We start from the raw sequence: 115343 nt of genomic DNA on the forward strand, positions 1-115343 counted from the left end.
CTGGTGCGCGGTCAGCATCGCGCTGGTCGATGGACCGCCGGAACCGGCAACCAAACCGGTGCGGGGGTTCACGACCTGATCTTCTGTCAGACCCGCGTCGGCAATCGCCTGGTTCATGGCGATATGCGCATAAGCGGCACCGGGGCCCATAAAGCGCAGGGTCCGCTTGTCCACATGCTCCGCCACATCGATTTTCAGCGATCCGGCGATTTGGCTGCGAAAGCCGTGTTCGACCATCTGTTCATTGGCCTCGATGCCGGACTTTCCGGCCTTGAGTGAGGCCAGAACTTCTTCAGCATTGTTCCCGATGGAGGAGACAACCCCCAAACCGGTGACAACTACTCGACGCATGTGCGTGCTCCTTATTTCGGGCCTGTCAGGCTCAGGCTTCAGACAGAACGACTTTCATGTCTTTGACGTCGTAAATCATTTCGCCGTCCGCTTCGACGATACCATCCGCCACACCCATGGTCAGGCGGCGGGTCTGGATCGCCTTCTTGAAATCGATTTTATAGGTCAGCATCTTGCGGTCCGGACGCACCATGCCGGTCAGTTTGACCTCACCCACACCAACGGCCATGCCGCGCCCCTGCCAGCCGCGCCAGCCAAGGTTGAAACCGGTCAGCTGCCACAGACCATCCAGCCCCAGACAGCCGGGCATGATCGGGTTGCCGGGGAAATGGCAGTCAAAGAACCAAAGGTCCGGCGTGATGTCGAATTCGGCCAGAACATGGCCTTTTCCATGCGCGCCACCATCGGCCGAGATGTCGGTGATCCGGTCCATCATCAGCATCGGCGGAGCAGGCAATTGCGCATTACCGGGGCCGAATAATTCGCCACGGGCGCATTTCAGCAGATCGTCCTTGTCAAAGCTGCTCGGGAATTGGGCCATTCTGCCGCCTCTCCTGCCAGGGGTCCGTTCGTTATATCTGGCCTCGTCTAGCACCCGTATGCAAGGTCCTGCAAGAGCACCGCGCCACATCCTGTTGTGCAGACGACATTCTTTGCGAATGAATTTCATTTGAAATTACCCGAACACAGCACTTATATATAGTTCAGCAACAATTGGGTTTCGGACCGATGACACCTCAGAGCCAGAACATAGCCACGGATTGGTTGGTTGACGCCGGGCTGCGCCCCACGCGCCAACGTGTTGCATTGGCCGAACTTCTGGTCGGCGATGGGCGCCACCGCCATGTCACGGCCGAAAGTCTGTTCGAAGCGGCTAAAAAGAACGGTGACGCAGTTTCATTGGCGACGGTGTACAATACGCTGCGCGCGTTTTGCGATGCCGGTGTTCTGCAGGAAATCACCGTTGATGGCTCGAAGAGTTACTTCGACACCAACACCCACGATCACCCCCATTTCTACTGGGAAGACGAAAGCCGGCTGAGCGACGCGCCGTCGGATCAATTGGTGATTCAACGGCTGCCAGAAGCGCCCGAAGGCGTCGAGATTGCGTCTGTCGACGTTGTGATCCGTCTGCGAAAAAAGTAACTCAACCCAAAAGCTCGGTCAGAATGCGTTCTGCGACCGCCGTGTTCGGGTCTGCAGGGCCGGTTCCATGACGCGCTAATACCACGGGTTCCGCCGCAATCCGATCCGATACCGGAAGACTGACCAGAGGCATTCCATCATAGCTGTAGGTAGACGGTGGGTTGGCGTAGCTGATGGCAATACCCTCCTGATGAGCGGCCAGGCTGCGTTGGATTTCCAGCGAGGCCGCGCGATGTGCCACCGAAGGCCTCAACCCGATCTGTCGGAAAAGGCCCAATACATGCTGCGCCGAAAGCCCCTCGTTCGACAGAATCAGGGGGTGGGTGGCCAGTTCATCCAACGATACAGACGACGCGCCCGCCAAAGGGTGGTGGGGGGCCATGATAGCGTTGGGCAGACTGGTGAACAGGGTGGTTTGCTGAAACGCTGCATCCATACTCAGCCCATAAGTCAGCGCCAGGTCGATCTGCCCGTCAATTAGACCAGAGATCAGACCTTCGAACCCATCCACCTTGTAGGTTAAGGCCAAATCAGGAAGCGCAGTGCGCAACTTACGCACGGCGCTTGCAAGAAAAAACGGGGCCAGATCGACGAAGCAACCAAGCCGCAGCTGCGCCTTGGTTGCATGGATTTGATCCGCTTTTTCCAGCCGGGCCGCGCCAGCCAGCAAAGTCTCGGCGTCCTCAATGAAACTGCGGCCCTGAGGCGTCAGCGCCATGGACGCCCCGCGTTTTCGCGTGAAAAGCGGATAGCCAATATGCGATTCGACGCGTGTCAGGGCAGTGGACAATGCCGGTTGCGATACGTTCAGCTGTTGCGCGGCGGCGGACAAGCTGCCGAAGCGGCCGATTGCGCAGACATATTCGTACTGACGAAGTGAAATATATAACATGAAGTTAAATCTAACTTAGAAAGATATTATTTGAACAGAGGGGTCATCCATGCGCAGATCGGCGCACCACCGGCACGGAGACAAACATGACGCACCCTCTGGTTACACACGAGATGATCGACACCTATCAAAAGGATGGCGTGGTCCTGATCAAAGGACTGTTTACCGGTCACGTAGAAACCCTGCGCGAGGGGGTTGCGGCGAACATGGCCGAGCCGGGACCTTACGCGTCGGAGAACAAGAAAGAGGGCGAAACAGGCCGGTTCTTCGACGACTATTGCAACTGGTCCCGGATCGAACAATTTCAGACGGTGATTCAAAATTCACCTGCCGCTGAAGTTGCGGCGGACTTGATGCAGTCCGACACGGTGCAGATGTTCCACGACCACGTTTTGGTCAAAGAGCCCGGCACCTCGATGGCGACGCCGTGGCATCAGGATGGCCCATATTATTTCGTGGAAGGGCAGCAGACGATCAGCTTCTGGTCGCCGCTCGACCCTGTAAAGCAGGCCACGTTGCGCTGTGTGGCGGGGTCGCACCGGTGGGAGAAAGAAGTCCTGCCGACGCGCTGGGTCTCGGAAGAGGGGTTCTTTGCGGACGAGGGTCAGTACATTCCAGTTCCGGACCCCGACGCCGAGGGGATGAAGGTCGTGGAGTTCGAGATGGAACCGGGTGACGCGGTCGCCTTCAACTATCGAACTTTGCACGGCGCGCGAGGCAATCAATCAGCCAGCCGTCGCCGCGCATTCTCGTTGCGTTTGGTCGGCGACGATGCGCGTTATGTTGAACGCCCCGGGCGTACGTCACCGCCGTTTCCCGGGCATGACATGGAACCCGGTCAACGCCTGCGCGAGGATTGGTTTCCGGTGTTGCTGCGGCGTTGAAGAAAGGCGCGGAACCGCAAAAATGGGCGGGTCAGAACCACTGACCCGTTTCGATTAATCCCAGATCAAGCAACTGGTTCGACGACCATTCGAACGGGATTGAATTGCGCCAGCGAAAGGTCGGGATATCGAATGTTGACCCGGCATTGGTTTTCAGCGCTTTGGCCGCCCGGAACGAACAGATCGCGGCCGAAAGGTTATGATGCCAAGGGCAGGAATACGTGTTGTATTCCGCCTCATTGAACGTGTGATCCGGCCGGAGCGTCAAACCCTTTTGGGATTTGAAGAGCGAGATACGATCAATCCGGCGGCTTTGCAGGGGAACGTGTTCCTCGAATCGCCAGCGTAGCCCTCCGGACATATCCAGTTGTCGTTCCCTCGGGTTTTTCTGCGAATCAAGCCGCGCCTGTGCAAAATAACCGGTGCGATCCAACATCGCACGATCTGGCGAGACACCGTTGGGGAATTCGCTCAGATCATCAGCATACAGATCGATGACGTGGCTCAGCATCGAGTCCCGACGTTCTTCGGTATGGAAGGCCAGCATTTCGCCAACGGAGCGTGACTCGCAGAAGGGAAAAAACAGGTACTCGGCGTTGTAGCAATAATACACCCAAAGACCGGGGGCTGCCTGGATGATCCGGTTGATGGTGTCGAACACGACAGTCCTGGGCGCGCAGGTCAGGGTGACGCGATGAACCCGATCCACAAGCTCGGGGTCCATCCCAAATTCTTGCGGCATGAAAACGATCAGGGATTTGAACCCCAGCTTCAGGTGGTGGCGGATGGTGCTGTCGATCTCGACGTCATCCTCGACAAAGATCAGCGCAACGGGGCCTTTGGCCAAAGCCGCGTTGCCTGTTTTCAGGAAACTGTCGAAGGATTCATATCGCATTGCCTGTCCGGTACTGCCTTGCTGGAGTTTCGGACCAAAATCGGGTAATCGCGTCGCCATTGCAAGCGGCGTTCGTAGGGTATAGAGGACGCCGGTCCCGCAAATGCAAAGGCCGTTGTCATGTCAGAACCCAAAAAGCTGTACATCAAGACCTATGGTTGCCAGATGAACGTCTACGACAGCGAGCGTATGGCGGAAACGCTGGGCGGACAGGGGTATGTGGAGACAAAAAGCCCCGATGACGCGGATATGATTCTGCTGAACACCTGCCATATTCGGGAAAAAGCGGCCGAAAAAATCTATTCCGAGTTGGGCCGTTTCAAGGGCCTGAAAAGCGAAAAGCCGGACCTCAAGATCGGCGTTGCCGGCTGCGTCGCGCAGGCCGAGGGCGAAGAGATCATGCGCCGTCAGCCGATGGTGGACTTGGTTGTTGGCCCACAAAGTTATCACCGCCTGCCCGAGATGGAGGCGAAGACCCGCACCGGTGCCAAAGCGCTGGACACCGATTTCCCGGAAGAGGACAAGTTCGAGAAACTCAAAGGCCGTCCCAAGGCCAAGCGTGGACCGACTGCGTTTCTGACCGTGCAGGAAGGCTGCGACAAGTTCTGTGCGTTCTGCGTGGTGCCCTACACGCGCGGGGCCGAGGTCAGCCGACCCGCTGATCGTATCCTGCGCGAGGCGAATGATCTGGTCGAACGCGGTGTGCGTGAAATCACGCTGCTGGGGCAGAACGTCAACGCTTATCACGGCGCAGGCCCGAACGGTGACATGACACTGGCCGGTCTGATCTGGGAGTTGAACAAGGTCGACGGGCTGGAGCGCATCAGGTTCACCACCTCGCACCCCAATGACATGGCCGATGATCTGATCGAGGCGCACGGGACGTGTGAAAAGCTGATGCCCTATCTGCACCTGCCAGTTCAGTCGGGTTCGGATCGTATTCTCAAGCGGATGAACCGCAGCCACACCGCCGAAAGCTATCTGCGCCTGATCGAGCGCATTCGTGCCGCGCGCCCGGATATCGTGATGTCCGGAGACTTTATCGTCGGGTTCCCCGAGGAGACGGAAGAGGATTTCCAGGCCACCATGGATTTGGTGGAAGAGGTCAAATACGGCTACGCCTATTCGTTCAAGTACTCGACGCGGCCCGGCACCCCGGCGGCCGAAAGGTCTCAGGTTGATCCTGAGGCGGCGGATGACCGCCTGCAGCGGCTTCAGGCCCTGATCACGCGTCACCAGCGCGAAATTCAGGATGCGATGGTTGGTCGGAACGTCAAAGTTCTGTTCGAAAAGACAGGCCGTCAGCCAGGGCAGATGGTCGGAAAATCCGAGTATCTTCATTCAGTTCACGTGTCTGCCGCCGATCTCGCGGTGGGCGAACTCCTGGATGTTCGGATCACAGGGTCAGGTGCAAACTCGCTTGCGGGAGAGTTGGTTTAACGCGGCCTTTATGCGCCGTTTGGAAACCATATTGATTTGTTAATTCCAAATTTACCCTTGATTTATCACTTGGAACTATGTTCCGAGAAAAATCAGGATTTTTAGGGGCCTAGGGTTTTAGGTCTTTGAAAGCCCATTTCTGTGCCGACCGGATCAACAGGTCGGGCGATGGAGGGTACGAGTGAAGATTGTGAAGCGTTCCAGTGAACTGTTTGTCGATATTGCCCTGTCGACCGCGATCACCTTTATGGTTTTTTCCGGTTCGACTGTAGCAGGCAATCTGGATCAGGGGGTCTCTGACCCGCCCATAGTCAGTCCCAAGCGGATCGGTGCGGACGTCAACGCCTTTTATCTTGGTGTGACAGGCGGATACGCTATTGGCGGTGACGAAAGGTTCGGCCTGAATTCATCCGGCAGCACGTCGGAAGTTGGCGAACTGGACCTTAGCGGTTCATATGGTGGCTTTCGCGGCGGTTGGCGCGGCGTTCTGCCCGCAAAGGGCGGGCGCGACTATGTTTACGGGTTTGAACTTGGGTATGAGTTCGGTTCGATCGGCGATGAAGTCACCAATCAAATCAACGGAGAGACCGTTACCGGCAGCTCCGAGATTTCAGACGTTTTCTCAGTACGGCTTCGCAATGGATTGACCAACAAAAGCGGCAAAGTTTTGTACTATGTTTCAGCCGGTTACGTGAACGGAGACATTTCGACCAAAAGCAGCCAGACAACCGGTGGAAATACTCAGTTTTTAGAAGATAGCGGCCGGCGCAGCGGGTTTTCCGCAAGCATTGGGGCCGAGCATAATCTCAACGAAAACTGGTCGATTACCGGTGAGTACGAATATGTACAATTCAGCTCGGAAGACGTCGAATTCTCCAATGGTACGTCCACCAAGTCGACACCGCGATACCGTGGTCTGAAGCTGGGACTTAACTACAGATTCTGACATCTGCCTTGGAATGGCGGCGCTTCCTCAAGGGATTGTGGCCTGTCTTGTGGGCGGTTTTGCCATCCGCCGAGGAAAAAATGAAACTGTGGCTTGCGCCCACTAAGATTTCGCGTCTACGCTCAGGGTGACACGCCAAGACAGGAGAGCGGATTGGCCATCGGTGCCCTTACCCCACCGCAAGATGAAATGCCTCAGCGCGAAGCGTTTGTTGAGTTTCCAGACAACCGATTGTTAATAGACCTTTGCGGCGAATATGACCGCAACCTGACGGAAATCGAGCAGAAGCTCTCTGTTCAGATTGTGCGCCGCGGGAATCAGCTGGCTGTCATGGGCGACGAAGACGCCCAGAAACAGGCCATTGAGGTCTTGCAGGCGCTTTACACCCGTCTGGAAGGCGGGCGTGACGTCGAAGCGGCTGATGTGGACCGTGAGTTGCGGATGGGTGGCTCGGAAACGGGCACCGGCAGTCGCGACGGTGACCAGCTTGAGATGTTCAAAGGTGGCACGGTCGAAATCAAGACCCGCAAAAAACTGGTCGAGCCGCGCACAGATGCGCAAAAGGCGTATGTCCAGTCCCTGTTCCAGAATGAACTGGCCTTTGGGATCGGTCCCGCCGGTACCGGCAAAACTTACCTTGCCGTCGCTGTCGGCGTGTCCATGTTTATCGGTGGCCATGTAGACCGGATCATCCTCAGCCGACCCGCCGTCGAGGCGGGGGAAAAGTTGGGCTATCTGCCCGGCGACATGAAGGACAAGGTCGATCCCTATATGCAGCCGCTTTATGACGCGCTGAACGACTTTCTGCCCGGCAAACAACTGGCGAAGCTGATTGAAGAAAAGCGAATCGAAATCGCACCGCTGGCCTTCATGCGTGGGCGTACTCTGGCGAATGCCTTTGTGGTTCTGGACGAGGCGCAAAACGCCACAACCATGCAGATGAAGATGTTTCTGACGCGTCTGGGCGAAGGCAGCCGTATGGTGATTACCGGCGACCGGTCGCAGGTCGACCTGCCGCGCGGCGTTCAATCCGGGCTTACTGACGCGGAACGGTTGTTGAAAACGATCCCGAATATCAGCTTCAACTACTTCACGTCCAAAGATGTTGTTCGTCACCCGCTTGTGGCTGCCATTATCGAGGCGTATGAGGCCGACGCGGGCCGCGAGACAGCATAGTCATCCAGGTCCCCGCAGCGCGGTTTTGGGCATGTTGAGATGAACCTTGAAGTTACGATAGAAGATGCGCGGTGGCAGCGGCTGGAGCCGTTGGCCACGCGCGCGATTCAGGCCGTATTGGACTATTCTGGTCTGGATGATGATCTATGTGAGATCAGTTTGCTTGGCTGCGATGACGCTCGGATCGCGGAACTGAACTCCGAGTTCCGTGACAAGCCTACCCCAACGAACGTGCTCAGCTGGCCAGCCGAGGAACTGGCGGCCGAAGTTGCTGGTCAGTCACCGGTAAAGCCAAACCCTGATTTTACCGGCGAGATTGCGCTGGGCGACATTGCGATTTCCTTCGATACCTGCGCGCGCGAAGCGTCCGAGGCCGGTAAATCCATGGACGATCACGTCACGCACCTGATCATTCACGGAACGTTGCACTTGCTGGGTTATGATCACATTCGTAACCCCGACGCCACTTTGATGGAGGGGGTCGAGGTCGAGATACTTGGCAAAATGGGTATCGATGACCCATATTGTATGTCATAGGGCCCTCAGTGGCCGATTATTTGGAACAGGATTATGGGCGATACAGACGGCAGTTCTATGGCGGCGCAGGGCGCGCAACCGAAGAACAGCGGTGAAGAATTTGGCGAGAAAGCTGGTTTCTTTTCTCGAATAGTGGACGCGCTCTCATCGCAGAGCGATGAAGAGGTTGGCGCGGCCAATGGACATGAGGTCGACAAGGTTCAGCCCCGGGGTATGATCAACCTGCGGCGGATGCGGGTCGAGGACGTCGCCATTCCAACGGCAGAAATCGTGTCCGTTCCTTCCACCATCAGCAAGGACGAACTGGCTCAGCTTTTCCGCGAGAGCGGGCTGTCCCGAATCCCGGTCTACGAGGGGACGCTGGATACGCCTTTGGGCTTTGTCCACCTCAAGGACTTTGCGCTGACCCATGGCTTCAACGGCACATCTTCGGAGTTCGATCTTGTGTCGATGCTGCGCACCCTGCTGTTCGTACCGCCGTCGATGCCAATCGGCGTTCTGCTGACCAAGATGCAGACCGAGCGTCGCCACATGGCGCTCGTGATCGATGAATATGGCGGCGTCGATGGATTGGTGACGATCGAGGATCTCATTGAACAGGTGGTCGGTGAAATTGCCGATGAACACGATGCGGACGAGGATCAGCTTTGGATTCAGGAAAAACCCGGCTGCTATACTGTGCAGGCGCGCGTTCCGCTTGAAGAGTTCGAGGCCGAGATCGGGCGCTCTCTGACCAGCCACGAAGATGTGGACGAGGAAGAAATCGATACGCTGGGCGGCCTGGTCTTCATGCTGTCCGGTCGCGTTCCTGCCCGAGGCGAGGTCGTGCTGCACCCCGAAGGCCCGGAGTTCGAAGTAATCGATGCCGATCCTCGTCGGATCAAGCGTCTGCGCGTCATGTTGCCGGATCGCGTTGAATGAACCCTGCAAAGGGCTGGCCATTTTGGCTGAGGTTCATACTTGCTGCTGCGCTGGGCGCGGTGGCGGCGTTCGGGTTGGCTCCATTTGGTATGTGGCCAGCGACCGTGGTCGCTCTGATCCTGCTGTCTCCGCTATTTCTGACAACCGAGACGCGGAAGCAGGCGGCTTGGCTGGGTTGGGCCTTTGCGACGGGGTACTTCGCGCACGCACTTAGCTGGATTGTCGAGCCATTCTTTGTCGACGCACAGCGGCACGCGTGGATGGCCCCATTTGCCCTGACGTTTATGGCAGGCGGCCTTGCGTTGTTCTGGGCGCTTGCTTTTTGGGCAGCCCGACGCCCGGGCGGAAATGCGGTGGCGCAGACCGTTTTTCTGGCCGTCTCAATTTCTTTATTAGAGCTTGCCCGGGGTTATGTTCTGACCGGGTTCCCCTGGGCTGGGCTGGCTCAGGTTTGGGTGGACACGCCGGTGGCCCAACTCTTGTCCCTGATCGGACCGTACGGGTTTGGCGCTGTAACGCTACTGGCGACACTGCCATTGGGCGCCGCGCTATCGCGGCGTGGTGGCTTTGTGTTGCCGTTGTGCTTCACGGTCGGGGCTGTCGGTGTGGCGCTCGGTTACGCAGCCACGCGCCCGGATGTCCATGAAACCGAACATATCATCCGCCTAATTCAGCCAAACGCGCCTCAGCACCAAAAATGGGACCCCGAATTCGCCCCGCTGTTCTTCGCCCGTCAGGTCGAGTTCACGGCGTCCGATCCCCGTCCCGATCTTATCGTCTGGCCGGAAACTTCGGTACCTGCGTGGCTGGGCAGCGCGCAGCCGTATTTGGCGGCGGTCGCTGATGCAGCGCAGGGCACGCCCGTTTTTCTGGGTATCCAGAGGGGAGATGGTCCGCGCATATTCAATTCGATGATCTATCTGAACGAGGATGGTCAGCAGCAGGGTCTTTACGACAAGCATCACCTCGCGCCGTTTGGGGAGTATGTCCCGTTCGGTGAAGTTATGGCCCGGTTCGGCATATACGGAATGGCCGCAACCACCGGCAACGGATTTTCCGCCGGTCCCGGCGCGGCCCTGATGGATGCCGGAAAGCTGGGAAAAGCTCTGCCGTTAATCTGCTATGAGGCCGTATTCTCGCAGGACGTTCTGTCGGCTCCTGACCGGGCCGATTTCCTGTTGCAGATCACCAATGACGCCTGGTTTGGAACGCGGTCCGGTCCCTATCAGCATTTGGCGCAGGCCCAGATGCGGGCAATTGAGCAAGGCCTGCCGATGATGCGGTCGGCCAATACAGGGGTTTCGGCGATGATCGACCCATTGGGCCGGATAACCGAAGCTCTGCCTTTGGGTCAGGCTGGGTTCATCGACGCAAAACTGCCGCGGCCGTTGGTCCCGACGGTGTATTCGCGCATAGGGGATATGCCGATCTTCGTCGCGCTGATGGTGTTCTTTGCGCTGTTTTGGCGCAACGCACGAAAGCAGCAGGGATAATTTCGCATTGACCCTTTGTTTCAAGGGGCGTATTCCGTCGCATGCCCGTCACAACGGCTTCCTGGCGTGATGGGGAAATCTCAATGGAGCACTTTCATGTCCCGACAGAACTACACATTTACTTCGGAGTCTGTTTCCGAAGGGCATCCGGATAAGGTTTGCGACCGCATTTCCGATGCCGTACTTGACGCATTTCTGAACGAAGAACCCGAAGCGCGCGTGGCGTGCGAAACCTTTGCTACGACCGATCGTGTCGTCATCGGTGGAGAAGTAGGTCTGTCTGATCAGGAAAAGCTGCACGACTATATGGGCCGTATCGACGAGATCGCGCGCGCCTGTATCAAGGATATCGGCTACGAGCAGGACAAATTTCACCACGAAACGGTCGAGGTGACGAACCTGCTGCACGAACAGTCTGCGCATATCGCACAGGGCGTGGATGCAGCAGCAGACAAGGACGAAGGTGCTGGTGACCAAGGCATCATGTTCGGTTACGCCACCACGGAAACACCGGCTCTGATGCCCGCACCGATCCAGTATTCGCACGCAATTCTGCGCCGTCTGGCCGAGGTGCGTAAAAGCGGCGCTGAACCCGCACTGGGACCGGACGCGAAATCGCAGCTTTCGGTTGTCTATCGTGATGGCCAACCGGTAGGCGTCAGCTCGATTGTTTTGTCGACGCAGCATCTGGACGAAACGCTGACTTCGAAAGACATTCGCGGCATCGTCGAGCCATACATTGCAGAAACGCTGCCCGAAGGGTGGCTGACCAGCGAGACTGAATGGCACGTCAATCCGACGGGCAAGTTCGTTATCGGTGGTCCCGACGGCGATGCTGGTCTGACAGGTCGCAAGATCATTGTTGACACATACGGTGGCGCAGCCCCGCATGGCGGTGGCGCTTTCTCGGGCAAAGATCCGACCAAGGTTGACCGCTCGGCCGCTTACGCCGCGCGCTACCTCGCCAAGAACGTCGTTGCTGCAGGAATGGCGGAACGCTGCACAATCCAGCTGAGCTATGCGATCGGGGTGTCCAAGCCTTTGTCCATTTATGCGGATACGCATGGAACAGGGCAGGTTACGGATGCCGAGATCGAAAAGGCCGTCGGTCAGGTGATGGACCTGACCCCACGCGGAATCCGGCAGCACCTGCAGTTGAACAAGCCCATCTATCAGCGCACCGCTGCATATGGCCACTTCGGCCGTGAACCCGATACGGATGGCGGCTTTAGCTGGGAACGCACCGATCTGGCCGACACTCTGAAAGCTGCGGTCTGATCCACACTAATCGAAGCGCGCCGAAACCGGCGCGCTTTTTCGTTCAGGCATCGGGGTTGCAACACTTCGACCTGCGCAGTATGGGCACCGCCATGAGCACCCAGACACCACAGCGCCCCCGCAGAAACTTCTATGGCCGCTTCAAGGGGAAAACCCTGAAGCCCAGCCAAAAGACTTATCTGAGTGAAGACTTGACTGCCCTGTCACCGGGTGCGGTCGATTGGGAGACCAACTCCGAACGCAAGCCGCTTGATCTTGACGGCTTGTTCGGTGGCAAGGATGTTTGGCTTGAGGTCGGATTCGGCGGTGGCGAACATTTGGTGCATCAGGCCGCGAGCAACCCGAATATCGGAATTATAGGGGCAGAGCCCTACATCAACGGCGTAGCCATGCTCTTGGGTAAGATTCGCAAGGCTGGGGTCGAAAATCTGGCCGTACATCCCGGTGATGCGCGTGATCTGTTTGACGTGTTGCCCGAGGCGAGCATCTCACGTGCATTCCTGCTGTATCCCGACCCATGGCCCAAGACGCGGCACCACCGTCGCCGCTTTGTGACGCCCGAGCATCTGGAACCGCTGGCTCGGGTTTTGAAACCGGGTTCGATTTTCCGCGTGGCCACCGATATTCCGGATTACGTTCGCCAGACGCTGGAAGAGGTTCCTCGCGCCGGGTTCGAATGGCTGGCCGAGCGCCCCTCGGACTGGCGAGAGCCGTGGGAAGACTGGATTTCCACCCGTTACGAGCAGAAGGCTCTGCGTGAAGGCCGTAGGCCACATTATCTGACCTTCCGGCGCAAAGGCTGATTGCCGCTGGACCAACCGGCCCCAATTCGCTAATCGGCTTGAGCACTGATAGCGAAAACAGGAGCCCCCATGTCCGGACACGGCACGCCCATCCCGATGACCTCGCATCCCTGCGGCCCGCTGACCGGCACGGCAGAGGTGCCCGGTGACAAATCGATCTCGCACCGGTCGCTGATCCTGGGCGCGATGGCCGTGGGTGAAACCAAGATCTCGGGCTTATTGGAGGGCGAGGATGTTCTGGACACCGCTAAGGCCATGCGCGCCTTTGGGGCCGAAGTCACCGACCACGGCGGCGGAGAATGGACCGTACATGGTGTAGGCGTCGGCGGCTTTGCCGAGCCTGATCAGGTGATTGATTGTGGCAACTCTGGCACCGGCGTTCGGCTGATCATGGGCGCTATGGCGACCTGTCCGATCACGGCGACCTTTACCGGGGATGCCAGCCTGAACAAACGACCAATGGCGCGTGTCACCGACCCGCTGGCGCTGTTTGGAACGCTATCGGTAGGCCGTTCCGGCGGGCGTTTGCCGATGACAATCGTTGGTGCGGCCGAACCGGTTCCGGTTCACTACGAAGTGCCCGTACCTTCGGCACAGGTGAAATCCGCTGTGCTTCTGGCTGGTCTGAATGCCCCCGGCAAAACTGTGGTGATCGAGAAAGAAGCCACCCGTGACCATTCCGAACGTATGCTGGCGGGCTTTGGTGCAGAGATCACGGTTGAGGATACTGATGAGGGCAGGGTAATCACGCTGACTGGACGCCCGGAACTAAAGCCACAGGTCATCGCTGTTCCGCGCGATCCGTCCAGCGCTGCCTTTCCGGTCTGCGCGGCGCTCATCACGCCCGGTTCGGACGTTCTGGTGCCGGGCATTGGCCTGAACCCCACGCGCGCGGGTCTGTTTACTACGCTGCGTGAGATGGGTGCGGACCTGACCTATGAGAATGAGCGCGAAGAGGGCGGGGAGCCCGTCGCCGATCTGCGAGCAAAGTACTCGCCAAATATGAAAGGCATCAACGTGCCGCCGGAACGCGCGGCCTCGATGATCGACGAATACCCAGTTCTTTCCGTGATCGCAGCGAATGCCACCGGCACCACGATGATGGGCGGTGTGAAAGAACTGCGCGTCAAGGAGAGCGACCGGATTGATGCGATGGCCCGAGGTCTGCGCGCCAATGGCGTGACCGTGGACGAAGGCGACGATTGGTGGACGGTAGAAGGGCTGGGCATCGGCAATGTCCCCGGTGGCGGAACTTGCGAGAGTTTTCTGGACCACCGCATTGCCATGTCCTTCATGATTTTGGGGATGGGCGCTAAAAAGGGCGTCACTGTCGATGATGCCGGCCCGATCGCAACATCATTCCCGATCTTTGAACCACTAATGGCAAAATTGGGTGCCAAACTGCTTCGGAACAATCGGTCGGTTTGATGTCAGACACGCCATTTACAGTTGCGATTGATGGTCCGGCTGCAGCGGGCAAGGGAACGATCTCGAAAGGGATCGCATCTCAGTTTGGGTTCGCGCATTTGGACACCGGGCTTTTGTACCGCGCGGTGGGCCGTCGGACCCTCCGGGGGATGGCGCCTGTTGAGGCAGCGCAAGCACTTACGGCTGAGGAATTGGAGCAGGGCGGCCTGCGCACAGCTGAAATCGCACAGGCGGCTTCCAAGGTTGCCGTCATCGCCGAGGTTCGGGCGGCTCTGGTGGAATTCCAGCGGACCTTCGCGCGCCGAACAGGTGGGGCAGTATTGGATGGCCGCGATATCGGTACGGTGATTTGTCCCGAGGCCGAGGTGAAACTGTTCGTCACAGCCAGCCCCGAGGTTCGGGCAGAACGCCGTTACCTTGAACTGGCCGCCAAGGGCAGTGACGTCACGCGTGAACAGGTATTGTCGGATGTCCGTGAACGCGATGCACGCGATGCCGAACGCAGCACCGCGCCGATGAAACCGGCAGACGACGCCGTATTGCTGGACACTTCGGATCTGAGCATCGAGACCGCCTTGGCCAAGGCTGTTGAGATCGTTGAAAAGGTAAGGCCCGCGAACCTTTGATTTCGCGAGCCTTTGCTGGGGCATACCAGACTACAGCTCTCCAACAGCGATGTTTTTGATCTTCGACCACTTATCATCAGCTGTCTGTGATGTCGCCGCTACATCCTCGAGAAACGCCGCACGGGTTTCCGCGTTCAGGAACAAGTACAGTTTGCCATCTTCGACCAGATACTGATCCGGATCGCCGTCGAACTTCTTGCCCACGGACACGCCAAAGGAACAGAACCCGCCATGCTGCGGCAGATAGGCCGCCGGATTGGCCTCAAACGCTTCGCGATTGGTAGCGGTGGTGAAGTAATACGAAGCGCCGTCATAGGTTGCGGAATGCGTGGCAAAACCCTCAACGGGGTTACCGTCATTAACCAGTGCCACTAGGTCGACGCCATGCGCAGCCAGTGGTGCGCCAGCGGCGGAAATGCCGTTTGATACGTTGATCTCATCCGCCGCAAAAGCCGGAGCGGCAACAAGCGGCAGGGATGCGATCAGGGTGGTCAGAACCAGAGATTTCATTGTGTTTTCCTTTCCTGTGCAGGTTCGGGCCGGCGGGTCTGCCAGCCGCTGAACCAAAGCTAGGTGCAGGGTTCCGAACGGGCTATCGCAACAAGCCCCAAGTATCTTGCAGATCGTTCAAAGCTGTGGGCGGGCTGGAAATACTCTTCACCAAGCTTTGTTTGGTCAGGTTCACCGTCGGTTCCTATTGTCAAACTGTAGCCTGCAGGAGCGATGCCATGATCCGACTAGCCTTATTGCTGTTTTTCCTTGCTGGAAGCCTGGCGGCCCAGGAGGCCACGGAACCCGAGCCCCCGATGACATATGAACGACTCGGCAATATCCTCTTTGCGCTTGACCCCGAGGCGCAGCCGTTCGGGCCGGGGTTCGAGTTGACGGTATCGGACGTGACGGTGCTGGTTGTCACAGACACGAACGCTGACAGGATGCGGGCGATGGTGGCGATCAGCAGCGCCGATGATTTGTCGTCCGAGGAACTGAGGCGTGTAATGCAGGCGAATTTCGACAGTACGCTGGATGCGCGTTACGCAATCGCCAATGGCACTTTGTGGGCTGCCTTCATTCACCCGTTGTCTCGTCTGGACAAGGAACAGCTGATTTCGGGACTGGCCCAGACCGTGAATATCGCCAGAACTTACGGTACTTTGTATTCCAGTGGCGCGGCGGAATTTGGCGGCGGCGACAGCCATGATCTTCAGCGTGAACTGATAGAAGAACTTCTAAAAAAAGGCGAGGAGATCTGAGCGCCGTCTCGAATTCGTCCCTGTTTTGATGCTGAATCGGCCGTTGCGTCATAGACCCTAGCTGGATGGAAGAAAGCTGTTATAGTCTCTTACTAGCTGAAAGGGAAAGCTGCTGAATAAGCCCAAAAAACAAAAAGGGCAGGTAGCTACAAAATCCCTAAAGCCAACAGGGACAGAAAAAACATGAACAATCGTTTGAGTAAAATCACCATCGTTGGTGGTGGAACGGCGGGTTGGATGACCGCGCTGATTCTGGACATGGTGTTTTCACGCACTTCAGCATCCAAGGATCGCCCGCGCATCTGCCTGATCGAAAGCCCCAATATCTCGACTGTGGGTGTCGGCGAGGCCACAGTGCCGCGCATGCCGGTTACGCTCCGTCAGGCGGGCATTTCAGAGCGGGATTTTTTCCGCGAGACTAACGCGTCGTTCAAACTGGGCGTGAAGTTTTGCAATTGGAACAAGGATGCCAAAGGTAATCGCATCGACTATGTGAACCCGTTTGCCCACGGCCAATTGTTGGAAGGCTTGGAAGCCGCCGAGTATTTCCTGCGCTTTGGCAATGGAGATCGGGACTATACGCAATCCATCTCGCCGCATGATGATCTGGCCCGCATGTGCAAAGGCGCGCGACAGTTGGGGCAGCCCGAGTTTGAGCAACGGTTCGGCTATGCCTATCATCTGGATGCTGTAAAGTTCGCAGGCATGCTGACTAAAGTCTGCACCAAGCGTGGCGTGGAGCATATCCAGGATGAGGTGAAATCGGTTGAACTGGATGAGCAGGGCAACGTCAGCCATCTGATGCTCGAGCGCAAAGGCCGCCATGACATCGAGATGGTGATCGATTGCACCGGATTTCGCGGGTTGATCATCAATAAGGCGTTGGGCGAGCCGTTTATGGATTATTCGGATTATCTGCCGAACGATCGCGCCATGGCGTTGCAGATCGAGCATCCCGATCCGGAAAAGATCGAAAGCGTCACGCGGTCTACCGCGCTCGGCGCAGGTTGGACATGGCGGGTGCCGCTCTACAACCGTGTGGGCACGGGTTATGTATACTCATCCGCGCATCGCACGGACGATCAGGCGGCAGATGAATATCTCGAATGGCTGGGCGACAGCGGCAAGGGTCTGACGCCACGCGTGATCCCGATGCGTATCGGGCGTGTCCGCAATGCCTGGGTCAAGAACTGTGTCGCGATCGGTCTGTCCGGTGGGTTCATTGAACCGTTGGAGAGCACCGCGATCCATATGATTGATCATGCGGTGCGCTGGTTCGCCGAGCATCTACCCACGCGGGATATCGAGCCGTCGCTGCGTTCGAGATACAATAGGCAAATGAACAAGCTCTATGATGAGGTTCTGGACTTCATCTGTCTGCATTATCGGCTGGGCAATCGCACGGATGATCAATACTGGATCGACGCGCGCACCGAGATGAAGTTGCCGGATCGATTGGCCGAAAACCTGGAGTTGTGGCAACACCGCCTGCCGATGGAACACGATATCGAGTTCGCAACGCTGTTCAATTTCCGCGTTTATCAGACGGTTCTTTTGGGCAAGCAGGTCTATGATACGGGTTATGGAACCGGCATCCGCGACCGTCTGCGGCCGTTGAAGAGGCCCATTTGGTTCCAGTGGTGGAAGGGCGCGAAAGTCGACCTTGCGCAGATACTCAAAACGATGCCGGATCACAAAACCCTGCTGCGCGATATCAGAGGTGAGCTGGAGCGACCAGCCTTTAACAAAGTGGCCAAGGTGAAACCCACGGTGGCGATGCCGGGCGCGGCACCGGCACCTGTTGTGATCCAGAACATGCCGAACCTTGCCGAAATCCAAAGCGGCGCGAAGGATTTGCAACTGTTCTAGAAGTTCTTTGCGCTCCACGCGGAGAATACCTTGAACCAAAGATGAGGGGCGGGGCGTCAAGCCTTGCGCCTCTGGACGGCCATCGGGGCACCAAATCGGTCGCGGCAGCGATCAAAGCGTTATTCCAATTTGGGATGCAGCGGAGATCTTAGATTTCGCGCAAACAGTAAAGACCGCCAAGGCCATGGCTCGCTCCATTCCGGAGTTGGAGCGCAGTTTGGTGGCAGTTATAGCAACGATCTGCCGCGTGCCATGATCGAAAAACGCTTAAGAAAGGCGCGGAAAACGAAGCTAGAGCGCCGAGCCTTCACGCTGCTTGTCCTGCTCGGACGGCGTGGGCGTGTGATTGAAAACGAAAGCAGTGCGGCAAGCCTCTTCTCCGCCCAGTTCCTGGATCTTTTTGCGCTGATCGGCAAAGGCGCGGGCGTTAACCTCTTCTGGATCACAAATTTCACGCAGGCGCCGTTCGCCTTCGATCAACGCCGCCTGAACAATTGGATCATTCACCCGATCCAGAGCGCGATTGATTTGTTCATGCGGATCGGTGGTCAGGTCGAACAACTGCGGGGAGTGGCCGACATAGTGGACGTACTTCCAATTGCCCCACCGCACCATGAAACTACCGGTTTTTGATCCGCCGTCGTGGTATTCGCTAAAACCGGTCCGGTTCGGATCATCCGGCGCATTGGCCAGGTCTAACAAAGAGAGACCGGGCTGAGTTGCATTGCCCTCATCGTCCGCGACACCGCAGACATCCCGGGCAGTCGCCGCAATATCCGTCAAGTTCGTACATGTGGTAACATGCCGACCTGCTGGAATGCCCGGACCGGCCATGATCATTGGAACCCCTGCACTGGCCTCGTACATGACCTGTTTGGTCCAGAACCCCTGATCGCCCATCATGTCACCGTGGTCCGAGACATAGATCACCACTGTATTCTCAGCCTGACCACTGTCGGAAAGCGCCTTCAGAATACGCCCGACACAATCATCCATCAGCGATGTCAGACCATAGTAGGCGGCTTTCGCTTCGCGCATTTTCTGTTCGTCAAAATAGTCATCGTAATTGAAGAACGAGGCGATGTTGCGCAGCTCCTCGTGATCGGGCAGCCCTTTGCCGTAGCCAACCGGCAAATCCATCTCGGCGGGATCATAAAGGTCGTACCATTCCTCGGGGCAGGTCAGCGGATAGTGCGGACTGACCAGGGAAACGAACGCGGCCCACGGTTGGTCCTGACGCGCAGGGTCAGCAAGCCAGGCCTCGGATGCCGCTGTGATGTCCAGGTCGTAGTCGGTGTATGTGCTGGCACCCACGCCGACATCGCCGGCCAACTCGGCGGCTGAGTCGTAGTGGGGCGGATTTTCACGAAGCAGCCCAACCGCCCAGCCGATGCCGCCGACCACATGCATCGGAAGAATTTCTTGGCTGAACCCGTTATCGTCCTCGACCGAGCGGAAATGCAGTTTGCCAATTGACACAACTTCACGCCCCGCGTCCCGCAACTGTCGCATCCAGCTGCGTGGAGTTCCGTTGTACGGCGTCGCGCTGTCCCAGTTTCCCGTCGTGTGAACCCAGTCGCCGGTCGCCAACGCCGCCCGCGTGGGCACGCACATGGGCGACGGTGTGTAGGCGGCATCGAACATGGTGCCGCGTGCGGCCAGCGCGTCCAGGTTCGGTGTTTTGACAATCGGATGGCCCGCACAGCCCATCGCGTCTTTGCGGTGTTCATCCGAAATGATGACGAGAAAGCTTGGATGCTGGCTCATTGGGTCCTCCGCTCTTACCGAATGTTCGCCAGATGGTCCCGATTTTCTGTTCGATACACGACACCGGTCGTCGGAAACAGCCATTGTCATCAGGGTGCATGGGGTGTCCGGTCGCCGGTTGCGCCTCTGCTTCTTAGATGTAATAACATAGCAAAATGAAGGCGAACGGCGGCAATAGATTTCATGGCGGAAATCTGGTCGTTCGGGCAATCCTCTGAGGCGGGCAGTGACTGATCGTAGAAAGACACGTAATTTGCGAAGCCAGATCAAGCGGCGCAGGCGGGTTGGTTCGCCGATGAAAGCCTATGACGCATTGCCGGCCGAATTGCGCCATTGGCTTTCTTCGGCTTGCCTGCCCTGGAGTCCAAAATCGGCCCTGCGCATTTGGAACAAGGCAGGCGGAACACATAACCCATCTGCGGCGTGCGCCCATTTGAATGCGATTGAACAATCCATGCTGAGGCGGGACGCAGGGGTTTGGGACACAGGCGGCTGAACCGGCGGACCGGATCGCACCTAAGGTGGTTCGGGCCCTGTATTTCAAGGCTTTCCTCTTGCACCTGTCAGGAATTCCGCATATATGCGCGCTGTCAACAAAAGGGCGGTCAACGTCCGGATGGCGTATCTGAGCAGGGCCGGGAAACCTCGGCCCTTTGTGTTTGTTTGCTCAGGGGCGCACCGGGTCACGCCTGATGGCATCATGAAACAAGACCGGCGGAGACAACCGCTCGGCCAGCAAAAACGTTATGTAAAGGAAATGAACGCCACATGGCTGATACATCTATGGAGGAATTCGAAGCCCTCCTGAACGAAAGCTTCGAAATGGACACACCCGAAGAGGGTTCTGTTGTCAAAGGCAAGGTTCTGGCGATCGAAGCCGGCCAAGCCATCATCGACGTAGGCTACAAAATGGAAGGCCGCGTTGATCTGAAAGAATTCGCAAATCCTGGCGAAGCCCCTGAAATCGCTGTTGGCGACGAGGTAGAAGTTTACCTGCGTGCCGCAGAAAACGCCCGTGGCGAAGCTGTCATCTCGCGCGAGATGGCCCGCCGTGAAGAGGCATGGGACCGTCTGGAAAAAGCATACGCCGACGACCAGCGCGTCGAAGGTGCAATCTTTGGTCGCGTCAAAGGTGGCTTCACCGTCGATCTGGGTGGCGCAGTTGCGTTCCTGCCCGGCTCGCAGGTTGACGTTCGCCCCGTGCGCGACGCTGGCCCGCTGATGGGTCTGAAGCAGCCGTTCCAGATTCTGAAAATGGACCGCCGCCGTGGCAACATCGTTGTTTCGCGTCGCGCAATCCTGGAAGAATCGCGTGCCGAACAGCGTGCCGAAGTCATCGGCAACCTGTCCGAAGGTCAGACCGTCGAGGGTGTCGTCAAGAACATCACCGAATACGGTGCGTTTGTTGACCTGGGCGGCGTTGACGGCCTGCTGCACGTCACTGACATGGCATGGCGCCGTGTGAACCACCCGTCCGAGATCCTGACGATCGGCGAAACCATCAAGGTTCAGGTCATCAAGATCAACAAAGAGACCCACCGCATCAGCCTGGGCATGAAGCAGCTGCAGGAAGATCCGTGGGATCTGGTTGCTGCCAAGTACCCGCTGGGCTCGGTCCATCAGGGTCGCGTCACCAACATCACCGATTACGGCGCGTTCGTCGAGCTGGAAGCCGGTGTCGAAGGTCTGGTGCACGTGTCCGAGATGTCCTGGACCAAGAAAAACGTTCACCCCGGCAAGATCGTTTCGACCAGCCAGGAAGTTGACGTCATGGTTCTGGAAATCGACGGCGCCAAGCGCCGCGTGTCTCTGGGCCTGAAGCAGACTCAGCGCAACCCGTGGGAAGTGTTTGCAGAAACCCACCCCGAGGGCACCGAGGTCGAAGGCGAAGTCAAGAACATCACCGAATTCGGTCTGTTCATTGGCCTCGAAGGCGACATCGACGGCATGGTTCACCTGTCCGACCTGTCCTGGGACGAGCGTGGCGAGGATGCGATCCAGAACTACCGCAAAGGCGATATGGTTTCGGCCGTTGTCTCGGAAGTTGACGTTGAGAAAGAGCGTATCTCGCTGTCGATCAAAGCCCTGGGCGGTGACAAGTTCGCCGAAGCTGTGGGCGGCGTGAAGCGTGGCTCGGTCATCACCGTCGAAGTCACCGCGATCGAAGATGGCGGCATCGAGGTCGAGTACGAAGGCATGAAGTCGTTCATCCGCCGTTCCGACCTGTCGCGTGACCGTGCCGAACAGCGCCCCGAGCGTTTCTCGGTCAGCGACAAGATCGACGTTCGCGTCACCAACGTCGACAGCAAGACCCGTCGTCTGGGTCTGTCGATCAAGGCACGCGAGATCGCCGAAGAGAAAGAGGCCGTGGAACAGTACGGTTCCTCCGACTCGGGCGCATCGCTGGGCGATATCCTGGGCGCAGCGCTGAAATCCGGCGACTAAGCCGGGCAACAGCTCTAGCCGAATTTACGGCCCCGCGCAGACGCGCGGGGCCGTTTTTGTTGCGAATCAATATGTTCCGATTTTTGGGCTTATTCCGGCTGTCGTTCGCGCTTTAAGCGCTGAAATTGCGCGAACAAGCGAAAAATCGCGCGACTTTGCTGTAAAATGAAGGCTTTGCACACAGAGTTTACGTTCCCCCGAACTCGGTTTTTTCCTATACTGTCCAGAACACTAGACATGGTTAACCGGTCGCCTGGGAGGGTAACGCACATGATCCGTTCAGAACTGATTCAGAAAATCGCCGACGAGAACCCGCATCTCTATCAGCGTGATGTCGAGCGGATCGTGAATACCGTGTTCGAAGAAGTAACCGACGCTATGGCGCGCGGTGACCGCGTCGAATTGCGCGGCTTCGGTGCATTTTCCGTGAAACAGAGGGATGCGCGCGTGGGCCGAAACCCCAGAACCGGCGAAACGGTTCAGGTTGAAGAAAAATGTGTTCCATTTTTCAAAACTGGCAAGTTGCTAAGGGACCGTTTGAACGGTAAAGCCTAAGCTATGATGCGCTACCTTCGATATGCTTTTCTGGCGGTCCTTGGGATCGTCCTTGTGTCGATCTCGCTGGCCAATCGCCAGTTGGTCGAACTGAAACTTATGCCGGATGCCCTTGCTGAAATGCTGGGGGTTAACTTCGCGACCTCCTTGCCCTTGTTCGTAGTGGTGCTGGGCGGCGTGGTCGCCGGGCTGGTCATCGGGTTCCTGTGGGAATGGCTGCGCGAGCACAAGCACCGCCGTGACGCCTCGGCCAAAACTGGCGAGGTGCGCAAGCTTGAGCGCGAGGTCAAGAAGCTCAAGAAGAAGCAAAGCGAAGGCAAGGATGAAGTTCTGGCTTTGCTGGATGAAGCCAGCTGAGGCACCTCAATGCCAGATATTGCTGTCAAAATCTGCGGGTTGACCGCTCCTGATAACGTGCGTGCCGCGGCCGAGGCTGGTGCGCGCTATGTTGGCTTCGTGTTCTTCCCCAAATCTCCCCGGCATCTGGAAATTGATGCGGCAGCAGAGCTGGCGCAATTGGTGCCAGCGGGAATCGCCAAGGTTGCCTTGACCGTGAATGCCTCGGATGAAGAGCTGGATCGCATTGTGGCCAGTGTCCCCTTGGATATGCTGCAACTGCACGGCAAAGAAACACCAGCGCGGGTATCGGACGTGCGCGAAAGGTTTGGCCTGCCGGTTATGAAAGCAATCGGTATCGCCGAGGCCGAAGACCTGAGCGCGATTGATCTGTACTCCGAAGTGGCCGATCAGTTGCTGATCGACGCGAAACCGCCGCGCACCTCGGAATTGCCAGGGGGCAACGGCTTGGCGTTTGACTGGCGTCTGTTGGCGGGCCGGAAATACTGGCAGCGGCCCTGGATGCTGGCCGGGGGGCTCACGCCCGAAAACGTCGCGGAAGCGATCCGTATGACCGGTGCGAAACAGGTTGATGTCTCTTCCGGGGTGGAAAGCTCTCCGGGAGTTAAAGACCTCATTAAGATTCGGGAATTTATTTCCGCCACCCGTTGATCTGGCCGACGGGTTTCCCCGTATATAGCTGTGGGAGGGATGGATATGCTCGCAGCGATCGGCGGGGTTACCCTGAAACACTGGTACAATGCGCCCGAGTTCTTTTGGCGCGCCGGGCAGGCGTTGAAGCAGGCACAAGGCGATCCCTTGTGTGAGCATGCGCAGTTGTTCCCGCACAATGGGCTCTATTTCTCGCTCAGCGTCTGGCAGGATGTCGAAGCGATGCTGACCTTTGCGCATTCGGGTCCTCATCGGCGCGTTCTGGAAGTGTCGGACCGGCTTTCGGTTACGCATGAGTTCCACCACTTTTCATGCATCGCAGTTCCAACACAGGAACAGGCGCTGCGGATTTGGAGGCATCGCTATCAGCCTGCGGAATGATACGTTTTGCCATGGCAAATCGCGCCGCCACCACCTATGAACAACGGGTACGACGAGGGAGACACCCATGGCCAACGATCTTTTCAATTCCTTCATGTCCGGTCCTGATGAGCAGGGGCGCTTTGGCATATTCGGCGGACGGTTTGTCAGCGAAACGCTGATGCCGCTGATCCTGTCGCTGGAAGAGGAATATGAGAAGGCCAAGGATGACCCGACCTTCTGGGCCGAGATGGATGATCTTTGGGCCAACTATGTGGGCCGCCCGTCGCCGCTGTATTTCGCGGAACGCCTGACGGAGCATCTGGGCGGCGCGAAGATTTACCTCAAACGTGATGAGCTGAACCACACTGGCGCGCACAAGATCAACAACGTGCTGGGCCAGATCATCCTGGCGCGTCGCATGGGCAAGACCCGGATCATCGCAGAAACCGGGGCAGGGCAGCACGGCGTGGCCACTGCCACGGTCTGCGCCAAGTTCGGCCTGAAATGCGTGGTCTACATGGGCGCGCATGACGTGCAGCGTCAGGCACCCAACGTCTTCCGTATGCGTTTGCTGGGCGCCGAAGTGATTCCGGTGACCTCCGGCCGTGGCACGCTGAAAGACGCGATGAACGACGCGCTGCGTGACTGGGTGACCAATGTCCGTGACACGTTCTACTGCATCGGCACCGTGGCAGGTCCGCACCCGTACCCGGCTATGGTGCGCGACTTCCAGTCGATCATCGGCAAGGAAGCCAAAGAGCAGATGATGAAGGCCGAGGGTCGCTTGCCCGACACGATCATTGCCGCTATTGGCGGTGGCTCGAACGCAATGGGCCTGTTCTACCCGTTCCTCGACGACAAAGAGGTCAACATCATTGGCGTCGAAGCGGGCGGCAAGGGTGTAAACGAGAAAATGGAGCATTGCGCCTCGTTGACCGGTGGTCGTCCGGGCGTGCTGCATGGCAACCGGACCTATCTGCTGCAGGACGACGACGGCCAGATCCTCGAAGGCTATTCGATCTCGGCCGGTCTGGATTATCCGGGCATCGGGCCTGAGCACTCCTGGCTGAACGATATCGGCCGCGCGAACTATGTCGCCATCACCGACAAAGAGGCGCTGGAGGCATTCCAGCTGTGCTGCGCCACCGAAGGCATCATCCCGGCGCTGGAGCCCAGCCATGCGTTGGCTCACGTAATGAAAATTGCTCCGGATCTGCCCAAAGATCACCTGATTTGCATGAACATGTGCGGGCGGGGCGACAAGGATGTTCAGACTGTCGCGAAGTACCTGAACTTCGACATGTCCGACACTGAAGGTCGCTCGGCCGACTAACAATTCCCGGGGCTTTGCGCCCCGGGTGTTTCATGTCACCTTGCGGGGCATGCAGAACGCATCCAGTTCGGAAAAACTCGATCAAAAGTACGACGCTGCAGCCCCTGGCTGGGCGGATAAAATGCGTCTGCTTGGCTATTTTGACGCCTATCTGGGTTTTCTCTCGACCGGATCGGCAGCGAGTCTTGGCGACAATGGGTTGGATGTAGGGTGCGGGACAGGCGCTTTTGCCGAGGCGCGCGCGGTCATTCGACCCGAAGGACGCGTTACCTTAGTGGAGCCGTCGGGGAAAATGCTTGACCAGGCCGAGCGTGCTTTGGCCAAGAGGGGTGTAGCTGCAGACACTGCGCGCTCGCGTTTGGAGGACTATCAGTCAGCCGAGCCTTTCGACTGTGTTCTTGCCGCCCATGTTCTTGAGCATTGCGAAGACCCAACCGACGCCTTACGCCGAATGCGCCGTTTGGCAGCCCCTGCGGCGAAGCTTTGGCTGGTTGTCAGCAAACCACACTGGTGCAACGCCATCATCTGGTTTCAATGGCGCCACCGATCGTTCAGACCGCGAAGGGTGGCCCAAATGCTTGAAGTCGCGGGTTGGCAACTGGAGGCGGAACACAGTTTTCCAACCGGCCCGCCATCGCGCACATCCCGCGGTTACTTGGCCCGCGCTGTGTGATTGCTAAACCGCTGCAAGGCGAGTGCCGGCAACTTCGCGTCGCTTCTGATGCAGGACGGTTTCGAAGCCCTCGAACTGAGGTGGTCCCATCAGCGCAGATTGCGTGTTGCCGTTACCCGCATTCCTGTGCGCGTCGCGGAATTGTTCGGATTTGGTCCATGCTTCGAAATCGCTCCAGCTGTCCCAGATCACGTGGCTGGAATACAGACGGTAACCTTCGCCCTCGGGACCCTTTAGAAGACGGAATTCCTGAAAGCCCGGCACCTCCTTCAGGCGGCTTTCCCGGTCCTTCCAGACGGTTTCGAAATCGGCTTCGCTGCCCGGACGGACTTTGAAGCGGTTCATGGCGATAAAGCTCATAGCCTACCTCGTTTTTTTGACGTTTTCGCGCTTGCTAAACAAAGTGCCGGCTGGCGGGTTTCATTGATGACTTTTTAAACCGGCGTCAATCGGGTTGAGCCGCGTATTGGCGCAAAATAACAATTGGCACGATGTCCAGCGCCCGTTGATGCGTAGCTTCCAGATGGACTTTGGGCGCGCAACCTTCATCATGGGCTTGCAGGAACCTTGCAGCACACAAACACCAGTTGTCACCAGGCTTTAAGCCGGGAAAATTGAACTCGGGGCGTGGTGTGCTGAGGTCATTGCCGACATATTTGGAGTAGGCTAGAAATTCGGCCGTCATGACCGCGCAGACCGTGTGGCTGCCTTGGTCTTCGATGCAGGTGTTGCAGGCACCATCCCGGAAGAACCCGGTCAGCGGATCGCGGGAACAGGGGGCAAGCACGCCCCCCAGAACATTTATGCTATCCAGTTTTTGCATAGGCACACCTTACAGGCTTTGGGCGATGCTGCGGAACATTTCTATGTTGCCCTCGTTGACGCCCTCGTCGCGAAATCCGCGATCAGCTGCGGTAGAGACGATCAGAACGCCGCGCGGCTGATCGAAATAGATGTACTGGCCATAGATACCGCGGGCCAGAAACTCTCCTTCATGCGCGCCGATGGGAACCCACCATTGATACCCATAGCCGATCTCTCCGGCTTCGGTGGGGGCGCTGGGAAACACCGACTCTGCAATCCACTCGGCAGGAACGATCTGCTGACCGTTATGCTCGCCGTTTTGCAGGATCATTTGGCCGAACCGGGCAAAGTCGCGGGTGGTGAAGTTCAACCCTGCCAGCACAAAGGCAACGCCCGAGCCATCGGTAATATAATACCCGTCACGCTCCAGCCCCAATGGTGCAATGATCCATTCGGTCATCAATTCTGGCACGCTGCGCCCCGTTGCTCCGCGGATGACCATTCCCAGCACATGCGTGTCGATAGAGACGTATTGCCATGTCTCGCCAGGCACAGCGAAGGTTTCGTTCAGCGAGGCGGCGAAATCGTCCAGCTCTCCGCCCAAGGCGATAACGCGACCCATCCGGTTGATGTCCGAGTTATAGTCAAAATAGTCTTCGTCGAAGGTGACGCCACTGGCCATGTTCAGCACGTTGCGGATCGTCGCGCCGTCATAGGCGGTTCCTTCCAGTTTCGGTGCATATTTGACCACGGGATCATCCAGCGAGTCGATCGCACCTTCGGCCATCAGAATGCCGAACAGGGCGGACAGGTAACTCTTGGCGACGGACCATGAAATCCGGCGGTCCTCAGGGGTTGTTTCCAGATAATACTCTTCGAACCGGATCTGCCCGTCCTGCATGACAAGCAATGAGGTCACCGAGCGCTCTTCGATCCAGGCATCCGTACCATCGGGCAGATCAAACCCGGGCCCGTAGGGCAGTTCATAGGTCGGACCGTCGCCCCGCGGCAGATCAACGGTGAGGAAGGCGTCGTTCATATGAGAGAAGTTGTGAACGATCTTTTCTTCGGTAAACAAAGAGTTCACGGCCATCAGTCGCTGAATCTCTTCGCGCTTCCAAAAGCCAACAACCACAGCTGCCAGCACCAGCATCAATAGGATGCGCAGCACCCATTTAATCAGGACCCGCATATGATACCTCCCGTTTTCGTACCGTATTGGACCGCGATGTGGGTGAGTTCGCAATTGAGACGTAACGGCAACATCAATGGCTCTATCTGAACTTGTCCAGCAGTTTTTGCATGGCTGACCGTTCGTCGGCCTTGGGTTCCGGTGCTGGCTTGGTAACCGGTTTTGCAGGCGTCGCAGGGGATTTCGACGAACGCGGCGGCGCCGTCCGCAACGCGACCGCGTTCATGAATTTGCCACCATCGCCGTTGGCCAGATGGGCGGCACCATCAGATACCCCGCGCAGCACGTCATCCAGCCACTCGGCGTCGGCCTTGGCAAAATCACTCAGGACATAGGGTGAGACCATTTCCTTGCGACCCGGATGACCGATCCCCAGACGCACACGGTCATAGGCCGGGCTGATATGCTCGTGGATCGAACGCAATCCGTTGTGGCCCGCGTGGCCTCCGCCTGCTTTGACGCGCACTTTGCCCGGTGCAAGGTCCAGTTCGTCGTGAAAGACGGTAACGTCGGTCGAATCCAGTTTGTAGAACCGCATCGCCTCGCCAACAGACTGGCCCGAGCGGTTCATGAAGGTTTGCGGTTTGATCAGCAAAACCTTGTCCGAGCCCAGTCGACCTTCGGAGATTTCTGCCTGAAATTTGGATTTCCACGGGCCGAACCCATGATCATCGGCAATCCTGTCCAGTGCCATGAAGCCGATATTGTGGCGGTTCCGGGCATACTTCTGACCCGGATTTCCCAGTCCGACAAATAATTTCATGGTTCTGCTCCGCGCTTACTTGTTCGCTTTGCCCTCTCATGCCCCGAATTGGATCGGAAATCCAGCCGGGGCAGGGTTGCAAGGGACCGGCCTTAGCCTTCGGGCGTGTACCAGATGGGCGAGGTATAAGCGCGTTCGGTCGTGGTCATCGGCACGTCAGAGTCCATCTGAACGTTGAACCGTTTGGCCTCATATGCCGTCCAGCGCGGTGTTGGTATTTCGATGACGCGGACGTAATAGAACGCCCGTTGTGACGGATCGAATTCGGGGTCCTGCCAATACGTGATCAGTTCCGATGCGCCTATCGTATTGGTCCAGGTGGCGTTTTCTACGTCCACAGTATTCCCGACCGAGGGCAGCTTGCCGTCCGCACCAGGTGCGCGATCACCGCCCCAAGCGACATCATAGACCTTTTCACCGCGCGTCCCATCAGCGTTCAACCAGCCTTTGATGACCTGAACGCGGTCAAGATTTCCGCTGTAAGGGTCTTTCAAAGCCGCAATCAGGAAGTTCGGCGCGCCGTCACCCGTGTTGCTGGGCAAATCCGCACCCATTGGAACGCCCTTGGCATACCCGATATCGGCCGGCAGTCGGGACAGCGCATCCTCTTCGGCAAAGTCCCAGCCTCCGAAGAACCGCACAAGGATACGAGAGCCGGTAGTGCCATAGACCTCGCGCCGCTCCAGTGCATCAAAGATAGCCTCACGCGTGTTTTCGGTGGCCCAAACCGCCGCGTATCCGCCCGAGGCCTGTTTCCATCCATAAATAGAAAACTCCGGATCGGGAGCCTCAATCACCAGATGCTCCCACCGGTGGGGTTCTGGTTCCACGCCGGAATGCTTGCCAAAGAAGTTTTCCTCTTCCACGGCAGACATACCCGTATGTGCATCGGTCGAGCCGATCTGGCCGACCTTGTATGGATTGATGCCCAGTTGCTCTTCCAGCAACAGCCCGGTTTTGTAGGCCTCACGCGAGTATTCGTATTGCAGCATGTCCTGAGTTTTGGCCTCAGTACCGTTCAGGTTCGACGCGTCCCAGGTGTCGAAATCAGCAAACTCGTCGTCCGGGCTCAGGAATGGATGCGCTTCGCTGTCACCTTTGATCTGGGTTGTTTCGATGACCGGTTCGAACCGGGCACGCAAACGCGCGTTTTCCTCTGTCAGCGGAGTACCGTCGAAATTCGAAACCGAGAACAGCCGCCCATTGGACAGGTTGCCGTTATGCGGAATCGCCAAAACGTCACCACCGGTCCGATCTTCGTAGTCAGCCAGATGTGCCCAAAGGTCTTCGGGGTTTTTACTGTCGAATTGCGAGAACGGCAGCACCTGATTGGCCATGGCCGCGCCATCCCTGAAAATCACGTTGCGGTGGATGTTGTCACCGCCCTCGGACGTCCACTCGTACCCGATCAGCGCCGTGAAGATGCCGGGTTCGTTGTATTGGTCCGCCAGGGATGTGTAGTCTTGCCACGCGTCCTTGACCGCTTTTGGATTGTCGATCGGAGGTTCGTCTCCGGACAGCGACGCCACAATTTCCATCGCCGTGGCAAAAATCACGTCATTATCGTTGCTGGTCAGTGCGTCATACCAGGATTTGCCCTGTGGCGTGGACAGGACGTTCTGATCCCCACCAAGTAGCTGAGGCATCAGCCCGTACATTTCCGCATGGTCCGAGATCACAAGCCAATCCAATGGGCGAGAGAGCTTTGCCTGCAATCCGTGCGTTGTCGTGACCTCATGGCCTTTTGCAAACCTGAACGCGTCCTCTTGGCTGAGGCGGGTCATGGTTCCTGCATCCACGGACACCTCGGTATGAAGATGCGTATCGCCCCACAGTGGCCGTGTCGGGAAGGTTCGACCAGCGTATGGCGAGAAATGATCCGAGGTGAACCGTTCGGCCACGTCTTCCTGACTGGGCAGCGTGTCCTGCACCTGGGCAAAGGCCGCAGGCCCAGAGGCTGCACAGATGGTCATTGAAATGAGGGCGGGTAGGAAATTGGATTGGGGTTTCATAATCGCGGGCTCCACTGAACTAATCGATGGGCTTGTGGCCTTCCAATATGGCCACTGGCCGCGAACTTAGCACAGCCTGCGATCAAATGCGAAAATCCGCACCCGACAAAAAACGGGGCTCCGATGGAACCCCGTTTCAAAATCAGAACAGTTGAAACTGAACTTATTCTTCAGCTTCCTGGCCGACGACTTCAACTTCGTCTGCGGCCACTTCTGCTTCATCACCTTCTTCGTCGTCGCTGGTCGACAGGCCGGTCGGTGCCGAGACGTTCGCGATCACGAAGTCACGGTCGATGGTCGGCTTGGTGCCTGCAGGCAGGTCAACCGCCGAGATGGTGACAACGTCGTTGATGTTCATTCCGGTGACGTCGACGACGATCTTCTCAGGAATGTCACCAGCGGTGCACATCAGTTCGACTTCCGGACGAACAACGGTCAAAACGCCGCCCTTCTTGATGCCGGGGGCTGCTTCTTCGTTGATGAACTCAACGGGGATGAACAGCGCGATCTTGGTGGTCCGACGCAGGCGCATCAGGTCCAGGTGGGTCGGCAGGTCTTTGACAACGTCACGCTGAACGTCGCGGCAGATGACGCGAACGTCTTCGTGACCTTCAACCTTCAGGTTCCACAGGGTCGACTTGAACCGACCAGCTTTCAGGCGCTTGAACAGTTCGTTGAACGGGATCTGAATCGCCAGCGGGTCTTTGTCGCCACCGAATACAACGCCCGGAACCATGCCGTCGCGGCGTACCTGACGAGCGGCGCCCTTGCCTGTCCCCGTCCGTTCCAGAGCTACGAGATCAGGAATCTCTCCAGCCATGATAATTCTCCAATGTTAGGGCGGGCATCCTCCAAGGCTGTATGCCCGCGTGAAGCCGCGTCCTTAGCGTGATTCATCCGGATTGGAAAGGGGTTTTGACCCATCTTATTTTTGCGAGGCCCTGCCTCTTGCTCCGAGGTTTTTTCAGCCAGATGAATAAAGGATCCCCTGCTTCATCTGGCTACAAATACCTCGGGGGAGTCGCCCAAAGGGCGGCGGGGGCAGCGCCCCCTTTGGCGCGCAGGGTCACTTTTGCCAACGACCGCCGAAATCTTCGGGGATCAACAGGTTGTGGCGGCCCAGACTATCTACATTCCGCTCGCCGCACAGCGCCATTGTGGTGTCCAGTTCCTTGTGGATGACATCCAACGCTGTAGCCACGCCTTTTTGGCCCATCGCGCCAAGCCCGTAGACGAAAGCACGACCGATATACGTGCCTTTTGCACCCAATGCCAAAGCTTTCAGAACGTCCTGTCCCGAGCGGATACCGCTGTCCAGGTGGACTTCGACGTCACTGCCGACGGCGTCCAAGATCTCGGGCAGTACACGGATCGAACTGAGCGCGCCGTCCAGCTGGCGCCCGCCATGGTTTGATACGACGATGGCATCGGCACCAAGCTTGGCCGCCATCCTGGCGTCCTCGGCGTCCAGTATGCCCTTCAGAATAACTTTGCCGCCCCATTGTTCCATCAGCTTCTCGACCTTGCTCCAGTCAAGGCTGGGATCGAACTGCTCGGCCGTCCATGCGCCCAGGGATGAAGCGTCCGAAACGCCCTCGGCATGACCAACGATATTGCCGAACTCGCGCCGATGTGCACCCAGCATCTCGATCCCCCAAGCCCATTTGGTCATCAGGTTGGCGATCGTCTTGGCGGTCAGTTTCGGCGGGGCCGACAGGCCGTTTTTCAGGTCTTTGTGCCGCTGGCCCAGAATTTGCAGATCCAGGGTAATGACCAGTGCCGAACAGTTGGCATCCTTGGCACGTTGGATCAGTCGGCCCACATAGTCCTGATCTTTCATGGTATAGAGCTGAAACCAAAAGGGCTTGTCCGTATACTCAGCAACATCTTCGATCGAGTTGATCGACATAGTCGACAGCGTGAATGGTACTCCAAATTCTTCGGCAGCCTTTGCGGCCTTCATTTCGCCATCCGCGTGCTGCATGCCCGTCAGGCCAACAGGGGCGAGTGCCACCGGCATCGCGACGTCCTCACCGATCATTTGCGAAGCGGTCGAGCGCCCGTCCATGTCCACCGCAACCCGCTGGCGCAGTCTTATATCTTCAAAGTCCGAGCTGTTGTCGCGGAAGGTCTGCTCGGTCCAGCTGCCGCTTTCAGCATAGTCGAAAAACATGCGCGGTACACGGCGTTCGTAGATGCGTTTCAGGTCGTCAATATTGGTGATCACGGGCATGTGTTTCGGCCTTTGCAAGACTGGTTCTTTTTCTTTACCAATTACCTTCAGATCTCGCAACGTCACGAAAACGCGGTTCAATGACGCGTGTAATCAGACAACAAAAAACGCAGCCGACCGGGGCAGACTGCGTTGAAATGCGAAAAGCTCGGGATCAGACCGAGTGCGCACCGTCCGCCAGAGTTTTTACAAAGTCCAGCACTTCGGCGGCGGGTTTGCCAGCAGCGATCTGGCTGACGATGGCTGATCCGACCACAGCACCGTCGGCCACGGTTGCGATTGCCCGTGATTTCTCGGGCGTATTGATCCCGAAGCCAACGATGACAGGCAGATCAGTTGCGGACTTGATCCGCGCGACTTCGGGGCCGACATTTGTGGCTTCGGCCTCTGCCGCGCCCGTAATGCCAGTGATCGAGACGTAATAAACAAAGCCGGATGTGTTCTGCAGGACGCGCGGCAGGCGTTTATCATCCGTGGTCGGTGTCGCAAGGCGAATGAAGTTCAAACCTGCGGCCTGCGCGGGAAGGCACAGTTCATCGTCTTCTTCCGGCGGTAGATCGACCACGATCAACCCGTCGATGCCCGCCTCTTTGGCATCGACAAGAAACTTATCGACCCCGCGGCTATAGATCGGGTTGTAGTACCCCATCAGCACAATCGGAGTGGTGTCGTCGGTTTCGCGAAACGCCCGCGCCAGATCCAGCGTCCGTTGCAGAGTCATGCCACCGTCCAGCGCACGCTGACCGGCGGCCTGGATCGTCGGGCCATCCGCCATCGGGTCGGTGAAGGGCAACCCTAGTTCGATGACATCGACACCGGCGCCCGGCAAACCCTTTACGATTTCCAGTGATGCATCGAAATCGGGGTCGCCGGCCATGATATAGGCGACAAAGGCTTTCTTTCCTTGTTCCTTCAGAGCGGCGAACTTGGCGTCGATACGGGTCATGGGCAGTCCTTGCAATCAGGTTCAGACCTGATGTGCAGAAACTTTAAGGGGAAATCAATCCCGGCGGGCGCAGATTACGTCAGAACGCCCAATGGTATCGCAGTAAGGCCGAGTTTACGCCCGGGTTGTCGTCCTGTGTGCTGGCATTGGACTTATGTGTAATGGCCAAGGACACGCTATTGCCATTGTTCAGCGTGTAGCCGACGCCCAGCAGGCTGCGAATCTGGAATTCACCACCTAGATCGTTCAGGTCGTCACCTTCTGAAAAATACCCGGGCATGACGCTGCCTTCGACGAACCAGCGGTCGGCAAAGGTGTAGGTTCCGATCAGGCCTATCCCGATATGAAAGTCGGCAGCTGTATCAACGGTCAGGGCGCCTCCCCATGTGGCGGAAAAACGCGTGGCTTCGTGAAATGGCCGGTGATGGTATTCGACGGAAATTACAGCTTCGTCTTTAGATAGGCTGTCAGAAAAATCTGAAAAACCGGCGCCAAAGACAACGGACTGCGCTTGCGCTGTTTGGGCAGCGAACAGAAGCGCAATGATTGCAGCAAAATACTTCATATCATGTATTCACTATTTGTTTGATCGCAACGTTTTACATGGTGAGCTTAGTGTGCCGATTTCAATCCAGGCAAGATCACGTATGCCCAACGGATTTGTGATGTTGCAAATTGAACCGGCGGGCCATTCCGTGGTCCGGCTTGCGTATTTCCCCGGACCTGCATAGAAGCAGCGCTCGAATGGTATGCAGGAGGCCGTCATGGGCTTTAAAATGGGAATCGTGGGATTGCCGAATGTGGGCAAGTCGACCCTATTCAATGCGCTGACCAAAACCGCGGCTGCGCAGGCTGCGAACTTCCCGTTCTGCACGATTGAACCCAATGTGGGTGACGTGGCCGTGCCTGACGACCGGCTGGACAAGCTGGCGGCCATTGCAAGTTCAAAACAGATCATCCCGACGCGGATGACCTTTGTGGACATCGCCGGGCTGGTGAAGGGCGCCTCGAAAGGTGAGGGGCTGGGCAACCAGTTTCTGGCCAACATTCGTGAGACTGATGCCATCGCGCATGTACTGCGTTGTTTCGAAGATGGTGATGTGACTCATGTCGATGGCCGTGTCGATCCGGTGGCCGATGCCGACACGATTGAGACCGAGCTGATGCTGGCCGATCTGGAAAGCATCGAAAAGCGCCGCGCCAACCTGGTCCGCAAGCTAAAAGGCAACGACAAAGAGGCGCAGCAGCAGGAACGCTTGCTGGCCGAGGCGCAAGCGATGCTGGAAAACGGCAAGCCCGCGCGCTTGGTCGAAGTTTCAGACGAAGACGTCAAAGCCTGGAAGATGCTGCAACTGCTGACCACCAAGCCGGTGCTCTATGTCTGCAACGTGTCCGAGGAAGAAGCAGCCGAAGGCAACGAATACTCGGCCAAGGTTGCCGAGATGGCTGCGGCGCAGGGCAATTCTCACGTCATCATCAGCGCCAAGATCGAAGAAGAAATCAGCCTGCTGGACGACGACGAAGCTCAGATGTTCCTTGAGGAGATGGGGCTGGAAGAGCCTGGTCTCGACCGTTTGATCCGCGCTGGTTACGACCTTCTGAAGCTGGAAACCTATTTCACCGTCGGCCCGAAAGAGGCCCGCGCCTGGACCATCCGCACCGGTACAGCCGCGCCGCAGGCGGCTGGCGTGATCCACGGTGATTTCGAGAAGGGTTTCATCCGCGCCGAAACCATCGCTTATGACGACTACATCGCCGCCAATGGCGAACAAGGCGCCAAAGAGGCAGGCAAGATGCGGGCCGAGGGCAAGGGATACATCGTCAAGGACGGCGATGTGATGCATTTCCTGTTCAACACCTGATCAATGCAGGAGTACCCGATCCAGATGGAGATCGGGTGCACATTGTTCGCCGTTCTTAGTTTTCCAAGCCAAGCTGCTTTCGCTGCGTGAAGAAATCCCACACGACCCAGCTTTCTGCTATCTGGCCGTTGGCAATTCGGTCGATCTGAACACCGGTCCAGTCAACCGAACGGCCAGTGGCGGGCAGCCCGAGATAGGGGCCATTCTGGGTTCCATAAAAGCGCCAGTGGGTGGATACGCGGTCGCCTTCTGCGGTCTGTTCCAAAATCTCGACCTTCAGGTCGGGAAAGGCCTTGTGGTTATCTTCAACAATGCCGGCCCATGTGGTCAGGTCGACGCTGCCCGTGCCACCGGAGGCTAATGGCGCTTGATGGTTTTGATAGCCTTCGGCGAAAATGGCCTCGTCAATCGTGGATTCTGCGGCCCACATTTCAAGAGCCTGTCGGGAAAGGTTTTTTGCTGCAGAAACGTCATTCTCTTGTGCCATGGCAACTCCTCCTGCCGAAAAAGCCAGCGACGCCGCCAGCACCCATATACACGCAACCAAGCCGAAACGTTCTCTGACCATTGAAGTCCTCCGCCCATCATGTCGACTCCGGTCCACGATAGCGCGGTCATCGCAGCAGAACAAAGTGCAATCCACGGCTATGCGCCATGCCCGGACCGCAACTAGCGCTTTTACGGCGACGCAAACGCGTTACTGTGCGACGGGCCAGACTTTAGGACACCGCCGCATGATCGAAATCCGCGACCTCCAACTTCTTAACGCCCTGGCGCGGCATCAGCACTTTGCAAAAGCGGCGGAGGAATGCGGCATTTCCCAGCCAGCGTTCTCGATGCGCATTCGTAACCTCGAGGATCGACTGGGCGTGTCCATCGTTCGCAGGGCCAACCGGTTTCAGGGGCTGACCGAAGAAGGTGAGATGATCGTGCGCCGCGCAAGGCGTATTCTTGACGACGCCAAGGCGCTGGAGCAGCAGGTGCTGGCCGCACGGGGTGAGATTACCGGGACGTTGATTCTGGGCGTGATTCCGACGGCGATTGCGTTCACGGGGCGGCTGATCAAACGCCTGCAGCAAGCCCATCCACGTATTCTGTCGCGAATCGAAACGATGTCTGCCTCGGCCATCCAACACCGCCTGGATGAGGGGAGTCTGGACGCGGGCATCACCTATGGCGACAGCATCGGTACCGATCTGCGGCAAGTACAGCCTTTGTACGAAGAAACCTATGTACTGCTGGTCCCATCCCATATGACCGAAGAAACCGGTCCGATCCCCTGGGCTCAGGTGGCGGAATTCCCGATCAGCCTTCTGGAGCCGCAGATGCAGAACCGTCGTATCCTCGACCGCATCTTTGCCGAGCAGGGGCTGCATCCGCATGTGGTCGCCGAAACCAGCGGCTTTACCGCGTCGATGGTCATGGCGCGCGAGGGGCTTGCGGCCACGGTTGTGCCCCGTGTCCTGATCCGCGCTTTGGGTGATTTGAAGGGAACAAAAGTGCTGCCACTAATCGATCCTGTTGTAAGTAAACCGATTTGTCTGGCGACCCTTAGTCGTGACCCCGAATTGCCAACGGTTGAGGCCTTACGTGCTGTGGTGACGTCTTTACGGTGATAAACTGTCGTTATCGTGCGATTGCGATAAGCGATTTGACGATATGCTATTCTGATGAGACACGGAGCCTCAATCGGAGGGCATCATGGCACCATTAGACACCAAGCCATCAGGCGCGCCAAAGGGCGTCTGGAAGTCAGGTAAAGGCAAAGGGCGGCACACGCCCAAAGGCCGTCAGTTCACGGATGAAGCGCAGGTTGAGATACATCGCCTGCTGGGCGATCGCCCGCGCCGTCGTGATCTGCTGATCGAATTCCTGCATTTGATTCAGGACGAACACGGCCATATCAGCGCCGACCACATTGCCGCTTTGGCGGTTGAGATGCGGATTGGTCAGGCTGAGATCTACGAAACCGCGACATTCTATGCCCATTTCGATGTGGTGAAAGAAGGTGAGACGCCGCCTCCCGCGTTGACGATCCGTGTCTGTGATTCTCTGTCCTGCGAAATGGCCGGTGCCCAGCAGTTGCAAAAGGCGCTGGAAGATGGGCTGGACCCGGCAGAGGTTCGTGTTGTTCGCGCGCCTTGCATGGGCCGCTGCGACACGGCTCCGGTGTTGGAGATCGGCCACAACCATATCGATCACGCCACCCCTGAAAAGGTGCAGGCCGCAATTGCTGCCAACGACACCCACGCCCATCTGCCCGATTACGAAGCCTTTGCCGCTTACGAGACAAACGGCGGCTACGCCAAGCTGAAAGAGTTGCGTGATGGCGGCGATTGGGAGAAGGTGCAGGAAGACGTCCTGTCCTCGGGCCTGCGTGGTCTGGGCGGCGCTGGCTTCCCGTCCGGCAAGAAATGGGGCTTTGTTCGGATGAACGAAGGTCCGCGCTATCTGGCCGTGAACGGCGATGAGGGCGAGCCCGGCACGTTCAAAGACCGTTACTATCTGGAGCGTACGCCGCATGTCTTTCTTGAAGGCATGCTGATCGCCGCGTGGGCGGTCGAGGCCGAGACCTGCTTTATCTACATGCGCGATGAATACCCGGCGGTGCTGGAGATCCTGCGTCGTGAGATTGCAGCACTGGAAGACGCTGGGATTGTCGAGAAGGGCTATATCGATCTGCGCCGCGGTGCTGGTGCCTATATCTGCGGCGAAGAATCCGCGATGATCGAGTCCATCGAAGGTAAAAAGGGCCTGCCGCGCCACCGTCCTCCGTTCGTGGCGCAGGTTGGGGTCTTTAACCGCCCGACCTTGGTGCACAATGTCGAGACGCTGTATTGGGTCACCAAAGTGTGCCGCGAGGGGCCGGAATGCCTCAACAGCACTGAAAAGAACGGTCGCAAGGGTCTGCGCAGCTATTCCGTTTCGGGCCGGGTGGCCAAGCCAGGGGTCTACCTGCTGCCCGCAGGCTCGACCATTCTGGATGTGATTGATGCCGCTGAAGGCATGGCTGAAGGCCAGACCTTCAAAGCATATCAGCCGGGCGGCCCATCCTCAGGCCTGCTGCCTGCGTCGATGGACGATATCCCGTTGGATTTCGACACCTTGCAACCGCATGGCACATTTATCGGTTCCGCCGCCGTGGTGGTTCTGTCTGATCAGGACACCGCCCGCGATGCGGCGCTTAACATGCTGCGGTTCTTCGAGGATGAAAGCTGTGGCCAGTGCACCCCCTGCCGGGCGGGCTGCGAAAAGGCGGTCAAGCTGATGCAGGCTGACAAATGGGATCAGGACCTGCTGGAGGATCTGTGTCAGGTCATGGGCGATGCCTCGATCTGCGGTCTGGGGCAGGCGGCCCCGAACCCGATCCGCCTTGTCATGAAACATTTCGCTGACGAAATCTGAGGGAGACAGAGCCATGCTTGATGCAAGCCCAACCAAGACCGTCACCTTCAACCTGAACGGCGAAGATGTCACCGTGCCCGAAGGCTGGACCATCTGGGAAGCCGCCAAGGGGCAAGGTTTCACCATTCCGCACCTCTGCCACAAGCCGCAGCCGGGCTATCGCCCGGACGGCAACTGCCGCGCCTGTATGGTCGAGGTGGAAGGCGAGCGCACTCTGGTCGCCTCGTGCATCCGTCCCGCAGCCGACGGTATGGTGGTCAAGACTGACACGGAGCGTGCCGAGAAGTCGCGCGCCATGGTCATGGAACTGCTGGTTGCTGACCAGCCGGAAGAGGCGCACGATACCTCCAGCCATTTCTGGGACATGGCCAAGCTGAACGATGTCAGCGACAGCCGTTTCCCGGCGAAAGAGGCCGAGAAGATCCCGCTGCTGGATGACAGCCACGTTGCAATGCGCGTTAATCTGGACGCCTGCATCAATTGTAACCTCTGCGTCCGGGCCTGCCGTGAAGTGCAGGTGAATGACGTGATCGGCATGGCAGGTCGCGGCCACACTGCGCAGGTGGTGTTCGATCAGCAGGATCCGATGGGCGATTCTACCTGTGTGGCCTGCGGTGAATGTGTTCAGGCCTGCCCGACGGGTGCCCTGATGCCAGCCACTGTGTTGGACGACAAGCAGCAGGGTGACAGCAAGGATTATGACTCTGAAACCGAAAGTGTCTGCCCATTCTGCGGCGTGGGCTGCAAGGTCTCGCTGAAGGTCAAGGACGGCAAGGTCAAATACGTTGAGGGTATCAACGGCCCCGCAAACGAAGGCCGTCTGTGCGTCAAGGGCCGCTTTGGCTTTGACTACATCCACCACCCACACCGCCTGACCAAGCCGCTGATCCGGCGTGAGGACGCGCCTGCCAAAGGGCTGAACGTCGATCCGGGTAATCTGGACACCCATTTCCGCGAAGCGACCTGGGAAGAGGCAATGGATCTGGCCGCCACCAAGCTGAAAGCGCTGCGCGAGGATGATCCGCGCAATGTTGCAGGTTTTGGTTCGGCTAAATGCACCAACGAAGAAGCCTATCTGTTCCAGAAGTTCATCCGTCAGGGCTTCCGCCACAACAACGTCGACCACTGCACCCGTCTGTGCCACGCGTCGTCCGTTGCTGCTCTGATCGAGAATGTGGGTTCCGGCGCCGTGACCGCGACCTTCAACGAGATCGAAAACGCGGATGTGGCGATCATCATCGGCTCGAACCCGATCGAGAACCATCCGGTTGCTGCCACTTACTTCAAGCAGTTCGCCAAGCGCGGCGGCAAGCTGATCGTGATGGACCCGCGCGGTGTCGGTATGCGCAAGTTCGCAGACGAAATGCTGCAATTCCGTCCGGGTGCGGATGTCTCGATGCTCAATGCGATCATGAACGTGATCGTCGAAGAAGAGCTGTATGACAGCCAGTACATCCACCGCTGGACCGAGAACTGGGAAGCCGAGAAAGAGCACCTGCGTCAGTTTACGCCCGAAGCGATGTCCCCGATCTGTGGCATTGAGCCTGATCAGCTGCGCCGTGTCGCGCGCACCTTTGCGCAGGCCAAGGCCGGCCTGATCTTCTGGGGCATGGGCGTCAGCCAACACATCCACGGCACCGACAATTCGCGTTGCCTAATCAGCCTTGCGCTGATGACCGGCAACGTTGGCAAACCCGGCGCGGGTCTGCACCCGCTGCGGGGGCAGAACAACGTCCAGGGGGCCTCGGACGCGGGCCTGATCCCGATGTTCCTGCCTGATTATCAGTCGGTTACGGACGACAGCATCCGGTCGAAGTTCAACAACGTTTGGAACTCGGACGACTTCTCGAACGAGAAGGGTCTGACGGTGACCGAGATCATCGATCAGGCGTATGCGGGCAACATCAAGGGTATGTATATTCAGGGTGAAAACCCTGCCATGTCCGACCCGGATGTGGGCCATGCGCGCGAAGCGCTGGCCAAGCTGGAGCTGATGATCGTGCAGGACATCTTCCTGACTGAGACGGCGAATTATGCCGACATCATCCTGCCCGCCTCGGCGCTGTATGAAAAGAACGGCACCGTGTCGAACACCAACCGTCAGGTGCAGCGTGTGCGTCCGGCCGTGACACCTCCGGGTGAGGCGCGCGAGGATTGGAAAATCACTGTCGAGCTGGCGCAGCGGATCGGGCTGAACTGGGATTACACCGACGTGTCTCAGGTCTTTGACGAGATGAAGCTGACGATGAACTCGCTCAACAACATCACTTGGGATCGTCTGAAAACCGAAACCATCACCTACCCGTCGCTCAGCGAGACTGACCCGGGTCAGGCGATTGTGTTCGGTGACGGCTTCCCCCGTGCGGATGGCAGGGCGAAATTCACCCCGGCCAGCGTCATCCCGCCGGATGAAGCCCCGGATGATGAATATCCGATGATCGCCACCACCGGTCGTCAGTTGGAGCACTGGCATACGGGTTCGATGACCCGCCGCGCCAAGGTTCTGGATGCTGTTGAACCGGAAGCGAACTGCTCGCTGAACCCACGGACTCTGAAACTGATGGGGATCGAACCGGGCGAGATGATCCGTCTGACCACCCGCCGCGGCTCGATTGAGATCATGGCGCGTGCGGACCGGGCGATTGCCGAGGATATGGTGTTCATCCCGTTTGCCTATGTCGAAGCGGCGGCGAACATCCTGACGAACTCGGCCATCGACCCCTATGGCAAGATCCCCGAGTTCAAGTTCTCGGCCATTCGCGTCGAAAAGATCGAAGACGCGATCGCGGCGGAATAACGCTATCACTCTCACGGAAGAGGCGGCCCCAGTGGCCGCCTTTTTCTTTCCTTGACAGCGGGTTAACTGCGGCCAACCCTGTCACCGTCTTTGGTGGAGGAGTTGCATATGGCGCGCCGCTTTGTCGATTTATCCGTTCCGTTGGAAACCGGGATCGTGTCAGACCCGCCGATCATGCTGCCGGAAATCGAATATTTGACGCATGATCAGACTGCTGAACAGGTCATGTCTTTTTTCCCCGGGCTTCAGAAAGAGGACCTTCCGGGGGGCGAGGGGTGGGCCATAGAACGGTTGCGGATTGCCACGCATAACGGCACCCATCTGGATGCGCCCTACCACCACCATTCCACGATGAACAAGGGAGAGCGGGCCATCACAATCGACGAGGTTCCGCTGGAATGGTGCATGAACCCCGGTGTGAAACTGGATTTCCGCCATTTTGATGATGGCTATGTGGTGACGGCGGCGGATGTCGAGGCCGAATTAAAGCGCATTGGCCATGACCTGCGTCCATTGGATATCGTGGTCGTGAATACCTCGGCCGGAACGCAATACGGGCAGCCCGATTATCTGATGAAAGGGTGCGGCATGGGGCGCGAGGCAACCTTGTATTTGACCGAGCGCGGTGTGCGTGTGACTGGAACCGACGCCTGGAGTTGGGACGCACCGTTTCCCTTGACGGCGCAAGAGTATGCTGAAACGCAGGACCCGTCGATCATTTGGGAAGGGCATCGGGCGTCGATGGATATCGGGTATTGTCACATGGAAAAGCTGACGAACCTTGAGTCCTTGCCGCCCACGGGGTTCGAGATCTCCTGCTTCCCATTCAAGATCAAAGGGGCATCGGCAGGTTTCGTGCGCGCCGTCGCGATCTTTGAAACCCACGAAGGAGCAACTGATGCAGCTGACGCCTGAAACACTGGCCGGACATGACGGTCCGTATGACGCCCCGGTTGAGTTCCACGGGTTCAAGGCGCGCCCGGAATGGATCGACTATAACGGACACATGAACGTTGGTTATTACGGCGTCGCCTTCGACAACGCGCTGGAATTGTTGATGGTGGATCACCTTGGGCTGGGCGAGGCTCAGGTCAAGGCCATAGGGCAGGGGCCGTACATCCTGCAATCGCACATGAATTTCCTGCGCGAGGTGCTGGAGGGTGAGTCTTTCTGTATCCGGTTTCGCCTGCTGGACGCGGATCACAAACGCGGCCACTACTTTGCCCAAATGGTGTCTGAAAAGGACGGCGTGGTTTGTGCCACTCAGGAGGCATTGTTCATGAACGTCAGTCATACGACGGGCCGTTCGGTGCCTTACCCGGACTGGGCCGTGGCACGTCTGCAGCGCATGGTGAGTGATCACGCCGGTTTGGATTCTGCGCCGGAGGTCGGCCAGCAGATCGGTATTCGCAGGTAATAACCGGCTTTCTGCTTAGTAATCCCGCGAGAAGAACACCCCGACGCCGGTTTCCCCCCGACCGTCAACTGTGCCTTTGACCGTGAAGTTGTCGGTGACGTCCAGATTCAGGTTCACCTCAGTGTCGCCTTCGGTATTCACCGTGAAATCGGTGTACAGATTGTCACTCAGATAAGCGCCGGCACCCAAACGTCCCGCACCGCCTTCAGTGGCCCCGATATCGACCGTGTCCAGGCCCGTCGACTCTCGCAATCCTTTGGTCGCGTCGCCCCCTGCACCGCTGAGCTGTGCCAGGGACGCCGCCATCTGTGCGATCACGAACGGCGACAGTTCCGAGAAACGGTTGCCGAACAGCAGCATGGCCAGGGCTTCTTCTGCCGGACGCTCGGGGTCGGAAAAGACGTCGACCTCGGGCGCGTCCAGGGGGCCGGCGATTTCGATGGTTGCGGTGCCGTCTGATGTGCTGGTTGAGGATTCGAACTCGATATAGGGCGTCAGGTCACCTTGCAGCGTCACAAGGCCTTTGGTCAGCGCCAGCCTGCGCCCCAGAATGTCAAAGTTACCACGGATCAGTTCGATCTGGCCGGACGGAATGACCGAAGAGGTGGTGCCGCCAATGTGTATACGTCCACCCAGCTCTGCGTTGACGCCACGGCCGCGAACGAAAACGGCCTTCGGTGCCAACAGGCTGACGTCCAGTGCAATACGAGACGCGCTCTTTTCCGCGCCTTCTTCCTCGACAAGGCCCGCGCGTTCGCGGGTTACATAGCTGGCGCGGCTTTCGTTCACGTGAATGATGTCAGGGATCGGCGCGGCACCTACGGCCCCCGCCGCAGCCGCCAGATTGATATTGGTTTCGTCGAACGTGATCTGCCCGGCAATCGAACTGTTCCCGGCCAGGGCTCCGGTCATCGCGATTTGCCCGTTAAGGGTGGTTTCAAAAAGCAATTTATCGGTTAGCACGACGCTGTTGAGCGCGGTTGTAACATTTGCGTTGAACGGCGGCGTCAGGTCGATTGGACCACTGACGGTAAAGTTGCCGCCGGCTCTGGGACCGCCGCTAAGCGATACTGTAGCCCGGCTTTGCGCAAGTTCGACCGAACCGCTGATACCTGTGATTGTTTGTCCTGCAGCCGGAATTGCCAGTGAAGTGCCTGACGTTGTGATTGATCCTGACAGGGATTCCAGTGCGGGCTTGCCGGACAGAGACAGGTCGTAGCGGGCATTCCCGTCGATTTTGTTGGGCGTGATGAAGATGTTGGCGATGCCCAGATTTACACCACCGACCGCCTTGAGATCGGCTTCGCCGGTGTTTTCATCGAACGTGCCAGAAACGTCGCTGTTGATTTGGGCCGGACCTTCGGCCTTGGCATCGATCGTCCAGACACCCTTGTTGCGCTTTGCGCTGCCATTGGCGGCGATGGTGCCGGGAAACTCGGGAACGAACCTTTCGATACGGTTGAACTTGGCGTCAAAGTCCAGATCCGCAGAGCCGTCGCTGTCGACGGTACCCACAAGCTTGGCATATGAACTGTCGGGGCCGTTCAGGTTGGCGGTACCCTCAATCCCGGACGATGTTGGGGCCACATTCCCATCCAGTGTCAACGGGCCGGACATTGTATTCAAGATCCGCGCCAGATCATCAAGCTTGACCGAATAGTCCAACCCGCCGGACTCGCGATTCACTTTCCCGGATGCCGTCGCAGCTATGGCGGTGCCGTTCAGGCGGAAATTCTGGATGTCGAGGCCTTGCTCACCGTTTTCGGCATCAACGGTCAGGGTCGTTTCGCCCTGGATCAGCTTGTCCACGATGTCGATACCAGTCTGAATGTCGTTGGCGTCGAGATTTCCCTGTACGTCGAAAACCCGGCTGGAAAGTGTGCCGCTGCCCTGAACATTTACCGCGACAGAGCCGAACAGATCACGTCCCGCAAGGCCGGAAAACAAGGACAGGTCCGGAACATTCAGCCGGGCTTGTCCATCGGCAGACAGATCGCCGGTCGGGTCTTCGATCGTTGCCTGAACCTGTGCGCTCAGGGCTTTGCCGTTCACGGTTGCATTTCGGATATCGATACTGTCAGTGGTTCTGACGCCATCCCATTCGATCTCGGTTCTGCCTGTCAGCAGGGGATCGATATCGGTCATTCCGGTCTTGATATTCTGTCCGATCACAGTCGCTGTGCCGTCAAATTCCAGCGTTTGCACCGTACCCTTGCCGTCGACGGTCGCCTGCAGCGCGCCGCCCAGTTCGCGCTTGGCTAAGCCAGAGAATACGGACAAATCCGATGCGTTGACTCGTGCTTGGCCGTCGATGGTCAGGTTGCCGTCCGGAGTTGTCACGAAGCCACTTGCCACGGCATTGGCCGCCTCGCTGACCAAATCGAATTCTCGAATTGTGATACCGTCGGTGCCACGGCTGCCGTCCAGAGTGATTGTCGTTTCCCCGGTGATCACCGGATCAATGTCGTCACGGCCCGTCGACAGATCGCGGCCCTGAACCACCACTTTGCCGTCGAAACTGCGCTCAAGCGGCGAGCCTTTTCCTTCGACCCGAGCCGAAACCTGCCCACCAAGGTCCAGCTTGGCCAGATCCGAAAAGCGCGCCAAATCGGTTGCGTCCAGCGATGCGGAGCCATCGACCGTCAAACCGCTGGTCAGGCCGTCAATCAGCGCATCCAGCGCCAAGGTGTAGTCAGTGCCCACAAGTTCGAAATCGGACAGCCGCACGGACTGGTCGCTGCTATAGTCGAATTGACCGTCTAACGTAATCCGCTCACCCAAAGCTGAATTCAGGGCAGGATCGGCCATGTCTATTCCGCTGACCGTTGCCTGAACATCACCGTCGACCGTCAATACTTCGCCCTGGTCCAAAGTCCCCTGAGCGGTAATCCGGGCATCCCCCAGCTTGGCCTGCGGTGACGCGAACTCGTTCGCGGTCAGGCTCAGGTCCCAGAGGTTGCCGTTCTGGCGATCAAACAGGGCCGATAGCTGCGCCGACTTTATCGACGTGTCGCCCCCTGCAACTGGAAGTACAACTGTTTGCCCATCTGGTGGGGTGATACGCCCCTGTAGGGCCGCCAGCTGCAATTCGCTGCCTTCCCCCAGTTGCAACTCGCCCTTCAGATCCAGCGCTTGCGTGGTGAGTTCCAGGTCCGAGATATCCAGCGCGCCTTCGGGCTTGGTTTGCCCGTCCACGTACAGTCGCGATTTCGGGCCGAAGAACGGATCGATATCCGGCCCCAGAAACGGTGTCAGGTCGCCGTTCAGATCTGTGGTAAACGCTATGCCGTCAGCTGCGCCGCCCTCGGCTGCCTGCAGGCGAACTTGCCCGGTGACACGCATCTGGTTGTTGCTGCTCAGGCCGATATCCGCGGTGAAATCCGTCAGTGGGCCTGCACCTTTGGCGGTCAATCCAACGGGTGGACTGTCCGGGATTTTCAGCGCTGTCGAAATTAGGCCACCCGACGCCTCGGTCACCTGTAAATCCAGATTGATCTCGCTGGTGGAGTTTTGGAATCCGGCCGCCAACTTGATCTCATCCCCCGCGCGATCCAGCCGGATAACGTCCAGATTGGTGTCCAGCGTTCCGTCGGCCAGCGACAGGTTGCCGGTTACGCTCAGGTCGGCTGCAACACCGATCAGCGGTTCCCCCAGGGACAGGTCATCCACCCGGATTTCGCCGATTTCGATGGCAACCGGCAGTTCGGGCAGCTGGAATGGCTGCGTTTCAGCCGAAGCTGGCGCTTCTTCTTTCGTTGTGGTGCCGGGCGCGCGGGCAATGTCGATCTCTTGCGCGGTCAGGGCGTTGACCGAGAACCGGCCCCGGATCAGGGCGAGGCGGTTCCAGTCCAGCTGGGCGTCCTTGATGGTCAGCCAGACGCCTTCATCGTCGGCCACCGTTATTTCTTCGATCGTTGCGCGGGCGCTCAGTGCCCCTTGCAGGCCTTTGACGGTCACGTTTTGGTCGTCACCTGACAGCGTGTCCTGCAGGAACCGCTCTAACATGCTGCCGCCTTCATCCTGCGCTGCAACAGGCAGGGGGCCAGATATGATCAGCCCTGTGATCAGCAAGGGATATGCGCGCTGTCCAATCAAAATGCCTGTCCGATCCCGATGTAGAATTGCAGACCGTTCCCCGTGTCGCCCTGAACCGGCACGGCCAGATCCAGTCGCAGTGGGCCAAAGCCGCCCAAATCATACCGTACCCCAAGCCCGGCGCCCGAGTGGTATTCGGCACCGCTGCCGATAAATGATGACGTGTCCACTGTACCGTAGTCGTAAAACCCGACGAGAGATATCGCTTCGGTCACTTTGCCCCGAACTTCGGCGGATAGCCCAAGGAAGGATTTACCGCCCGCGACTCCGGTGCCAACGGGGATGCCGAGGCTTTCATAAGGTTGGCCACGCACCGTCCCGGCACCGCCCGAGAAGAACAGGAAATCCGGGGTCACCCCGTCTGGAGACGGACCGATAACCGATCCAAGCTGCACACGACCTGCCAGAACAATCCTGCCGCCGGTGCCGAGGCTGGTATAGCTGCGCCCGTCGAAAAACAAGCGGATGCCGCTCTCGGTGTCGGACAATCCGGCAAACGGCATGATCTGAGAATCCAGATAATACCCGCGCGTTGCGCTGACCTTGCTGTCGCGTTGATCCCACTCCGACCGGAAGGGGATGATAAAATACCGGAACCTGCGGTCGTCGCCGTATGCGTCGTCGGCACTGGACCATTGAAACCCAGCCGAAGCCTCAGCGTACAGGCGGTCAGAAAACGTGCGCCGGGCACCATAGCCCAGCGAAGCACGCGTCACATTGTAGTTGTCGGTGTTTCGCCGCTCCAGAATGGCGTTCCAGAATGTACTGTCATCAGGGCCCAGCCGGTCAGGCTGATCCAGGCGCAGGCCGATCCGGCCGTCCAGATCCTCGGACCCGCCGATGTTGCGAATGGCGGCTTCAAACCGAAGACGTTCCGCCCGCCGGAACACGTTGCGATGTGTCCAGGTTGCGGTCACGTCTATCCCGTCGCGTGAGGCGATTTCGAACCCGAAGGTCAACTGGCGCTTGGGCATGTCCTCGAACGTTGCGTCGAAATCCAAAGTTCCGTCCGGGTTTGGTTCCTCCCGCTCTTCAATCGCAACGACATTGAAGGTTCCGGTCCGTCGTAACCGCGTGCCGACTTTCTGGATTTTTTCCGGAGAGAACACTTCACCCGACGGAAACCCTGCGATCTTCTCAATCGACCGGTGGCGCACGTCCGTGTCGCCCTTGATGAACATCTTGCCAAATCGCAGGCGCGGGCCGGGGGCCAGGTCTATCTCTGCATCCAGCTTGGCCTCTGCATGGCGCGCAATGACATTCTGGCCCTCGACCCCGGCCTTGGCATGGCCTGCGTCTCGCCATCCCTGCACGCCGGCAGAGGATGCCTGCTGAATGGCTCCGGTTGTGGCCAGCTTACCGATGGCGAATTCTTCGGGCAGAACCGTCTCGGGCGCCAATGGTTGCACGATCGCCTCACCAAAGGTGAATTTGGGACCAGTGTTGACGGTGATGACCGCCCGGTTGATTTGCGCCGGTACGCTGAGCGAGCTGATTTCAGCCGCCTCTTGTCCGTCCAGTTTGATGCTGACGACAGGGCTGAAATATCCTTCGTCATATAGAATCTGAACGATCGTTCTGTAGTCAGACAGGGCTGCTGAGAGGATTTCCAGTGGTGTGTCCAATCCGCGGGATTCTGCGGTCGTGACCGAAGAAGTCTCTTCCAGCCGGTCGACAAGTTCTTCGGAACCACCCGGAACCGACAGGGTCGTTTCCAATGCGGCCAGAGAGGTCGGCAAGGTAACTGCAAGCGCGCCGAGAAGGCAATTCTTCACAAAGGCTCGTGGCCTGCTCCTCGGCATCTGATAGCTCCAACTGCCCCAAGTCGAAATGAATTTCGCCGTTTTGTGCACAGCAACGGCTGATTACATTCATCTTAGAACATCAGACGTCCGAGAGGAAAAGACATTATCGAACGGGATGCCGATTTTGCGATATGTGTGGTCGCTTGGTCTCGTGATCAGGAACCGGCGTTGCGGAACCAACGGATGATGGCTTCGCGATCTTCGGGTTCCATGTAGGTGACATTGGCGGGGGGCATTGCGTGACTAACGCCGGCCTGCAGATAGATTTGCTGAGCGTTGCGGGCGATGTCGCCTTCGGTTTCCAGCAAAACGCCCTTTGGAGCCCATAGAATGCCCTCCCAAACCGGTTCCCGTGCATGGCACATGGAGCACCGGCCCAGAACAACGTCATGGGCCTCTTCAAAACCATCGGCGGCGGCAAATTTCTGTTCGTAAGGGGTGAGTGGCTGCGCCTCGGCCTCTTCCAGAGGTTTGTACATCGGCGCAGTAGACAGCCACATGATGGCGATGAACAGCAGCGCGGTGACCAGCCAGGTCCAGGTTGGGTCGCCTGCACGGGCGTGGCGTGTATTGAAGTAATGCCGGATGGTTACGCCCATCAGGAAGACCAAGGCCGCGATGATCCAGTTATACTCGGTCGCGAAGGCCAGCGGGTAGTGGTTCGACAGCATCAAGAACACGACCGGCAATGTCAGGTAGTTGTTGTGGGTTGAGCGCAGCTTGGCAATCTTGCCGTACTTCGGGTCAGGCGTACGCCCGTTCTTCAGATCGTCCACCACGATCCGCTGGTTTGGCATGATGATGAAGAACACGTTCGCCGTCATGATCGTCGCGGTGAAGGCACCCAGATGTAGCATCATCGCGCGACCCGTGAAGATCTGGTTGTATCCCCAACCCATCGCCACCAGCAGGACGAACAACAGCACCATCAACAAGGTGGGACGTTCGCCGAGGCCCGATTTGCACAGGAAGTCGTAAATCAGCCAACCGACGGTCAGTGAGGCGGCCGAGATCAGAATACCCTGCCACAGTGCCAGATCGGCTTTTTGCGCGTCGATCAGGTAAAGCTCTCCGCCCACCCAATAGACGATCATCAGCAATCCGGCCCCGCTGAGCCAGGTCGCATAGCTTTCCCATTTGAACCAGGTCAGGTGATCCGGCATGCGTTCCGGCGCGACCAGATACTTCTGGATGTGATAGAAACCGCCGCCATGCACCTGCCACTCTTCACCGTCCGCCGGGCCCGGGATGTCGCGATTCAGGCCAAGGTCCAACGCAATGAAGTAAAATGAGGATCCGATCCAGGCGATTGCGGTAATGACGTGCAACCAACGCACGGCAAATGCCATCCAGTCCCAGAACACGGCGAAGTCATACATGAGAAAGCTCTCCGATTAGTTGCCGTCACACTAGGCAACAGGCACTTTCTTCGGTATTCCCTGATATTGTCAAACTGTATCAAAAAAAACGAAAAGATGTCCTATCTCGATAATATCCGCACCTTCGTCAGGGTCTATGATCTGGGCAGCATGTCTGCTGCCGGGCGCGACTTGCGGATTTCACCAGCGGTGACATCGGCGCGGATTTCCCAGCTTGAGGATCATCTGGGCGTTCGCTTGTTTCAGCGGACGACACGAAATCTCAGCCCAACCGAGCAAGGTCGCGCGTTCTATCCCGGAGCGGTCGCGGTTTTGGATGCGGTGGACGAGGCCGAGGCTCAGGTCGTGCACCTGACCGAAGCGCCGCGCGGATCGCTGTTCGTAGCGGCGCCCCTGGGTGTCGGCCGCAGGGTCTTGGCGCCACATGTACCTGAGTTTCTTGAAGAATACCCCGAAATCGACGTGCGCCTGCGGCTGACCGACAGGTCCGTCGACCTGACGACCGAGGGGTTGGATCTGGCGTTTTTTATTGGTCAGCCCGAAGACAGCACCTTGCGCATCCGCAAGATTGCCGATTGCCAGCGTGTCTTATGCGCCGCCCCGGCTTACGTTGACCGTCGGGGTATGCCGATGACCGGAGCGGACCTGATTTCGCAACGCCACGAATGTCTGAATTTGCGATTTCCAGGTGCAACCGAATTTCAATGGCTGTTGGAAACGCCGGACGGACCCAAGCGGTTTGCGGTTTCCGGTCGTTTTGAATGTGATGACGGGGATGTGCTGACAGATTGGGCGCTATCAGGGCAGGGGATCGCGATGAAGCCGGTTTTTGAGGTGGCTGAACACCTCAGTTCGGGTCGCCTTGTGCCGGTTGCTGTCGAAACGCCTCCGGTACCCGTGCAAATGGCTTGCCTTTACACACATCGCCGCCATCAGGACCCAAAGGCGCGCCTGTTCATGGAATTTATGATCGCGCGGATCGGTAAGGTTGTGCGTGGTTCTGAAGCTTCGATCTCCTAAATCTCTCGCCCCTGTTTGCGCCCTTCGGGCGCCACACAGCGTTGGGCCCGGCGCCGCGGCAAGGCCGCAGCGCGTCAGCGCAGGTTTAGGCGGATGGAAATACGATGTCACACCCACGCCGCGCCTGAAGGGCGCGGCGCTTGGCCCAACGGGAGGTGCCCCGTCAGGGGCAACCGACGGGCGGGAGTGCTTCAGCTTCCCCGGTAGGTCGAATAGCCATAGGGGGACAGCAGCAGTGGGACGTGGTAATGCGCTTGGGCATCAGACATGCCGAACCGAATTGGCACCTGATCCAGAAACAGCGGGTCTTCAGCCGCCTGGCCTGTTGCGCGCAGGTAGTCTCCGGCAAAAAAGATCAACTCGTAGGTCCCGGTTTGGAATGCGCCCTGCGGCAGGATCGGGCTGTCGGTGCGCCCGTCCGAGTTCGTCTCCATCTCGGCGATCTTGCGATGGGAATTCCCCGACACACGGTAGAGCGCAATACTCAACCCGTCGGCCGGGCAGCCGCGCGCAGTGTCCAGAACATGGGTCGTCAGATAGCCAGCCACGGGTCTCTCCTTTGATTTGTCTTTCACCTTGTCGCAGTGTGGCGCAAAGTTCAAAACAGAGGAAATGCCGAAAGAACCCGAAACAGCGTTCGGATTGATTTGATAATCATCAGCGCATTTCTGGGCTAAAGCTGTCCAAAAGATCAAGAATGGAAGATGCCATGCAACCGCCTCGCTACCCCCGTGACATGATCGGATACGGCGCCAATCCGCCAGACGCCAAGTGGCCCGGCGGGGCGAAGCTGGCCTTGCAGATCGTGCTGAATTACGAAGAGGGCGGCGAAAATTGCGTGCTGCATGGCGACGCGGCGTCCGAGGCGTTTCTGTCCGAAATCGTAGGGGCTGCGCAATGGCCCGGCCAACGCCATTGGAATATGGAATCGATCTATGAATACGGCTCGCGTGCGGGGTTCTGGCGTTTGCATCGATTGATGCAGGATCTGCCGATCACCGTCTATGGCGTCGCAACGGCTTTGGCGCGCTCGCCCGACCAGGTGGCTGCGATGAAATCAGCAGGATGGGAGATCGCCAGCCATGGGCTGAAATGGGTCGAGCACAAGGATATGCCCGAGGACGAAGAGCGCGCCCAGATCGCAGAGGCCACTCGCCTGCATACCGAGGTCGTGGGTGAGCGTCCGCAAGGCTGGTACACCGGGCGGTGTTCGGAAAACACCGTGCGACTGGTGGCCGAGGAAGGTGGTTTTGCCTATGTGGCCGACACCTATGCCGACGATTTGCCGTACTGGATGCAAACAAGCGGGCGGGATCAGCTGATCGTGCCTTACACGCTGGACTGCAACGACATGCGATTTGCCACGCCACAGGGCTTCAACGCGGGTGACCAGTTCTATTCCTACCTCAAAGACAGTTTCGACGCGCTTTATGCCGAGGGAGAAACCGGCGCACCCAAGATGCTCTCGATCGGTTTGCACTGCCGTCTGATCGGACGGCCGGGCAGGGTGATGGCACTGAAACGGTTTCTGGACTATGCGCGCGGATTTTCTGACGTGTGGTTCGCAACGCGATTACAAATTGCAGAACATTGGGCGGCGCATCATCCACCTGTGCATCACCCGAAGCCCTCGCAGATGGAGCGCGACGCGTTTGTGGCGGCTTATGGCGGTATCTTCGAGCATTCGGCATGGATCGCCGAACGCGCCTATGAGCTGGAATTGGGTCCTGCCCACGATACGGCGGGCGGGTTGCATAGTGCCCTGACTCGCATATTTCGCTCGGCCTCTGAAGAAGAGCGGCTGGGGGTTCTGACTGCGCACCCTGATCTGGCAGGCAAACTGGCGCAGGCGAAGCGTTTGACGCAGGAAAGCACGTCCGAACAGGCCTCGGCCGGTTTGGATGCCTTGACTGACGAAGAGCGTGCGGCATTCACCAAATTAAACGAGACGTATACCGAGAAGTTCGGCTTTCCGTTCATCATCGCAGTGCGTGATCACGACAAGGCGTCGATCCTGCAGGCGTTCCAACGACGGATCGAACAGGATCGCGACACCGAATTCGTCGAGGCTTGTCGTCAGGTTGAGCGGATCGCCCGGTTCCGTCTGCAGGATATTTTGCCGTTATGAATGGCCGCATCGTAATCTCTCCGCTTACGGCCGAGGCTTTTGCCGCCTTCGGGGATGTGATCGAGGTGGCGGGCGATCCGGACAATATCATCAATCAAGGCCAATGCGGTCGATACCACGATCGTGCGCGGTTGGACTTTTCGGACGGGCAAGCCGGAATCAGCCTGTTCAATGCCAATCCGCGGTCTTTGCCATATCCCTTGGATATGGTCGAGCGGCACCCAGAGGGTAGTCAGGCCTTTGTTCCGATGACCCATCAGCCTTTTTTGGTCGTCGTAGCACCAGACGAAGGCGGGCGACCGGGGCGACCGCAGGCGTTTGTGACCAAGCCTGGACAGGTCGTGAACTATCATCGGGGAACATGGCACGGTGTGCTGACACCGTTGCACGGGCCAGGCTTGTTTGCCGTGATCGACCGGATCGGTCAGGGCGACAATCTGGAGGAGTTCTGGTTCGACACCCCGTACGAGGTTGTCGAAGGGTAGGGCTCTCCCGCCCGGTCCCTGCGCATCAAAGATGCTTGGGACCCGTTGGGCCGGGCAGCGCGCGGGCGAGCCCGCCCGCTGCGTCACCGCAAAGTCAGTGCTGCGTCATAAGGCGGGCGACGTCCAGCATACGTGCTGAAAACCCCCACTCATTGTCATACCAGCCGAAGACACGCACCTGATGTTCGCCGACCATCCGTGTTTCCGGGCCTGCGATTACCAGCGACTCCGGCCTTGAGCGCAGGTCCGCAGAAACCAGCGGATGATCGGTCCAACCCAGAACGGGTGACTGTTCTATGGCGCCGCGAAGTTCAGCTTCAAACGCCTCTGCAGACATCCCGCGTTCCAGCGTCACGACTAAATCTACGGCGGATACGCTGGCTGTGGGAACACGTACAGCGGCGCCTGAGATGCGGCCTGCGAGATGAGGTAAGACTTCGTCAATTAGGTGGGTTGCGCTGGACGTTGTGGGAACCATCGACAAAGCACCTGCCCGAGAACGGGCCAGATCGCCGCGAGGCGCGTCCACCATGGGTTGGCTGTTGGTATAGCAGTGGATCGTGGTCATGTGCGCCGAGGCGATCCCACCGATCCCGTCCAGTACCTTGACCAGAGGCGCAAGCCCGTTGGTTGTGCACGATGCGTTGGAGACGATCCGCGCGTTCCCCAACTGGTCTTCGTTAGCGCCCAGAACGATTGTGATCTCGGTCGCCGGCGATGGACCAGAGATCAGCACCTTGCTGGCCCCGGCAGTCAGGCCCTGGCTGGCAACGTCTGAACTACGGGCGACGCCGGTGCAATCCATCAGAACGTCCACGCCCGAAAGATCGACATGGGTCAGATTAGGGCTGTGCGTCACCGGAAATGTGTGCCCGTCGATGACAAGCGCTGCATCGCCCTGTTCCACGGTGCCGGGGTAGGGGCCAAAGGTACTGTCGTATTTGAACAAGTAAGCGCAGGTCTCAAGCGGGGCGATGTCGTTGATCAGCATCAGCTCAATATCCGTGTCCTGCGGCAAAGCCAGCAGCTGCCGCAGGATCGTGCGGCCAATGCGGCCGAATCCGTTGATTGCAAGTTTCATGCGCAAGCTATGGCAGCGCTCTGCCAATAGCTCAATGCCCGTTCTGACCCTTGGTCAGTTGCAGCTGACCTGCGAAAAGAACTGGCCCGAAATGTTCTGGTACATGCTGCCCACGATCGGGCGGCATCCGGTTGCCTGCTGAATGGCAGCAATGGCCTGAATAGTGCGCAGGCGTGGCGGCGGGCCGAAGGGGTTCAGGTTGTTGTTGTCGCGCGTCGCGCGATACACGACCGGAGCATCCGAGACCTGCGTTACCGCCCAGGTGCGGCTCATGACGAACACCTGCTTGGTTTCTTCTCTCGCGGCGACAGGCGTTGCATCAAATGCTGTCAAACCAATTCCTGCTGCCAGTGCCAGCATTGTTACACGCAGTACCATTGAACAATCTCCAGTGCTAAAAACCGCTGTTATTTCACCAGATTCACGCGCTCCTGTGAACCCCTGACCGAAAAAAGCGTTTAAAAGCCTAGCGTTTGGACAACGTCAGCGGCATGTGCCGGTTCACATCCTTGTACAGCAAATAGCGGAAACGCCCCGGTCCGCCTGCGTAACAGGCCTGCGGGCAGAAGGCGCGCAACCACATGTAGTCGCCAGCCTCTACCTCGACCCAATCCTGATTCAGCCGATAAACCGCTTTGCCTTCCAGCACGTAAAGCCCGTGTTCCATGACGTGAGTTTCGGCGAATGGAATCACGCCTCCGGGTTCGAAATTGACGATGTTGACGTGCATGTCATGTCGCAGATCCTGCGGATCGGCGAAGCGCGTCGTGGACCAGCGCCCTTCGGTTCCCGGCATCTCAACCGGTGGGACGTCACGTTCATTCGTAATGATCGGGTCAGGGGTTGGTAGTCCGGGGACAGCCTCGTAAGCCTTGCGAACCCAATGAAAACGGGCGGTTTCTTGGGCCCGGTTGCGCAGTGTCCAGTCGGAACCGGGCGGGATATAGGCGTAACCGCCAGTGTTCAGCACATGAACGTCGCCATTCAGCGTCAGTGTCACCTCGCCCTCGACCACAAACAGGACGCCCTGAGCCTGAGGATCCGTTTCGGGCCGGTCGCTGCCGCCGCCTGGTTGTACCTCCATAATGTATTGCGAGAACGTCTCGGCAAACCCGCTGAGGGGCCGCGAGAGTACCCAAAGGCGCGTATCTTGCCAGAAGGGCAGATAGCTGGTGACGATGTCGCGCATCGTGCCTTTTGGGATCACCGCATAGGCGTCCGTGAACATGGCGCGGTCGGTCAAAAGCTGGTCTTGTCCGGGGTGTCCGCCGGTGGGCGCATAATATGTGGGCTGTGCCATTTCGTGCCTCTGGTTCGTGTTTGCGGTACTATGCGTGGATTGATCAGGCCGTCCTAGCGTCCTAGTCGCAATAGGTTTGTTCGGTATTATTTGAAGGTCGGTCGGCGGGCTTGGCCCCCGTACGCAGGCGGTATAGTCTTGTGGCCAAACTTATTTCAGCAAGGCGAGAAGATCATGAAAGCCTGGATTTCACCCTTAATTGCAGTAGCGGTTCTTATAGGCGCGGGCTCCATCGCGCAGGCCAAGCCTCTTTCGAGAATCATCGCCGAAATGGGGCTGAGCCCGGCGGACTTTAACGTCGTCAACGCAACAACCAATGCGATGCTGGCGGATGGAATGCCTCAGGTCGGCACCGAGCGGAGCTGGTCGAACGAAGAGACCGGATCCAAAGGTACAATCCGCGTGCGCGACGTTCGGGACAACTGCGTCCACTTTCAATATTTCATCGAACCTGCAGGCGCGGATCAATCGCGCGAGGTCAGAACCCGCAATTGCCGGGATGCCAGCGGGAACTGGGTTCTGACGCCTTGAATCAGGATCAATAACCGCGGGTTCGGTCGACTTCGTGCAGCAATGGATTTCCAGCGGACAACCGTTTGAAGTTCTCGGCCACGTCGGCCAGCGCCTCACCCAGATGCCAGCCCGAAACGTGCGGCGTGATCGTGACACCTGGATGGGACCACAGCGGGCTGTCTGACGGCAGCGGTTCCTTGCTGGTGACGTCCAGAACAGCGTGACCGGGCACGCCGCGGTCCAGCGCTTTGATCAGTGCGTTTTCGTCGATCAGGTCGCCACGTCCGGCATTCAACAACTGACTGCCGGGTTTCATGGCCGCCAGCATTTGTGCGTCGAACAACCCGATGGTTTGCGGTGTGGACGGCAGAATGGCGCATACATGATCACATTGGCCCAAAAGTTCGGGCAGCGCGTCTTCGCCATGCAGGCAGGTCACGCCCTCGATGTCCTTCGGGGATCGGCTCCACCCCATGACCTGAAATCCGATGGCGCGCAGCATCTTGGCGCTGCGGGCGCCGATATGGCCCAGACCTAGCACGCCCACGACTGTTTCCGGAGTGAAAACGGGTTCTTTTGGCGACCATTCCGCCCTGCGCTGGGCAGCTTCGTGAAATGCCATGTTGCGCTGATGGTGAAGGATGTAGGCGACGAACCACTCGGCAATACCTTGTGCGGGTGCATCCGGTTTCAGGCGCGCGATCCGAACGTGATCGGGCAGGTGTGGGTTGCTGACAATCGTTTCGACGCCAGCACCCAGTTTCTGCACCAATTGCAGGTTCGGCAGTCGTTTGGGGTGATCGTTGCTCAACCCGACTACGGCGACCATAGTGATTTCACTTGCATCACCTATCGCATCCGGCGTCCGCACGTCCGCGCCGGGGAGCGTTTTCCGGATTTCATTTGCGATGTCATCATCGCTTATCCAATCGGTCAGCCCGGTTTCGATCAGCAGCGCCATAATTCACCCCCGCAGTTTCATTTTGATTGAGTTGACGTACCGTCACACAGCTAGACATCCTGTCGGCAGCTAAGTCATTCTCTGGTCAAAGGTAAAGCCCGGTATTTGGGTCTGAGGAGGGAATCTCATGAACATGTCATTCGGTCTGCGCGAAGAAAACCGCGCGTTGCTGCAGCGTGTGGCAGATATGATCCGGGACGAGATCATGCCGCTGGAAGAAGAATATCAGGCCGAAATCGACAAGGGCGATCGCTGGCAATACACCGAGCGGCAGGCGGAAATCCTGGAAGGGCTGAAGGCTAAGGCAAAGGCAGCCGGTCTTTGGAACTTTTGGCTGACTGACAGCGACAAAGGTTTTGGCCTGACCACGGTCGAATACGCTTATTTTGCCGAAGAGATGGGCAAGACGCCGCTTGGAGCTGAAGTGTTCAACTGCTCCGCCCCTGATACCGGCAACATGGAGGTGTTCGAACGTTATGGTTCGAACGAGATGAAAGAGCGGTGGCTAAAACCTCTGCTCAACGGCGAAATCCGGTCGGCGTACCTGATGACGGAACCGGATGTGGCCTCATCAGATGCCACGAATGTATCGATGTCCTGTGTGCGGGACGGGAATGACTATGTTCTGAACGGTGAAAAATGGTGGTCATCGGGGGCGGGTGACCCCCGTTGCCAAGTCTATATCGTCATGGTCAAAACGGCAGGTGACGAGCAGCCTAAACACAAACGGCAATCGATGATCGTTGTGCCTGCGGATGCGCCAGGGATCGAGATTCTGCGCCCGATGCATGTTTATGGCCATGATGACGCGCCGCACGGCCACATGCATATCCGCTTTAGCAACGTGCGGATTCCGGCCGAGAATATCCTGCTCGGCGAAGGGCGTGGGTTCGAAATTGCTCAGGGTCGTCTCGGGCCGGGTCGAATTCATCACTGCATGCGCGCGATCGGTCAGGCCGAGTCGGCGCTGGAACAGATGTGCAAACGGTCGCTACAGCGCGAGGCGTTTGGAAAGAAACTGGCGCAGCTGGGCGCCAATTACGATATCATTGCCGAGTGTCGGATGGAGATCGAAATGGCGCGCCTGCTGTGCCTGAAGGCGGCCTGGTACATGGATCAGGGCGATGCACGTGCGGCGGCCCCGTGGATCAGCCAGATCAAGGTTGTTGCGCCGCGCGTCGCATTGAAAGTCATTGACGAGGCCGTGCAGATGTTTGGCGGGCAGGGGGTCAGTCAGGACACGCCATTGGCCACGGCATGGACCCATGTGCGGACTCTGCGCCTGGCTGACGGACCGGATGCTGTTCACCGTCGCCAGGTGGCGCGGGCCGAGTTAAAGAAGCATACACAGGAAAAAGTCTGAGGTGTGAGATGGTCCTGAAACCCGACCTGAATGAACAGGCTTACTTTCGCCTCAGCCCGGACGGGGCCTTTGTTGGCAACGATCCGGCCCGTGGGCCGTGGTCCCCGGATCACTGCCACGCCGGTCCGATCGCAGGTTTAATCGTTCGCGCCGCAGAGACAGAGGTCGGGCCGGAAAAGATGCTGACCCGGCTGACAGTGGATCTGTTACGGCCTCTTCCGTTGACAGGATTGCGCGTTGCCGCAGAAACCACGCGCCACACTAAAACCTTGGCGACCACGCGGGTCACTGTGCACGATTTGGACGACACGCTCTGTGCAACGGCCACGACAATGCACTTGGTGCTGCGTGAACTGGGACCAGTTCCAAATGTCACAATGTCTGCGCCCAATCTTGAAGGGGCCGTAACCGGCCCATTCCCGATTGGCGAAACGCGGCACGATCTACCGGGGTTCGCAAATCATTCGGACATTCTTTACCCCAAAGGCGGCAATCAGAGTGCAGGCCCAAAGACGATTTGGATGCGCACGCCTTCGCTGTTGGAAGGAGAAACGCAGTCGCCCATTCAGGCGTTATGTCCGTTGGCCGATTGCGGAAATGGCATTTCCTGGAACGCGCCGACCACTGAAATGGGGTTCATGAACACGGACCTGACCGTTCAAATTCACCGCGAGCCCGTCTCGGAATGGCTTGCCTCGCAATCGGTATCCCACTGGCAACCATCGGGAATAGGAATGTCGCAGTCGGTTCTGTTCGATACCGAAGGGCCGGTTGGAACCGCCTTGCAGACCTTGGTTTTGTTCCCGCCCAGTTAGGCAGTTTGGCCGCTTTTCGCATGGCTGCTGTGAAACACATTGCCGGGCGCCGGTCAAAACCCTATCTTTCGTCCATGCGCTGGCTTGTGTTCCTATTGACCTGCTGTCTGCCGATACCGGCACTGGCTCATCCTCATGTCTTTATCGACACGGGGCTTGAATTCATCGTGGATGATGCGGGTAATCTGACCCATGTCCGCGTAACCTGGGCCTATGACGAGTTCTATTCACTGCTTGTCCTTGAGGACATGAACCTGGACCAGGATGCCGACGGTGTTCTGACTGAAGCAGAACAGCAGTTTCTGTCAGGCTTCGATGCGGAGTGGGTCGAGGGATACAATGGCGATCTGGTCGTGCTTTCCAACGGCGAGCCGGTGTCGCTGTCAGGTCCGCTGGAACCGCATGCGACGACCGAGGATGGGCGCATCGTGACCACGCATTTGCGCGAGGTTGAAGGCGGTTCCGTTCCAACGGCGGCACTTTCCGCCAAAGCCTTCGACGAAACTTACTATACGGCTTATGAAGTGACACGCCCGGTCACCGTCTCGGGACCGCTTTCATGCCAGATCGACCGGTTTGAACCTGATATTGACGGCCAACTGGCTCAGATGCAGGCCTTCCTGAAAACGCTGGACGCCGACTACGACCTTGAAGAAAACGATATTCCGCTTGTTGGCGAAAACTTTGCGACCGAGATCCGCGTTTCATGTCCAAATACCTGATCGTACCTGTCGCAATCGCCATCGGTTTGTTGCTGTGGTTTTGGGGCAGCGGCGGCTTTGACCATCTGGCCGCCTGGGCTGCCGGTGAGCAGCGGGAGTTTCAGAACCAGATTGCCCGTTCGCTGCGCGCTGCGCGCGCCGAGCAACCCGAAGCCGTAGCAACTCTGCTGACGGTCTGTTTTGCCTACGGGTTCTTTCACGCCATCGGGCCCGGCCATGGCAAGGTGTTGATTGGCGGCTATGGCTTGGGCCGAAATGTGGCGTTTCTGCGCCTGTCGGCCATTAGCCTCTTGTCCAGTCTGGGGCAGGCAGTAACCGCGGTTGTACTGGTCTATGCCGGGGTGCTGGTGTTCCAGATGTCTCGCCAAAGTCTAGTGGGGACTACCGAACAAATCATGGCGCCGATCAGCTATGGCGCAATTGTGGCGATTGGGTTGTGGCTGATTTTCCGGTCCGTTCGTAGTTTTGTGCGACGCCATCGAAATGAAACCGCGCACCATCGCCACGACCACGGCTATGATCATCATCACCATGACCATGAAGTCTGCGTTGATTGTGGCCATCGCCACGGTCCCTCTGCCGAAGAGGTGGCAAATGTCAGCAGCCTGCGAGAAGCCGCGCTGCTGATTGCGGGCATCGCAGCGCGCCCCTGCACCGGAGCTCTGTTCGTGCTGATACTGACCTGGCAGATGGGCATCGCTATGGTCGGTATCGCCGGTGCCTTTGCCATGGCGCTGGGCACGGCGACGGTTACGACTCTGGTCGGATGGACGTCGTTCGGTTTGCGCGGCGGTCTATTGGCCTCAGCGTCAGCAACGCGGTTTGCATCGGTGCTTGCGCCTACGATTGAGCTGGTTGCAGGGCTGCTGATCGCAGTAATCGCAGGTGGATTGCTGTTGCGCGCGATCTAGTCAAAAACCGGCTCTGGGTACCCGACCCGCGCCAGATACAGCCCCTGCGGCGGACAAACCGGCCCACAGGCCGAACGGTCGGCCGCTTCCAGCGCGTCCCGCACATCTTCCGGCGTCCAGGCCCCAGCTCCGACGCGTTCCAGTGTCCCTACAAAGCTGCGTACCTGATTGTGCAAGAAGGATCGGGCGCGGACATGGAAATGAACCTCGGGACCGGAAAACCCCTGAACCTGTTCAACGCGCAGTTCATCCAGCGTTTTGAGCGGGCTTGCTGCCTGACAGATCGAGGATCGGAACGTGGTAAAGTCATGCCGCCCGATCAGCATGTCGGCCCCGGCCTGCATCGCGTCGACGTCCAGTTGGTGATTGATCCGCCAAACCTGCCCGGCGTCATGAGTTGCGGGTGCACGACGCATCAGAATTCGGAACAGGTATTGCCGTTCCAGCGCTGAAAACCGGGCATGCCAGTCATCGTCGACCCGCGCGGCCTTTACGATGGCCACAGGCTGCGGTTTCAAATGATAGTTCAGTGCCTCAGACAGGCGGAATGGGTCCCATTCCTTGACCAGATCGCAATGGGCAACCTGACCCAGCGCATGCACGCCAGCATCGGTACGTCCGGCTGCGGCAATGGTGTGATCACCGGGTTGAATACGTGACAAGGCTTGTTCGATTGCGCCTTGAACAGACGGCAATTCCTTTTGCCGCTGCCACCCGGCAAACGGTTCCCCTTGGTATTCTACTTTCAACGCGTATCTGGGCATGGGCTGCTGGTAACGCGCCGCGTCAATGTGGGCAAGAGTGGGAAAGCGCTGGTATGTGCACTGACCTCTACCTATCTTGAGCGAAACGAAAAAAGCGGGGCGACGGATTGGTCATCTCATCTTTGGCAGACAGTCTGGTGCGCGGTGTCGAATCTGTGGGCGACCGCGTGTCCGAGACACTGTTCGAACCGGTGATCCGACTGGGCGTCACCGGGTTGGCGCGGTCGGGAAAAACGGTGTTCATCACCTCGCTGGTCGCGAACCTGCTGGACCGTGGGCGGATGCCGGGCCTTGCGGCGCAGCAAGAGGGGCGGATCAATGCCGCCTATCTTCAGCCGCAGCCGGACGACACGGTGCCCCGGTTCGATTACGAAAACCATCTGGCGGCGCTGACGGGGCCGCAACCGCACTGGCCGGACAGCACGCGCGCCGTGTCGGAACTACGCCTGTCCTTCAAGGCCCGGCCTGCTGGCTTGTTGTCCGGTCTTCAGGGGCCACGGACCATCCATCTCGATATCGTCGATTACCCCGGTGAATGGCTGCTGGATCTGGCTCTGCTGGATAAATCTTACGAAACTTGGTCGCACGAAACGCTGGGCCGTATCGCCAACCGCGCCGAGGCAAAAGCGTTTCTTACTCAGGCCAGGGCGGTTGACCCTGCCGAGGGCCATGACGAGCCCACAGCGCTGGCGCTGGCCAAAGAATTTGCGTCATACCTGAACGCCGCCCGCGATGCGGGGTTCTATGACTGCACTCCGGGGCGGTTTTTGCTGCCGGGCGATCTGGCCGGGTCGCCGGTGCTGACCTTTGCGCCTTTGCCGGTCGACGGCCACGGCCCGCGGCGCAGTCTGCATCGCGAGATGGCGCGGCGGTACGAGGCCTATAAATCTCAGGTCGTGAAACCGTTTTTTCGTGATCATTTTGCTCGCATCGACCGGCAGGTGGTTCTGGTCGACGCGCTGGGCGCGATCCACAACGGTCCGCAGGCGGTCGAGGATATGCGCCGCGCGATGGCCGATATCCTGTCGGCGTTCAGGCCGGGGCGCAACGCGTGGCTCAGCCAGTTGCTGCTGGGAAAGCGGGTCGAACGTATCCTGTTCGCCGCCACCAAGGCCGATCATTTGCACCACCTGCAACATCACCGCCTGACCAACATCATGGAGGCTCTGACCCGCGAGGCCCGCGACCGTGCCAGCTTTGCCGGGGCGGAAACAGCGGCATTGTCTCTGGCATCGCTGCGGGCCACGACCGAGGAAATTCGCAACCATAACGGGGTCGAATTGCCCTGCGTGCGGGGCACTTTGCTGGACAGCGGCAAACAGGCGGCGTTCTACCCCGGCGATCTGCCCGAGGCCCCGTCGCACCTGCTTGGCCCGGCGCGAAACGGTGCGGACAACTGGCTGGGCGAGGATTATGGGTTCATGGCGTTCGCGCCGGCCCACCTGACCTTACGTCCCGGCGACGGCCCCCCTCACATCCGTTTGGATCGCGCCGCGCAGTTCCTGATCGGTGACCGGCTGTGACCATCATTCTCCGCCCCGCCCGCAGCACGGATGCCGGTGCTACCGGAGAGATTTTGCACGGCTTTGCTCTTGAAAACGAGTGGATGCCGGAACTGCATACGCAGGCGGAAACCATCGCGTTTTGCGGCCGGATGATTGACTTGAATTGGGTGACCGTTGCGGAAACGGATCAAGGCGTCGTCGGCTTTCTTGCGCTCAACGGTGCGGAAATCCATTCGCTGTATCTGAGTCCCAACGCGCGAGGGCAGGGGATCGGGCAAAAACTGTTGGAGCACGCCAAGTCGTGCCGATCACACCTGTCGCTGTTTGCCTTTCAAGCCAACCTTCCAGCGCGGCGGTTTTATGAGCGCAACGGCTTTGCCGAAGTTGCGCGCAGCGACGGCGCTGGAAACGACGAGAACCTGCCGGACATCAAGTATGTCTGGACCAGTAAAGGAGCAGCAGATGGCTAAGGGCCCGATTCTGATTGATCTCGACTCGGATGAACCCGCTGCCGACGTGTCGCAAGCGCCTCCGGTGCCGGACGTTGCACAGCCACAGGGGCAGGCGATGCAGAGTGCGGCGCGTTTGGCGGCCCACAAGCCCTCGGCTTTGTCGCGTTGGTTCTGGGGGCTGGCCTTGGCGGTAATCGGCACAGTGGTATCGGTTGCTGCGTGGGACTTCGTCAACTCACTGCTGCTGCGGGCACCGATTCTGGGGTGGGTCGTAACCGGACTGTTCGCCGCATTGGTGCTCGTCGCCTTGATTATTGCGGTTCGGGAGTTGGCGGCAATCGGGCGGTTGTCCCGCGTGGACGGTATGCGTCAGGCAGCGGATAACGCATTGGCTGAAGACGATCTGACGCAGGCTCGTGCGGTGACGAACCGGTTGATAACGTTCTACAGAGGGCGTGATGAGACCCGCTGGGGCCGCGACCGGCTGTCCGAGCGGATAGATGAACAATTCGACGCCTCTGGACTGCTGACCCTGGCCGAGGACGAACTTTTGGCCCCTCTGGACGCCGCTGCCAGTCGAGAGGTCGAGGCCGCCGCACGGCAGGTCGCCACTGTGACCGCGCTGGTGCCTTTGGCGCTTGCGGATGTGGCAACGGCGCTTGCGGCCTCATTGCGGATGATCCGGCGCATCGCCGAGATCTATGGCGGTCGCGCAGGATTTCTGGGCAGCTGGCGCCTGACGCGTGCGGTGTTCGTGCATCTTGTGGCGACAGGGGCCGTGGCGGTTGGTGACGATCTGCTTGAGCCGGTTCTGGGCGGATCCGTTCTCAGCAAGCTGTCGCGCCGGTTCGGCGAAGGACTTGTAAACGGTGCGCTCAGCGCACGGGTCGGAGTCGCCGCGATGGAGGTCTGCCGGCCGCTGCCCTTTTCTGACCGGCACGAACCTTCCACCCGAAGCATTATCAAGCGCGCTTTGGCCGGGTTGTTTTCCAAAACTTGACCTGACGCAAGGTCCTGCAGTCTGCTGGCGAGTATAACACCGCCAGAGCCAGCCATGACCGACCACGGACACAGCCAGCAGGAGATCGCCGCGCGGATCAACGCCCCTCCGGGCCGGGGTGTGCTGCGGGATGTGGTCTACGGCGCCATCGACGGCTCGGTGACCACTTTTGCCATCGTTTGCGGAGTGGCGGGTGCGGGCTTGTCTCCGTTCATCATCGTGGCGCTGGGGCTGGCCAATGTGTTGGCCGACGGATTTTCCATGGCTGCAGGCAATTACTCGGGCACCAAGGCCGAACTGGACAATATCCGACGCATTCGGGCCATCGAGGAACGACACATCAAGCTTTACCCCAAAGGAGAATGGGCTGAGGTCCGCGAAATCCTTGCGCAGAAGGGACTGTCAGGCAAGGTTCTGGATGAGGCGACGGACGCGATCACCGCAGATCGTGAAAACTGGATCAACCTGATGATCGAAGGCGAATACGGTCTGGGCAGCGTCGATCCAAACCCGTTCAAGGCTGCGATGGCGACGTTTCTGGCGTTTCTTATCGCCGGAATGATCCCGCTGTTGCCGTTTCTTCTGTCTGCGGAACAGGCGTTCCGAATCTCTGCCTTTATAACCTTGGCCGTGTTCTTTGCGATCGGGGCGCTGAAAAGCCGTTGGTCACTGGCACCATGGTGGCGATCCGGTCTTGAAACCCTTCTGATCGGCGGTGCGGCTGCGCTGATCGCTTACCTCGTGGGGTCGCTGTTTCACCCATAGTGGCCAGAAGTGTCGCAGGAGCGTCGGCGAGTCTGGTCAACGCGGCGTGAACCGTTACTGTGCCGGTGATGCAACCTGTTTTGATCTCTGAAAAAAACGTACTTGTTCTGGGTGCATACGGGTTTATCGGTGCCGCCGTAACCCGGTCGCTTCGGCGCAGCGGTGCGCGTGTTTCAGCGTTCGTGCGCAGCGAGAGAACGGGTGCGCAGGTCCTGCCCGGAGTGCCCACGGTGCAAGGCGATCTGCGCGATTACGCAGACCCACAGGATTGGCAGGACGCGCTGGCGGGTATCGACTGCGTCGTGAACTGTGCCGGCGCATTGCAGGATGGGCCGCCGGACGATCTGGAAGCCGTTCACCACACGGCGGTCGCCGCTTTGGGTCTGGCCTGTGCCCAACGGGGTATCGCGGTCGTTCAGGTTTCGGCAATTGGGGCGACTGCGGACGCTGATACGGATTTCATGCGAACCAAGGCCGCCGGGGATAAGGCGCTGAGGTCTTGCGGTGTTCCGCTTTGGATACTTCGGCCGGGATTGGTTATTGGGCAATCCGATTACGGCGGCACGGCCCTTTTGCGCATGCTGGCTGCTGTGCCCTTAGTTCAACCGGTGGCTTATCCCGAAACGCTTGTTCAGTGTATCGGAATGCCCGATCTGTGCCGCGCGGTCGTAGGCGCCGTTGCGGGAGAGCTGCCGCAAGGTACTTATGACCTTATCGAAGACGAACCACAGCCCCTCGTGAATGTTCTGGCCGAGACGCGCCAATGGTTGGGTTTTCCAGCCGCGCGCGTGACGGTGGCACTCCCCCCGGTTTTGACGCGCTTGGTTGCCAGCGGCGCAGATGGGCTCAGCCATTTGGGATGGCGCTCGCCCCTGCGCAGCAATGCGATGAAAGTAATGGAAACGGGCGTTGTCGGAGACCCTGAACCTTACCGGATGGCTGCTGGCTACGCGATCGCGCCATTAGAACAGATCCATGCAAACCTGACCTGTTCGCGAGAGCACAGGCTGACAGCACGCATGACGCTGTTGATGCCCTTCGTTGTTGGCGTTCTCAGCTTGTTTTGGATTCTGTCCGGCCTTTTTGGTCTTGTGGGGGTCTCTGCGGCAGCGAGCATTCTGATGAATGCGGGGTGGGGCTTTGCAGCCGCGCTTGCCAGCGTCATTTTCTGGTCCTTCGTCGATATCGCGTTGGGGCTGGCCATCCTGTGGCGGCCATGGGCGACGCGCGCTTGCTTGGCGCAGTTTGGCGTAGCCGCGCTCTATCTCGCGGCGGCGACACTCGTTGTTCCCGTGCTTTGGGTCGACCCATTGGGCCCGCTGACCAAGATCTTGCCCGCGATGACATTGTCTCTGGTCGCTTGGCCCATGTTGCAAAGCCGATGACAGACCCTGATCTGATCCTGCGCTGGTTGCACATTATCGGGGCCTGCATCCTGTTGGGCACCGGTACCGGGATCGCGTTTTTCATGCTGATGGCGCACCGGTCGGGCGATCCGCGTTTCATAGCGCAAACTGCGGGTGTGGTGGTGTTAGCCGATTTGGTGTTCACGACGACGGCTGTCATCGCGCAGCCGGTCACAGGGGGGCTGCTGGCTTGGCGGTTGGGATGGTCGCTGAGCGATGGGTGGATCGTTCTGTCATTGGCCCTTTACGGTGTAGCGGGCCTGTTCTGGTTGCCGGTCGTCTGGATACAGATCAGACTGCGTGACCTGGCTCGGACAGCTGCCGAATCCGGCGATCCTTTGCCCGCGTCCTACCAACGGCTGTTTCAGATCTGGTTTGCCTGCGGTTTTCCCGCATTCGCGGCTGTGCTGGCGATTGTCTGGCTGATGATTGCCAGACCAACACTCGGCTAAAGCCAGTTCGCGGCGATCTGCGCGCCACACAAATTTCATGTCATTTCGGGCTGTTGCACTGAACGACACCCGGTTAGCTTGTTGGCAAACCCGCTTGGAGGCTTCGATTGGAATCCCTACTCGTCCTTGTTGGATTGATCGTTTTGGCCATCCCCGTGGCTATTATTGTTCTGCTGGTCGCACAGGTCAGATTGCGTCGCAGGGTTGAACTGCTTGAATTGCAACTCCGCGCGCTTGGCGGAGAAACCCCCAAGCAGGAGGCGAAAGCTGAACCTTCTGAAGTGAAGGAAGCGAAACCTTCGCCTTGGCCGGCGATCAAGACCGCGACGCCTGAAACGGTCCCGAGTGAGGTGACATCCGAACCAGAGACGAAGGGCGCGTCTGTCGAGATTCCGGTCCGGGAAGATCGCCTCGCGGTGTTTGGGGCATGGTTGCGCGAGAACTGGTTTTACGCGGTTTCTGCACTGTCGCTGGCTCTGGCTGGCATATTTCTGGTTCAGTACGGCGTGGAAAGCGGGTTGCTGTCACCTGCAATGCGCGTCATCGCGGCTTTGGTCTTCGGGGCGTTACTGATTGGTACCGGCGAGGTGATCCGCCGCAAATATGGCGATGATGAATCCTCGGCGACTGCCTATCTGCCATCGGTTTTTTCAGGTGCTGGTCTGGTTGCGCTGTTCGGTGGTCTGCTGGCTGCGAGACAGCTGTATGATCTGATCGGACCCGAAGCCGCGCTGGCTGCAATGATCTTTGTGGCCGTCGTGGGTCTTGTGCTTGGCTGGTTCCACGGCCCGCTGTTGGCGGCAGTCGGCTTGATCGGAGCGTTCGCAGCTCCGTTTCTGGTGGGCGGAGCGTCAAAGGACCCCAGTTGGCTGTACGGCTATTTCTTTGTGGTTTCTGTGCTTGGTCTGGGTATCGACACTGTGCGCCGTTGGGCGTGGATATCTGTTCTGACACTGTTCGGCGGGTATACCGCATGTCTGTTGTTGGTTCTGTCCGCACCATTAACCGAACCGGAATACCTGCTCTGCGTGACCGCCCTGGCGGTGATCGCGATCGCGATACCTGTCCGACGGATTTGGCCCGATCATGGCGGGCGCATGATCAGCGAGGTCATCCTCACTGGAAAAGGTGCCCCATGGCCCGAGTTTCCAACCCGTCTGGCTTTTGTTGCGGTGGCTGTCAGCACAGCCATTCTGTCGCTCCATTGGCCAGATTCGGCGGCAGAATTCTGGCTGGGCGTTGTCCTGTTGTCCGGCCTGACACTGGGTTTGATGATCTGGGCCAGTCAGGCGCGGGCATTGCAGGACATGACCGTATTACCTGCTGCGGGACTGATCTGGTTCGTCCTGATCCACGGCTGGGACAACGGTGCGGTAGCGCGCCAGTTTGCGGAAACATATGCCGAGACCGCAGAGGCAGACTATCCGCTCGCCCTGACGATGTTGGTCGTGTTGGGGGCGGTGATCTCCGTCCTCTCGGCTTGGCGATCCCTGCGTATCACTGAGTATGCGGCGGTTTGGGCGGCTGGGGCCGCGATCTTTGCACCGGGTCTGGCCATCGCTCTTGAGATCGGGTGGCACCCGGCCAATGTAATTGGGGCCTACCCGTGGGCGCTTCACGCCATGGCGTTGGCGGTACTAATGGTGGTTCTGGCCGGTCGTTTTGCGCGCGTAGATGGTGAAAATCACCTGCGCTTCGCCTTGGTCACACTGTCTGCCTTGTCGTGTCTGACCTTTGCGTGTGTGATCGTCCTGAGCTCGGCCGCTCTGACAGTCGCGTTTGTCGCCCTGATCGCCACTGCCGCCGTGTTGGACCGCCGTTTTGATCTGCCGCCAATGGGCTGGTTCATTTGGGCTGGCGTTTTTACGGTGACGATTCGCCTTGTGCTAAACCCCGGTTTGGATTGGGCGACCGCCGCGCCTGTTGGGGAAATGGCGCTGGTCTATGCGGTGTCGGTCATCGGGTTTCTGGCAGCATGGGCGATCCTGCGACCGATGAACCGTCCGGTGATCCTGCTGTTGCTTGAAAGCGCTGCCTGGGCGACTGCGGGCATCTTGCTTTCTCTGCTGTTGCTGCGTTGGCTTGAAGGGTTTGGCGAGGGCGGCGCGGAAGACAGCCATTGGGGCCTGGGGTTGCTCTCGGTGATCTGGCTGTTGCTGGCCTGCGCGCAGGTGCGGCGGTTCGAACTGGGTGGCAAACTGACTTACGTGCGCTATGCGTTGGCTATGTTCTTCGCGGCACACGGAGTGTTCCGCCTGGGCGAGGCGCTAACTGTGGCGAACCCCCTGTTGCACGTACATGCTGATCCGGTACTTGGGGCTCCGCTGCTGAATACGCTGGCTGTGGCCTACCTTTTGCCAGCGATTATTCTGGCCGTTTCGGCGGCATGGCTGCCTGCGTTGCATCCGCGCTGGCGGCAGGTCTGTTTTGGATCGGCTGCGGTACTAGGTGCAGTCTGGCTGGGCCTCACGATCCGTCATTTCTGGCAGGGTGCCGGTGGCATGTACGCAGGCGACGGAGTCTCGCAGCCCGAGCTTTATACCTATACCATGACGCTTTTGATCATCGGCGCAGCGCTGTTCTATCAATCGCTCGCCCGTCGGTCCGATCTGATGCGCAAGGCTGGGCTGGCCGTGATCGGCCTTGCCGTTGCCAAAGTATTCCTAGTGGATATATCAGGATTGGGCGGGTTGATCCGGGTCTTTTCGCTGTTGGCGCTGGGTCTGGCATTGGCAGGTCTGGCGTGGCTCAATCGCTGGGCCAAGCTGCGCCATTCGCCGCACGGGGCGGAACCTCTGGACCATTAGGCTCGGGCGTCCTATAAGCGCGGCCATGTATGACCGCTTGGCCATCATTATTCGAATTATATCCCCGGCTCTCTGATCCTCTGAGACGCCGGGCAAAGGTGTTTGAGAACTCGCACCGACCGCTTCGATCCTAGTACGACCAGATCACCCAAAGGACGCCCCCAATGTGCGCCGACACGATCCAGACACCTGATTACAAAGACACGCTGAACCTGCCCAAAACCGAATTCCCCATGCGCGCTGGCCTGCCCAAGCGCGAACCCGCATGGTTGGAGCGTTGGGAGACGATCGGCGTCTATGACCGCCTGCGTGAAAAAGAGGGCCGCACGCCCTTTACCCTGCACGACGGGCCCCCCTACGCCAACGGCCATCTGCACATCGGCCACGCGCTGAACAAGACCATCAAGGACATGATCGTGCGGTCCCATCAGATGATGGGCTTTGACTCGCGTTATGTACCCGGCTGGGATTGCCACGGCCTGCCGATCGAGTGGAAGATCGAAGAGCAGTACCGCAAGAAGGGCAAGAACAAGGACGAGGTGAACATCGTCGACTTCCGCCAGGAATGCCGCAAGTTCGCCGAGGGCTGGATCGACGTCCAGCGCGAAGAGTTCAAGCGTCTGGGCATCACCGGCAACTGGCCCGACCCCTACATCACTATGGACTATCACGCCGAGGCCGTGATCGCTGACGAGTTCATGAAGTTCCTGATGAACGGCACGCTGTATCAGGGCTCAAAACCCGTGATGTGGTCACCCATCGAGAAAACCGCTTTGGCCGAGGCCGAGGTTGAGTATCACGACAAGGAAAGCTTCACCATCTGGGTGAAGTTCAAGGTCGTAAACGCTGGCGACCTTGATGACGCATTTGTCGTGATCTGGACGACGACTCCTTGGACCATGCCGTCGAATAAAGCGGTCGTGTACGGCAAGGATATCTCCTACGGCCTGTACGAAGTCACCGGCGCACCTGAGGAATGCTGGGCCAGAGTCGGAGACAAGTTCCTGCTGGCGGACAATCTGGCCGCCGACGTGCTAGGCCGCGCCCGTCTGAACGACGACCAGTGGACCCGCGTCCGCGATGTGACCGCCGATGAACTGGAAGGTGTCCAACTGACCCACCCGTTGGCCGGTGCCGAGGGCGGCAACGGTGAATGGGACGACATTCGCGACTTCCGCGCGGCTGAGTTCGTGACCGATACCGAAGGCACCGGCTTCGTCCACTGCGCGCCGTCGCACGGGATGGAGGAATTCGAGCTTTACCGCGATCTGGGTATGCTCGAGCAGGTCATCACTTACAACGTGATGGATGACGGCTCGTTCCGTGCTGATTTGCCGTTCTTTGGTGGCAAGTACATCCTGTCCCGTAAGGGCGGCGAAGGTGACGCGAACAAAGCTGTCATCGACAAGCTGGCCGAGGTCGGCGGGCTGCTGGCGCGCGGCAAGATCAAGCACAGCTATCCGCATTCATGGCGCTCGAAGGCCCCGATCATCTATCGCAACACGCCGCAGTGGTTTGCCTCGGTCGACCGTAAGCTGGACGATGGCATGGGCGAGATGGGCGATACCATCCGCGAACGCGCCCTGCGGTCCATCGACGAACTGGTGAAGTGGACACCGCAGACCGGCCGCAACCGCCTGTATTCGATGATCGAAGCGCGCCCGGATTGGGTTCTGTCCCGCCAGCGCGCCTGGGGCGTGCCTCTGACCTGCTTCACCAAAAAGGGGGCTCTGCCGACTGACGCCGACTACCTGCTGCGCAACGAAGATCTCAACGCCCGCATCAAGGCAGCGTTCGAGAAGGACGGTGCGGATATCTGGTACACCGACGGGTTCAAAGAAAAGATCCTCGACGGCATCGCCAACCCCGACGACTACGATCAGGTTTTTGACGTTCTGGACGTGTGGTTCGACTCGGGTTCCACACACGCGTTCGTTCTGCGCGACCGCGAGGACGGGACCGAAGACGGCATCGCCGATGTCTACATGGAAGGCACCGACCAGCACCGCGGGTGGTTCCATTCGTCCATGCTGCAGGCCTGCGGCACCAAGGGCCGCGCGCCTTATCGCAACGTGGTGACCCACGGGTTCACGCTGGACGCCAAGGGCAACAAGATGTCCAAATCGCTGGGCAACACCATCGTGCCGGAAGAGGTTATCAAACAATACGGCGCCGACATCCTGCGTCTTTGGGTGGCTCAGACCGATTACACCGCCGACCAGCGGATCGGGCCGGAGATCCTGAAAGGCACTGCCGACAGCTATCGCCGCCTGCGCAACACCATGCGGTTCATGCTGGGCTCGCTGGCCGACTTTACCGAAGCGGATCGGGTTGCACCCGAGGATATGCCGCGTCTGGAACGCTGGGTGCTGAGCCGTCTGGCCGATCTGGATGAACAGGTTCGCAAGGGCTATGCCGCGTTCGACTTCCAGGGCGTGTTCAGTGCCGTGTTCACTTTTGCCACAGTCGATCTGTCGTCGTTCTATTTCGACGTCCGCAAGGATGCGCTGTATTGCGACGGAGACAACCTGCGCCGCCGCTCGGCCCGTACCGTGCTGGACATCCTGTTCCATCGCCTGACCACCTGGCTGGCTCCGGTTCTGGTCTTCACCATGGAAGAGGTCTGGCTGGAACGGTTCCCGGGTGACGACAGCTCGGTCCATCTGGTGGACTTCCCCGACACGCCCGCCGACTGGCGCGACGCCGAGCTTGAGGCGAACATGGCCAAAGTTCGCCGCGTCCGCCGCGCCGTCACTGCTGCGCTGGAAGTGCAGCGTCAGGATAAGGTCATCGGCTCCAGCCTCGAAGCCGCGCCGATTGTGCATGTCGAAGATGGTGGCACCCGTGATCTTCTGGCGACCTTCGATGTGGATGACATGTGCATCACGTCCGGCTTGACCGTCACTGGCGACCCGGCCCCGGCCGAAGCGTTCCGCGTGCCCGAGATTGAGGGTGTCGCGGTAGTGTTCGAAAAGGCCGAGGGTGAAAAGTGCCAGCGCTGCTGGAAAATCCTGCCTGATGTAGGGCTGCACTCACATGCGGGTGTCTGCGGGCGCTGCAACGACGCACTGGGCTAGCCAACAACCCCCCGGCCGAAATGCCGGGGGTTTTTCGTTCCCTGCTTGCGCCAGGCGCATTGATCTGAAACGCTGTGCGTATGCCTATGATCGCCGTAGATACGCAGTTTGGCTGCCTTGGTATCGAAGAGACCGATGGTGCCATAACCCGCCTTGTTTGGAATGGCCGGAACGAAGGCCCCACAACACCGCTGCTGCAAGAGGCGGCGGCGCAGATGACCGCTTATGATGAAGGTCGTTTGGATCGGTTCGACCTACCGTACAAGGTGGCCGGTTCCGAGTTTCAGAGGCAGGTCTGCGACCTGATGTTCGTAATCCCTTTGGGGGAAACGCGAACCTATGGCGACATCGCCAAAGAACTTGGGCAACCACCGCAACCAGTCGGGCAAGCCTGTGGAGCAAACCCAATTCCCGTGATCATACCCTGCCATCGGGTTCTGTCCGCCAATGGTCTGGGTGGGTTCTCAGGCGAGGGGGGTGTCGAGACGAAAGTGGCCCTGCTGCGCCATGAACGCGCGGCTGGGCTGCTGATCTGAGTCTCGAAAACCGGTTGCAATCCCGTTGTTTGAGGCTCAACCTATATCAGTTGCTGAATTTGAAGGACCGCATTGAATGACTGCTCAAACAGACCCGGCCGCCCGCAAGAAGGCCATCATCGACCGCCTGATGTCGCTGGAAGAACAGGAATTGGCGACTGCGCAGGCGCATTACGATGCATTTCTGAAGGACTCGCAGCTGGACGACCGCGAAGGGCATGACAAAGACGACATCGCCGCATCGCGCGAGAACGCGGATCTGGCAGCGGCCTTCGACGCGCCGGTCCATGCCCATCACGCAAAGATCGACGTGATCGAGAATACGGATTTCAGCCTGACCGACAAGGTTCAACCGGGTGCGGTGGTCAAATTCAACAACCGTCGCTTCGTGGTTTGTGTTTCGACCACGCGGTTCGAGGTTGACGGAAAGACCTATATGGGGATCTCAACCCAAAGCCCGATTTATCTGGCCATGACCGGCCTGCAAGAGGGTGATGTTTTCACCCATAACGGCACCGAGTTTGAGGTTGAGGAAGTCCTGTAACCTTCAGTCCCTGCGCTGCGGGATCACCTGCTGCGCGATCCCTGCCGAAACCAGATAAAGGCTGGTGATCACAAGCCCCCAATGGGCCCAGCTTTCGGGGTGAAAATCGACCCAGGCGGCCCAACCGGCGAAGAACGTCCAGGCGAACGCCACCGGCAGCGACAGGTTGCGCCAGCGCTCTGTGCGAACGGGGTGGATGAATTTCAGCGGCAGGAACATCGCCAGTGACAACAGTGAGACCAGCAGCAGGATCACCCAGAAATTGGGCTCCAACGCGAAAATCACTATAACGAACATGTTCCAACAGCCCGGAAAGCCCGAGAATGAGTTGTCCTTGGTCTTCATCCGCGTGTCGGCGAAGTACATGGCACTGGCAAAGGTAATGACAATAATCGCAAACCAACCAGTCCAGCCGTCCATTAGGCCCGACTTGAACAGCGCAAAAGCCGGAATGAACACATAGGTCAGATAGTCGATGATCAGGTCCAGCAGAACGCCGTCAAATTCCGGTGCATTCTGTTTGACGTGGTAGTGACGAGCGAGCGGGCCGTCGATACCGTCCACGATGAACGAGATCACAAGCCACAGATACATCAGGCTCCATTTTTCCTCAACGGCGGCCAGCATGGCCAGCATCGCGAAGACAGCGCCGGTTGCAGTGAACAGATGTACGGAAAGGGCTTTGAGTTTTATTGTCATTTGTGTCTCTTGGACGATGCGCGCTGCAGATGCAAACCAAAAGCCCGCTAATCGCACAATGCGCGACGTCACGATCTGGCTGAAGGTCAGGCTTTGGGGTGGGCGCGGTTATAGACCTCCATAAGCCGCGCCGTGTCTACGGCGGTATAGGCCTGAGTGGTGGAGAGCGAAGAATGCCCCAGCAGTTCCTGAATGGCCCGCAGATCGCCCCCGGCGGACAGAAGGTGGGTTGCGAAACTGTGCCTTAGGGCATGTGGTGTGGCGGTTGCGGGCAGGCCGAGCTGCATGCGTGCCTTGGCCATCACACCTTGGATCGCCCGTGGGTTCAGCGGACCGCCGCGTACACCACGGAACAGAGCCTTATCGTGGGCCTGCGGATGCGGGCAAAGCTGCAGGTAATGCGTGACCGCAGCTTGGGCAGCAGGAAGAACCGGAACCACCCTTTCTTTCCCACCTTTACCGACAATGCGCAGGCTATCCGGTAAGGGCGCGTCCGCGCCGGTCAGGGACAGGGCTTCGGAGATACGCAGGCCACATCCGTATAGTAACGTGACAACGGCGACGTCCCGCGCCGAAACCCAATCGTTCGTTGATTGCAGCTCAACCGTTTCGATCATGGCGCGGGCGGCGTCTTCGGCCAGCGGGCGGGGGAGTTTCTTGGTGAATTTCGGAGCGCGGGTGGACAGAACAGCCGTGGGTTCGAACCCCTCGCGTTCGGCCAGCCAGCGGTAGAAGCTTTTGACAGCCGACAATTTGCGGGCAAGAGAACGCGCGCCCACGCCCGAACTGCGCTGATCTGCCATCCATGCGCGCATGTCGGATACGGTGATCCGGGCCAGTGCGGCCAAACCCTGCCGCTCACTGTGGTGCAGGGTTATGAATGACAGGAATTCGGTGACGTCACCGCGATACGCGGTCTGTGTGTTTTCCGACCGCCCCGCCAGCGCGCTCAGCCCGTCCAGCCAAAGCTGTAAAGCATCGCGACAGGCGGGTGAGATCAGGCTCACGACAGCCAGTGGCGCATCGAGCGTTCGAAGACGCCAGCAAAGAACGACAGAAGATCAGTGCCCAACTGTGGCGAAAAGTGATTGCGGTCCTTGGCGCTCATGACGATCATTCCGGGCAGACGTCCGGCACCCAGGTCAAGCCGCAGGCAGGCTTCAGAGCGTAGATGTTCAGCGTTGAGCCCCAAAATTCTGTGCGTCGGGTGAAGAATCTCACGCAATACCACGTCGCGGGCAGGGCCGCTGCGGTCGAAGGTCAGGTAATTGTCAACGAAACCGGGTTCGACGACCGAAAGCACCCCGCCCAATGTGTCGATGGCCGGATCTTCCTGCGTTGCCGTTGACTCAAGAACCAGCGTGATCCGATCCACGCGCAGGATTTCGGCCACATCGGTGCCGAGGGTGCGCAGGAAATCCTCGAACCCGGCGGGCTCGAGCAGGCGGATGATGGCGCGATGCACCTGATTTGTGCCTGCCAGATTCTCGTAGGCCGCCGCAATGACGGACCGATGCGTGTCTTCAAGCCTGTCCAGCCGCGCTTCAAGGCGTTGCATCGCGATGCCGCGCAAATCGATGATATTGTCGCCGCGCGCCTGTTCATTGGCTGTCACAAGCGCCTGCATAAGATCCTTGTCGTCCAGCACTGCGTCCGGCTCGGCCAGAATTGCGGCGCGCAAGTTGTCCTTGAGTTTGGTGTTGCTGCTCATGTCCCGCTCGGTCTTTTTTTGTTGAGGGGCTTATAACACGAGTTAGCGGAAATGCCTTGGAAAAAATACAAAACCTGCGGATTTCAAATGAGCTGTGCTCAGGGGCTCCCGCCTGCGAAACCCTGATCATTGATCAGGGCTTGGCAGTTGGGCCGGGCGCGGCTCCTGACGGAGCCGCGCGGTCGTGCAAAATGATCAGAGGATTTTCTGACCGGTCTTGGCCCAATCGGCCAGGAAGGTTTCCAGACCTTTGTCGGTCAGGGGGTGGTCGGCAAGCTTCTTGATGACGGCGGGCGGCGCAGTGATCACGTCGGCGCCGATACGAGCGCTGTCGGTGACATGGTTCACGGTGCGGATCGACGCGGCCAGGATTTCGGTCTCGAACCCGTAGTTGTCATAGACCTGACGGATGTCCGCGATCAGCTCCATGCCATCCATGTTGATGTCGTCCAGGCGCCCGATGAAGGGCGAAATGAAGGTTGCGCCTGCCTTGGCGGCCAAAATGGCCTGATTGGTCGAAAAGCACAGGGTTACGTTGACCATCTGACCTTCGTCCGAAAGCGTCTTGCATGTTTTCAGACCGGCCCATGTGAGCGGAACTTTAACGGCAATGTTCGGAGCGATCTTGGCCAGCTTGCGGCCTTCGGCGATCATGTCGTCGGCCTCGGTGGCGACAACCTCGGCCGAGACGGGGCCGTCAACCAGATCGCAGATCTCTTTGGTCACTTCCAGAATGTCGCGACCGGATTTCAGGATCAGAGACGGGTTGGTGGTCACACCGTCCACCATGCCCAGATCGTTCAGTTCGGCGATGGCGTCGATCTCGGCTGTGTCTACGAAGAATTTCATGAGGGCAGTCCTTTGATGGGTTGGCCTTGGTCGCGGATGGCTTTACCTCAAAGAGACCCATGCTGGAACCCCCTGCGAAGGATGTGCCGTGAGCGCTAACGGATTTTTCGACGAAGGAGAACTGATTGCGGTGCTGACAACGCAACCGCTGGACCGGACGCTGGATTACAAGGCGCCCGACGGTGGGTGTTTTCTTGGGGCTTATGTCGAGGTGCCGCTGGGGCCTCGGAAAGTTCTGGGAGTTGTCTGGGGGCCGGGACAGGGAGGGTTCGACCTTTCCAAGGCGCGATCGGTGATCCGGGTGCTTGAGGTCGCGCCGATGCGTGAAGAGATGCGGCTGTTTCTCGGGCGGGTGGCTGATTACACGCTGACGCCGATGCCCGCGATGCTGCGTTTAGCGACGCGCGCGCCGGGGTTGGGTGATCCGCCTTCGATGCGCAAGATTTACCGGCTGGGCAATGGTGAACCTGATCGGATGACCGACGCGCGGACACGTGTGTTAGAGGTTCTGCGCGATTATGGCGGGCTGGCATTTACGCTGAAAGAGCTTGCCGAACAGGCTGGGGTGACATCCTCGGTCGTAAAGGGCTTGGTCAAGCAGGGCGCTGTAAGAGAAGAAGACAGTCCTCGGGATTTGCCCTATCCGCCCCTTGACCCGGATTTGCCGGGCAAGGCGTTGACCGAAGATCAGGCCGCTGCGGTTGCCAGGCTGCAGGAAGGCCAGCGATCAGGAGATTACGGAACCACGCTGTTGAAAGGTGTGACAGGCTCGGGCAAGACCGAAGTGTATCTGGAAGCAGTGGCCGAAGCGCTGCGTATGGGGCGACAGGCGCTGGTTCTGCTGCCCGAGATTGCCTTGACCGCCGAGTTTCTGACGCGAGTCGAAGCAAGATTTGGTGCGCGTCCAGCCGAATGGCATTCCGGTGCGACCATGACTGAACGGCGCCGGGTCTGGCGTATGGTCGGGCAGGGGGATGCACAACTGGTCGTTGGGGCCCGGTCGGCTTTGTTCCTGCCATTTCGCAATCTGGGCTTGGTCGTGGTCGATGAGGAACACGATACCTCCTACAAGCAAGAGGACGGTGTCCATTATAGCGCGCGCGACATGGCCGTGCTGCGTTCGGCTATCTGTGGCGCGCGTGTGATTTTGGCAAGTGCGACGCCGTCGCTGGAAAGCTGGGCCAATGCAGAGGCGGGCAAATATGAACGGGTCGATCTGACGTCGCGATTTGGTGCCGCCGTTCTGCCCGAGATGAAGCCCATCGACATGCGGGCCGAGCAGATGCAACCAGGGACCTGGATTTCTCCGTCGCTGCGGCAGGCGGTGCGGCAGCGGATCGAGAAGGGCGAACAGTCGTTGCTGTTCATCAACCGCCGTGGCTATGCGCCGGTGACCCTGTGTCGGGCTTGCGGTGAGCAGATTGCCTGTGACCATTGCGATGCGCGGATGGTCGAGCACCGGTTCCTGAAACGTCTCATGTGCCACCAATGCGGTGAGACCAAACCGATGCCCGATGCCTGTCCTTCATGCGGCGTCGAAGGAAAACTGGCTCCGGTCGGGCCGGGGATCGAACGTCTGGCAGAAGAGGCCGAAGCCACTTTCCCCGAGGCCAATATCGCGATGTTGAGTTCGGATTTATTTGGCTCGGCCAGGGCATTGAAGGCCAAGATCGAAGAAATAGCCGAAGGGGACGCGGATATTGTCATCGGCACGCAATTGGTCGCCAAGGGGCACAATTTCCCGAAACTCACATTGGTTGGTGTTATCGATGCGGATCTCAGCTTGCACGGTGCCGATTTACGCGCCGCAGAACGGACCTTTCAGCTGATGCGTCAGGTTGCGGGTCGGGCGGGTCGTGCGGACAAACCGGGGCAGGCGTTGTTGCAGACATTCCAGCCCGAACATCCTGTGATCCGGGCTATTCTGTCCGGCGACGAAGAGGGGTTCTGGAAGGCCGAAGCTGCTGGGCGGCAGGCTGCCGGGATGCCTCCCTACGGCCGAATGGCCGGGATCGTTCTTTCCGGCCCTGAGGTCGGCCCCGTTTTTGACCTGGGCAATGCGATGGCCCGCAACGATGCGCCGCTGCGCGAAATTGGGGCGCAGGTGTTTGGCCCTGCACCAGCACCGATTGCGAGGATTCGGGGCAGGCACCGGGTGAGATTGCTGGTCAAAGCCCCGAAAGGCGCACCGATACAGGACGCGATCGCCCGTTGGATCGCTCCGTTGCGCCTGAAAGGTGATCTGCGTTTGACCGTGGATATCGACCCGCAGAGTTTCTACTGACCTCTGCATCAGCGCAGAGCAGCTGTGCGCGCACGCCTTACCTCTCGCCAAAATCGGAAAATGGGCGTAGAGGAGTCCCATGCTGAAACCAATGCCCCTCGCTGAGGCGCAGAGCCTTCCGTTCTGGCGCCGCCCTGTGACGCTCTTGTTCGTGATGGCGCTGATGATGCCAATTGCGTTCAATGCGTGGAGCGCGCTGTTGAACAATTTCGTCATCGAGGTGGCCAATTTCGATGGGGCGGATATCGGCCTGCTGCACACCGTGCGTGAAATCCCCGGTTTCCTGGCCGTTGGCGTGATCGCAGTGATCATTTTCGTGCGCGAGCAGGTGCTGGCGATGATCTCGCTGATGATGCTCGGCGTGGCAACGGCAGTGACGGCATGGTTCCCCAGCCTTGGCGGGTTGCTATTTGTAACTCTCTTCAGTTCGATCGGATTCCACTACTACGAAACGGTGAACCAGTCGCTGCAACTGCAATGGCTGCCCAAGGATCGCGCGCCCCAGGTGCTGGGATGGTTGGTGGCCATGGGCTCTGCCGCCACAGCGGTGGTCTATGGTTTGATCGTGCTGACATGGGACCGGTTTGACCTGTCGTACAATACTGTGTTCATTGCCGCCGGTGGCGTGACTGCGCTGTTGGCGCTTTTCTGTCTGTTTGCCTATCCGCAATTTGACGCTCCGACGCCACAAACCAAAAAGCTGGTGCTGCGCAAACGCTACTGGCTGTATTATGCGCTGCAGTTCATGGCGGGCGCGCGCAGGCAGATCTTTGTCGTCTTTGCGGGCTTCATGATGGTCGAGAAATTCGGCTTTGAAGTTCACGAACTGACAAGCCTTTACCTGATCAACCTCATGATCAACATGGCGGCAGCTCCGATGTTGGGCAAAGCCGTGTCCGTGTTTGGCGAGCGTCGAACGCTGATCTTCGAATATGCAGGCTTGGCGATCGTCTTTGCAGCTTATGGCGGTATCTACTGGTTTGGTTGGGGTGTGGTTCTGGCTGCGATCCTCTACGTCATCGACCATGTGCTGTTCGCGCTGGCGCTGGCGCTGAAAACCTATTTCCAGAAAATCGCGGACCCGGCGGATATTGCGCCAACCGCGGCCGTGGCCTTTACCATTAACCACATTGCCGCCGTATTCCTGCCAGCACTCCTGGGCCTGTTGTGGGTTGTCTCGCCCGGTGCGGTCTTTGCCTTGGCCGCCTTGATGGCAATCGTATCGTTGCTTTTGTCGCTGCTGATCCCGCGCCATCCCGAACCCGGCAACGAGACCATCCTGACGAAATACGCACCCGCACCAGCTGAATAAGGGCAAGCGCTTGACCTTGGCGGGTCATCGCCATAGGCGCTGTATCAACTGATACAGGAGGCCCCCATGCCCACATTCACCGCGCTGACGACTTTGACCGGTAAGAAAGCCGCCGAAGGGCTGGGCGAAGCCATGGAGCGTCTGGACCCGGAGCCTACCGGTGTGGGTGTCTTTGAGGTCGAAGACGGCTCGGGCCTGTGGGAGGTTGGCGGCTACTTTACCGAAACTCCGGACGAAACCGCACTGGCCGTTCTGGCGGCGGCGTTTGAAGCCAAGCCTTTTGTGGTGTCCGAACTGCCCGAAACAGACTGGGTCGCCCATGTGCGCCGCGAGTTAGCTCCGGTCGAGGCCGGGCGTTTCTTTGTCTACGGCAGCCACGACACTGACAAGCTGCCTGAGGGACGTATCCCTTTGTTGATCGAGGCCGCCATGGCCTTCGGGACCGGCCACCATGGTACGACATTGGGGTGTCTGAAAGCGTTGGACAAGCTTCTGAACGAAGGGTTCACCGCAACGAAAGTGGCCGATATCGGCTGCGGTACGGCTGTACTGGCTATGGCGGCTGCGCGGGTCTGGGAGGGTGAGATCATCGCCAGTGATATCGACGAGGTCGCCGTCGATGTTGCCGAAGCCAACCTGAAGGCCAACGGAATGTCTGGTCAGGTGCGTTGCGTCGAAGCGGCGGGCTTCGACCACCCCGAACTGAGCGCGATCGCGCCATATGATTTGATTTTCGCGAACATCCTCAAAGGCCCGTTGGTGGCTTTGTCCCCCGAAATCGGAGCGAATCTGCGGGTCGGTGGGCACGCAATCCTATCGGGAATCCTCAATGAGCAGGCCGATGATGTGATTTCGGTTTATTTACAAAACGGGTTCAATTTGGAGCAAAACAGCCAAATTGGTGAATGGACGACGCTAGTCTTAAGCAAACAGGGCTAAAATTGGGCCTTTTGCGGGAGTTTTGTGGAGTTTTGCCTCGTTTTTGTCGCAATCTGTTTTTACCGTCGTAACGTGGAATCGGGGGGCGGTTTTGGGAGGCTGCCATGACGGGAAAACAATTGGAGTTTGATCAGCGCGTTACACGCCTGAACAAAAAACACGCAAAACTGAGCCGTGGCTATCGCGCGACGATGCGCAAAGACGGCCTTGTGGTCATGAAACCACAGAGGGTGAAATCTGCGCTACCGGCGAAGGTTCTGCTGATGTGTCTGGTCGGATTGTTCGCTTTCAAGACATTCTTGCTGACCAGTCTCGGTCCATCCGGCTATCAGCACCGGCTTGACGCCTTGAATGAGGGTACGTCGGTCGAAAAAGCCGGCGCTTGGGTGATGCAGATCGATCCGGTCTCGCAAGCGCTCTCTGAACAGATTGCTAAGATTCTTCCCTGAGCTTTGTTCAGGTGAACGAGAAACGCCGCGCATTCGGTGATGCGCGGCGTTCTACTTTGCCCCGAGGGAGGAGAGGGGCATTAGAGTGGTGGTTTGTTCGTTCTTAACGACGACCTTCGGCCACGACGTCAATATCGCCACGGCACAGACCGATATCTTCCAGCTCGCGGTCACTCAGACCGCTCAGCGTGTTGCGAGTAACGCGGGCGTCATTCCATTCGACAACGGCATTCACGACCGATGCGAAATTCGCGCCGATACGGCCAACGAGGCCGAACGAGCCAGTGGTGGTGCGGGTGGTGTCCAGTGCAGCCATATCCTGTTTCCTTCTGGTTTAGGTTAACGTTCTGATCATCCGATCTGAGCGGCATCTAGTGACGCCGGATCGCCTGTGCAAGGGCGGAAATTGCAAATGTCCTATGCGTTTTTTGCAGGGCTCTAAGAACATTAAAATCCCTTAATTTATTGGCCATTGTCCGGTAATGAATCGTGTCGAATTCAGACTTTCTGCGGTCGCAAATCGACCGTTTTGTCGCGGGTGAAACAGGTCTGTCGTTTTCAGGCTTTCGGTCAATTCGCTTGGAAAATGTTCACGCTTCGTGCTAATCCGAAAGAAAGATCACAAAAACCCGAGCAGGCCGAGGCAAATTATGCGGATTTTGGGCATTGATCCGGGGCTCCGAACCCTGGGATGGGGCGTCATCGAATCGCATGGCAGCCGCCTGAGCCACGTTGCCAACGGGTTATGCAAATCTGACGGGGACGATCTGGGCGAACGTTTGTTGTCGCTCCACAATCAAATCGTCGAAGTCATCGCCGAACATCAACCCGATCAGGCCGCCATTGAACAGACCTTCGTCAACAAGGACGGGGCCGGGACGCTGAAGCTGGGTCAGGCGCGTGGCGTGGCGTTGCTGACCCTGGCGCAAGCGGGGCTGCCGGTGGGGGAATATGCGCCCAACCGGGTCAAGAAAACGGTCGTGGGTGTCGGGCACGCCGAGAAAGAACAGGTTCTTCATATGGTCAAATTGCAACTGCCGGGTTGTCAGCCCAAAGGAGCGGATGCCGCGGATGCGCTGGCGATAGCCATCTGTCATTCTTATTACGGGGCAGCGCCACAGACGCGCATGAAAGAGGTGCGGGCATGATCGGAAAACTGAGCGGGCGTCTGGATTACCGCGCTGCGGACCACGTGCTGATCGACGTGCGCGGGGTTGGCTATATCGTTTATTGTTCGGATCGGACAATGGCGGCGTTGCCGGGGGTGGGCGAGGCGGTCTCGATCTACACCGACATGGTCGTGCGCGAGGACCTGATGCAGCTTTATGGCTTTCTGTCGCTCGTCGAAAAGGAATGGCACCGGCTGTTGTGCTCGGTTCAGGGCGTCGGGGCTAAAGTCTCGCTCGCCATCCTCAGCGCCTTGGGGCCGGATGGGGTCAGCCGAGCGATTGCGCTGGGTGACTGGGGCGCGGTCAAGGCGGCAAAAGGGGTAGGACCGAAGACCGCACAGCGGATCGTGTTGGACCTCAAGGACAAAGCGCCAGGCGTCATGGCGATGGGCGGAACCGTGACCGAGGCGACGGACGGTCCGGAGTTGGAGGTTGTGGAATCGGCCGAACCTGCGCCTGTGCCCAAACGGGTCGTGAAACCGGTCTCGGGGTCAGCGGCGGCCTCTGCCGGGGCATTGTCGGCGCTGTCCAATCTGGGTTATGGACCGTCAGAGGCGGCCTCGGCTGTTGCAGAAGCGGCGGCCAGCTTGCCTGATGCGGGTGAGTCGGAGCTGATCCGCGCCGCTCTGAAACTGCTGGCTCCGAAAGGGTGACTGAATGGTAGACGCCGATCCAACCCTGCGCCCTGAGCCCATGCCCGAGGACAACGACCGCGCACTTCGACCGCAGGGGCTGGACGAGTTCATTGGTCAAGCCGAGGCGCGTGCCAATCTGCGCATCTTTATCCAGTCCGCCCGTCAGCGCGGCGAGGCCATGGATCACACGTTGTTTCATGGTCCTCCGGGTCTGGGTAAGACGACACTGGCGCAGATCATGGCGCGCGAGTTAGGGGTGAATTTCCGCATGACCTCGGGCCCGGTCTTGGCCAAGGCGGGTGATCTGGCCGCGATCCTGACCAATCTGGAATCGCGGGATGTACTGTTCATCGACGAGATTCACCGCCTGAACCCGGCGGTCGAAGAAGTCCTGTACCCGGCGATGGAAGATTTCGAGCTCGATCTGGTGATCGGCGAGGGCCCTGCGGCGCGGACGGTTCGGATTGAGTTGCAGCCGTTCACACTGGTCGGAGCAACGACCCGGATGGGGCTGCTGACGACGCCGTTGCGCGACCGGTTCGGCATTCCGACGCGGCTGCAGTTCTACACGGTTGACGAATTGCACGAGATTGTCACCCGCAACGCGCGCAAACTGGGCGCGCCTGCTGATGACGCAGGTGCTCGCGAGATCGCACGCCGCTCGCGCGGGACGCCGCGGATCGCGGGTCGGCTGCTGCGCCGGGTGGTGGACTTTGCCATCGTCGAAGGTGACGGGCGGATCACACGCGAATTGGCGGATGGCGCGCTGACGCGGCTGGGAGTCGACAATTTGGGCTTGGATGGCGCCGACCGGCGATACCTCAAGCTGATTGCCGAAAACTATGCCGGTGGTCCTGTCGGGATTGAAACTCTGTCTGCTGCACTCTCGGAGAGCCGAGACTCGCTGGAAGAAGTGATTGAGCCCTATCTGCTGCAGCAGGGCCTGATCCAGCGAACGCCGCGCGGGCGGATGCTGGCGCAGAAGGCGTGGACTCATCTGGGTATGGCCGCGCCACGTGGGCAAAGTGATCTGTTTGGTTGAAGCCGGGCAGTTAAGATTTTATGCCTTCGGCGAGAGTATTTGGAAAAAGATGAAGGACTGCGCGTGACACCGGACGAGATTGAGGCCTTGTTCACCCGTGAAAGCGGTGAGTTCCTGTTCGCGCGTTGGGGTCGCCCCATCGTGCCCATCGTCTTTGGGGTCGAAGACGAGACACTGGCGACCGTGAAAGGTGCGTTTGAGGCGGTGGTGTCTCTGGCCGATCACAAGATGGCCGAGACGGACCCAGAACTGGGCGCGAATTGCATGGTGTTCTTCTTCCGTGACTGGAAAGAGCTTTTGGAGGTGCCCGATCTGGACCGGCTGGTTCCTGATCTGGCCCCGTTGATTGATCGACTGGTCGCAGCCGACGCCAACCAGTACCGCGTTTTCCGGTTTGAGGAAGATGGCGCGATCCGCGCGGCCTTTGTATTTCTGCGAATGGATAAGGAATTGTCCAAAGTCCCGGCCGAGACATTGGCACTCAGTCAGGTGGTTCAGACCATCCTGCTGTGGTCCGATACGGCCTTTCGAACCCAATCGCCGCTGGCAGTAGCGGGTGGTTCGACGATTCTGCGCCCGGATATCGCCGAGTTGATCCGCGCGGCCTATGATCCTGTGCTGCCGGGGGCAGCACAGGATGCCTCTCATGCGCTACGCTTGTTTGCGAGACTGCAACAGCCTCAATGACGCTACTCAGCCAGTGTCATCATGCGGTGACGCTGCTCCGGTGAAAGGCGCTCAACAGATCGCTGCCTGCGTCAAAGTAGGCATCATCCCCCACCAGAGCGGTGACTCCGTACCGGTTCAGCTCTGACCGGACATGCGGTTCGACGAGTAGAAAGACCAATTTGATGTTCTTCGCGCGTAACAGCTTCTGCACGTTGCGCAGCGTATAGCCGGCCGTGAAATCCACGTCGTCGATGGCCGACGCCTCGATGCAGAACCACTGCACTTCGGCTTCGGAGGCCCGAGTGATCGCCGTGACCTCATCCGAAAGCCGTTGCGTATTTGCATAATACAGGCTGTGAGAGAAACGATAGATGACCAGGCCGGGTTCGAACTGGTTTGGCGCAGAGATGGGTTTGGAATGCCATCCCCCGTCGTTTTTGACGATTACCGAGTTTTTGGGCCGATATCCGCGGCGGGTATGGTCGATCAGAGACAGAACCATCGCAAAGATGATGCCCTGTTCCACGCCCACAAAAACGACCACGGCCGCAGTGGCAACCGCGATCCAGAATTCGGATCGGGCTTGTTTGTAAATCGCAGTCAGTCCTTTCAGGTCGATCAGTTTCACACCGATCAGGAAAACGACGGCGGACAGGGCCGCGTTTGGCAGATAAGCCAGCGGGCCAGTAAGGAATAGGATAACAACCAGAACAATCAAAACCGTTGTTAGCTGAGCGACCTGACTGCGACCCCCGGCGCTCGCCACCATCTCGGTTTTGGTGGGGCTGCCATTGACCACGAACGTCCCTGTAAATGCGGCCCCCAGGTTAGCGAGGCCCAACCCCACGAGATCAGTGTTCTCGCTGAAATTCTCTTCGTACCGGGCGGCATAGGCCCGCGATGTCGCGGCACTTTGCGCAAGGATCACAACAAAGATCGACAACGCGGTGGGCAGCAACTGTTTGAACAGGTTCCAGCTCCAGTCCACATCCGGTATCGACAATGCGGGCAAGCCACTGGGAACTGCGCCCAGAACGGCGATGCCTGATGCGGTGAACTGAAAGGCCCAGCTGCAAATGATCACTCCCAATATTGCGAACAGCGGGCCGGGCAGTTTGGGGGACACTCTTCTGCACCCGACAACAACTGCCAAAACAGCCAGTGATACCGCCAGCGTCGGCCAGCTGGTCTGATCCATATGCAGGATGGTCTCTTTCAGCTTGGCGATTGTTCCATGGCCTTCGGTATTGATCCCCATAAGGCCGGGTATCTCACCAGTTGCGACCTGAATGCCCACGCCGGTCAAAAAGCCGACCAGCACGGTTCGGGACAGGAAGTCGGCCAGAAATCCAAGGCCGATGATCCGAGCTGCAATCAGCAGGACTGCGGCCATGAGGGCCAGAAGTGATGCCAGCGCCAGGTATTCCGATGACCCCGAAACAGCCATTCCCGCAAGCGCCGAGGCTGTGATCGCGGCTGTCGCTGAATCGGCGCCAACCACAAGATGGCGGGATGATCCGAACAGGGCGAACAGTGCCATCGGGATGAGAATGGTGTACAGGCCCGTCACAACAGGCGTGCCTGCGATCTTGGTGTAGCCCATGACTTCGGGGATCGCGAGGCAGGCAAAGGTCAGACCGGCCAGAACTTCCGCCGGCAGGGTGGCGCGATTGAACGGCAAGACGCCTTGAAGGATCGGAATTGCGAATTTTTCCTCTTCTGTGTTGGGCTTAGCCATTCGGTCACCTGTCGATTTCACGTCAGTTGTCAGGGAGACTAGTCGGCAAAATGTAATATATCGATAGTGAGCGCCCGATGATCCCAAAATTGTCCCCGCGAGGGGATTGCAGGAACCGCGGCAAGCATGCATCTGTTTCTGGTAAGGATTTGCCTGACGCTTGACGTATTGATGCCAATTGAAAGACCGGACCTGATATCATGGCCACAGAAGCCGACGCCCCTCACAAGCATATCTTTCCGATCCGGGTCTATTACGAAGATACCGACATGGGCGGTGTCGTCTATCATGCGAATTACCTCAAGTTTATCGAGCGCGCGCGATCGGACTACGTCCGCGGGCTGGGCAATGATCAGAATGCCATGCGCGACGGCGGGATCGTTTGGGTCGTGCGCCGGATCGAGGCAGACTACCTGTCGCCGGCGAAGTTTGACGATGAACTGATCGTTGAAACTTGGCTATCTTCAATTTCCGGGGTTCGCCTGACTATGGGGCAGCTTGTCAAGCGCGGAGAGACCGAGGTCTTCCGCGCATCGGTGACCGCCGTATGCATGAATGCGCAAGGCAAACCGGTGCGTCTTCCGGCAGAGATTCGCGCATTGATGTAACAATTTGTCGGTCCGGGGTGGTTATGTTGGCTTTTCGTAACCAACTGCGTTAGCGTTTGGCAAAACAAGGCCAAACGAACGGCCGTCAGGCAAAAACAAAGAGCAGGTTCATGGAAGCTGAAACGCTGGCGCTGGCGCAGGAGATCGATTTCTCCATGTGGGGGCTGTTTGCCCGCGCGACCTTCATCGTCAAGATCGTGATGTTGATTTTGGTGGTCGCATCCTTCTGGTCCTGGGCGATCATCGTTCAAAAGCTGATCAACTACCGTGCGGCCCGCCGTGAGGCGCAGGTGTTTGATGAATCCTTCTGGTCGGGCAACCCGTTGGATGAGTTGTTCGAACAAATTGGCACGCAACCCGATGGCAGTTCCGAGAAGATATTCGCCGCTGGTATGATTGAGTGGCGCAGGTCGCATCGAACCGACGGTGGCCTGATCGCGGGTGCCACGGCACGGATCGACCGCTCGATGGACGTTGCTATCGCCAAAGAAGCAGAGACGTTGCAAAAGGGTTTGCCCATTCTGGCGACGGTCGGGTCGACGGCACCGTTTATCGGTCTGTTCGGTACCGTGTGGGGCATCATGAACGCCTTTATCGAGATTGCCGAACAGCAGAACACGAACCTGGCGGTTGTTGCCCCCGGTATTGCCGAAGCGTTGTTGGCCACGGGTCTCGGTCTGTTGGCCGCGATCCCGGCGGTGATTTTCTACAACAAGCTCAGCGCGGATAGTGACCGGATCGTTGGTGGGTATGAGGCTTTTGCCGACGAGTTCGCCACCATCCTGTCGCGGCAGTTGGACGGCTGACATGGGTGCGGCGGTACAGCAATCGTCAAACGGCAATGGGCGCAGACGTGGGCGTCGGCGTGGGCGTGCGCAGCCGATGGCTGAAATCAACGTGACCCCGTTTGTGGATGTCATGCTGGTGTTGCTGATCATCTTCATGGTCGCGGCGCCGCTGCTGACAGTTGGTGTGCCGGTGGACTTGCCGAAAACAGCCGCAAGCGCCTTGCCGGGCGACAACGAAGAGCCGTTGACCGTGACGCTGACAGCCGATGGCCGGGTGCAAATCCAGACCACGGATGTTGTGCGCGAAGAGTTGATTGGTAAACTGCGCGCCATTGCGGCAGAGCGCAGCAGTGACCGCGTGTTCCTGCGGGCCGATGGTGCCATACCTTACGCTCAGGTGATGCAGATCATGGGCGCGCTGAACGCAGGTGGGTTTTCCAATGTGGGGCTTGTGACAGACACCGGCGGCCCGTCATTGGACGAAGGTGGAGAGTGAGGCCGCGCGGTGGATACCGGCACCAAGATCTCGGCAATTGCCCATGTCAGTTTGATTTCGTGGGCTCTGTTCGGCGGCACCTTCCGGTCCGAACCATTGCCTATGCCTGTGCAGGATATTTCCGTGGTTTCGGCTGAGCAGTTCGCGGCGATGACCGCGCAGCGCGAAGCGCCGGAAGTTCCCACACCAGCTGCCTTGCAGCAACCCGAAGCGCCCGAGGAAGAAATCCCGACACCGGAACCGGTTGAAGAAGAACCTCCAACCCCTGAGGTGTCAGAGCCAATAGAACCCGAACCGGAACAACAGCCAGAACCGCTGGACCCTCTGCCCGAGCCGGTGGTGATCGAACAGCCGCCGGCATTAGAGACACCGGAACCCGAGGCAGTTGTCTTGCCGGTGCCGCCCGAGCCTGACGCTCAGCCGCGCCCCGCGGATAAGGTCGCGCCTGAACCTGTTGCACCACCGCCGCCCGAGGCAACGATTGACGACATCGAAACCCCGGCCGTGTCGCTGGACGAAGGGGCTGAGACCCAGCAGGAACAGCGGGAGCAGACCGCGCCAGAAGAGGCTCAGCCCGAAATCATTACCGAGGCCGAAGAAGGTAAAGACCCAGCGCCAACGGCTTCGCCACGCCCACGGGTCAGACCCAACCGGCCCACGCCCCCGGCAGAGCCCAAGGTAGCGGAGGTGGAAGAGCCAACGCCGCCGGAGCCGGCGCCAAGCGACGAGGCCGCCATCAACGATGCGCTGGCAGAAGCACTGCAGCAAAGCAGTGAACCGTCTGGCCCACCGCTGACCGCAGGCGAGAAGGATGCTATGCGGCTGGCCGTATCTAAGTGCTGGAACGTCGGTTCGTTGTCGACAGATGCGCTGCAAACTGTTGTGGTCGTTGGTTTCTCGCTGGCCCCGGACGGCAAGGTGATCGGCGGCAGCCTGCGGATGTTGGACAGTTCCGGTGGGACTGCGACGTCGGCCAAACAAGCCTATGACGCCGCCCGGCGAGCGATTTTGCGCTGCGGGGCCAAAGGATACACCCTGCCTGCTGACAAATACGATCAATGGCGGGATATTGAGATTACATTCAATCCCGAGAGGATGCGGATCAAATGATTAGATTTCTGACCAGCCTGTTGCTTGGCCTGACAATTCTGGCAGCGCCGGTGCACGCCCAAAGCGGACCGCTGCGTCTGGAACTGGATCAGGGGATCATCGAACCCTTGCCCTTTGCGGTGCCGAACTTCGTGCCCGACGGGCCAGCGGCCACGCAATATGCCAACGACATCTCACGTGTTGTCGCCGCCGACCTGACCGGAACCGGGTTGTTCCGGGAAATCTCGTCGGACGCGTTCATCAGTCGGGTCAGCAGTTTCGATGCCCCGGTGCAGTTCGCGGATTGGAAGGCGATCAACGCCGAAGCTTTGGTGACCGGAGCCGTAAATGTTTCGGGTAAACGGCTGACGGTGCGGTTCCGGGTCTGGGATGTGTTCTCGGGTCAGGAACTGGGCAACGGATTGCAGTTTTCCGGCACAACGGATGGGTGGCGTCGCATGGCGCACAAAGTGGCCGATCAGGTCTATAGCCGCGTGACCGGCGAGGGCGGTTACTTTGACAGCCGCGTCGCATTTGTTTCGGAAAGCGGGCCCAAGAATCAGCGCCTGAAGCGACTGGCCATCATGGATTATGACGGGGCAAACGTTCAGTTTCTGACCGATAGCTCTGCAATTGTTCTGGCGCCGCGCTTTTCGCCGACTGGTGATCGCTTGCTCTACACCAGTTACGAGACCGGCCAGCCGCGCATCTATGTTCTGGACGTTGACCGCGTCAAACGGACCGAGTTGAAAACACAGGACGGTACGATGAGCTTCTCTCCACGGTTCTCGCCGGATGGTCGTTCGATTGTGTATTCCTTGATTCAGGGCGGTAACACCGATCTTTGGAAGATGGATCTGGCTTCGGGTCAAAGCGTGCGCCTGACCAACACTCCGGCGATTGAAACTGCGCCCAGCTACTCGCCGGACGGCTCGCAGATCGTGTTCGAAAGCGACCGTTCGGGTACGCCGCAGCTGTACATTATGCCTGCGAATGGCGGAGAGGCGACCCGCATCAGTTTTGGACAGGGCCGCTATGGCACGCCAGTCTGGTCGCCGCGTGGTGACCTGATCGCCTTTACCAAACAGAACAAGGGCCGTTTCCATATCGGGGTCATGCGCACTGACGGCAGCGAGGAACGTCTGCTGACCTCGTCTTTCCTGGACGAAGGTCCGACCTGGTCACCAAACGGCCGTGTCATCATGTTCACACGCGAGTCGCAGGGCGCAAGCGGTCGGGCCACGCTGTATTCAGTGGATATCTCTGGCCGAAACCTGCGTCCGGTGCGTACACCTGACGGTGGTAGCGACCCATCCTGGGGGCCACTGCAGAAGTGATCATTGCAGGGGGTTGGAAAAGTTCACAAATTTCCTGCACTGTGATAACAGAGACGGCAATAAAGCGATAAAACGACGAGGCACCTGAAATGAATGTATTGGGCAAAGTCATAGCATTGGGCGTGCTTGGGGTAATGGCCGCCTGCACCAACAATGATCCGTCGGCAATTGGCGGCGGCGCAGGCGGAAACGGTTCGATCGTACCGGGCTCGCCTAGCGACCCACGCTCGCCAGCCTATTTCCAGCAATCCGTAGGCGACCGCGTGTTGTTCGAAGTGGACCAGTCGACACTGACACCGCAGGCGCAGACTGTGTTGCAGGGGCAGGCGGATTGGTTGCTGGCCAACACGGATTTCGTGGCCACGATCGAGGGTCATGCGGATGAACAAGGCACCCGCGAATACAACCTTGCGCTAGGCGCGCGTCGGGCAAACGCCGCACGAGAGTTCCTGATTTCGCGGGGCGTCGCGGGCAACCGCCTGACCACCGTCAGCTACGGCAAGGAACGCCCGATCGAAATTTGCAGTACCGAGGAATGCTATTCCAAAAACCGCCGGGCGGTGACGGTGCTGACCGGTTCAACCTTGGGGTAAAAAGATGCGAATTGCAGGATGGGTTCTGGCCGCGGTTGTAGCGACCGCTGGCGTGGCAAACGCACAGGATCAGCAAACCCTGGCGGACATTCGTCAGGAATTGACGGTGTTGCACGTGGAAATTCAGCGCCTTAAGCGCGAGTTTTCGACCACCGGTTCTCCGGCCCCCAATCTGTCCGGCAGTTCCGTTCTGGAACGCGTCGATGCCATTGAGGCAGAGTTGCAGCGTCTTACACGGCAGACGGAACAGTTGAATCAGCGTGTTCAGAACATCGTCACAGACGGGACTAACAGGATCGGTGATCTTGAATTCCGGCTGGTCGAACTGGAAGGGGGGGATCTTAGTACGATTGGCGAAACCTCGACGCTGGGTGGAGAAACTGAAGTCACTGCTGCTGCACCTGCCACACCATCCGCACCGCCGGTATCTGATCAGGGCGAGCTTGCAGTTGGCGAGCGGGCGGATTTTGACGCCGCATCCCAAGCGCTTGCGGATGGCAACTTTCAGGCCGCCGCCGAACAGTTTGCATCGTTCGAAACTGCATACCCAGGCAGCCCCCTGGCACCCGAAGCCAACCTGAAACGCGGGCAGGCGCTTGTTGGTTTGGGAGAGACCCGCGAGGCTGCGCGGGCCTTTCTGGCGAGCTTCACCGGCGATTCCGAAGGGGCGTTTGCCCCCGAGGCGCTGTTTGAGCTTGGCTCGGCACTGGGGCGTCTTGGGCAAACCGACCAGGCCTGCATTACCCTAAGCGAGGTGGGTGTCCGGTTCCCGAGCTCAACCTCGGCAACGAGTGCCACGCAGGAAATGGCCTCGCTGGGCTGTTCTTGACGGAACATGCAGACAAATTGCGCGCGGATATCCGCGCGCGGCTGCCTGAAAAGCTGCCAGCCCGATTGGGCGTAGCGGTGTCTGGTGGGGGCGACTCGGTTGCCTTGCTTTTGCTGCTGAACGAGATCGCTCAAAGCGAAAATGCAGAGCTTTTTGTGGCAACGGTTGACCATGGATTGCGTCCCGAAGCAGCAGCGGAAGCTGTCAAAGTGGGTGAACTTGCGGCGCGTTTGGGCGTTCCACATCAAACGCTGGTCTGGGATGGCTGGACTGGTGATGGAAACCTTCAGGACCACGCTCGCCAGGCGCGCTATCGGTTATTGACCGAATGGGCACGGCGCAACGCCATCAGCGCGATTGCCCTTGGCCACACGGCGGACGATCAGGCCGAGACGTTTCTGATGCGCCTGGGTCGGGCTTCTGGTGTAACCGGGCTGGCGGGGATGCCTGCCGTGCGCGATCAGGACGGCGTGACCCTTCTGCGTCCGATGCTGAAGATCACCCGAAAGCAACTGCGCGACTACCTGACGGCAAAGGGCGTGGAGTGGATCGAGGACCCTTCGAATCACGACCTTCGGTTCGACCGGATTAAAGCGCGACAGGCGTTGTCCGGCCTCGAAGGATTGGGCATTACAGCCGGTTCTCTGACGCGGGTTACTGAAAACCTTGCACAAGCGCGTGAGGCATTGGTGCGTTATACGCAGGAATCCGCCCGCAAAGTTTCAATGGTTGACGCCGGTGATATCTGCTTGGATCGACGCGGGATTCAGGACTTGCCACAGGAAATTCAGCGCCGGATTCTGGTCGGCTGCGTCGCTTGGATCGCGGGTGCTGGGTATCCACCGCGTCAAAGCTCGGTGGATCAGGCTCTGAATGCGATTGACGAGGGCAAGGGAACCTCAATCGGTGGCTGTCTGTTGGTCCCTCAGGGCAATAAGATGTGGATTTGCAGAGAGCTAAACGCGGTCCTCGGCGAATCCGCGAACCCCGGCGAGTTGTGGGACAAGCGCTGGATTTTGTCTGGGCCATCGGTTGCCGGGGCTGAAATTCGCCCATTGGGAGATAAAGGATTGCCAAAGGTTCCGGACTGGCGGGAATTAGGCAAACCTCGCGCGGCATTGCTGTCCTCACCAGCTGTTTGGATTGGAGACGATCTGCTTGCCGCACCCCTTGCGGGTTTTTCCAATGGCTGGATGGCTGAATTGGCCCAGGAAACGCCCGAGTTTCACTCTTCTCTTTTATCGCATTGAACATGCTTGAATCATCTCTATTTTATAGAGCAACCCGGCAGACCCCCATCTGCCGAAATCTTTTGGGAGATTTTCCTTGGGCAACGCTCGTAACATCGCCTTCTGGGTCGTTTTGTTTCTGCTGATCCTTGCACTGTTCAATCTGTTCAGTGGACCAGGCGGAACGCTTCAGAATAATGAAAGAACCTATTCCGATTTTGTCACTGCGGTTGAAAGCGGCGAAGTCAAGAACGTGACGCTGGACGGCGAACAGATTCGCTATACCACGCAAAGCGGTGCCAGCTATGTCACCATCAAACCCGGCGATGCCGAAGTCACCAAGCTGCTGATCGACGAGAACATCCCCGTTCGTGCGGAAAAACAGCAGCAGTCTGGATTCCAGTCGTTCCTGATTACGCTGTTGCCCTTCCTGCTCCTGATCGGTGTCTGGGTCTATTTCATGAACCGGATGCAGGGTGGTGGCAAAGGCGGTGCGATGGGCTTTGGCAAGTCTAAGGCCAAGATGCTGACCGAAAAGCACGGCCGCGTGACCTTTGACGACGTTGCAGGCATCGATGAAGCCAAGGAAGAGCTGGAGGAGATCGTGGAATTTCTGCGTAACCCGCAGAAATTCAGCCGTCTGGGCGGCAAGATCCCGAAGGGCGCGCTGCTGGTTGGCCCTCCGGGTACCGGTAAGACGCTGCTGGCGCGCGCAATTGCGGGTGAGGCGGGCGTGCCGTTTTTCACCATTTCGGGTTCCGATTTCGTTGAGATGTTCGTCGGCGTCGGTGCATCACGTGTGCGCGACATGTTCGAACAGGCCAAGAAGAACGCGCCTTGTATCGTTTTCATCGACGAGATCGACGCCGTGGGTCGCCATCGTGGCGCAGGCTATGGCGGTGGTAACGACGAACGCGAACAAACGCTCAACCAACTGTTGGTCGAGATGGACGGGTTCGAGGCCAATGAAGGTGTCATCATCTTGGCGGCTACCAACCGTAAAGACGTTCTGGACCCCGCTCTGCTGCGTCCCGGCCGTTTTGACCGCAACGTGACCGTTGGTAACCCCGACATCAAAGGCCGTGAGAAAATTCTGGGCGTGCACGCGCGCAAGACACCTCTGGGCCCCGATGTCGATCTGCGCATCATCGCACGTGGTACTCCGGGCTTCTCGGGTGCCGATCTGGCGAACCTTGTGAACGAGGCTGCGCTGATGGCTGCACGAGTAGGCCGTCGCTTTGTCACCATGGAAGACTTTGAGAACGCCAAGGACAAGGTGATGATGGGTGCCGAGCGCCGCTCGATGGTGCTGACGCAGGACCAAAAGGAAAAGACCGCCTACCACGAGGCTGGTCACGCCGTTGTGGGTCTGGAGCTGCCCCTGTGCGATCCAGTCTACAAGGCGACGATCATTCCGCGCGGTGGTGCGCTGGGTATGGTTGTGTCGCTGCCGGAAATGGATCGCCTGAACTATCACCGTGATGAGTGTGAGCAGAAGCTGGCCATGACTATGGCTGGTAAGGCTGCCGAGGTCATCAAATATGGTGAAGACCACGTTTCGAACGGCCCGGCTGGTGACATCATGCAGGCCAGCCAGTTGGCGCGCGCCATGGTGATGCGCTGGGGTATGTCGGACAAGGTCGGCAATATCGACTATGCCGAGGCCCACGAAGGCTATCAGGGCAACACCGCCGGTTTCTCGGTTTCAGCTCATACCAAAGAGCTGATCGAAGAAGAGGTGAAACGCCTGATCCAGCAGGGTTACGAGCGTGCGCACAAGATCCTGACTGAAAAGAACGAGGAATGGGAGCGTTTGGCGCAAGGTCTGCTGGAATACGAAACCCTGACTGGCGACGAGATCAAGCGTGTCATGAATGGCGACTCGCCGAACGAAGGCGACGATGAAGGCGACAGCCCTGACGAGGGTAACGCACCCAGCGTCACCGCCATTCCCAAGACCAAGGTTAAGAAAACCCCTCCTGACGGCGGGATGGAGCCGGAACCTTCGGCATAAGGCAATCAGACCCGGGCATTGTCCCGGGTCTTTTTTGGCCTTTTCATTTCGCACCGGCTGGCCTCTATTGCTTTTTAACGACCAGTTTTCAAAGGGGCTTTTAATGCCGGTATTGCGCGAGACAGAATTCACGGGTGAAGTCGTTTGGCTGGGCCATGTACCTGCGGGCGACTCGATCCGCGCCAAGGCTGTCGAATCTTTGGATCTGGACTTCGCAGGTGAGAAAGGTGCGCGGCACGAGGGCGTCAATCGAGCCTCCTGTGTCAGGGTCAAGAACCTATATCCACAGGGCACCGAAATCCGTAATGTCCGTCAATTGTCGGTCCTGTCCGCGGAAGAGATGGACGGCATGGCCAAAGAAATGGGATTGGACCGTCTCGATCCCGCGTTTCTGGGCGTTAGCATCCTGTTGCGGGGTATACCCGATTTCACGCATATCCCTCCGGCTTCGCGTCTGCAGGTCCGCGATGGCGTGACGATTACCGTGGATATGGAAAACAGACCTTGCGTCCTTCCCGGGCGTGAGATCGAGGCGGATCAGCCGGGTTACGGCGCATCCTTCAAGCCTGCGGCAAAGGGGCGTAGGGGGGTGACGGCGTGGGTGGAACGCCCGGGACAGTTGCGGCTGGGGGATCGGATGACGTTATTCGTACCGGATCAAAGGGCCTGGGCGCCATAAAGGCAAACCGTTTCCGATTTGAAACCGGCGAATTGACGCTACGCCGTTTCACGGCATGATTATGTCGGAATCTATATCCATCGGGATTGTACACAACGGTATGGATTGGCCAGCACCGGCCTATCTGCGCCGGTTTGCACGGTATTCAATCAGGGATATTGCCCAATGAGCTACAAATCCGACATCGAAATCGCTCGTGAAGCGAACAAGAAGCCGATTCAGGAAATCGGCGCAAAGATCGGCATCTCCAGCGACGATCTGCTGCCTTACGGCCACGACAAGGCGAAGGTCAGCCAAGACTTCATCAACTCGGTTCAGGACCGCGAAGACGGTAAACTGATCCTGGTCACCGCGATCAACCCGACCCCTGCGGGTGAAGGTAAAACCACCACCACCGTTGGTCTGGGCGATGGCCTGAACCGCATCGGCAAGAACGCGATGATCTGTATCCGCGAAGCTTCGCTTGGCCCGAACTTCGGCATGAAGGGCGGCGCTGCAGGTGGTGGTTACGCGCAGGTTGTTCCGATGGAAGAAATGAACCTGCACTTCACCGGTGACTTCCACGCGATCACTTCGGCCCACTCGCTGCTGTCGGCGATGATCGACAACCACATCTACTGGGGCAACGAGCAGGAAATCGACACCCGCCGCGTCGCATGGCGTCGTGTGGTCGACATGAACGACCGTGCCCTGCGTCAGATCACTGCCTCTCTGGGTGGTGTGTCGAACGGCTTCCCGCGTGAAGCAGGCTTTGACATCACCGTGGCGTCCGAAGTCATGGCGATCCTGTGCCTGGCAAACGACCTTAAGGATCTGGAAAAGCGTCTGGGCGATATCATCGTTGCTTACCGCCGCGACAAGACTCCGGTTTACTGCCGCGACATCAAGGCCGAAGGCGCAATGACTGTTTTGCTGAAGGACGCAATGCAGCCGAACCTGGTGCAGACGCTGGAAAACAACCCGGCCTTTGTCCACGGTGGCCCGTTCGCGAACATCGCACACGGCTGTAACTCGGTCATTGCGACCAAGACCGCTCTGAAAGTTGCCGACTATGTCGTGACCGAAGCAGGCTTTGGTGCCGACCTGGGTGCCGAGAAGTTCATGAACATCAAGTGCCGTAAGGCGGGGATTGCTCCGTCGGCAGTAGTTCTGGTTGCGACCGTTCGCGCGATGAAGATGAACGGTGGCGTTGCCAAGGCCGATCTGGGCGCGGAAAATGTTGATGCAGTTCAGTCGGGCTGTGCCAACCTGGGCCGCCACATCGAGAACGTTAAGTCGTTTGGCGTTCCGGTCGTCGTCGCAATCAACCACTTCGTAACCGATACCGATGACGAAGTTCAGGCGGTCAAAGACTACTGTGCCGAGCACGGCGTCGAAGCGATCCTGTCGCGTCACTGGGAATTGGGTTCGGATGGCTCTGCGCCTCTGGCCGAAAAAGTTGTCGAAATCGTCGAAAACGGTGCCGCGAACTTCTCGCCGATCTACCCCGACGACATGCCGCTGTTCGAGAAGATCGAAACCATCGCCAAGCGTATCTACCGCGCGGACGAGGTTTTGGCCGACAACAAAATCCGCAACCAGCTGCGCGAGTGGGAAGAAGCCGGTTACGGCAACCTGCCGGTTTGCATGGCGAAAACTCAGTACTCGTTCTCGACCGACCCGACCCTGCGCGGCGCGCCCACCGGCCACTCGGTTCCGGTACGCGAAGTTCGCCTGTCCGCAGGTGCCGGCTTCATCGTGGTTGTCTGCGGTGAGATCATGACTATGCCCGGCTTGCCGCGCAAACCAGCTGCGGAAACCATCTGCCTCAATGACGCAGGTGAGATCGAGGGCTTGTTCTAAGCCGCCGAATAGGACATCTCGTGGTCCGGGGAATCCCCCGGGCCATGAGGAGACGAACATGCCCACTCTGACACCGCCGCAAGACTGCCAATCGATGCAGGAATTGCGGCCTCAGATCGACAAGCTGGACCGCCAACTGATCGAATTGTTGGTGACGCGCGCAAGTTACATTGACCGCGCGTCCGAGCTGAAGCCGGGCGAGGGCTTGCCTGCCCGTATCCCGGATCGTGTCGAAGAAGTGGTGCAGCGCGTGCGCGCAAGTTCTGCCGAGCTGGGAATGGACCCGGACCTTGCTGAACAGTTGTGGCGCATATTGATTGACTGGTCGATCGCCCGCGAAGAGCGTGTACTCGGCCCTGACTGAATGACCGGGCGCCCCATGCGCCCGATCCGTTTTTGAAGAAGGGATCAAAGGATGGTAGCGCAGGTTATCGATGGGAAGGCCTTTGCCGCCAAGGTGCGCGGGCAGGTTGCCGATCAGGTTGCTAAGCTGAAAGAAGAAAACGGCATCACCCCCGGTCTGGCGGTGGTTCTGGTGGGCGAGGATCCGGCTAGCCAGGTCTATGTCCGCTCCAAGGGCAAGATGACCGTCGAGGTTGGTATGAACTCGTACGAGCACAAGCTGGACGTCGACACGTCCGAAGAGGACCTGCTGGCGCTGATCGACAAGCTGAACAACGATCCGGCGGTGCATGGCATTCTGGTGCAGTTGCCGCTTCCCAAGCACCTGAACGAAGATCTGGTGATCAACTCGATTGATCCGGCTAAAGATGTTGATGGTTTCCACATCTCGAATGTGGGTTTGTTGGGCACTGGTCAGAAATCGATGGTGCCTTGCACTCCGCTGGGTTGCCTGATGATGCTGCGTGATCACCATGGCTCGCTGTCGGGTAAGGATGCGGTTGTAATTGGCCGCTCGAACATCGTGGGCAAGCCGATGGCGCAGCTGTTGCTGGGTGACAGCTGCACCGTGACCATCGCGCACAGCCGCACCAAAGACCTGCCTGACGTCGTGCGGCGCGCGGACATCGTGGTCGCCGCCGTAGGACGCCCGGAAATGGTACCCGGCGACTGGATCAAGGAAGGTGCGACCGTCATCGATGTGGGCATCAACCGGATTGAACGCGACGGCAAAAACAAGCTGGTTGGCGACGTGGATTATGCCAGCGCGGCCGAGCGTGCGGGTGCTATTACACCTGTACCTGGTGGTGTGGGTCCGATGACCATTGCCTGCCTCTTGGCCAATACGCTGACGGCGTGCTGCCGCGCCAACGGATTGCCCGAACCCGAAGGGCTGACGGCCTAAATAACAAGGTTGGGGCACGTTTTGAGCTGCCCCAACCAACCCGCGCTTTGTGCCATGCCAAGGTCCGCGGCAAAGACGCAAGCGCAGTAATTTTCCCCATCAATTATGTTTGAATGTTTGCATTGAGCGTGATAGCGCTGATTTTTCAGCCGGTTATAGATTGTTTTGAGTAGCTCTCCGGGACATTTGGCTGGGTCCTCGGATGTGGCTTTTAATTTGGTATGACGTCAAAACTAAGTCTCGACAGCAAGGTGTTCAGCCCACAGCGCGTGGTGGCCGGATTTGTTTTCCTGCCAATGCTGGCCTATACATTTCCGCCTTTCATGGTTTCGGAACTGCCATTCGTTCTGCGCCTTCTGTTTTGGATCGGAGTGATGGCGATCGCCCTCACGTCCACCTGGATGTCCAGAAAGCTATTTCACGAGACTCAAGCCGGTCTGAAGGTTCCAGCGCGCGATCTTATGTTTGCTCTGCTTGTACTGGTTCTGTTTATCCCGTCGCTTTGGGCGCTGGCCTGGCTTCTGTTTTCTTTTGGCGGGTATACCGCACCCGGAATTCCACGCGTAGTGGGCTACAGCACCCTTTTTACTGCCGGGTTGATTCTGATGCGTCAGGTCGAGCCAAAAAGTGAACCAACGCCTCCCCTGGCGCCGCGTCTGACACGGCGATTGCCGGCTTCGTTTCAGGGGCAGGTGTACCGCCTGACGTCGCGAAACCACTATGTTGATGTCGTCACCTCGGAAGGCACGTTTACGATCCGATCAAGATTCACCGACGCTATCGCCGAAATGGAACCCTTGTCCGGGCACTGTGCACACCGGTCCCATTGGGTCGCCGACGAAGCCATCATAGGTACCAAGAAGGCAGATGAAAGAACCTATCTGAAGTTGGTGAATGGAGACCTGGTGCCGGTCAGCCGAAAATACAAACCAATGCTCGAAGAAGACGGTCTAATCTGAATTTATCGCGGCATCGGAATGAGTTGGGGTTGCTGACCGGTCAGGATGGCCATTGCCCTGTCGCTCATCAACTCGTTCAGGACCTTCTCGGAACTCAGCAAACCACCCGTATACGTACCATAAGCAGGGAGGATGAGCCGTGCATGGTCCAGTAAGAACGCGGGACGCGTGATGCTACGTCCGCGCGCCTTCAGCCGGATTTTGGGGTGGAAATGGCCTGAAACCTCGCCCCGTCCACCGGGTTGCGCAATATGTCTGAAAACCAATGGGCCAGCCAAACAATCTGACCGATGCGTACCGCCCAGATCAATTGGGCCCGGGTCGTGGTTCCCTTCGATCCAAATCCATTGGCGTCCCGCCTGCAGGGCCGTAAGCCTGAGTTTCTCAGCTGTTCCAAGGGCGGCGAGCGCGTCCAGATCATCAAAGCTGTCGCCAAGGCAGATGACCGTCTGGGCTTCGGTTTTTTCAATATCAGCAGCCAGTCTGGTCAGAGTGTCGAGACTGTCATAGGGGGGCAGGGACGGGCCGCCTCGTCGCGCCATACGTTCGGATTTGCCCAAGTGTAGGTCACTTACGCATAGCAGGTTTTGGTCGGGCCACCACAAAGCACCTGACCCCAACGCACGCAGGTTTTGCTGGACAAAGGAAAACGCCAAATCGTTCATGTTACGTTCTTTACCTTCTTACGTAACCGGTGCAAGCGGTATTACGGTGATTCCAATCCAGCCAACTGCAGCAGACGGGCGCTTTCCTCGGCCAGCAACCGTTCCTCGGCAGCACCTTTGACCGGTACTTTCCCGACCTCAAGAAACAGCGGGGCAGCCAATGGAGAGACCCGCTCCAACCGAACCAGATCGATCCGGTCGCTGATGCGGGCGATCATCTCTTCGATACGCCCGAAATCCACCAGCCCGCGCATGGCCTCTTCGCGTGTGATCTGCATCAGCAGGTGGTTGGGGTCGTATTTCAACAGAGTGTCGTACAGAATATCCGACGAGAACGTCGCCTGCCGCCCGCTTTTGCGCTGTCCACCAGTATTGCGTTCAATCAATCCGGCGACCGTTGCCGAGGCACGAAATGTTCGTTTCATCACCGCATTGCCCGCCAGCCAATTCTCAAGCCCATCGCGCAACGTGTCCTGCCGAAACAGGGGGCGCGGGTCCATCACGGCGTCCAACCCCCAGATCAGAGTGGCATAATCGGTGGCAACGAAGCCAATCGGGGCCAGTCCGGTTTCCTCCATCCGTTTGGTCAGCAGCAGGCCTAGCGTTTGCTGTGCATTGCGCCCCGCAAATCCATATACGCACAGGTGTTCGCGCCCATCGTTGGGAAAGCTCTCGATCAGCAAGCGATCCCTTTGTGGCAGGTGCGACATGTCGCGTTGAAGGGCCAACCAATCCGATGTGTGCTGTGGTAACTGAGGCCAGGCTGTTTGGGCAAACATCCGCAGGATACGGTCGCTGAGCTGCGTGGAGGTGGCGAATTTCGTTCCCGAGAAGGTGGCAATCTTGGGTTTCTTGTCTGCACGTCGGCTGACCTCGACCACCATTTCGCGTAGGCCTTCATAGCGTACGATCTGACCGCCGATCAGAAACGTGTCTCCAGGCGTCAGCGACGCGGCGAACGCCTCTTCAACCTCACCCAGAGGTTTGCCGCCGCGGTTGCGTTTCAGGCGCACCTTCAGCGTGTCTGTATCCTGAATCGTGCCCAGATTCATTCGGATACGTTGCGCGGCTCGGGGGTCTCTCAGCTGCCACTTTCCGTCTGGACGTTGCAACAGTCTCTGCCAGCGATCGTAGGCACGAAGGGCATAGCCTCCGGTGGCGCAAAAATCCAGGCAGGCATCGAATTCCGCCCGGTTGAGTTCGGCAAACGGCCCGGCGGTGGTCATCTCAACGAATAGCGATTCCGCTTCGAACGGGCCTGCGGCTGCAGCGATCAGGATATGCTGGCACAACACATCCCGAGGACCGGGGCCGCGCGGTTCTCCGTCCAGATCGTGGGCTTTGGCGGCCTCAAGTGCCGCGATACATTCCACGACCTCAAAGCGGTTTGCGGGCACCAACAGTGCCTTAGAGGGCGCATTATAGCGGTGGTTGGCGCGCCCGATCCGTTGCACCAACCGTTTGACGTTCTTGGGTGCGCCAATCTGGATGACCAGATCCACGTCTCCCCAGTCGATGCCCAGATCCAGACTGCCGGTGCAGACAATTGCGCGCAGATCACCGCGCACCATTGCGGCCTCGACACGCTCGCGCTGCTGGCGATCCAGACTGCCATGGTGGATGCCGATGGGCAGGGCGTCGTCATTGGCGAGCCAGAGATTGTGAAAGAAAATCTCGGCCTGCGCGCGGGTATTGTGAAAGATCAGCGTCGTCTTGTGCTGTTTGATCTGATCCAGAACCGCCGGGATCGAATAGGCGGCTCCGCCTCCGGACCAGGGGGGCATCTCTTGCGTCTCAAGCATCCGAATGTCCGGATCGGGGCCGGGGTCAGCCTGAATGATCCGACAGGGGTCGGGGTGGCGGGCCAAAAACCGCGCAATGCCTTCAGGGTCTTCGACGGTGGCGGACAGGCCGACGCGGCGCAGGTCCGGGCACAAGCTTTGCAGCCGGGCAAGGGCCAACATCAGTTGATCCCCGCGTTTGCTCTCAGCCAGTGCGTGGATTTCGTCGACGATCACCCGTTGCACGCCATTAAACATCCGCGGAGCGTCTTCGTATGAGGTCAGCAAAGCCAGGCTTTCTGGCGTCGTCAGCAAGATATGCGGAGGGTCCACGCGTTGGCGTTTCTTCTGTGTTGCCGAGGTATCACCGGTTCGGTCTTCAATACGAATTGGCAGGCCGATTTCGTCCGCCGGGCTACGAAGGTTTCGTCGGATATCGGCTGCCAAAGCCTTGAGAGGAGAGATATAAATCGTGTGCAGACCGGTCCGGTCACCTGCGGCCAGTTCAGCCAGTGTCGGCAGAAATCCTGCCATCGTCTTACCGCCACCGGTTGGCGCGATCAGCAATGTGGCCGGGTCCGCAGCCCGGTCGAACATGTCCTGTTGGTGCGGGTGGATGGACCAACCTTTTGAGGCAAACCAATCCGTGATCCGAGCGGGAATCTGCGTCATGCGCGCAGACTACCCGTCTAATCCCGGAAATGGCACGGCGTTATTTGACGATCGTCTCATCCTTGACGAACATGTTGGCCCAGGCGCGGTCGATCAGGTCGGGGCTCATCTGGTACGGGATACCTTCGAACTCGCAGATCGAGATCATCTGGTCGATCAGGAAGATCGGCTGATAATTTGCGTAGACGTTGTTGATGGTCGGGTATTTAACCTTCAGCAAATGCACCAGAGCGGATTCGTCCAGCGGCATGCCGCGCTTGCGGGCCACCATCGCAAAGATTTTCAGGAAGTCTTCCTGGTTCGGTCCACCAATCTTGATCTTGAAGAAGATCCGGCGCAGGGCCGCTTGGTCAAAGATTTCGTTCGGGTGGAAGTTGGTCGAGAAGATGACCAGCGTGTCGAACGGGACTTCGAATTTCTCACCGGATTGCAGGCCGAGAATATCCTTGTTCTCTTCCAGCGGAACAATCCAGCGGTTGATCAGGGCCTGTGGCGGTTCCTGCTGACGGCCAAGGTCGTCCACGATGAAGATGCCGCCGGTCGACTTCAATTGCAGCGGTGCCTGATAGGTTCGCGCTGTCGGATTGTACACCAGATCCAACATGCTGAGCGACAATTCACCGCCAGTCACAACGGTCGGGCGTTCACATTGAACATAGCGCGTGTCGAACCGCTTGCGGCGGCGCAGGCTGTTGGGGTCGTCGGCCTCTTGCTCGATCGCGGTGTGAACAATCGGGTCATAGACCGTGATCACCTGACCCGCGTATTCGATCGCCCGAGGCACATACACGTTGTCACCAAGCGCGTCGCGAATACCGTTCGAGATCGAGGACTTACCGTTGCCCGGAGGGCCGTACATCAGAATGGACCGGCCCGCGCTAACCGCAGGGCCCAAATGGTCCAGAAGGCTGTCGGGCAGAACCAGATGGCCCATCGCTCCGGTCAGTTGGTCACGTGTAACCTGAATATTTCGGATCGATTGGCGCTTGACCTGTTCCCGATAGACGTCCAGCGGAACCGGCATTGCGCCGAAGTATTCCGATTGGCTCAGCGCGTCCAGCGAGCGCGCCTTGCCTGCGTCCGTCAACTGATACCCCATCTCATTGCCGCTGTTGGCATTCAGGGTACCTGTGGCTTCGATCAGCTTCTGTTCGCGCGCAATGTCGATCAGTTCCTGGGTGACCGCGCCGGGCAGGCAGATTGCTTCTGCGACTTGTGAGACAGTGTCGACGTTCTTTCGGAACATCGTCTTGAGCAGAATGTCCCGCATCATCACGATGGGCAATTTCATTTCGCCCAACCCCTTGGGGGCAGGGGGGGCCATTACCGAAGTGGTCTGCATATTCATGAGCGTTGCCCGTCTAACCAGTATTCGCGCCAATTGCCCACCACGGGGCTGTTTGCAGAAAATCTTAACCTGATTTGTGTCACTACCAAGGCATTGAAAAGGCGGACTGATGATAGTTCATGAGCCGGAAACAGTTCCAAAAATCAAATAGATTGCCAGACTCACACCCAGCGGAAAGCCCATCGGAAACTGTTTGATCCGGTTCCAGCTTTCCCAATCGGGGGCAATTGTTCTGAGCCGCGTATATTTGGCCAGTCTGTGCGTGACATAGGCGCCTAGCGTGGCGCTAGTCACAATCATTATCATGAGGCTGTAATCTCCGGGCCAGACGAAAGCCGAGGCGGCGGCCAGAAACTTGGCATCACCGGCCCCCATGACGCCGGCGGCGTTGAACAAAAATCCCAATAAAAGAACGACAACAATGTGCAGCAGCTGCCAAATGTAAGGCGGAAGCGTCATAATAACGGGACCCACGCCACCGGTCGTCCACTCGGTCGACCAGGGCGGCAGCACGAACAGTCCCACGACGGTAAAAACGGCGGCCAAGGCGAGAACAGCGTGATTTTTGATCAGCATGCTGCGCAGATCAGTGAACGCCACATAAAAGCAGATGGGCAACACGAACGGTAAAAACCAAGCCGCCGCAGTCGCGGGGATATGCATGAATCAGGCTTCCTCGAGCGCGCGGAGCGAGCGAACGGCTTCCTCATAATGCTGTGGGTGAGTCGCAATCGCTTCGCGGAACAGGTTCTTCGCCGTTGTGACATCGCCCTGTTTGACCGCCGTAATGCCCATTGTGTTCAGCAACATGGCACGTTCGATCTGTGTCATGGGAACGACTGGCATGCTGTATTTGCCCTGCGCAGCCCGTGCCAGCACAAGGTTGTTCTTGGCCGTGAATAGAGACCTGTCCTGACGGATCGCTTCACTGAACAGGCGTTCGGCCTCGGCATACTCACCACGCGACAGTTTTGAGTATCCCCAGTTGTTCATCACGCTTCCGGGGCGGGTGGTCAGGCCGACGGCGGTTTCATAGAAATGATCCGCCCGTTTCCAGTCTTTTCTGGAATCGGCGACAACTGCCTCAAGGCGATAGCGTTGAAAGGTCTCATAAGTCGGGGGCACGGTATCAAGTGTCGCCTTGGCTTTCGCCCAGTCACCGGCACGCACCAACGCACCGGCATACTCGACCTTGTCGACACTCGAGGCACCTTTCATGGTCGTAACTTTTTTCCAGGCCGACGCAGCTTCGGTTGTGCGTTTGGCGCGCGAAAGGGAAATTGCAAGACCCCTCTGCAGGTCTATCCGATCCGGATTCTTGGCGGCCGCGCCTTGGAAATAGGTAACGGCCTCATTCGGGTCCGCAGCGGTCAGCAGAACCTCATTCAGGTTGGTTTCGTCAATGACGTTAACCTCCTGATACGTGCGTTCTACCTTTTCCTCTGAGGTTTCTTTTTCGCAGGCGGAAAGAACCATCCCGCACACTACCATAGTCGGAATCAAGAATTGTTGGCGCATTTTTTTGCGTCCCTTACTGCTCTTGCCAATGTTACGGGAGCTTGCGCAGCTTGAATTGCCCGTCGCCTTGCTGCTCCAGTGTATATTCTTGTTTTTCCGGGGTAGTATTAACAGGATTTTCCATTTTTGCGAGTGCTAAGCGCAGATTGTCACGGATTGCGTCACTTTCGCCATTGTCCAACGCATAGGCCCTTCGGAACATCTGAGAAGCCTCTGGATACGCACCTTTTTCCATCAGCAGAACGCCAAGATTGTTCCACGCTATAGGCCAGTCCGGATCATCCTTGACGGCGCGACGCAGCAGGTCTTCTGCCTGACCCAAACGCATAAGGCCCAGATTTGCAGTGCCCAAGGACGTGAGAATCTGTGGGGTCATACCCTGATCCAAGGCGGCCCGCGTAAAGGCGTCCATCGCCAGTTCATATTCGCCCGCAGACATCAAGCGGTTGCCGACTGTAACTGGATCCACCCCCTCGGCTTTAGGGTCGAGGCCGGGGGCGTCCAGGTCACTTGACTGACCTGTTTCCGTACAAGAGGCCACCATAGCGAACACCATGGTGGCCTGAACCGCGCGGCGTATCCGGAAATGGATACGCCTGATTTTTGATATTATCGGGAGTTTAGCCCGCGCTGTTTGCAAAGTCTGCGATACCTTTTGCCGATGGGCCGACCAGAATGACCAGCAGAGGTGGCACTGTTAGCATCATTGTGGCAAGTGTCATTTTGGTTGGCAACTTGTTCGCAGCCTCTTCGGCACGCATCACGCGTTTGTCACGCATTTCACCGGCATAAACCCGCAGAGCATCGGCAATCGATGTACCAAAGGTGGCCGACTGTATCATAACGGTAACGAAGGCGCTGACATCCTGAACCCCGCAGCGCGTACCAAAGTCACGCAGAACGGTATCTTTGTCTTTACCCGCCTTCAATTCGTAGGCAATGACCTCGAATTCCAGGGCAATGTCTGGGTAGGAGACCTTCATTTCTGAAGCCACGCGTACGATGGCCTGATCCAACGACTGACCCGCTTCGACGCATACCAGCATCAGGTCAAGCGTGTCAGGAAACCCGGCAACGATTGCTTCCTGCCGCTCGGCTACACGTCTGGTGATCCAGTAACGCGGTAAGAAATAGAACCCGCAGGCCGGGATCAGAACCCGGATTGCCATTTGCGAAGGAGTGAACTCCTGATCCCCGGCCAGAACCGTCACCAGCATCACGCCGATCAGAATACCAACAATGCCGAGCGCAAACTGGGCAAAGTGGAAGAAACGGACCGCGTCCTTGGACTGATAGCCGGCCTGGCGCAGCTTGAGCTGCATGGCCGAAAGCTCTTCTTCGTTCTGGGGCTCAAGGAATGTTGCGAATTTCTGAAGCTGCTCATTGCGGCTGGTGTTGCGCAGCTTGTCCTTCTTTGCTTTTTTTTCACCCTTTGGTGCTGCATTCGAACGTTGCAGTTTCTTGAGAGGATCCTCTGGCTGGTTCAGCATCAGCGGCAAGGCAACAAGGATCATAAACAATCCCAAAATGCCGACCACGATCAGCGGTCCAAACTGTCCCAGATGCTCTGTCAGGATATCATTGATTTGGCTCAGAAGTTCCATGTCGGTGCCCTCAGACCTTGATGTTCGTAAGGATGCGCATGACGATCAGGTTCAGGGTCAGCATGATGCCGACAAAGAAACATGCCGGAATGAACCAAGGATGGTCGACAACGTCGTCATAATAGCCGGGGTCCTTTACAAGAATGAACAACAGGCAGAACACCGGAAAGCCGGACAGAAATTTGCCGGACCATTTAGCCTCGGCCGTGATCGCCTTGACCCGGCGGAACAAGCGAAAGCGTGCGCGGATAACTTTGGCAAGGCCGGCCAGAACCTCGGCGAGGTTACCGCCGGACTGTTGCTGAATGCCGACGGCGACAGACAAAAAGCGAAGATCCTGCATATCCAGACGCTCGGCCAGATCTTTAAGCGCTTCACCCGCGTCACGGCCGTAGGCGCATTCATCAGCGATGATTCCGAACTCGGTCCCAAGCGGATCCTGTACCTCGTTGGCGACGATCTGGATCGTCGAGACAAAGGGGTTACCAACGCGCAGCGAGCGCACCATCAATTCCACGGCATCAGGCAACTGCTCTTCCATCATGGCCATGCGTTTGCCAGCTTTGTGGTTTACCCACGCATAGACGCCACCAACACCAATTGCGATTGACAGCGCGATCCTAAGAACGGGAGCCGTCCCTGTGCCGATGCTCAATCCGACGTAGGCGAAGCCGGAGACCAACGCCATAATCATAATCAATTGGCGGGGTGAGAAGGCGATTGCCGCCTTTTGCGCTTTATCAGCCAGAAGAGAATAGAGCGGGATGCTCTGAGACTTCATGTGCTGCTGCATTTCCTTGCGCAGCTGTTCCAGCACCTGTTCGCGGCCTACACCTTTGTCCAGCATGTCCAAACGACGGTTCACCCGACTGTTCAGGCTGATGGATTTGCCAAACGCCACAAGGTAGATGCCCTCGACCAGGAGCAGCACTCCAACGAAGATCACGACATAGATAAGGGCCTCTACGGGCAGTTGCATATCCGGATCTCCTTAGACGGTCGTCGGTTCGTAGATGGAAGGAGGCAGGTCAAAGCCCCACAGACGGAAGCGTTCCGAATAGTGGCTGCGGACGCCCGTTGCGGTGAAATGGCCAATGATCTTATTGTCTGGCGTCAGTCCAACCCTTTGAAATCTAAAGATTTCCTGCATCGAAATGACATCACCTTCCATGCCTGTGATCTCGGTAATCGACGTCATGCGGCGCGAGCCGTCCTGGAGACGGCTGGCTTGTACAATCAGGTTCACAGCCGAAGAGATCTGGCTGCGAACCGCCTTGATTGGCATCTCGATCCCGGCCATTGCGATCATGTTTTCCAGACGCGAGATCCCGTCTCGGGCCGAGTTTGCGTGGATCGTGGTCATCGAACCGTCGTGGCCCGTGTTCATGGCCTGCAACATGTCGATCACCTCGGCGCCACGCGTTTCACCCACAATGATTCGGTCGGGACGCATACGCAGAGCGTTTTTCAGACAGTCGCGCGGACTGACCTCCCCCTTGCCTTCCACGTTGGGCGGGCGGCTTTCCATTCGTCCTACATGGGTCTGCTGCAGCTGAAGTTCCGCCGTATCCTCAATCGTCAGGATGCGTTCGGCGTCGTCGATGAAGCTGGACAGAGCGTTCAGCGTCGTCGTTTTACCCGAACCTGTACCACCGGATACGATAATGTTCAGCCGGGTGGAAACTGCGGCTTGAAGGTAGGCGGCCATTTCCTCGGTAAACGCTCCGAAATTGACCAGATCGTCGATACCAAGCTTGTCTTTCTTGAACTTACGAATGGAAACCAAAGATCCATCAACTGCAATCGGCGGCACCATTGCGTTGAAACGCGAACCGTCGGCCAGACGGGCGTCAACATAAGGGTTGGATTCATCGACACGACGACCGACGGCGGACACGATCTTGTCGATGATCCGCATAAGGTGCTTTTCGTCCTTAAACGTGATGTCGCTGATTTCCAGCTTACCGAACCGCTCAACGAAAATCTGCTGAGGCCCGTTAACCAGAATATCATTGACGGAATCGTCCTGTAGCAGAGTCTCAAGAGGTCCCAGACCGGTGACTTCGTCATACAGTTCTTTGTTAAGCTGAGTTCTGTCTTCGCGGTTCAGAACGATATTGCGGCTTTCCAGAACTTCGCTGACAATGGCACTGATTTCGGCGCGGAGTTCGGCTTCGCCCGCCTTTTCAAGTGCTGCCAGGTTCAAGTTCTCCAGCAGTTCGCGGTGCAGTTCGATCTTGATTTCACCAAGCCGCTCTTTGCGCTTGCGTTCGCGATCAGAAACTACTGGCTCTGCCGATTTCTGTTGCACAGGCCGGCGTGCGATTGCGTTGGCCGCAGGTGCCTTCTCGGCCGCTGGCGCAGGAGCCGCGGTTTGCGGTGCGGCAGCGGTTTCGACCGGCTGCGCCGCGGGCTGTTTCTTGTACCTTGAAAACACGACAACTACCCCTCTGGAATTCCGTTACGCGGCCTCGGCGTTGTTGCTGCCAAGGCTGTGAAGCGACTTTGCAAGTTTGGCGATTTCGCGGCGCAGCGGATTTTTGGCCGCCGAATTGGCAAGCGGTAGACCGTGGTCGCCACTTTGCATGACGGGTTTGCCACCGTCGGGCAATTGCAGGTCGATCGAAATACCCAGGCTTTCGCCCATTCGCTTGACCCGGCTTTTGCCATTCAAATCCGTGAATTTCGGAGCCCGGTTCAACGCAAAGCGTAACTTTTCGAACGGCAGTTCCTCGGCCTGTAAGGCCCGCTTCAGACGCAGCGCGTTCTGTGCCGAACGCATGTCCAGTTCAAGCAGCGCGAAGTATACATGTGCAGCCTGAAGAACGGTTTCCGACCAATGAACCAAAGTCGTCGGCATGTCGACGACGACATAATCGAATTGTCTTCGGGCCGTATCGATCACCCGCTCAATGTCTTCGGGGGTGATCAGGTCCAGCGGAACCAAGTCCGACGGTGAGGTCAGAACCTTGAGCTTTTCCTCAAAGGTCTGAAGGGCCTGCGAGAACACATCGTCATCCATCGAAGCAGTGTCCGACAGCATTTCGAACACGGTTTCCCGGCGCGGAAGATCCAAATAAGTCGACACGCTGCCATATTGCAGGTCCAGGTCGATCAGGCAGACGGTTGGCGCGTCTTTATCGGAAACTGTTGCAAGCTCCCAGGCCAGGTTGACCGCCAGAGTGGTCGACCCTACGCCACCCGCCAGACCTTGAACAACAAAAAGGGCACCTTCTTTTGATTCGCCCTGAACCATCGGCACAGCTGCCGCCTGCGGAGCAGCGACCGGATCAGGTTTGTTCATACGCTCGATAGCTTCCTGAAGTTCACCTTCGGGAAGAGGGTAGGGGACAAACTCGTCCGCACCTTTGCGCAAAAGCTGATGTAGTGAGGCCGGTGTTACATCTTCGGCGATCAGCACGACCTTGATCTTCTTTTCCTTGGCCTGCGAGATGATTTCGCCCATCAGGGAAAGGTTGTCTTCGTCTTCGCCGTCAATGGCAAGTGCAACGAATTCAAGGCTTTCGGCCTCGGGCTGACTGAAGAAGGCCAGAGCTTCGGCAAATCCCAAGTCCCCCCAACGCTCACCCAGTATGGCCTCCATATCTTCGATCAGCAGATCAAAGTTCTGAACGTCGCGGCTGATCGTGCAGGCCAGAATAGCAGTCCCATCATCATGCGTCGTGGCGCTTGTCATTTACACAATCCTCGTCGTGAGGGCCTGCATACCGACCGAACGTATCTGGTTCGGTTCAGTTTGCTGTTGCCCGGTCGCGGCCAATACCGGCCGCACTTCACCCTATTGTTGAAAAGGTGGCTTGGAACTTAGGCAAGATTTTGGCGCAAAAGAACCAATTGTAGGGAAATGGGCGACGATGCCGCCCATTTCTTATGGATTATTCATCGCTAGAGGTGGAGGCATCTTCACGCTGGATGTAGCTTTCTCTCGTGGCACTTGCGACGTATTCGCGATACACGATCTCAGCATACTTGCCATCCAGTACCAATGGGTTGCGATCTACAAAACCGGATACTTCTGTCACCGTGCGGCGGTTTCGGCGATCGCGGTTCGCTGTGTCGATCAGAGGTCGCGTTTTACCGAAGGAAACAACAGCTTCCAGCCTGGACCGCGAGATTCCCTGTTGCGTCAAAAACGCAACTGCAGCGTTGGCGCGGCGTTGCCCAAGAGCCTGATTATATGCCTTGGACCCGACAGCATCCGTATGGCCGTAAACGCGGAACCGCGCTTCGGGGAATTGTTTGATCCAGGCCGCCTGCCGTAGCAAAATGCGCTGGGCAGTTGCGTCCAGATTTGTGCTGTCGAAGGCAAAGTTGATCTGCGTTGGCACCTCGGCGGCAAACCGTTGACCCAGAATCTGGGCATAAGTCAGTTCACCGTTCATGACCTGAATGTTATTCAGAGTCGCGTTCCCGAAGGCACCTTGGTCGACTTCATAACCTGCCTCACGCGTACATCCGGCGACAGCGACTGAAAGACCCAGTGTAATGATCCACTTCTGCATTGGTCCTATCCTCCCTATCATTCCAGGATGTAGCCGTACGAGCTGCCAAAATCCTGCTTGGCGACTTCGGACGCGCCACCGGCACCCAAACGCTCGGTACGTGCTGTTTGGCCATTGAGGAACAAATCAAACTCGGTGGGCGGTTTGACCCGGTCGGTTGGCAAGGCCAAGGCTTCACCGCGGGTCGGTGATACAAGATGTGCGGTGACAATGATCACCAGTTCAGATTGTTGGCGCTGGTATTCCGCGCTGCGGAACAAAGAGCCCAGAACGGGAACGTCGCCGATCCATGGGAGTTGGCTGTTCGCGTCTGTGAAATCGTCCCGAATCAGGCCTGCAATGGCAAAGCTTTCGCCGTCCCGCAGCTCAACCGTCGTCTTTGTATCACGCACGATGAACGTCGGCACGTTGTTACCGGCAATTGTGAAGTCGGAATTCGGGTCGATGCTTGAGACCGACGTTCCCAGTTCGAGGTTAATAATATTGCCATCCACCACGCGGGGGGTAAAGAGGACCTGAACACCAAAGGCTCGATATTCAATGGCAATTTGGCCGTCATCGGCGGGAA

Annotated in this window: 111 protein-coding genes and 1 riboswitch (2 of these 112 cut by a window edge); of the genes, 68 read left to right on the top strand and 43 right to left on the bottom strand. The window is 58.4% G+C overall.

Going from position 1 to position 115343, the window contains the following annotated elements:
* Nucleotides 1–351, bottom strand: partial view of a beta-ketoacyl-ACP synthase I gene (gene fabB, locus MHN28_RS03035; protein WP_239335808.1) — the start only. The gene continues 879 nt to the left of window position 1, outside the view; the window shows 351 of its 1230 coding nt (coding positions 1–351); the start codon lies at nt 349–351; its stop codon lies beyond the left edge, outside the window.
* A gap of 31 nt (nt 352–382) precedes the next feature.
* A complete protein-coding gene (gene fabA / locus MHN28_RS03040; protein ID WP_170326986.1) occupies nt 383–892 on the bottom strand; it encodes a bifunctional 3-hydroxydecanoyl-ACP dehydratase/trans-2-decenoyl-ACP isomerase in 510 nt (169 codons plus the stop codon).
* Between the two features lie 188 nt (nt 893–1080).
* On the opposite strand from fabA, the gene irrA reads away from it, so the two are divergent.
* A complete protein-coding gene (gene irrA / locus MHN28_RS03045) occupies nt 1081–1497 on the top strand; it encodes an iron response transcriptional regulator IrrA (protein ID WP_239335809.1) in 417 nt (138 codons plus the stop codon).
* Between the two features lies 1 nt (nt 1498).
* Here irrA and MHN28_RS03050 read toward each other — a convergent pair whose 3' ends face one another.
* Complete coding sequence (locus MHN28_RS03050) at nt 1499–2389, bottom strand: LysR family transcriptional regulator (protein ID WP_239335810.1); 891 nt, start codon at nt 2387–2389, stop codon at nt 1499–1501.
* Between the two features lie 86 nt (nt 2390–2475).
* Between MHN28_RS03050 and MHN28_RS03055 the strand changes: the two genes are divergently transcribed.
* Nucleotides 2476–3273, top strand: a complete 798-nt coding sequence (locus MHN28_RS03055) for a phytanoyl-CoA dioxygenase family protein (protein ID WP_239335811.1) — start codon at nt 2476–2478, stop codon at nt 3271–3273.
* A 31-nt stretch (nt 3274–3304) separates the two neighbouring features.
* Here the strand turns inward: MHN28_RS03055 and MHN28_RS03060 are convergent, their stop codons facing one another.
* Nucleotides 3305–4168, bottom strand: coding sequence for a glycosyltransferase family 2 protein (locus MHN28_RS03060; RefSeq protein ID WP_239335812.1), 864 nt, complete (start codon nt 4166–4168; stop codon nt 3305–3307).
* A gap of 120 nt (nt 4169–4288) precedes the next feature.
* Between MHN28_RS03060 and miaB the strand changes: the two genes are divergently transcribed.
* The 10 genes from miaB (at nt 4289) to cmk (ending at nt 14816) form a co-directional block, all read left to right on the top strand.
* Complete coding sequence (gene miaB, locus MHN28_RS03065) at nt 4289–5608, top strand: tRNA (N6-isopentenyl adenosine(37)-C2)-methylthiotransferase MiaB (protein WP_239335813.1); 1320 nt, start codon at nt 4289–4291, stop codon at nt 5606–5608.
* A 181-nt stretch (nt 5609–5789) separates the two neighbouring features.
* Complete coding sequence (locus MHN28_RS03070; RefSeq protein WP_239335814.1) at nt 5790–6554, top strand: outer membrane beta-barrel protein; 765 nt, start codon at nt 5790–5792, stop codon at nt 6552–6554.
* Nucleotides 6555–6707: 153 nt separating this feature from the next.
* A complete protein-coding gene (locus MHN28_RS03075; RefSeq protein ID WP_239335815.1) occupies nt 6708–7730 on the top strand; it encodes a PhoH family protein in 1023 nt (340 codons plus the stop codon).
* Between the two features lie 39 nt (nt 7731–7769).
* A complete protein-coding gene (gene ybeY, locus MHN28_RS03080) occupies nt 7770–8267 on the top strand; it encodes an rRNA maturation RNase YbeY (RefSeq protein ID WP_239335823.1) in 498 nt (165 codons plus the stop codon).
* A gap of 33 nt (nt 8268–8300) precedes the next feature.
* Nucleotides 8301–9188, top strand: a complete 888-nt coding sequence (locus MHN28_RS03085; RefSeq protein WP_239335824.1) for a hemolysin family protein — start codon at nt 8301–8303, stop codon at nt 9186–9188.
* Nucleotides 9185–10681 (top strand): apolipoprotein N-acyltransferase, encoded by a 1497-nt coding sequence (gene lnt / locus MHN28_RS03090; RefSeq protein ID WP_239335825.1) that lies wholly within the window; start codon nt 9185–9187, stop codon nt 10679–10681. Before MHN28_RS03085 ends, lnt begins: the two co-directional genes overlap by 4 nt.
* A 42-nt stretch (nt 10682–10723) precedes the next feature.
* A riboswitch (SAM-SAH riboswitch) is annotated at nt 10724–10772 on the top strand.
* A gap of 5 nt (nt 10773–10777) precedes the next feature.
* On the top strand, nt 10778–11959 hold the full coding sequence (metK, locus tag MHN28_RS03095; RefSeq protein ID WP_239335826.1) for a methionine adenosyltransferase: 1182 nt from the start codon (nt 10778–10780) through the stop codon (nt 11957–11959).
* Between the two features lie 92 nt (nt 11960–12051).
* Entirely contained in the window at nt 12052–12762 is a 711-nt protein-coding gene (locus MHN28_RS03100) for a tRNA (guanosine(46)-N(7))-methyltransferase TrmB (protein WP_239335827.1), read from the top strand.
* A gap of 69 nt (nt 12763–12831) precedes the next feature.
* On the top strand, nt 12832–14190 hold the full coding sequence (gene aroA / locus MHN28_RS03105) for a 3-phosphoshikimate 1-carboxyvinyltransferase (protein WP_239335828.1): 1359 nt from the start codon (nt 12832–12834) through the stop codon (nt 14188–14190).
* A complete protein-coding gene (cmk, locus tag MHN28_RS03110; protein WP_239335831.1) occupies nt 14190–14816 on the top strand; it encodes a (d)CMP kinase in 627 nt (208 codons plus the stop codon). The genes aroA and cmk overlap by 1 nt, the downstream gene beginning before the upstream one ends.
* A gap of 30 nt (nt 14817–14846) precedes the next feature.
* Here cmk and MHN28_RS03115 read toward each other — a convergent pair whose 3' ends face one another.
* Nucleotides 14847–15326 (bottom strand): YHS domain-containing (seleno)protein, encoded by a 480-nt coding sequence (locus MHN28_RS03115; protein WP_239335833.1) that lies wholly within the window; start codon nt 15324–15326, stop codon nt 14847–14849.
* Nucleotides 15327–15544: 218 nt separating this feature from the next.
* Between MHN28_RS03115 and MHN28_RS03120 the strand changes: the two genes are divergently transcribed.
* Together MHN28_RS03120 and MHN28_RS03125 are read left to right on the top strand one after the other, a co-directional pair.
* Nucleotides 15545–16069 carry a hypothetical protein gene (locus tag MHN28_RS03120; protein ID WP_239335835.1) on the top strand — a complete coding sequence of 175 codons (525 nt, stop codon included), beginning with the start codon at nt 15545–15547 and terminating at the stop codon, nt 16067–16069.
* Nucleotides 16070–16252: 183 nt separating this feature from the next.
* Entirely contained in the window at nt 16253–17938 is a 1686-nt protein-coding gene (locus tag MHN28_RS03125) for a tryptophan halogenase family protein (RefSeq protein WP_239335837.1), read from the top strand.
* A 291-nt stretch (nt 17939–18229) separates the two neighbouring features.
* Here the strand turns inward: MHN28_RS03125 and MHN28_RS03130 are convergent, their stop codons facing one another.
* Complete coding sequence (locus MHN28_RS03130; protein ID WP_239335838.1) at nt 18230–19705, bottom strand: sulfatase-like hydrolase/transferase; 1476 nt, start codon at nt 19703–19705, stop codon at nt 18230–18232.
* Between the two features lie 226 nt (nt 19706–19931).
* Here MHN28_RS03130 and MHN28_RS03135 point away from each other — a divergent pair, with 226 nt between their 5' ends.
* From MHN28_RS03135 to MHN28_RS03170, 8 genes are all read left to right on the top strand, one after another.
* Nucleotides 19932–20201 carry a DUF6525 family protein gene (locus MHN28_RS03135; RefSeq protein ID WP_370645647.1) on the top strand — a complete coding sequence of 90 codons (270 nt, stop codon included), beginning with the start codon at nt 19932–19934 and terminating at the stop codon, nt 20199–20201.
* Nucleotides 20202–20473: 272 nt separating this feature from the next.
* A complete protein-coding gene (gene rpsA, locus MHN28_RS03140) occupies nt 20474–22150 on the top strand; it encodes a 30S ribosomal protein S1 (RefSeq protein ID WP_239335840.1) in 1677 nt (558 codons plus the stop codon).
* A 270-nt stretch (nt 22151–22420) separates the two neighbouring features.
* The gene (ihfB, locus tag MHN28_RS03145; RefSeq protein ID WP_037310872.1) at nt 22421–22705 is read left to right on the top strand and encodes an integration host factor subunit beta; all 285 of its coding nucleotides are present in this window, start codon (nt 22421–22423) and stop codon (nt 22703–22705) included.
* A 6-nt stretch (nt 22706–22711) separates the two neighbouring features.
* The gene (locus MHN28_RS03150; protein ID WP_239336823.1) at nt 22712–23062 is read left to right on the top strand and encodes a lipopolysaccharide assembly protein LapA domain-containing protein; all 351 of its coding nucleotides are present in this window, start codon (nt 22712–22714) and stop codon (nt 23060–23062) included.
* Nucleotides 23063–23071: 9 nt separating this feature from the next.
* The gene (locus tag MHN28_RS03155) at nt 23072–23713 is read left to right on the top strand and encodes a phosphoribosylanthranilate isomerase (RefSeq protein WP_239335842.1); all 642 of its coding nucleotides are present in this window, start codon (nt 23072–23074) and stop codon (nt 23711–23713) included.
* Between the two features lie 45 nt (nt 23714–23758).
* Nucleotides 23759–24094, top strand: a complete 336-nt coding sequence (locus MHN28_RS03160; RefSeq protein ID WP_239335844.1) for a DUF3291 domain-containing protein — start codon at nt 23759–23761, stop codon at nt 24092–24094.
* Between the two features lie 67 nt (nt 24095–24161).
* Nucleotides 24162–25409: a tryptophan synthase subunit beta gene (trpB, locus tag MHN28_RS03165; RefSeq protein WP_239335846.1), complete on the top strand. Its 1248-nt coding sequence runs from the start codon at nt 24162–24164 to the stop codon at nt 25407–25409.
* A 49-nt stretch (nt 25410–25458) separates the two neighbouring features.
* Nucleotides 25459–26082, top strand: coding sequence for a class I SAM-dependent methyltransferase (locus MHN28_RS03170; RefSeq protein WP_239335848.1), 624 nt, complete (start codon nt 25459–25461; stop codon nt 26080–26082).
* Between the two features lie 3 nt (nt 26083–26085).
* Here MHN28_RS03170 and MHN28_RS03175 read toward each other — a convergent pair whose 3' ends face one another.
* The 9 genes from MHN28_RS03175 to MHN28_RS03215 form a co-directional block, all read right to left on the bottom strand.
* Nucleotides 26086–26442, bottom strand: a complete 357-nt coding sequence (locus MHN28_RS03175) for an antibiotic biosynthesis monooxygenase (protein ID WP_239335850.1) — start codon at nt 26440–26442, stop codon at nt 26086–26088.
* Between the two features lie 85 nt (nt 26443–26527).
* Entirely contained in the window at nt 26528–26905 is a 378-nt protein-coding gene (locus tag MHN28_RS03180; protein ID WP_239335852.1) for a DUF2237 family protein, read from the bottom strand.
* A 9-nt stretch (nt 26906–26914) separates the two neighbouring features.
* A complete protein-coding gene (locus MHN28_RS03185) occupies nt 26915–28078 on the bottom strand; it encodes a serine hydrolase (protein WP_239335854.1) in 1164 nt (387 codons plus the stop codon).
* A gap of 82 nt (nt 28079–28160) precedes the next feature.
* Nucleotides 28161–28841, bottom strand: coding sequence for an aminoacyl-tRNA hydrolase (pth, locus tag MHN28_RS03190; protein WP_239335856.1), 681 nt, complete (start codon nt 28839–28841; stop codon nt 28161–28163).
* A 92-nt stretch (nt 28842–28933) separates the two neighbouring features.
* On the bottom strand, nt 28934–30853 hold the full coding sequence (locus tag MHN28_RS03195) for a DUF3604 domain-containing protein (RefSeq protein ID WP_239335858.1): 1920 nt from the start codon (nt 30851–30853) through the stop codon (nt 28934–28936).
* A 163-nt stretch (nt 30854–31016) separates the two neighbouring features.
* On the bottom strand, nt 31017–31673 hold the full coding sequence (locus MHN28_RS03200) for a 50S ribosomal protein L25/general stress protein Ctc (protein ID WP_239335860.1): 657 nt from the start codon (nt 31671–31673) through the stop codon (nt 31017–31019).
* 246 nt (nt 31674–31919) lie between these two features.
* On the bottom strand, nt 31920–33086 hold the full coding sequence (locus tag MHN28_RS03205; RefSeq protein ID WP_239335862.1) for an alpha-hydroxy acid oxidase: 1167 nt from the start codon (nt 33084–33086) through the stop codon (nt 31920–31922).
* Nucleotides 33087–33240: 154 nt separating this feature from the next.
* Nucleotides 33241–34032 (bottom strand): tryptophan synthase subunit alpha, encoded by a 792-nt coding sequence (gene trpA, locus MHN28_RS03210; protein ID WP_239335864.1) that lies wholly within the window; start codon nt 34030–34032, stop codon nt 33241–33243.
* Nucleotides 34033–34111: 79 nt separating this feature from the next.
* Entirely contained in the window at nt 34112–34597 is a 486-nt protein-coding gene (locus tag MHN28_RS03215; protein ID WP_239335866.1) for an acyloxyacyl hydrolase, read from the bottom strand.
* A 199-nt stretch (nt 34598–34796) separates the two neighbouring features.
* Here MHN28_RS03215 and ychF point away from each other — a divergent pair, with 199 nt between their 5' ends.
* A complete protein-coding gene (gene ychF, locus MHN28_RS03220; protein ID WP_239335868.1) occupies nt 34797–35894 on the top strand; it encodes a redox-regulated ATPase YchF in 1098 nt (365 codons plus the stop codon).
* Nucleotides 35895–35949: 55 nt separating this feature from the next.
* Here the strand turns inward: ychF and MHN28_RS03225 are convergent, their stop codons facing one another.
* Nucleotides 35950–36423 (bottom strand): ester cyclase, encoded by a 474-nt coding sequence (locus MHN28_RS03225; protein ID WP_239335870.1) that lies wholly within the window; start codon nt 36421–36423, stop codon nt 35950–35952.
* A gap of 205 nt (nt 36424–36628) precedes the next feature.
* Here MHN28_RS03225 and MHN28_RS03230 point away from each other — a divergent pair, with 205 nt between their 5' ends.
* From MHN28_RS03230 to MHN28_RS03250, 5 genes are all read left to right on the top strand, one after another.
* A complete protein-coding gene (locus tag MHN28_RS03230) occupies nt 36629–37510 on the top strand; it encodes a LysR family transcriptional regulator (protein WP_239335874.1) in 882 nt (293 codons plus the stop codon).
* An 85-nt stretch (nt 37511–37595) separates the two neighbouring features.
* Nucleotides 37596–39299, top strand: a complete 1704-nt coding sequence (locus MHN28_RS03235) for an NAD(P)H-dependent oxidoreductase subunit E (RefSeq protein ID WP_239335875.1) — start codon at nt 37596–37598, stop codon at nt 39297–39299.
* Between the two features lie 13 nt (nt 39300–39312).
* The gene (fdhF, locus tag MHN28_RS03240) at nt 39313–42096 is read left to right on the top strand and encodes a formate dehydrogenase subunit alpha (protein WP_239335877.1); all 2784 of its coding nucleotides are present in this window, start codon (nt 39313–39315) and stop codon (nt 42094–42096) included.
* A 108-nt stretch (nt 42097–42204) separates the two neighbouring features.
* A complete protein-coding gene (locus MHN28_RS03245; RefSeq protein ID WP_239335879.1) occupies nt 42205–43011 on the top strand; it encodes a cyclase family protein in 807 nt (268 codons plus the stop codon).
* On the top strand, nt 42995–43513 hold the full coding sequence (locus MHN28_RS03250; protein WP_239335881.1) for a thioesterase family protein: 519 nt from the start codon (nt 42995–42997) through the stop codon (nt 43511–43513). The genes MHN28_RS03245 and MHN28_RS03250 overlap by 17 nt, the downstream gene beginning before the upstream one ends.
* A 15-nt stretch (nt 43514–43528) precedes the next feature.
* Here the strand turns inward: MHN28_RS03250 and MHN28_RS03255 are convergent, their stop codons facing one another.
* The 3 genes from MHN28_RS03255 to MHN28_RS03265 form a co-directional block, all read right to left on the bottom strand.
* The gene (locus MHN28_RS03255) at nt 43529–47608 is read right to left on the bottom strand and encodes a translocation/assembly module TamB domain-containing protein (RefSeq protein ID WP_239335883.1); all 4080 of its coding nucleotides are present in this window, start codon (nt 47606–47608) and stop codon (nt 43529–43531) included.
* Nucleotides 47605–49410, bottom strand: coding sequence for an autotransporter assembly complex family protein (locus MHN28_RS03260; protein WP_239335885.1), 1806 nt, complete (start codon nt 49408–49410; stop codon nt 47605–47607). The genes MHN28_RS03255 and MHN28_RS03260 overlap by 4 nt, the downstream gene beginning before the upstream one ends.
* Nucleotides 49411–49568: 158 nt before the next feature.
* Nucleotides 49569–50792 carry a urate hydroxylase PuuD gene (locus MHN28_RS03265; protein WP_239335887.1) on the bottom strand — a complete coding sequence of 408 codons (1224 nt, stop codon included), beginning with the start codon at nt 50790–50792 and terminating at the stop codon, nt 49569–49571.
* A gap of 96 nt (nt 50793–50888) precedes the next feature.
* Between MHN28_RS03265 and MHN28_RS03270 the strand changes: the two genes are divergently transcribed.
* Nucleotides 50889–51812, top strand: coding sequence for a LysR family transcriptional regulator (locus MHN28_RS03270; RefSeq protein WP_239335888.1), 924 nt, complete (start codon nt 50889–50891; stop codon nt 51810–51812).
* A 191-nt stretch (nt 51813–52003) separates the two neighbouring features.
* Here MHN28_RS03270 and uraH read toward each other — a convergent pair whose 3' ends face one another.
* On the bottom strand, nt 52004–52360 hold the full coding sequence (gene uraH / locus MHN28_RS03275; RefSeq protein WP_239335889.1) for a hydroxyisourate hydrolase: 357 nt from the start codon (nt 52358–52360) through the stop codon (nt 52004–52006).
* 161 nt (nt 52361–52521) lie between these two features.
* On the opposite strand from uraH, the gene puuE reads away from it, so the two are divergent.
* Entirely contained in the window at nt 52522–53940 is a 1419-nt protein-coding gene (puuE, locus tag MHN28_RS03280; RefSeq protein WP_239335890.1) for an allantoinase PuuE, read from the top strand.
* On the top strand, nt 53937–54425 hold the full coding sequence (locus MHN28_RS03285; protein WP_239335891.1) for an ureidoglycolate lyase: 489 nt from the start codon (nt 53937–53939) through the stop codon (nt 54423–54425). The genes puuE and MHN28_RS03285 overlap by 4 nt, the downstream gene beginning before the upstream one ends.
* A gap of 94 nt (nt 54426–54519) precedes the next feature.
* Here MHN28_RS03285 and MHN28_RS03290 read toward each other — a convergent pair whose 3' ends face one another.
* The 3 genes from MHN28_RS03290 to MHN28_RS03300 form a co-directional block, all read right to left on the bottom strand.
* Nucleotides 54520–55506: a type I glyceraldehyde-3-phosphate dehydrogenase gene (locus tag MHN28_RS03290; RefSeq protein ID WP_239335892.1), complete on the bottom strand. Its 987-nt coding sequence runs from the start codon at nt 55504–55506 to the stop codon at nt 54520–54522.
* 54 nt (nt 55507–55560) lie between these two features.
* On the bottom strand, nt 55561–55884 hold the full coding sequence (locus tag MHN28_RS03295; RefSeq protein ID WP_239335893.1) for a hypothetical protein: 324 nt from the start codon (nt 55882–55884) through the stop codon (nt 55561–55563).
* An 88-nt stretch (nt 55885–55972) separates the two neighbouring features.
* Nucleotides 55973–56806, bottom strand: coding sequence for a bifunctional allantoicase/(S)-ureidoglycine aminohydrolase (locus tag MHN28_RS03300; RefSeq protein WP_239335894.1), 834 nt, complete (start codon nt 56804–56806; stop codon nt 55973–55975).
* Between the two features lie 174 nt (nt 56807–56980).
* Between MHN28_RS03300 and MHN28_RS03305 the strand changes: the two genes are divergently transcribed.
* Nucleotides 56981–57337: a hypothetical protein gene (locus MHN28_RS03305; RefSeq protein ID WP_239335895.1), complete on the top strand. Its 357-nt coding sequence runs from the start codon at nt 56981–56983 to the stop codon at nt 57335–57337.
* 7 nt (nt 57338–57344) lie between these two features.
* On the opposite strand, the gene MHN28_RS03310 is transcribed toward MHN28_RS03305, so the two are convergent.
* Nucleotides 57345–58280 (bottom strand): glyoxylate/hydroxypyruvate reductase A, encoded by a 936-nt coding sequence (locus tag MHN28_RS03310; protein ID WP_239335896.1) that lies wholly within the window; start codon nt 58278–58280, stop codon nt 57345–57347.
* 127 nt (nt 58281–58407) lie between these two features.
* On the opposite strand from MHN28_RS03310, the gene MHN28_RS03315 reads away from it, so the two are divergent.
* The 4 genes from MHN28_RS03315 to MHN28_RS03330 are packed head-to-tail and all read left to right on the top strand — an operon-like array spanning nt 58408 to nt 62091.
* Complete coding sequence (locus MHN28_RS03315; RefSeq protein WP_239335898.1) at nt 58408–59643, top strand: acyl-CoA dehydrogenase family protein; 1236 nt, start codon at nt 58408–58410, stop codon at nt 59641–59643.
* 8 nt (nt 59644–59651) lie between these two features.
* Complete coding sequence (locus tag MHN28_RS03320; RefSeq protein WP_239335900.1) at nt 59652–60458, top strand: thioesterase family protein; 807 nt, start codon at nt 59652–59654, stop codon at nt 60456–60458.
* Nucleotides 60459–60478: 20 nt separating this feature from the next.
* Nucleotides 60479–61180 (top strand): DUF1007 family protein, encoded by a 702-nt coding sequence (locus tag MHN28_RS03325; protein WP_370645648.1) that lies wholly within the window; start codon nt 60479–60481, stop codon nt 61178–61180.
* Nucleotides 61165–62091: a nickel/cobalt transporter gene (locus MHN28_RS03330; RefSeq protein ID WP_239335902.1), complete on the top strand. Its 927-nt coding sequence runs from the start codon at nt 61165–61167 to the stop codon at nt 62089–62091. The genes MHN28_RS03325 and MHN28_RS03330 overlap by 16 nt, the downstream gene beginning before the upstream one ends.
* On the opposite strand, the gene truA is transcribed toward MHN28_RS03330, so the two are convergent.
* Nucleotides 62088–62855 carry a tRNA pseudouridine(38-40) synthase TruA gene (gene truA, locus MHN28_RS03335; protein WP_239335904.1) on the bottom strand — a complete coding sequence of 256 codons (768 nt, stop codon included), beginning with the start codon at nt 62853–62855 and terminating at the stop codon, nt 62088–62090. The genes MHN28_RS03330 and truA overlap by 4 nt on opposite strands.
* 107 nt (nt 62856–62962) lie before the next feature.
* On the opposite strand from truA, the gene MHN28_RS03340 reads away from it, so the two are divergent.
* The 10 genes from MHN28_RS03340 (at nt 62963) to MHN28_RS03385 (ending at nt 75399) form a co-directional block, all read left to right on the top strand.
* Nucleotides 62963–64378 (top strand): YcjX family protein, encoded by a 1416-nt coding sequence (locus MHN28_RS03340; RefSeq protein WP_239335906.1) that lies wholly within the window; start codon nt 62963–62965, stop codon nt 64376–64378.
* The gene (locus MHN28_RS03345; protein ID WP_239335908.1) at nt 64375–64830 is read left to right on the top strand and encodes a GNAT family N-acetyltransferase; all 456 of its coding nucleotides are present in this window, start codon (nt 64375–64377) and stop codon (nt 64828–64830) included. The genes MHN28_RS03340 and MHN28_RS03345 overlap by 4 nt, the downstream gene beginning before the upstream one ends.
* Entirely contained in the window at nt 64823–65812 is a 990-nt protein-coding gene (locus MHN28_RS03350) for a YcjF family protein (RefSeq protein WP_239335910.1), read from the top strand. The genes MHN28_RS03345 and MHN28_RS03350 overlap by 8 nt, the downstream gene beginning before the upstream one ends.
* Before the next feature lie 54 nt (nt 65813–65866).
* A complete protein-coding gene (locus MHN28_RS03355; RefSeq protein WP_239335912.1) occupies nt 65867–66577 on the top strand; it encodes a VIT1/CCC1 transporter family protein in 711 nt (236 codons plus the stop codon).
* A 68-nt stretch (nt 66578–66645) separates the two neighbouring features.
* Nucleotides 66646–67962 (top strand): SDR family oxidoreductase, encoded by a 1317-nt coding sequence (locus MHN28_RS03360; protein ID WP_239335914.1) that lies wholly within the window; start codon nt 66646–66648, stop codon nt 67960–67962.
* Nucleotides 67959–68435 carry a DUF2269 domain-containing protein gene (locus tag MHN28_RS03365; RefSeq protein ID WP_239335915.1) on the top strand — a complete coding sequence of 159 codons (477 nt, stop codon included), beginning with the start codon at nt 67959–67961 and terminating at the stop codon, nt 68433–68435. The genes MHN28_RS03360 and MHN28_RS03365 overlap by 4 nt, the downstream gene beginning before the upstream one ends.
* A 107-nt stretch (nt 68436–68542) precedes the next feature.
* Nucleotides 68543–71242, top strand: coding sequence for a DUF2339 domain-containing protein (locus tag MHN28_RS03370; RefSeq protein WP_239335916.1), 2700 nt, complete (start codon nt 68543–68545; stop codon nt 71240–71242).
* A 164-nt stretch (nt 71243–71406) separates the two neighbouring features.
* Entirely contained in the window at nt 71407–74319 is a 2913-nt protein-coding gene (ileS, locus tag MHN28_RS03375) for an isoleucine--tRNA ligase (protein WP_239335917.1), read from the top strand.
* An 80-nt stretch (nt 74320–74399) separates the two neighbouring features.
* Entirely contained in the window at nt 74400–74855 is a 456-nt protein-coding gene (locus MHN28_RS03380; protein ID WP_239335918.1) for a methylated-DNA--[protein]-cysteine S-methyltransferase, read from the top strand.
* 76 nt (nt 74856–74931) lie between these two features.
* A complete protein-coding gene (locus MHN28_RS03385) occupies nt 74932–75399 on the top strand; it encodes a GreA/GreB family elongation factor (RefSeq protein ID WP_239335919.1) in 468 nt (155 codons plus the stop codon).
* A 3-nt stretch (nt 75400–75402) separates the two neighbouring features.
* Here the strand turns inward: MHN28_RS03385 and MHN28_RS03390 are convergent, their stop codons facing one another.
* The 4 genes from MHN28_RS03390 to fsa form a co-directional block, all read right to left on the bottom strand.
* Entirely contained in the window at nt 75403–76098 is a 696-nt protein-coding gene (locus MHN28_RS03390; protein WP_239335921.1) for a phosphatidylcholine/phosphatidylserine synthase, read from the bottom strand.
* An 86-nt stretch (nt 76099–76184) separates the two neighbouring features.
* Nucleotides 76185–77105, bottom strand: coding sequence for a tyrosine recombinase XerC (locus MHN28_RS03395; protein WP_239335923.1), 921 nt, complete (start codon nt 77103–77105; stop codon nt 76185–76187).
* Nucleotides 77102–77809 carry a DUF484 family protein gene (locus MHN28_RS03400; RefSeq protein WP_239335925.1) on the bottom strand — a complete coding sequence of 236 codons (708 nt, stop codon included), beginning with the start codon at nt 77807–77809 and terminating at the stop codon, nt 77102–77104. Before MHN28_RS03400 ends, MHN28_RS03395 begins: the two co-directional genes overlap by 4 nt.
* A 195-nt stretch (nt 77810–78004) precedes the next feature.
* Nucleotides 78005–78658 carry a fructose-6-phosphate aldolase gene (gene fsa, locus MHN28_RS03405; RefSeq protein WP_239335927.1) on the bottom strand — a complete coding sequence of 218 codons (654 nt, stop codon included), beginning with the start codon at nt 78656–78658 and terminating at the stop codon, nt 78005–78007.
* Nucleotides 78659–78746: 88 nt separating this feature from the next.
* Between fsa and MHN28_RS03410 the strand changes: the two genes are divergently transcribed.
* The 4 genes from MHN28_RS03410 to MHN28_RS03425 all read left to right on the top strand — a co-directional run bounded on the left by MHN28_RS03410 (nt 78747) and on the right by MHN28_RS03425 (nt 83642).
* Nucleotides 78747–80942, top strand: a complete 2196-nt coding sequence (locus tag MHN28_RS03410) for a primosomal protein N' (protein WP_239335929.1) — start codon at nt 78747–78749, stop codon at nt 80940–80942.
* A 79-nt stretch (nt 80943–81021) separates the two neighbouring features.
* Entirely contained in the window at nt 81022–82254 is a 1233-nt protein-coding gene (locus MHN28_RS03415; protein ID WP_239335931.1) for an MFS transporter, read from the top strand.
* 66 nt (nt 82255–82320) lie between these two features.
* Nucleotides 82321–83193: a 50S ribosomal protein L11 methyltransferase gene (locus tag MHN28_RS03420; protein ID WP_239335935.1), complete on the top strand. Its 873-nt coding sequence runs from the start codon at nt 82321–82323 to the stop codon at nt 83191–83193.
* Between the two features lie 104 nt (nt 83194–83297).
* The gene (locus tag MHN28_RS03425) at nt 83298–83642 is read left to right on the top strand and encodes a hypothetical protein (protein ID WP_239335937.1); all 345 of its coding nucleotides are present in this window, start codon (nt 83298–83300) and stop codon (nt 83640–83642) included.
* Nucleotides 83643–83745: 103 nt separating this feature from the next.
* Here the strand turns inward: MHN28_RS03425 and MHN28_RS03430 are convergent, their stop codons facing one another.
* Nucleotides 83746–83958, bottom strand: a complete 213-nt coding sequence (locus MHN28_RS03430; RefSeq protein ID WP_239335939.1) for a DUF1127 domain-containing protein — start codon at nt 83956–83958, stop codon at nt 83746–83748.
* 334 nt (nt 83959–84292) lie between these two features.
* On the opposite strand from MHN28_RS03430, the gene ruvC reads away from it, so the two are divergent.
* The 4 genes from ruvC to MHN28_RS03450 all read left to right on the top strand — a co-directional run bounded on the left by ruvC (nt 84293) and on the right by MHN28_RS03450 (nt 87175).
* A complete protein-coding gene (gene ruvC, locus MHN28_RS03435; protein ID WP_239335941.1) occupies nt 84293–84790 on the top strand; it encodes a crossover junction endodeoxyribonuclease RuvC in 498 nt (165 codons plus the stop codon).
* Nucleotides 84787–85464 carry a Holliday junction branch migration protein RuvA gene (ruvA, locus tag MHN28_RS03440; RefSeq protein WP_239335943.1) on the top strand — a complete coding sequence of 226 codons (678 nt, stop codon included), beginning with the start codon at nt 84787–84789 and terminating at the stop codon, nt 85462–85464. The genes ruvC and ruvA overlap by 4 nt, the downstream gene beginning before the upstream one ends.
* Nucleotides 85465–85468: 4 nt before the next feature.
* Nucleotides 85469–86488 carry a Holliday junction branch migration DNA helicase RuvB gene (gene ruvB, locus MHN28_RS03445; protein WP_239335945.1) on the top strand — a complete coding sequence of 340 codons (1020 nt, stop codon included), beginning with the start codon at nt 85469–85471 and terminating at the stop codon, nt 86486–86488.
* Nucleotides 86489–86551: 63 nt separating this feature from the next.
* Entirely contained in the window at nt 86552–87175 is a 624-nt protein-coding gene (locus tag MHN28_RS03450; protein WP_239336827.1) for a hypothetical protein, read from the top strand.
* Between the two features lie 19 nt (nt 87176–87194).
* Here MHN28_RS03450 and MHN28_RS03455 read toward each other — a convergent pair whose 3' ends face one another.
* Nucleotides 87195–88895: a SulP family inorganic anion transporter gene (locus MHN28_RS03455; RefSeq protein ID WP_239335947.1), complete on the bottom strand. Its 1701-nt coding sequence runs from the start codon at nt 88893–88895 to the stop codon at nt 87195–87197.
* A gap of 200 nt (nt 88896–89095) precedes the next feature.
* Here MHN28_RS03455 and ybgC point away from each other — a divergent pair, with 200 nt between their 5' ends.
* From ybgC to MHN28_RS03525, 14 genes are all read left to right on the top strand, one after another.
* Nucleotides 89096–89503 carry a tol-pal system-associated acyl-CoA thioesterase gene (gene ybgC / locus MHN28_RS03460; protein ID WP_239335949.1) on the top strand — a complete coding sequence of 136 codons (408 nt, stop codon included), beginning with the start codon at nt 89096–89098 and terminating at the stop codon, nt 89501–89503.
* A 110-nt stretch (nt 89504–89613) separates the two neighbouring features.
* Complete coding sequence (gene tolQ / locus MHN28_RS03465) at nt 89614–90309, top strand: protein TolQ (protein ID WP_239335951.1); 696 nt, start codon at nt 89614–89616, stop codon at nt 90307–90309.
* A 1-nt stretch (nt 90310) separates the two neighbouring features.
* Nucleotides 90311–90787 carry a protein TolR gene (tolR, locus tag MHN28_RS03470; RefSeq protein WP_239335953.1) on the top strand — a complete coding sequence of 159 codons (477 nt, stop codon included), beginning with the start codon at nt 90311–90313 and terminating at the stop codon, nt 90785–90787.
* A 9-nt stretch (nt 90788–90796) separates the two neighbouring features.
* Complete coding sequence (locus MHN28_RS03475) at nt 90797–91897, top strand: energy transducer TonB (protein WP_239335955.1); 1101 nt, start codon at nt 90797–90799, stop codon at nt 91895–91897.
* Entirely contained in the window at nt 91894–93213 is a 1320-nt protein-coding gene (gene tolB, locus MHN28_RS03480; protein ID WP_239335957.1) for a Tol-Pal system beta propeller repeat protein TolB, read from the top strand. Before MHN28_RS03475 ends, tolB begins: the two co-directional genes overlap by 4 nt.
* Nucleotides 93214–93302: 89 nt before the next feature.
* Nucleotides 93303–93806 (top strand): peptidoglycan-associated lipoprotein Pal, encoded by a 504-nt coding sequence (gene pal / locus MHN28_RS03485; RefSeq protein WP_239335959.1) that lies wholly within the window; start codon nt 93303–93305, stop codon nt 93804–93806.
* Between the two features lie 4 nt (nt 93807–93810).
* Nucleotides 93811–94635 (top strand): tol-pal system protein YbgF, encoded by an 825-nt coding sequence (gene ybgF / locus MHN28_RS03490; protein ID WP_239335967.1) that lies wholly within the window; start codon nt 93811–93813, stop codon nt 94633–94635.
* On the top strand, nt 94632–95885 hold the full coding sequence (gene tilS, locus MHN28_RS03495) for a tRNA lysidine(34) synthetase TilS (protein ID WP_239335968.1): 1254 nt from the start codon (nt 94632–94634) through the stop codon (nt 95883–95885). The genes ybgF and tilS overlap by 4 nt, the downstream gene beginning before the upstream one ends.
* A gap of 76 nt (nt 95886–95961) precedes the next feature.
* Entirely contained in the window at nt 95962–97878 is a 1917-nt protein-coding gene (gene ftsH / locus MHN28_RS03500) for an ATP-dependent zinc metalloprotease FtsH (protein ID WP_239335969.1), read from the top strand.
* Between the two features lie 103 nt (nt 97879–97981).
* Entirely contained in the window at nt 97982–98557 is a 576-nt protein-coding gene (locus MHN28_RS03505; protein WP_239335970.1) for a sulfurase, read from the top strand.
* Between the two features lie 165 nt (nt 98558–98722).
* On the top strand, nt 98723–100399 hold the full coding sequence (locus MHN28_RS03510; protein ID WP_239335971.1) for a formate--tetrahydrofolate ligase: 1677 nt from the start codon (nt 98723–98725) through the stop codon (nt 100397–100399).
* A gap of 58 nt (nt 100400–100457) precedes the next feature.
* The gene (locus tag MHN28_RS03515) at nt 100458–100763 is read left to right on the top strand and encodes a chorismate mutase (RefSeq protein ID WP_239335973.1); all 306 of its coding nucleotides are present in this window, start codon (nt 100458–100460) and stop codon (nt 100761–100763) included.
* Nucleotides 100764–100814: 51 nt separating this feature from the next.
* Nucleotides 100815–101705, top strand: coding sequence for a bifunctional methylenetetrahydrofolate dehydrogenase/methenyltetrahydrofolate cyclohydrolase FolD (folD, locus tag MHN28_RS03520; RefSeq protein WP_239335975.1), 891 nt, complete (start codon nt 100815–100817; stop codon nt 101703–101705).
* Between the two features lie 221 nt (nt 101706–101926).
* Entirely contained in the window at nt 101927–102664 is a 738-nt protein-coding gene (locus MHN28_RS03525) for a LytTR family DNA-binding domain-containing protein (protein ID WP_239335977.1), read from the top strand.
* Between the two features lie 2 nt (nt 102665–102666).
* Here MHN28_RS03525 and pdeM read toward each other — a convergent pair whose 3' ends face one another.
* From pdeM to MHN28_RS03585, 12 genes are all read right to left on the bottom strand, one after another.
* Complete coding sequence (gene pdeM / locus MHN28_RS03530; protein WP_239335980.1) at nt 102667–103329, bottom strand: ligase-associated DNA damage response endonuclease PdeM; 663 nt, start codon at nt 103327–103329, stop codon at nt 102667–102669.
* A 41-nt stretch (nt 103330–103370) separates the two neighbouring features.
* Nucleotides 103371–105782 (bottom strand): ligase-associated DNA damage response DEXH box helicase, encoded by a 2412-nt coding sequence (locus tag MHN28_RS03535; RefSeq protein ID WP_239335981.1) that lies wholly within the window; start codon nt 105780–105782, stop codon nt 103371–103373.
* A gap of 40 nt (nt 105783–105822) precedes the next feature.
* Nucleotides 105823–107130, bottom strand: a complete 1308-nt coding sequence (locus MHN28_RS03540; protein ID WP_239335982.1) for an ATPase — start codon at nt 107128–107130, stop codon at nt 105823–105825.
* A 117-nt stretch (nt 107131–107247) separates the two neighbouring features.
* Nucleotides 107248–107793, bottom strand: a complete 546-nt coding sequence (locus MHN28_RS03545; protein WP_239335983.1) for a prepilin peptidase — start codon at nt 107791–107793, stop codon at nt 107248–107250.
* Between the two features lie 3 nt (nt 107794–107796).
* The gene (locus MHN28_RS03550) at nt 107797–108648 is read right to left on the bottom strand and encodes a lipopolysaccharide assembly protein LapB (RefSeq protein WP_239335984.1); all 852 of its coding nucleotides are present in this window, start codon (nt 108646–108648) and stop codon (nt 107797–107799) included.
* A 31-nt stretch (nt 108649–108679) separates the two neighbouring features.
* A complete protein-coding gene (locus MHN28_RS03555) occupies nt 108680–109192 on the bottom strand; it encodes a tetratricopeptide repeat protein (protein WP_239335985.1) in 513 nt (170 codons plus the stop codon).
* 76 nt (nt 109193–109268) lie between these two features.
* Entirely contained in the window at nt 109269–110252 is a 984-nt protein-coding gene (locus tag MHN28_RS03560) for a type II secretion system F family protein (RefSeq protein WP_239335986.1), read from the bottom strand.
* A gap of 10 nt (nt 110253–110262) precedes the next feature.
* The gene (locus tag MHN28_RS03565) at nt 110263–111231 is read right to left on the bottom strand and encodes a type II secretion system F family protein (RefSeq protein ID WP_239335987.1); all 969 of its coding nucleotides are present in this window, start codon (nt 111229–111231) and stop codon (nt 110263–110265) included.
* 12 nt (nt 111232–111243) lie between these two features.
* Nucleotides 111244–112689, bottom strand: coding sequence for a CpaF family protein (locus MHN28_RS03570; RefSeq protein ID WP_239335988.1), 1446 nt, complete (start codon nt 112687–112689; stop codon nt 111244–111246).
* A 24-nt stretch (nt 112690–112713) separates the two neighbouring features.
* The gene (locus tag MHN28_RS03575) at nt 112714–113949 is read right to left on the bottom strand and encodes an AAA family ATPase (RefSeq protein WP_239335989.1); all 1236 of its coding nucleotides are present in this window, start codon (nt 113947–113949) and stop codon (nt 112714–112716) included.
* Between the two features lie 199 nt (nt 113950–114148).
* Nucleotides 114149–114775 carry an OmpA family protein gene (locus tag MHN28_RS03580; RefSeq protein ID WP_239335991.1) on the bottom strand — a complete coding sequence of 209 codons (627 nt, stop codon included), beginning with the start codon at nt 114773–114775 and terminating at the stop codon, nt 114149–114151.
* Between the two features lie 17 nt (nt 114776–114792).
* Nucleotides 114793–115343, bottom strand: partial view of a type II and III secretion system protein family protein gene (locus MHN28_RS03585; protein ID WP_239335993.1) — the 3' portion only. The gene runs 859 nt beyond the window's last position; the window shows 551 of its 1410 coding nt (coding positions 860–1410); its start codon lies beyond the right edge, outside the window; it ends in the stop codon at nt 114793–114795.

Origin of the sequence: Ruegeria sp. Ofav3-42, assembly GCF_022347725.1 — a bacterium.
GTDB lineage: Bacteria > Pseudomonadota > Alphaproteobacteria > Rhodobacterales > Rhodobacteraceae > Ruegeria.

What these genes read in the sequence shown, in the direction of transcription:
- fabA (WP_170326986.1), bottom strand. Translation starts at nt 892, where the DNA reads ATGGCCCAATTCCCGAGCAGCTTTGACAAGGACGATCTGCTGAAATGC.
- irrA (WP_239335809.1), top strand. Translation starts at nt 1,081, where the DNA reads ATGACACCTCAGAGCCAGAACATAGCCACGGATTGGTTGGTTGACGCC.
- MHN28_RS03050 (WP_239335810.1), bottom strand. Translation starts at nt 2,389, where the DNA reads ATGTTATATATTTCACTTCGTCAGTACGAATATGTCTGCGCAATCGGC.
- MHN28_RS03055 (WP_239335811.1), top strand. Translation starts at nt 2,476, where the DNA reads ATGACGCACCCTCTGGTTACACACGAGATGATCGACACCTATCAAAAG.
- MHN28_RS03060 (WP_239335812.1), bottom strand. Translation starts at nt 4,168, where the DNA reads ATGCGATATGAATCCTTCGACAGTTTCCTGAAAACAGGCAACGCGGCT.
- miaB (WP_239335813.1), top strand. Translation starts at nt 4,289, where the DNA reads ATGTCAGAACCCAAAAAGCTGTACATCAAGACCTATGGTTGCCAGATG.
- ybeY (WP_239335823.1), top strand. Translation starts at nt 7,770, where the DNA reads ATGAACCTTGAAGTTACGATAGAAGATGCGCGGTGGCAGCGGCTGGAG.
- MHN28_RS03085 (WP_239335824.1), top strand. Translation starts at nt 8,301, where the DNA reads ATGGGCGATACAGACGGCAGTTCTATGGCGGCGCAGGGCGCGCAACCG.
- lnt (WP_239335825.1), top strand. Translation starts at nt 9,185, where the DNA reads ATGAACCCTGCAAAGGGCTGGCCATTTTGGCTGAGGTTCATACTTGCT.
- metK (WP_239335826.1), top strand. Translation starts at nt 10,778, where the DNA reads ATGTCCCGACAGAACTACACATTTACTTCGGAGTCTGTTTCCGAAGGG.
- MHN28_RS03100 (WP_239335827.1), top strand. Translation starts at nt 12,052, where the DNA reads ATGAGCACCCAGACACCACAGCGCCCCCGCAGAAACTTCTATGGCCGC.
- aroA (WP_239335828.1), top strand. Translation starts at nt 12,832, where the DNA reads ATGTCCGGACACGGCACGCCCATCCCGATGACCTCGCATCCCTGCGGC.
- cmk (WP_239335831.1), top strand. Translation starts at nt 14,190, where the DNA reads ATGTCAGACACGCCATTTACAGTTGCGATTGATGGTCCGGCTGCAGCG.
- MHN28_RS03115 (WP_239335833.1), bottom strand. Translation starts at nt 15,326, where the DNA reads ATGAAATCTCTGGTTCTGACCACCCTGATCGCATCCCTGCCGCTTGTT.
- MHN28_RS03120 (WP_239335835.1), top strand. Translation starts at nt 15,545, where the DNA reads ATGATCCGACTAGCCTTATTGCTGTTTTTCCTTGCTGGAAGCCTGGCG.
- MHN28_RS03125 (WP_239335837.1), top strand. Translation starts at nt 16,253, where the DNA reads ATGAACAATCGTTTGAGTAAAATCACCATCGTTGGTGGTGGAACGGCG.
- MHN28_RS03130 (WP_239335838.1), bottom strand. Translation starts at nt 19,705, where the DNA reads ATGAGCCAGCATCCAAGCTTTCTCGTCATCATTTCGGATGAACACCGC.
- rpsA (WP_239335840.1), top strand. Translation starts at nt 20,474, where the DNA reads ATGGCTGATACATCTATGGAGGAATTCGAAGCCCTCCTGAACGAAAGC.
- ihfB (WP_037310872.1), top strand. Translation starts at nt 22,421, where the DNA reads ATGATCCGTTCAGAACTGATTCAGAAAATCGCCGACGAGAACCCGCAT.
- MHN28_RS03150 (WP_239336823.1), top strand. Translation starts at nt 22,712, where the DNA reads ATGCGCTACCTTCGATATGCTTTTCTGGCGGTCCTTGGGATCGTCCTT.
- MHN28_RS03155 (WP_239335842.1), top strand. Translation starts at nt 23,072, where the DNA reads ATGCCAGATATTGCTGTCAAAATCTGCGGGTTGACCGCTCCTGATAAC.
- MHN28_RS03160 (WP_239335844.1), top strand. Translation starts at nt 23,759, where the DNA reads ATGCTCGCAGCGATCGGCGGGGTTACCCTGAAACACTGGTACAATGCG.
- trpB (WP_239335846.1), top strand. Translation starts at nt 24,162, where the DNA reads ATGGCCAACGATCTTTTCAATTCCTTCATGTCCGGTCCTGATGAGCAG.
- MHN28_RS03170 (WP_239335848.1), top strand. Translation starts at nt 25,459, where the DNA reads ATGCAGAACGCATCCAGTTCGGAAAAACTCGATCAAAAGTACGACGCT.
- MHN28_RS03175 (WP_239335850.1), bottom strand. Translation starts at nt 26,442, where the DNA reads ATGAGCTTTATCGCCATGAACCGCTTCAAAGTCCGTCCGGGCAGCGAA.
- MHN28_RS03180 (WP_239335852.1), bottom strand. Translation starts at nt 26,905, where the DNA reads ATGCAAAAACTGGATAGCATAAATGTTCTGGGGGGCGTGCTTGCCCCC.
- MHN28_RS03185 (WP_239335854.1), bottom strand. Translation starts at nt 28,078, where the DNA reads ATGCGGGTCCTGATTAAATGGGTGCTGCGCATCCTATTGATGCTGGTG.
- pth (WP_239335856.1), bottom strand. Translation starts at nt 28,841, where the DNA reads ATGAAATTATTTGTCGGACTGGGAAATCCGGGTCAGAAGTATGCCCGG.
- MHN28_RS03195 (WP_239335858.1), bottom strand. Translation starts at nt 30,853, where the DNA reads ATGAAACCCCAATCCAATTTCCTACCCGCCCTCATTTCAATGACCATC.
- MHN28_RS03200 (WP_239335860.1), bottom strand. Translation starts at nt 31,673, where the DNA reads ATGGCTGGAGAGATTCCTGATCTCGTAGCTCTGGAACGGACGGGGACA.
- MHN28_RS03205 (WP_239335862.1), bottom strand. Translation starts at nt 33,086, where the DNA reads ATGCCCGTGATCACCAATATTGACGACCTGAAACGCATCTACGAACGC.
- trpA (WP_239335864.1), bottom strand. Translation starts at nt 34,032, where the DNA reads ATGACCCGTATCGACGCCAAGTTCGCCGCTCTGAAGGAACAAGGAAAG.
- MHN28_RS03215 (WP_239335866.1), bottom strand. Translation starts at nt 34,597, where the DNA reads ATGAAGTATTTTGCTGCAATCATTGCGCTTCTGTTCGCTGCCCAAACA.
- ychF (WP_239335868.1), top strand. Translation starts at nt 34,797, where the DNA reads ATGGGCTTTAAAATGGGAATCGTGGGATTGCCGAATGTGGGCAAGTCG.
- MHN28_RS03230 (WP_239335874.1), top strand. Translation starts at nt 36,629, where the DNA reads ATGATCGAAATCCGCGACCTCCAACTTCTTAACGCCCTGGCGCGGCAT.
- MHN28_RS03235 (WP_239335875.1), top strand. Translation starts at nt 37,596, where the DNA reads ATGGCACCATTAGACACCAAGCCATCAGGCGCGCCAAAGGGCGTCTGG.
- fdhF (WP_239335877.1), top strand. Translation starts at nt 39,313, where the DNA reads ATGCTTGATGCAAGCCCAACCAAGACCGTCACCTTCAACCTGAACGGC.
- MHN28_RS03245 (WP_239335879.1), top strand. Translation starts at nt 42,205, where the DNA reads ATGGCGCGCCGCTTTGTCGATTTATCCGTTCCGTTGGAAACCGGGATC.
- MHN28_RS03250 (WP_239335881.1), top strand. Translation starts at nt 42,995, where the DNA reads ATGCAGCTGACGCCTGAAACACTGGCCGGACATGACGGTCCGTATGAC.
- MHN28_RS03260 (WP_239335885.1), bottom strand. Translation starts at nt 49,410, where the DNA reads ATGCCGAGGAGCAGGCCACGAGCCTTTGTGAAGAATTGCCTTCTCGGC.
- MHN28_RS03265 (WP_239335887.1), bottom strand. Translation starts at nt 50,792, where the DNA reads ATGTATGACTTCGCCGTGTTCTGGGACTGGATGGCATTTGCCGTGCGT.
- MHN28_RS03270 (WP_239335888.1), top strand. Translation starts at nt 50,889, where the DNA reads ATGTCCTATCTCGATAATATCCGCACCTTCGTCAGGGTCTATGATCTG.
- puuE (WP_239335890.1), top strand. Translation starts at nt 52,522, where the DNA reads ATGCAACCGCCTCGCTACCCCCGTGACATGATCGGATACGGCGCCAAT.
- MHN28_RS03285 (WP_239335891.1), top strand. Translation starts at nt 53,937, where the DNA reads ATGAATGGCCGCATCGTAATCTCTCCGCTTACGGCCGAGGCTTTTGCC.
- MHN28_RS03290 (WP_239335892.1), bottom strand. Translation starts at nt 55,506, where the DNA reads ATGAAACTTGCAATCAACGGATTCGGCCGCATTGGCCGCACGATCCTG.
- MHN28_RS03295 (WP_239335893.1), bottom strand. Translation starts at nt 55,884, where the DNA reads ATGGTACTGCGTGTAACAATGCTGGCACTGGCAGCAGGAATTGGTTTG.
- MHN28_RS03300 (WP_239335894.1), bottom strand. Translation starts at nt 56,806, where the DNA reads ATGGCACAGCCCACATATTATGCGCCCACCGGCGGACACCCCGGACAA.
- MHN28_RS03305 (WP_239335895.1), top strand. Translation starts at nt 56,981, where the DNA reads ATGAAAGCCTGGATTTCACCCTTAATTGCAGTAGCGGTTCTTATAGGC.
- MHN28_RS03310 (WP_239335896.1), bottom strand. Translation starts at nt 58,280, where the DNA reads ATGGCGCTGCTGATCGAAACCGGGCTGACCGATTGGATAAGCGATGAT.
- MHN28_RS03315 (WP_239335898.1), top strand. Translation starts at nt 58,408, where the DNA reads ATGAACATGTCATTCGGTCTGCGCGAAGAAAACCGCGCGTTGCTGCAG.
- MHN28_RS03320 (WP_239335900.1), top strand. Translation starts at nt 59,652, where the DNA reads ATGGTCCTGAAACCCGACCTGAATGAACAGGCTTACTTTCGCCTCAGC.
- MHN28_RS03325 (WP_370645648.1), top strand. Translation starts at nt 60,479, where the DNA reads ATGGCTGCTGTGAAACACATTGCCGGGCGCCGGTCAAAACCCTATCTT.
- MHN28_RS03330 (WP_239335902.1), top strand. Translation starts at nt 61,165, where the DNA reads ATGTCCAAATACCTGATCGTACCTGTCGCAATCGCCATCGGTTTGTTG.
- truA (WP_239335904.1), bottom strand. Translation starts at nt 62,855, where the DNA reads ATGCCCAGATACGCGTTGAAAGTAGAATACCAAGGGGAACCGTTTGCC.
- MHN28_RS03350 (WP_239335910.1), top strand. Translation starts at nt 64,823, where the DNA reads ATGGCTAAGGGCCCGATTCTGATTGATCTCGACTCGGATGAACCCGCT.
- MHN28_RS03355 (WP_239335912.1), top strand. Translation starts at nt 65,867, where the DNA reads ATGACCGACCACGGACACAGCCAGCAGGAGATCGCCGCGCGGATCAAC.
- MHN28_RS03360 (WP_239335914.1), top strand. Translation starts at nt 66,646, where the DNA reads ATGCAACCTGTTTTGATCTCTGAAAAAAACGTACTTGTTCTGGGTGCA.
- MHN28_RS03365 (WP_239335915.1), top strand. Translation starts at nt 67,959, where the DNA reads ATGACAGACCCTGATCTGATCCTGCGCTGGTTGCACATTATCGGGGCC.
- ileS (WP_239335917.1), top strand. Translation starts at nt 71,407, where the DNA reads ATGTGCGCCGACACGATCCAGACACCTGATTACAAAGACACGCTGAAC.
- MHN28_RS03380 (WP_239335918.1), top strand. Translation starts at nt 74,400, where the DNA reads ATGCCTATGATCGCCGTAGATACGCAGTTTGGCTGCCTTGGTATCGAA.
- MHN28_RS03385 (WP_239335919.1), top strand. Translation starts at nt 74,932, where the DNA reads ATGACTGCTCAAACAGACCCGGCCGCCCGCAAGAAGGCCATCATCGAC.
- MHN28_RS03390 (WP_239335921.1), bottom strand. Translation starts at nt 76,098, where the DNA reads ATGACAATAAAACTCAAAGCCCTTTCCGTACATCTGTTCACTGCAACC.
- MHN28_RS03400 (WP_239335925.1), bottom strand. Translation starts at nt 77,809, where the DNA reads ATGAGCAGCAACACCAAACTCAAGGACAACTTGCGCGCCGCAATTCTG.
- fsa (WP_239335927.1), bottom strand. Translation starts at nt 78,658, where the DNA reads ATGAAATTCTTCGTAGACACAGCCGAGATCGACGCCATCGCCGAACTG.
- MHN28_RS03415 (WP_239335931.1), top strand. Translation starts at nt 81,022, where the DNA reads ATGCTGAAACCAATGCCCCTCGCTGAGGCGCAGAGCCTTCCGTTCTGG.
- MHN28_RS03420 (WP_239335935.1), top strand. Translation starts at nt 82,321, where the DNA reads ATGCCCACATTCACCGCGCTGACGACTTTGACCGGTAAGAAAGCCGCC.
- MHN28_RS03425 (WP_239335937.1), top strand. Translation starts at nt 83,298, where the DNA reads ATGACGGGAAAACAATTGGAGTTTGATCAGCGCGTTACACGCCTGAAC.
- MHN28_RS03430 (WP_239335939.1), bottom strand. Translation starts at nt 83,958, where the DNA reads ATGGCTGCACTGGACACCACCCGCACCACCACTGGCTCGTTCGGCCTC.
- ruvC (WP_239335941.1), top strand. Translation starts at nt 84,293, where the DNA reads ATGCGGATTTTGGGCATTGATCCGGGGCTCCGAACCCTGGGATGGGGC.
- ruvA (WP_239335943.1), top strand. Translation starts at nt 84,787, where the DNA reads ATGATCGGAAAACTGAGCGGGCGTCTGGATTACCGCGCTGCGGACCAC.
- ruvB (WP_239335945.1), top strand. Translation starts at nt 85,469, where the DNA reads ATGGTAGACGCCGATCCAACCCTGCGCCCTGAGCCCATGCCCGAGGAC.
- MHN28_RS03455 (WP_239335947.1), bottom strand. Translation starts at nt 88,895, where the DNA reads ATGGCTAAGCCCAACACAGAAGAGGAAAAATTCGCAATTCCGATCCTT.
- ybgC (WP_239335949.1), top strand. Translation starts at nt 89,096, where the DNA reads ATGGCCACAGAAGCCGACGCCCCTCACAAGCATATCTTTCCGATCCGG.
- tolQ (WP_239335951.1), top strand. Translation starts at nt 89,614, where the DNA reads ATGGAAGCTGAAACGCTGGCGCTGGCGCAGGAGATCGATTTCTCCATG.
- tolR (WP_239335953.1), top strand. Translation starts at nt 90,311, where the DNA reads ATGGGTGCGGCGGTACAGCAATCGTCAAACGGCAATGGGCGCAGACGT.
- tolB (WP_239335957.1), top strand. Translation starts at nt 91,894, where the DNA reads ATGATTAGATTTCTGACCAGCCTGTTGCTTGGCCTGACAATTCTGGCA.
- pal (WP_239335959.1), top strand. Translation starts at nt 93,303, where the DNA reads ATGAATGTATTGGGCAAAGTCATAGCATTGGGCGTGCTTGGGGTAATG.
- ybgF (WP_239335967.1), top strand. Translation starts at nt 93,811, where the DNA reads ATGCGAATTGCAGGATGGGTTCTGGCCGCGGTTGTAGCGACCGCTGGC.
- MHN28_RS03505 (WP_239335970.1), top strand. Translation starts at nt 97,982, where the DNA reads ATGCCGGTATTGCGCGAGACAGAATTCACGGGTGAAGTCGTTTGGCTG.
- MHN28_RS03510 (WP_239335971.1), top strand. Translation starts at nt 98,723, where the DNA reads ATGAGCTACAAATCCGACATCGAAATCGCTCGTGAAGCGAACAAGAAG.
- MHN28_RS03515 (WP_239335973.1), top strand. Translation starts at nt 100,458, where the DNA reads ATGCCCACTCTGACACCGCCGCAAGACTGCCAATCGATGCAGGAATTG.
- folD (WP_239335975.1), top strand. Translation starts at nt 100,815, where the DNA reads ATGGTAGCGCAGGTTATCGATGGGAAGGCCTTTGCCGCCAAGGTGCGC.
- MHN28_RS03525 (WP_239335977.1), top strand. Translation starts at nt 101,927, where the DNA reads ATGACGTCAAAACTAAGTCTCGACAGCAAGGTGTTCAGCCCACAGCGC.
- pdeM (WP_239335980.1), bottom strand. Translation starts at nt 103,329, where the DNA reads ATGAACGATTTGGCGTTTTCCTTTGTCCAGCAAAACCTGCGTGCGTTG.
- MHN28_RS03535 (WP_239335981.1), bottom strand. Translation starts at nt 105,782, where the DNA reads ATGACGCAGATTCCCGCTCGGATCACGGATTGGTTTGCCTCAAAAGGT.
- MHN28_RS03540 (WP_239335982.1), bottom strand. Translation starts at nt 107,130, where the DNA reads ATGAATATGCAGACCACTTCGGTAATGGCCCCCCCTGCCCCCAAGGGG.
- MHN28_RS03545 (WP_239335983.1), bottom strand. Translation starts at nt 107,793, where the DNA reads ATGCATATCCCCGCGACTGCGGCGGCTTGGTTTTTACCGTTCGTGTTG.
- MHN28_RS03550 (WP_239335984.1), bottom strand. Translation starts at nt 108,648, where the DNA reads ATGCGCCAACAATTCTTGATTCCGACTATGGTAGTGTGCGGGATGGTT.
- MHN28_RS03555 (WP_239335985.1), bottom strand. Translation starts at nt 109,192, where the DNA reads ATGGTGGCCTCTTGTACGGAAACAGGTCAGTCAAGTGACCTGGACGCC.
- MHN28_RS03560 (WP_239335986.1), bottom strand. Translation starts at nt 110,252, where the DNA reads ATGGAACTTCTGAGCCAAATCAATGATATCCTGACAGAGCATCTGGGA.
- MHN28_RS03565 (WP_239335987.1), bottom strand. Translation starts at nt 111,231, where the DNA reads ATGCAACTGCCCGTAGAGGCCCTTATCTATGTCGTGATCTTCGTTGGA.
- MHN28_RS03575 (WP_239335989.1), bottom strand. Translation starts at nt 113,949, where the DNA reads ATGACAAGCGCCACGACGCATGATGATGGGACTGCTATTCTGGCCTGC.
- MHN28_RS03580 (WP_239335991.1), bottom strand. Translation starts at nt 114,775, where the DNA reads ATGCAGAAGTGGATCATTACACTGGGTCTTTCAGTCGCTGTCGCCGGA.